Source organism: Amnibacterium sp., assembly GCF_036559085.1.
Taxonomy (GTDB): Bacteria; Actinomycetota; Actinomycetes; order Actinomycetales; family Microbacteriaceae; genus Amnibacterium.
Map to the genome: position 1 here is coordinate 1 of NZ_DATBTU010000010.1, position 115343 is coordinate 115343.

105 protein-coding genes and 5 tRNA genes (1 of these 110 running past the window's edge) are annotated in these 115343 nt (G+C 72.7%); 91 read left to right on the top strand and 19 right to left on the bottom strand.

The window, feature by feature from the left end:
• Together VIG76_RS00825 and dxs are read left to right on the top strand one after the other, a co-directional pair.
• On the top strand, window positions 1-1302 hold a 1302-nt coding region (locus VIG76_RS00825; RefSeq protein ID WP_331950043.1), incomplete at its 5' end, for an aconitase family protein.
• 76 nt (window positions 1303-1378) lie between these two features.
• Entirely contained in the window at window positions 1379-3301 is a 1923-nt protein-coding gene (gene dxs / locus VIG76_RS00830) for a 1-deoxy-D-xylulose-5-phosphate synthase (protein WP_331950045.1), read from the top strand.
• A 121-nt stretch (window positions 3302-3422) separates the two neighbouring features.
• Here the strand turns inward: dxs and VIG76_RS00835 are convergent, their stop codons facing one another.
• The 4 genes from VIG76_RS00835 to VIG76_RS00850 all read right to left on the bottom strand — a co-directional run bounded on the left by VIG76_RS00835 (window position 3423) and on the right by VIG76_RS00850 (window position 8760).
• Window positions 3423-5618, bottom strand: a complete 2196-nt coding sequence (locus tag VIG76_RS00835; protein WP_331950047.1) for a 3-hydroxyacyl-CoA dehydrogenase NAD-binding domain-containing protein — start codon at window positions 5616-5618, stop codon at window positions 3423-3425.
• Complete coding sequence (locus tag VIG76_RS00840; RefSeq protein WP_331950049.1) at window positions 5615-6841, bottom strand: thiolase family protein; 1227 nt, start codon at window positions 6839-6841, stop codon at window positions 5615-5617. The genes VIG76_RS00835 and VIG76_RS00840 overlap by 4 nt, the downstream gene beginning before the upstream one ends.
• Before the next feature lie 91 nt (window positions 6842-6932).
• Complete coding sequence (locus tag VIG76_RS00845; protein WP_331950051.1) at window positions 6933-8174, bottom strand: HRDC domain-containing protein; 1242 nt, start codon at window positions 8172-8174, stop codon at window positions 6933-6935.
• Complete coding sequence (locus VIG76_RS00850; RefSeq protein WP_331950053.1) at window positions 8167-8760, bottom strand: DUF3000 domain-containing protein; 594 nt, start codon at window positions 8758-8760, stop codon at window positions 8167-8169. Before VIG76_RS00850 ends, VIG76_RS00845 begins: the two co-directional genes overlap by 8 nt.
• 194 nt (window positions 8761-8954) lie before the next feature.
• Between VIG76_RS00850 and VIG76_RS00855 the strand changes: the two genes are divergently transcribed.
• Window positions 8955-10205 carry an alpha/beta hydrolase gene (locus tag VIG76_RS00855; RefSeq protein WP_331950055.1) on the top strand — a complete coding sequence of 417 codons (1251 nt, stop codon included), beginning with the start codon at window positions 8955-8957 and terminating at the stop codon, window positions 10203-10205.
• On the opposite strand, the gene VIG76_RS00860 is transcribed toward VIG76_RS00855, so the two are convergent.
• The 3 genes from VIG76_RS00860 to VIG76_RS00870 all read right to left on the bottom strand — a co-directional run bounded on the left by VIG76_RS00860 (window position 10175) and on the right by VIG76_RS00870 (window position 12332).
• Complete coding sequence (locus VIG76_RS00860) at window positions 10175-10879, bottom strand: dihydrofolate reductase family protein (RefSeq protein WP_331950057.1); 705 nt, start codon at window positions 10877-10879, stop codon at window positions 10175-10177. The genes VIG76_RS00855 and VIG76_RS00860 overlap by 31 nt on opposite strands.
• A complete protein-coding gene (locus tag VIG76_RS00865; RefSeq protein ID WP_331950059.1) occupies window positions 10879-11310 on the bottom strand; it encodes a SufE family protein in 432 nt (143 codons plus the stop codon). Before VIG76_RS00865 ends, VIG76_RS00860 begins: the two co-directional genes overlap by 1 nt.
• 110 nt (window positions 11311-11420) lie before the next feature.
• The gene (locus VIG76_RS00870; RefSeq protein WP_331950061.1) at window positions 11421-12332 is read right to left on the bottom strand and encodes a sulfurtransferase; all 912 of its coding nucleotides are present in this window, start codon (window positions 12330-12332) and stop codon (window positions 11421-11423) included.
• 213 nt (window positions 12333-12545) lie between these two features.
• On the opposite strand from VIG76_RS00870, the gene zapE reads away from it, so the two are divergent.
• The 7 genes from zapE to VIG76_RS00905 all read left to right on the top strand — a co-directional run bounded on the left by zapE (window position 12546) and on the right by VIG76_RS00905 (window position 18591).
• Window positions 12546-13502, top strand: a complete 957-nt coding sequence (zapE, locus tag VIG76_RS00875) for a cell division protein ZapE (protein WP_331950287.1) — start codon at window positions 12546-12548, stop codon at window positions 13500-13502.
• A 192-nt stretch (window positions 13503-13694) separates the two neighbouring features.
• On the top strand, window positions 13695-15002 hold the full coding sequence (locus VIG76_RS00880; RefSeq protein WP_331950063.1) for an ammonium transporter: 1308 nt from the start codon (window positions 13695-13697) through the stop codon (window positions 15000-15002).
• Window positions 15003-15086: 84 nt separating this feature from the next.
• The gene (locus VIG76_RS00885) at window positions 15087-15983 is read left to right on the top strand and encodes a hypothetical protein (protein WP_331950065.1); all 897 of its coding nucleotides are present in this window, start codon (window positions 15087-15089) and stop codon (window positions 15981-15983) included.
• Between the two features lie 40 nt (window positions 15984-16023).
• A complete protein-coding gene (locus tag VIG76_RS00890; RefSeq protein WP_331950067.1) occupies window positions 16024-16782 on the top strand; it encodes a hypothetical protein in 759 nt (252 codons plus the stop codon).
• Window positions 16779-17324, top strand: coding sequence for a hypothetical protein (locus VIG76_RS00895; protein WP_331950069.1), 546 nt, complete (start codon window positions 16779-16781; stop codon window positions 17322-17324). Before VIG76_RS00890 ends, VIG76_RS00895 begins: the two co-directional genes overlap by 4 nt.
• The gene (locus tag VIG76_RS00900) at window positions 17321-18148 is read left to right on the top strand and encodes a hypothetical protein (RefSeq protein WP_331950071.1); all 828 of its coding nucleotides are present in this window, start codon (window positions 17321-17323) and stop codon (window positions 18146-18148) included. Before VIG76_RS00895 ends, VIG76_RS00900 begins: the two co-directional genes overlap by 4 nt.
• A complete protein-coding gene (locus VIG76_RS00905) occupies window positions 18145-18591 on the top strand; it encodes a hypothetical protein (RefSeq protein WP_331950073.1) in 447 nt (148 codons plus the stop codon). Before VIG76_RS00900 ends, VIG76_RS00905 begins: the two co-directional genes overlap by 4 nt.
• A gap of 75 nt (window positions 18592-18666) precedes the next feature.
• Here the strand turns inward: VIG76_RS00905 and VIG76_RS00910 are convergent.
• A tRNA-Val gene (locus tag VIG76_RS00910) sits at window positions 18667-18739 on the bottom strand.
• Window positions 18740-18870: 131 nt separating this feature from the next.
• Between VIG76_RS00910 and VIG76_RS00915 the strand changes: the two genes are divergently transcribed.
• The 7 genes from VIG76_RS00915 (at window position 18871) to VIG76_RS00945 (ending at window position 25495) form a co-directional block, all read left to right on the top strand.
• Window positions 18871-18942: transfer RNA gene (locus tag VIG76_RS00915), tRNA-Gly, on the top strand.
• Window positions 18943-18988: 46 nt separating this feature from the next.
• Window positions 18989-19062: transfer RNA gene (locus tag VIG76_RS00920), tRNA-Cys, on the top strand.
• A gap of 31 nt (window positions 19063-19093) precedes the next feature.
• Window positions 19094-19168, top strand: a tRNA-Val gene (locus tag VIG76_RS00925).
• A 275-nt stretch (window positions 19169-19443) separates the two neighbouring features.
• Window positions 19444-20028, top strand: a complete 585-nt coding sequence (locus tag VIG76_RS00930; protein ID WP_331950075.1) for a hypothetical protein — start codon at window positions 19444-19446, stop codon at window positions 20026-20028.
• Between the two features lie 17 nt (window positions 20029-20045).
• On the top strand, window positions 20046-20651 hold the full coding sequence (locus tag VIG76_RS00935; protein WP_331950077.1) for a hypothetical protein: 606 nt from the start codon (window positions 20046-20048) through the stop codon (window positions 20649-20651).
• A 113-nt stretch (window positions 20652-20764) separates the two neighbouring features.
• Window positions 20765-22690, top strand: coding sequence for a glycoside hydrolase family 15 protein (locus tag VIG76_RS00940; RefSeq protein WP_331950079.1), 1926 nt, complete (start codon window positions 20765-20767; stop codon window positions 22688-22690).
• A gap of 300 nt (window positions 22691-22990) precedes the next feature.
• Window positions 22991-25495, top strand: coding sequence for a WD40/YVTN/BNR-like repeat-containing protein (locus VIG76_RS00945; RefSeq protein WP_331950081.1), 2505 nt, complete (start codon window positions 22991-22993; stop codon window positions 25493-25495).
• Between the two features lie 78 nt (window positions 25496-25573).
• Here VIG76_RS00945 and VIG76_RS00950 read toward each other — a convergent pair whose 3' ends face one another.
• Window positions 25574-25762: a hypothetical protein gene (locus VIG76_RS00950; RefSeq protein WP_331950083.1), complete on the bottom strand. Its 189-nt coding sequence runs from the start codon at window positions 25760-25762 to the stop codon at window positions 25574-25576.
• A gap of 40 nt (window positions 25763-25802) precedes the next feature.
• Here VIG76_RS00950 and VIG76_RS00955 point away from each other — a divergent pair, with 40 nt between their 5' ends.
• The 16 genes from VIG76_RS00955 to VIG76_RS01030 all read left to right on the top strand — a co-directional run bounded on the left by VIG76_RS00955 (window position 25803) and on the right by VIG76_RS01030 (window position 41949).
• Window positions 25803-26696, top strand: a complete 894-nt coding sequence (locus tag VIG76_RS00955) for a phosphotransferase family protein (RefSeq protein ID WP_331950085.1) — start codon at window positions 25803-25805, stop codon at window positions 26694-26696.
• Window positions 26697-26743: 47 nt separating this feature from the next.
• Entirely contained in the window at window positions 26744-27463 is a 720-nt protein-coding gene (locus VIG76_RS00960; protein WP_331950087.1) for a hypothetical protein, read from the top strand.
• A 120-nt stretch (window positions 27464-27583) separates the two neighbouring features.
• A complete protein-coding gene (gene thrS, locus VIG76_RS00965) occupies window positions 27584-29644 on the top strand; it encodes a threonine--tRNA ligase (RefSeq protein ID WP_414640588.1) in 2061 nt (686 codons plus the stop codon).
• A 47-nt stretch (window positions 29645-29691) separates the two neighbouring features.
• Window positions 29692-30216: an HIT family protein gene (locus tag VIG76_RS00970; RefSeq protein ID WP_331950291.1), complete on the top strand. Its 525-nt coding sequence runs from the start codon at window positions 29692-29694 to the stop codon at window positions 30214-30216.
• Window positions 30217-30367: 151 nt separating this feature from the next.
• Window positions 30368-31267, top strand: a complete 900-nt coding sequence (gene pdxS / locus VIG76_RS00975; protein ID WP_331950089.1) for a pyridoxal 5'-phosphate synthase lyase subunit PdxS — start codon at window positions 30368-30370, stop codon at window positions 31265-31267.
• Window positions 31264-31863, top strand: a complete 600-nt coding sequence (gene pdxT / locus VIG76_RS00980) for a pyridoxal 5'-phosphate synthase glutaminase subunit PdxT (RefSeq protein WP_331950091.1) — start codon at window positions 31264-31266, stop codon at window positions 31861-31863. The genes pdxS and pdxT overlap by 4 nt, the downstream gene beginning before the upstream one ends.
• Window positions 31864-31906: 43 nt before the next feature.
• On the top strand, window positions 31907-32506 hold the full coding sequence (locus VIG76_RS00985) for a hypothetical protein (RefSeq protein ID WP_331950093.1): 600 nt from the start codon (window positions 31907-31909) through the stop codon (window positions 32504-32506).
• A gap of 79 nt (window positions 32507-32585) precedes the next feature.
• On the top strand, window positions 32586-33347 hold the full coding sequence (locus VIG76_RS00990) for a YebC/PmpR family DNA-binding transcriptional regulator (protein WP_331950095.1): 762 nt from the start codon (window positions 32586-32588) through the stop codon (window positions 33345-33347).
• A gap of 9 nt (window positions 33348-33356) precedes the next feature.
• Entirely contained in the window at window positions 33357-33902 is a 546-nt protein-coding gene (ruvC, locus tag VIG76_RS00995; protein WP_414640594.1) for a crossover junction endodeoxyribonuclease RuvC, read from the top strand.
• Window positions 33903-34049: 147 nt separating this feature from the next.
• A complete protein-coding gene (locus tag VIG76_RS01000; protein ID WP_331950100.1) occupies window positions 34050-34340 on the top strand; it encodes a hypothetical protein in 291 nt (96 codons plus the stop codon).
• Window positions 34341-34583: 243 nt separating this feature from the next.
• Window positions 34584-35174, top strand: a complete 591-nt coding sequence (ruvA, locus tag VIG76_RS01005; RefSeq protein WP_331950102.1) for a Holliday junction branch migration protein RuvA — start codon at window positions 34584-34586, stop codon at window positions 35172-35174.
• Window positions 35171-36193 (top strand): Holliday junction branch migration DNA helicase RuvB, encoded by a 1023-nt coding sequence (gene ruvB, locus VIG76_RS01010; RefSeq protein WP_331950105.1) that lies wholly within the window; start codon window positions 35171-35173, stop codon window positions 36191-36193. The genes ruvA and ruvB overlap by 4 nt, the downstream gene beginning before the upstream one ends.
• 109 nt (window positions 36194-36302) lie before the next feature.
• Complete coding sequence (gene yajC / locus VIG76_RS01015; protein WP_331950107.1) at window positions 36303-36740, top strand: preprotein translocase subunit YajC; 438 nt, start codon at window positions 36303-36305, stop codon at window positions 36738-36740.
• A gap of 121 nt (window positions 36741-36861) precedes the next feature.
• On the top strand, window positions 36862-38607 hold the full coding sequence (gene secD, locus VIG76_RS01020) for a protein translocase subunit SecD (RefSeq protein WP_331950109.1): 1746 nt from the start codon (window positions 36862-36864) through the stop codon (window positions 38605-38607).
• Window positions 38607-39596, top strand: coding sequence for a protein translocase subunit SecF (gene secF / locus VIG76_RS01025; protein ID WP_331950111.1), 990 nt, complete (start codon window positions 38607-38609; stop codon window positions 39594-39596). Before secD ends, secF begins: the two co-directional genes overlap by 1 nt.
• Before the next feature lie 94 nt (window positions 39597-39690).
• On the top strand, window positions 39691-41949 hold the full coding sequence (locus VIG76_RS01030) for a RelA/SpoT family protein (RefSeq protein WP_331950113.1): 2259 nt from the start codon (window positions 39691-39693) through the stop codon (window positions 41947-41949).
• Window positions 41950-41955: 6 nt separating this feature from the next.
• Here the strand turns inward: VIG76_RS01030 and VIG76_RS01035 are convergent, their stop codons facing one another.
• The 3 genes from VIG76_RS01035 to VIG76_RS01045 all read right to left on the bottom strand — a co-directional run bounded on the left by VIG76_RS01035 (window position 41956) and on the right by VIG76_RS01045 (window position 44723).
• Window positions 41956-42501 carry a hypothetical protein gene (locus tag VIG76_RS01035; protein ID WP_331950115.1) on the bottom strand — a complete coding sequence of 182 codons (546 nt, stop codon included), beginning with the start codon at window positions 42499-42501 and terminating at the stop codon, window positions 41956-41958.
• Window positions 42502-42603: 102 nt separating this feature from the next.
• Window positions 42604-43881: a DUF349 domain-containing protein gene (locus VIG76_RS01040; RefSeq protein WP_414640589.1), complete on the bottom strand. Its 1278-nt coding sequence runs from the start codon at window positions 43879-43881 to the stop codon at window positions 42604-42606.
• Window positions 43882-43937: 56 nt separating this feature from the next.
• The gene (locus tag VIG76_RS01045) at window positions 43938-44723 is read right to left on the bottom strand and encodes a peptidylprolyl isomerase (RefSeq protein WP_331950117.1); all 786 of its coding nucleotides are present in this window, start codon (window positions 44721-44723) and stop codon (window positions 43938-43940) included.
• A gap of 59 nt (window positions 44724-44782) precedes the next feature.
• On the opposite strand from VIG76_RS01045, the gene VIG76_RS01050 reads away from it, so the two are divergent.
• The 13 genes from VIG76_RS01050 to nusB all read left to right on the top strand — a co-directional run bounded on the left by VIG76_RS01050 (window position 44783) and on the right by nusB (window position 56844).
• Complete coding sequence (locus VIG76_RS01050; protein ID WP_414640590.1) at window positions 44783-46216, top strand: replication-associated recombination protein A; 1434 nt, start codon at window positions 44783-44785, stop codon at window positions 46214-46216.
• Window positions 46217-46401: 185 nt separating this feature from the next.
• Window positions 46402-47031, top strand: coding sequence for a 30S ribosomal protein S4 (gene rpsD, locus VIG76_RS01055; RefSeq protein WP_331950119.1), 630 nt, complete (start codon window positions 46402-46404; stop codon window positions 47029-47031).
• A gap of 120 nt (window positions 47032-47151) precedes the next feature.
• Entirely contained in the window at window positions 47152-47331 is a 180-nt protein-coding gene (locus tag VIG76_RS01060) for a hypothetical protein (protein ID WP_331950121.1), read from the top strand.
• Window positions 47332-47334: 3 nt separating this feature from the next.
• Entirely contained in the window at window positions 47335-49992 is a 2658-nt protein-coding gene (gene alaS / locus VIG76_RS01065) for an alanine--tRNA ligase (protein ID WP_331950123.1), read from the top strand.
• Between the two features lie 5 nt (window positions 49993-49997).
• Window positions 49998-50462 carry a Holliday junction resolvase RuvX gene (ruvX, locus tag VIG76_RS01070; protein ID WP_331950125.1) on the top strand — a complete coding sequence of 155 codons (465 nt, stop codon included), beginning with the start codon at window positions 49998-50000 and terminating at the stop codon, window positions 50460-50462.
• 4 nt (window positions 50463-50466) lie between these two features.
• Window positions 50467-51651, top strand: a complete 1185-nt coding sequence (gene mltG, locus VIG76_RS01075) for an endolytic transglycosylase MltG (protein ID WP_331950127.1) — start codon at window positions 50467-50469, stop codon at window positions 51649-51651.
• 5 nt (window positions 51652-51656) lie between these two features.
• Window positions 51657-52475, top strand: a complete 819-nt coding sequence (locus VIG76_RS01080; protein WP_331950129.1) for a shikimate dehydrogenase family protein — start codon at window positions 51657-51659, stop codon at window positions 52473-52475.
• Between the two features lie 2 nt (window positions 52476-52477).
• Window positions 52478-53671: a chorismate synthase gene (gene aroC / locus VIG76_RS01085; RefSeq protein WP_331950297.1), complete on the top strand. Its 1194-nt coding sequence runs from the start codon at window positions 52478-52480 to the stop codon at window positions 53669-53671.
• A gap of 29 nt (window positions 53672-53700) precedes the next feature.
• A complete protein-coding gene (locus tag VIG76_RS01090) occupies window positions 53701-54177 on the top strand; it encodes a shikimate kinase (RefSeq protein WP_331950299.1) in 477 nt (158 codons plus the stop codon).
• Window positions 54174-55250 (top strand): 3-dehydroquinate synthase, encoded by a 1077-nt coding sequence (gene aroB / locus VIG76_RS01095; RefSeq protein WP_331950131.1) that lies wholly within the window; start codon window positions 54174-54176, stop codon window positions 55248-55250. The genes VIG76_RS01090 and aroB overlap by 4 nt, the downstream gene beginning before the upstream one ends.
• Before the next feature lie 85 nt (window positions 55251-55335).
• Window positions 55336-55791 carry a type II 3-dehydroquinate dehydratase gene (gene aroQ / locus VIG76_RS01100; RefSeq protein WP_331950133.1) on the top strand — a complete coding sequence of 152 codons (456 nt, stop codon included), beginning with the start codon at window positions 55336-55338 and terminating at the stop codon, window positions 55789-55791.
• Between the two features lie 56 nt (window positions 55792-55847).
• Window positions 55848-56408, top strand: coding sequence for an elongation factor P (efp, locus tag VIG76_RS01105; protein ID WP_331950135.1), 561 nt, complete (start codon window positions 55848-55850; stop codon window positions 56406-56408).
• 1 nt (window position 56409) lies between these two features.
• Window positions 56410-56844, top strand: coding sequence for a transcription antitermination factor NusB (gene nusB, locus VIG76_RS01110; RefSeq protein ID WP_331950137.1), 435 nt, complete (start codon window positions 56410-56412; stop codon window positions 56842-56844).
• A gap of 38 nt (window positions 56845-56882) precedes the next feature.
• Here nusB and VIG76_RS01115 read toward each other — a convergent pair whose 3' ends face one another.
• Window positions 56883-57563 carry a hypothetical protein gene (locus tag VIG76_RS01115; RefSeq protein WP_331950139.1) on the bottom strand — a complete coding sequence of 227 codons (681 nt, stop codon included), beginning with the start codon at window positions 57561-57563 and terminating at the stop codon, window positions 56883-56885.
• Window positions 57564-57708: 145 nt separating this feature from the next.
• Here VIG76_RS01115 and pyrR point away from each other — a divergent pair, with 145 nt between their 5' ends.
• The 32 genes from pyrR to VIG76_RS01275 all read left to right on the top strand — a co-directional run bounded on the left by pyrR (window position 57709) and on the right by VIG76_RS01275 (window position 94036).
• The gene (gene pyrR / locus VIG76_RS01120) at window positions 57709-58233 is read left to right on the top strand and encodes a bifunctional pyr operon transcriptional regulator/uracil phosphoribosyltransferase PyrR (RefSeq protein WP_331950141.1); all 525 of its coding nucleotides are present in this window, start codon (window positions 57709-57711) and stop codon (window positions 58231-58233) included.
• A complete protein-coding gene (locus VIG76_RS01125) occupies window positions 58230-59183 on the top strand; it encodes an aspartate carbamoyltransferase catalytic subunit (RefSeq protein WP_331950143.1) in 954 nt (317 codons plus the stop codon). The genes pyrR and VIG76_RS01125 overlap by 4 nt, the downstream gene beginning before the upstream one ends.
• A complete protein-coding gene (locus VIG76_RS01130) occupies window positions 59180-60496 on the top strand; it encodes a dihydroorotase (protein WP_331950145.1) in 1317 nt (438 codons plus the stop codon). Before VIG76_RS01125 ends, VIG76_RS01130 begins: the two co-directional genes overlap by 4 nt.
• On the top strand, window positions 60493-61020 hold the full coding sequence (locus VIG76_RS01135) for a PH-like domain-containing protein (RefSeq protein ID WP_331950147.1): 528 nt from the start codon (window positions 60493-60495) through the stop codon (window positions 61018-61020). The genes VIG76_RS01130 and VIG76_RS01135 overlap by 4 nt, the downstream gene beginning before the upstream one ends.
• Window positions 61007-62194, top strand: a complete 1188-nt coding sequence (carA, locus tag VIG76_RS01140) for a glutamine-hydrolyzing carbamoyl-phosphate synthase small subunit (RefSeq protein WP_331950149.1) — start codon at window positions 61007-61009, stop codon at window positions 62192-62194. The genes VIG76_RS01135 and carA overlap by 14 nt, the downstream gene beginning before the upstream one ends.
• Window positions 62194-65493: a carbamoyl-phosphate synthase large subunit gene (carB, locus tag VIG76_RS01145; protein WP_331950151.1), complete on the top strand. Its 3300-nt coding sequence runs from the start codon at window positions 62194-62196 to the stop codon at window positions 65491-65493. The genes carA and carB overlap by 1 nt, the downstream gene beginning before the upstream one ends.
• A gap of 6 nt (window positions 65494-65499) precedes the next feature.
• Window positions 65500-66360 carry an orotidine-5'-phosphate decarboxylase gene (pyrF, locus tag VIG76_RS01150; RefSeq protein ID WP_331950153.1) on the top strand — a complete coding sequence of 287 codons (861 nt, stop codon included), beginning with the start codon at window positions 65500-65502 and terminating at the stop codon, window positions 66358-66360.
• A gap of 16 nt (window positions 66361-66376) precedes the next feature.
• Entirely contained in the window at window positions 66377-67273 is an 897-nt protein-coding gene (gene gmk, locus VIG76_RS01155; protein WP_331950155.1) for a guanylate kinase, read from the top strand.
• Window positions 67274-67356: 83 nt separating this feature from the next.
• Window positions 67357-67611 carry a DNA-directed RNA polymerase subunit omega gene (gene rpoZ, locus VIG76_RS01160; RefSeq protein ID WP_331950157.1) on the top strand — a complete coding sequence of 85 codons (255 nt, stop codon included), beginning with the start codon at window positions 67357-67359 and terminating at the stop codon, window positions 67609-67611.
• 49 nt (window positions 67612-67660) lie between these two features.
• Window positions 67661-68890: a bifunctional phosphopantothenoylcysteine decarboxylase/phosphopantothenate--cysteine ligase CoaBC gene (coaBC, locus tag VIG76_RS01165; RefSeq protein WP_331950159.1), complete on the top strand. Its 1230-nt coding sequence runs from the start codon at window positions 67661-67663 to the stop codon at window positions 68888-68890.
• A 34-nt stretch (window positions 68891-68924) separates the two neighbouring features.
• Complete coding sequence (gene metK, locus VIG76_RS01170; protein ID WP_331950161.1) at window positions 68925-70115, top strand: methionine adenosyltransferase; 1191 nt, start codon at window positions 68925-68927, stop codon at window positions 70113-70115.
• A 45-nt stretch (window positions 70116-70160) separates the two neighbouring features.
• Window positions 70161-71933 (top strand): primosomal protein N' family DNA-binding protein, encoded by a 1773-nt coding sequence (locus VIG76_RS01175; protein WP_331950163.1) that lies wholly within the window; start codon window positions 70161-70163, stop codon window positions 71931-71933.
• Between the two features lie 151 nt (window positions 71934-72084).
• Window positions 72085-72999: a methionyl-tRNA formyltransferase gene (gene fmt, locus VIG76_RS01180; RefSeq protein ID WP_331950165.1), complete on the top strand. Its 915-nt coding sequence runs from the start codon at window positions 72085-72087 to the stop codon at window positions 72997-72999.
• A complete protein-coding gene (locus tag VIG76_RS01185) occupies window positions 72996-74372 on the top strand; it encodes an RsmB/NOP family class I SAM-dependent RNA methyltransferase (protein WP_331950167.1) in 1377 nt (458 codons plus the stop codon). The genes fmt and VIG76_RS01185 overlap by 4 nt, the downstream gene beginning before the upstream one ends.
• A 159-nt stretch (window positions 74373-74531) precedes the next feature.
• Window positions 74532-75950, top strand: a complete 1419-nt coding sequence (locus tag VIG76_RS01190; protein ID WP_331950169.1) for an APC family permease — start codon at window positions 74532-74534, stop codon at window positions 75948-75950.
• A gap of 44 nt (window positions 75951-75994) precedes the next feature.
• A complete protein-coding gene (gene rpe / locus VIG76_RS01195; RefSeq protein WP_331950171.1) occupies window positions 75995-76642 on the top strand; it encodes a ribulose-phosphate 3-epimerase in 648 nt (215 codons plus the stop codon).
• 118 nt (window positions 76643-76760) lie between these two features.
• Window positions 76761-77024, top strand: coding sequence for a phosphoribosyl-ATP diphosphatase (locus VIG76_RS01200; RefSeq protein WP_331950173.1), 264 nt, complete (start codon window positions 76761-76763; stop codon window positions 77022-77024).
• Between the two features lie 58 nt (window positions 77025-77082).
• Window positions 77083-77922 carry an ATP phosphoribosyltransferase gene (hisG, locus tag VIG76_RS01205; protein WP_331950175.1) on the top strand — a complete coding sequence of 280 codons (840 nt, stop codon included), beginning with the start codon at window positions 77083-77085 and terminating at the stop codon, window positions 77920-77922.
• Between the two features lie 4 nt (window positions 77923-77926).
• Window positions 77927-78709 (top strand): imidazole glycerol phosphate synthase subunit HisF, encoded by a 783-nt coding sequence (gene hisF, locus VIG76_RS01210; protein ID WP_331950177.1) that lies wholly within the window; start codon window positions 77927-77929, stop codon window positions 78707-78709.
• Complete coding sequence (gene hisI / locus VIG76_RS01215) at window positions 78706-79089, top strand: phosphoribosyl-AMP cyclohydrolase (RefSeq protein ID WP_331950179.1); 384 nt, start codon at window positions 78706-78708, stop codon at window positions 79087-79089. The genes hisF and hisI overlap by 4 nt, the downstream gene beginning before the upstream one ends.
• On the top strand, window positions 79086-80639 hold the full coding sequence (locus tag VIG76_RS01220; protein ID WP_414640591.1) for an anthranilate synthase component I: 1554 nt from the start codon (window positions 79086-79088) through the stop codon (window positions 80637-80639). Before hisI ends, VIG76_RS01220 begins: the two co-directional genes overlap by 4 nt.
• Window positions 80636-81241 (top strand): Trp biosynthesis-associated membrane protein, encoded by a 606-nt coding sequence (locus VIG76_RS01225; protein WP_331950181.1) that lies wholly within the window; start codon window positions 80636-80638, stop codon window positions 81239-81241. Before VIG76_RS01220 ends, VIG76_RS01225 begins: the two co-directional genes overlap by 4 nt.
• Window positions 81242-81251: 10 nt before the next feature.
• Complete coding sequence (locus VIG76_RS01230; protein WP_331950183.1) at window positions 81252-81479, top strand: DUF6704 family protein; 228 nt, start codon at window positions 81252-81254, stop codon at window positions 81477-81479.
• A gap of 26 nt (window positions 81480-81505) precedes the next feature.
• On the top strand, window positions 81506-82285 hold the full coding sequence (gene trpC / locus VIG76_RS01235) for an indole-3-glycerol phosphate synthase TrpC (RefSeq protein ID WP_331950303.1): 780 nt from the start codon (window positions 81506-81508) through the stop codon (window positions 82283-82285).
• Entirely contained in the window at window positions 82282-83511 is a 1230-nt protein-coding gene (trpB, locus tag VIG76_RS01240) for a tryptophan synthase subunit beta (RefSeq protein WP_331950186.1), read from the top strand. The genes trpC and trpB overlap by 4 nt, the downstream gene beginning before the upstream one ends.
• A complete protein-coding gene (trpA, locus tag VIG76_RS01245) occupies window positions 83508-84332 on the top strand; it encodes a tryptophan synthase subunit alpha (RefSeq protein WP_414640592.1) in 825 nt (274 codons plus the stop codon). Before trpB ends, trpA begins: the two co-directional genes overlap by 4 nt.
• Window positions 84333-84342: 10 nt before the next feature.
• Window positions 84343-85335 carry a prolipoprotein diacylglyceryl transferase gene (lgt, locus tag VIG76_RS01250; RefSeq protein WP_331950188.1) on the top strand — a complete coding sequence of 331 codons (993 nt, stop codon included), beginning with the start codon at window positions 84343-84345 and terminating at the stop codon, window positions 85333-85335.
• Window positions 85336-85497: 162 nt separating this feature from the next.
• Window positions 85498-90081: a glutamate synthase large subunit gene (gene gltB, locus VIG76_RS01255; RefSeq protein ID WP_331950190.1), complete on the top strand. Its 4584-nt coding sequence runs from the start codon at window positions 85498-85500 to the stop codon at window positions 90079-90081.
• Window positions 90082-90098: 17 nt separating this feature from the next.
• On the top strand, window positions 90099-91556 hold the full coding sequence (locus tag VIG76_RS01260) for a glutamate synthase subunit beta (RefSeq protein WP_331950192.1): 1458 nt from the start codon (window positions 90099-90101) through the stop codon (window positions 91554-91556).
• A gap of 86 nt (window positions 91557-91642) precedes the next feature.
• Window positions 91643-93094: a pyruvate kinase gene (gene pyk, locus VIG76_RS01265; RefSeq protein WP_331950194.1), complete on the top strand. Its 1452-nt coding sequence runs from the start codon at window positions 91643-91645 to the stop codon at window positions 93092-93094.
• A gap of 102 nt (window positions 93095-93196) precedes the next feature.
• Complete coding sequence (locus VIG76_RS01270; protein WP_331950196.1) at window positions 93197-93529, top strand: DUF2510 domain-containing protein; 333 nt, start codon at window positions 93197-93199, stop codon at window positions 93527-93529.
• Between the two features lie 366 nt (window positions 93530-93895).
• Window positions 93896-94036, top strand: coding sequence for a hypothetical protein (locus tag VIG76_RS01275; protein WP_331950198.1), 141 nt, complete (start codon window positions 93896-93898; stop codon window positions 94034-94036).
• Between the two features lies 1 nt (window position 94037).
• On the opposite strand, the gene VIG76_RS01280 is transcribed toward VIG76_RS01275, so the two are convergent.
• A tRNA-Leu gene (locus VIG76_RS01280) sits at window positions 94038-94120 on the bottom strand.
• 51 nt (window positions 94121-94171) lie between these two features.
• Between VIG76_RS01280 and VIG76_RS01285 the strand changes: the two genes are divergently transcribed.
• Window positions 94172-94774: an ANTAR domain-containing response regulator gene (locus VIG76_RS01285; protein ID WP_331950200.1), complete on the top strand. Its 603-nt coding sequence runs from the start codon at window positions 94172-94174 to the stop codon at window positions 94772-94774.
• Here VIG76_RS01285 and VIG76_RS01290 read toward each other — a convergent pair.
• Window positions 94743-95153, bottom strand: coding sequence for a DUF559 domain-containing protein (locus VIG76_RS01290; protein ID WP_331950202.1), 411 nt, complete (start codon window positions 95151-95153; stop codon window positions 94743-94745). The genes VIG76_RS01285 and VIG76_RS01290 overlap by 32 nt on opposite strands.
• Before the next feature lie 745 nt (window positions 95154-95898).
• The gene (locus tag VIG76_RS01295; protein WP_331950204.1) at window positions 95899-96321 is read right to left on the bottom strand and encodes a PaaI family thioesterase; all 423 of its coding nucleotides are present in this window, start codon (window positions 96319-96321) and stop codon (window positions 95899-95901) included.
• A gap of 60 nt (window positions 96322-96381) precedes the next feature.
• On the opposite strand from VIG76_RS01295, the gene polA reads away from it, so the two are divergent.
• The 6 genes from polA to rpsA all read left to right on the top strand — a co-directional run bounded on the left by polA (window position 96382) and on the right by rpsA (window position 103377).
• Window positions 96382-99057: a DNA polymerase I gene (polA, locus tag VIG76_RS01300; RefSeq protein ID WP_331950206.1), complete on the top strand. Its 2676-nt coding sequence runs from the start codon at window positions 96382-96384 to the stop codon at window positions 99055-99057.
• A gap of 223 nt (window positions 99058-99280) precedes the next feature.
• Window positions 99281-100477, top strand: coding sequence for a PTS mannitol transporter subunit IICB (locus VIG76_RS01305; RefSeq protein WP_331950208.1), 1197 nt, complete (start codon window positions 99281-99283; stop codon window positions 100475-100477).
• Window positions 100478-100576: 99 nt separating this feature from the next.
• Window positions 100577-100885, top strand: a complete 309-nt coding sequence (locus tag VIG76_RS01310; RefSeq protein WP_331950210.1) for a PTS lactose transporter subunit IIB — start codon at window positions 100577-100579, stop codon at window positions 100883-100885.
• 2 nt (window positions 100886-100887) lie between these two features.
• Window positions 100888-101337 carry a PTS mannitol transporter subunit IIA gene (locus VIG76_RS01315; RefSeq protein WP_331950212.1) on the top strand — a complete coding sequence of 150 codons (450 nt, stop codon included), beginning with the start codon at window positions 100888-100890 and terminating at the stop codon, window positions 101335-101337.
• Window positions 101338-101368: 31 nt separating this feature from the next.
• Window positions 101369-101638: an HPr family phosphocarrier protein gene (locus tag VIG76_RS01320; RefSeq protein WP_297342432.1), complete on the top strand. Its 270-nt coding sequence runs from the start codon at window positions 101369-101371 to the stop codon at window positions 101636-101638.
• 299 nt (window positions 101639-101937) lie between these two features.
• Complete coding sequence (gene rpsA / locus VIG76_RS01325) at window positions 101938-103377, top strand: 30S ribosomal protein S1 (RefSeq protein WP_331950217.1); 1440 nt, start codon at window positions 101938-101940, stop codon at window positions 103375-103377.
• A 100-nt stretch (window positions 103378-103477) separates the two neighbouring features.
• On the opposite strand, the gene VIG76_RS01330 is transcribed toward rpsA, so the two are convergent.
• Entirely contained in the window at window positions 103478-104713 is a 1236-nt protein-coding gene (locus tag VIG76_RS01330; RefSeq protein WP_331950219.1) for an MFS transporter, read from the bottom strand.
• 49 nt (window positions 104714-104762) lie between these two features.
• Here VIG76_RS01330 and coaE point away from each other — a divergent pair, with 49 nt between their 5' ends.
• A complete protein-coding gene (gene coaE / locus VIG76_RS01335; protein WP_331950221.1) occupies window positions 104763-105356 on the top strand; it encodes a dephospho-CoA kinase in 594 nt (197 codons plus the stop codon).
• Here coaE and VIG76_RS01340 read toward each other — a convergent pair.
• Window positions 105345-106253, bottom strand: coding sequence for an EamA family transporter (locus tag VIG76_RS01340; RefSeq protein WP_331950223.1), 909 nt, complete (start codon window positions 106251-106253; stop codon window positions 105345-105347). The two genes, coaE and VIG76_RS01340, sit on opposite strands and share 12 nt — an antisense overlap.
• A gap of 73 nt (window positions 106254-106326) precedes the next feature.
• Here VIG76_RS01340 and uvrB point away from each other — a divergent pair, with 73 nt between their 5' ends.
• Both uvrB and VIG76_RS01350 read left to right on the top strand, forming a co-directional pair.
• Window positions 106327-108393, top strand: coding sequence for an excinuclease ABC subunit UvrB (gene uvrB, locus VIG76_RS01345; protein ID WP_331950225.1), 2067 nt, complete (start codon window positions 106327-106329; stop codon window positions 108391-108393).
• A gap of 58 nt (window positions 108394-108451) precedes the next feature.
• Window positions 108452-109705 carry a CDP-glycerol glycerophosphotransferase family protein gene (locus VIG76_RS01350; RefSeq protein WP_331950227.1) on the top strand — a complete coding sequence of 418 codons (1254 nt, stop codon included), beginning with the start codon at window positions 108452-108454 and terminating at the stop codon, window positions 109703-109705.
• Window positions 109706-109733: 28 nt separating this feature from the next.
• Here VIG76_RS01350 and VIG76_RS01355 read toward each other — a convergent pair whose 3' ends face one another.
• Window positions 109734-110231: a GtrA family protein gene (locus tag VIG76_RS01355; RefSeq protein WP_331950229.1), complete on the bottom strand. Its 498-nt coding sequence runs from the start codon at window positions 110229-110231 to the stop codon at window positions 109734-109736.
• A 166-nt stretch (window positions 110232-110397) separates the two neighbouring features.
• On the opposite strand from VIG76_RS01355, the gene uvrA reads away from it, so the two are divergent.
• The 3 genes in view from uvrA to rapZ are tightly spaced (at most 43 nt apart) and all read left to right on the top strand, a layout consistent with a single transcriptional unit that may run on beyond the window.
• Window positions 110398-113283 carry an excinuclease ABC subunit UvrA gene (gene uvrA, locus VIG76_RS01360; RefSeq protein ID WP_331950231.1) on the top strand — a complete coding sequence of 962 codons (2886 nt, stop codon included), beginning with the start codon at window positions 110398-110400 and terminating at the stop codon, window positions 113281-113283.
• Window positions 113280-115292: an excinuclease ABC subunit UvrC gene (gene uvrC, locus VIG76_RS01365; RefSeq protein WP_331950233.1), complete on the top strand. Its 2013-nt coding sequence runs from the start codon at window positions 113280-113282 to the stop codon at window positions 115290-115292. The genes uvrA and uvrC overlap by 4 nt, the downstream gene beginning before the upstream one ends.
• Window positions 115293-115335: 43 nt before the next feature.
• A protein-coding gene (rapZ, locus tag VIG76_RS01370; protein WP_331950235.1) for an RNase adapter RapZ crosses the window boundary here: on the top strand, window positions 115336-115343 show its beginning. The gene runs 901 nt beyond the window's last position; the window shows 8 of its 909 coding nt (coding positions 1-8); its start codon is at window positions 115336-115338; its stop codon lies off the right edge, out of view.

The window sequence follows — 115343 nt, forward strand, 5'->3', positions numbered from 1 at the left end:
GCGCCCGGCTCGAAGGTCGTCACCGACTACTACGAGAAGGCCGGTCTGATGGGCCCGCTGCAGGATCTCGGGTTCTACCTCGTGGGCTACGGCTGCACCACGTGCATCGGCAACTCCGGGCCGCTCGAGGACGAGATCTCCGAGGCGGTGCAGCAGAACGACCTCGCGGTCACCGCGGTGCTCTCCGGCAACCGCAACTTCGAGGGCCGCATCAACCCCGACGTGAAGATGAACTACCTCGCGAGCCCGCCGCTCGTCATCGCCTACGCGCTCGCCGGCAGCATGAACTTCGACTTCGAGACCGACCCGCTCGGCCGCGACAAGGACGGCAACGACGTCTTCCTGAAGGACATCTGGCCCGAGGCGTCCGAGGTGCAGGCGACGATCGACTCCTCGATCTCGACCGACATGTTCGAGCACGAGTACGCGAGCGTCTTCGACGGCGACGAGCGGTGGCGCACGCTGCCGACGCCGACCGGAGCCACGTTCGAGTGGAACGACAAGTCGACGTACGTGCGGAAGCCCCCGTACTTCGAGGGCATGACGCTCGAGACCACCCCGGTCGTCGACATCTCAGGCGCTCGGGTGCTCGCGCTGCTCGGCGACTCGGTCACGACGGACCACATCAGCCCGGCCGGCTCGATCAAGGCGGACAGCCCCGCGGGCCGCTACCTCACGGAGCACGGCGTCGAGCGCGCCGACTTCAACTCCTACGGCTCGCGCCGCGGCAACCACGAGGTGATGATCCGCGGCACGTTCGCGAACATCCGGCTGCGCAACCGGCTCCTCGACGGCGTGGAGGGCGGCTACACCCGCGACTTCACCGCGGCCGACGGGCCCCAGGCGTTCATCTACGACGCCGCCGAGCACTACCGCGAGGCGGGCGTGCCGCTCGTGGTGCTGGCCGGCAAGGAGTACGGCTCCGGCTCGAGCCGCGACTGGGCGGCCAAGGGCACCAAGCTGCTCGGCGTGAAGGCCGTCGTCGCGGAGAGCTTCGAGCGGATCCACCGCTCGAACCTCATCGGCATGGGCGTGCTGCCGCTGCAGTTCCCGGCAGGGGAGACGGCGGCGTCGCTCGGGCTCGACGGCACGGAGGAGTTCTCGATCAGCGGCGTCACCGCCCTGAACGACGGCACCACTCCGAAGACCGTGCACGTGACGGCCGTGCCGACCGCGCACTCCGGCGACGGCAAGGCCCCGGTCGAGTTCGATGCGGTGCTCCGGATCGACACGCCCGGCGAGGCCGACTACTACCGCAACGGCGGCATCCTGCAGTTCGTCCTGCGCCAGCTCGTGGCGTAGGTGCCGCTGCACACCCGCTGACAGACGGGCTCGCGCTGCACAGGCCGCGCGGGCCCGTCCTATTGTGAAGAGGACCATGACTCTGCTCGAGCGCATCCGGGGGCCGCGCGACCTCGACGGGCTGACCCGTGACCAGCTCACCCAGCTGGCCGCGGAGATCCGCGGGTTCCTGATCCGGTCGGTCTCGAAGACCGGCGGGCACCTCGGCCCGAACCTCGGTGTCGTCGAGCTCACCATCGCGATCCATCGCGTGTTCGACTCGCCGCACGACGCGATCGTCTTCGACACGGGTCACCAGTCGTACGTGCACAAGCTGCTCACCGGGCGGCAGGACTTCTCGCGGCTGCGCAAGTCGGGCGGGCTCGCCGGCTACCCGAGCCGCGCAGAGAGCGTGCACGACATCGTCGAGAGCTCGCACGCCTCGTCGTCGCTGTCCTGGGCGGACGGCATCTCCCGCGCGTTCCAGGTGACCGGGCAGCGCGACCGGCACGTCGTGGCGGTCGTCGGCGACGGCGCCCTCACCGGCGGGATGACGTGGGAGGCGCTGAACAACATCAGCGACGACAACAACCGCCGGCTCGTGATCGTCGTGAACGACAACGGCCGCTCCTACGCGCCGACCATCGGGGGGCTCGCGCACTACCTCAACGAGGTGCGCACCCGTCGCACCTACCGCGACGTGCAGCTCGGCTCCAAGCAGCTCTTCGACCGGTTCGGCCGGCCGGGGCGTGCGTTCTACCGCGGCACCCGAGGTGCCCTGCACGGCTTCCTCGGCCGGTTCGCGTACAGCGACCGGATGTACTCGAACCTCGACATCAAGTACCTCGGCCCCATCGACGGGCACGACGAGGCGGCGGTCGAGCAGGCGTTGCAGCAGGCGAAGCACTACGAGCTGCCGGTGCTCGTGCACGTGATCACCCAGAAGGGCCGCGGCTACGCGCCGGCGCGCAACGACGAGGCCGACCGCTTCCACGCCGTCGGCGTCATCGACCCGGAGACGGGCCTCGCGGTCAGCGCGACCAGCAAGGTGGACTGGGCCGACGCGTTCGGGCAGGACCTCGTCGGGCTCGCCGAGCAGGACGAGCGGATCGTCGGCATCACCGCCGCCATGCTGCGCCCGGTCGGCCTCGCGCCCCTCGCGGAGCGCTTCCCGGCCCGCGTGATCGACGTCGGCATCGCCGAGCAGCACGCCGTCACCTCCGCGGCGGGCCTCGCCTTCGGCGGCCTCCATCCGGTGTTCGCGGTCTACGCGACGTTCCTCGGCCGCGCACTCGACCAGGTGCTCATGGACGTCGCGCTGCACCGCGCGGGCGTCACCTTCGTGCTGCACCGTGCCGGCGTCACCGGCCCCGACGGTGCCAGCCACCACGGCATGTGGGACCTCGCGATGCTGCAGATCGTGCCCGGCATCCGCATCGCCTCGCCGCGCGACGGCGCGACGCTCGCGGAGGAGCTCGCCGAGGCGGTCGCCGTGCAGGACGCGCCGACCGTGCTCCGCCTGCCGAAGGGCACCGTGCCGGCCGCGATCCCGGCGCTGGAGCGGCTCGAGGACGGCGTCGACGTGCTCGCCCGCGGCACCCGCGAGGACGTGCTCGTCGTCGCCGTCGGCGTGATGGCGGACCAGGCACTCGAGGTCGCCCGGCTGCTCGAGCCCCAGGGCATCGGCGTCACCGTCGTCGACCCGCGCTGGGCCGTGCCGATCGCGCCGAGCCTGGTCGAGCTGTCCGCCCACCACCGGCTCGTCGTGACGATCGAGGACGGCGTGCGGGTCGGCGGCATCGGCACCCGGCTGCGCCAGGACCTGCGCGCGGCCGGCGTCGACACGGCGCTGAACGAGGTCGGCCTGCCCGACGCGTTCCTGCCGCACGCGGACCGCGGCGAGATCCTCGCGGAGGCGGGGCTCACGCCGCAGCAGATCGCCCGCGACATCGTGGACCAGATGCGCGGCGCGAAGCTGCCTGCCGCCCGCCAGGCGGGCGAGGACGCCCGCATCCGCTGACGCGCGAGCACGCGCTCAGCTCACCGCACGGCTCACCACCTTCGCGTGAGTTGCCACTTCTCGCCCTCGAATCGCCTCGTGGAGGGCCAGAAGTGGCAACCCACCTGGTTGCTGTCAGCGGTCAGGCGGCGGGCGTCGGCTCGTCGGCCGGCTCCTCCGCGGCCGCGCGGTTCGCCGCGCCGCGGAGCGGAGGCTGGTGGAAGGTGTCGCCGAAGGCTCGCTCGGAGGCGCCGACGCGGTCCAGGTACGGCGTGATCCCGCCGGAGTGGAACGGGTAGCCGGCGCCGAGGATCAAGCAGAGGTCGATGTCCTCGGCTGCCGACACGACGCCGTCCTCGAGCATCCGGTGGATCTCGTCCGCGAGCCCGTCCTCGACGCGGAGGCGGAAGTCCTCCGCCGACATCGGCGTCGCGCCCTTCGGCACCGACTTCTTCACGAGCGCGAGCGCCCGCTTGTCGAAGCCCTTGACGTTCCCCTTGTCGTCCTTCTCGAGCAGCACGCCGGCGTCGGCGAGCGCGTGCAGGTTCGCGGACTCGAAGAACCGGTCGGGGAACGCGGCGTGGTGCGTGTCGAGCACGTGGGCGCCGACCTGCAGCCCGACGAGGTCGAGCAGCTCGAACGGGCTCATCGGCAGCCCGAACGGGTCGAGCGCGGTGTCCACCACCTCGAACGGCGTGCCGGTGTCGACGGCGTGCATCGCCTCGCCCAGCACCTTCGCGAGGATGCGGTTCACGACGAAGCCGGGCGCGTCCTTCGCGATCACGGCGTTCTTCTTCAGCGTGCCGGCGACCGCCATCGCGGTCGCGAGCGTCGCCTCGTCCGTCTGCGGGGTGCGGACCACCTCGACGAGCGGCATGACGGCCACCGGGTTGAAGAAGTGGAAGCCGACCACCCGCTCCGGATGGGCGAGCTCCGAGCCGATCGCCTCCACCGACAGCGACGACGTGTTCGTGGCGAGCACCGCCTCGGGGGAGAGGTGCGGCTCGACGTTCGCGAACACCGTCTGCTTGACGCCGAGCTCCTCGAACACGGCCTCGATCACCCAGTCGCAGTCCGCGAAGTCGGCGAGGTCGGTGGTGCCGCTGATGGAGGCGACGAGCCGGTTCGCCTCGTCGTCGGACACCCGGCCCTTCGCCTGCAGCGCGGCGATCTCGCCGCGGATGCGATCCACGCCCGCGTCGACGCGCGCCTGGTCGAGGTCGGTGATGAGCACCGGCACGCGCAGGCGCCGCGCGAACAGCAGCGCGAACTGGCTCGCCATCAGGCCGGCGCCGATGACGCCGACCTTCGTGACCTTCTTCGCCAGCTTCCTGTCGGGGGCTCCCGCGGGTCGCTTGGCCCGCTTCTGCACGAGGTCGAAGGCGTAGATGCTCGCGACGAACTGGTCGCCCGAGACGAGGTCGGCGAGGGCCTCGTCCTCGGCGGCGAAGCCCGCCGCGATCGACTTCGCGTCGGTCGCCTTCTTCGCGGCCTTCAGCAGGTCGAGCGCGCGGTAGGGCGCGAGCGGCACGGTGCCGATCCTCTGCTCGAGCTGCTTGCGGGCGATGCCGATGGCGATGTCCCACTTGGCGACCCGCTCGAGGCGGCCCGGCACGTTCGGCCGCGCGGGCTTCGTGCGGCCCGCGATCACCTCGGCGGCCCACTGGATGGATCGCTCGAGGAACGTCGCGGACGGCAGGAGCACATCCGCGATGCCGAGGTCGAACGCCTGCTGCGCGGAGAGCATCCGGTTCTGCTTCAGCGGGTTCTCGACGATGACCTTGAGCGCGTTCTCGATGCCGATGAGGTTCGGCAGGAGGGTCGCGCCGCCCCAGCCGGGGATGAGGCCGAGGAACACCTCGGGGAACGCGATCGCCGGGGCGGCGCTGTCGAGGGTGCGGTAGTCCGCGTTCAGCGCCACCTCGAGGCCGCCGCCGAGCGTCAGCCCGTTGATGAAGCAGAAGCTCGGCACGCCGAGGTCCGCCTGCAGGCCGAGCACGCGGTGCCCGAGCTGCCCGAGGCGCTTCGCCGTCGCGCGGTCCGAGACGGCGCCCACCTGGCTGAGGTCCGCGCCGGCCGCGAGGATGAAGGGCTTGCCGGTGATCGCGACGCCCACGATCTCGCCGCGGCCCGCCCGCTCCTTCGCGGCGAGCAGCGCCGCCTCGAGCTCGAGCAGGCTGCGCGGGCCGAGGGTGTTCGGGCGGGTGTGGTCCCGGCCGTTGTCGAGCGTGATCAGCACCAGCACGCCGCCGTCGGGGAGCCCGACGTCGCGGCTGAACGCGTGCGTCACGACCTCGTCCACGGCGAGAGCCGCCAGGTCGTCCATGGAGTCGCTCATCGCTTCGCCGCCTTCTGCATCCGCTTGGCCGCCTTCGCATCGAAGTGCGGGTTCTCCCAGATCACGCTGCCGCCCTGGCCGAGCCCGATGCACATGGCGGTCAGGCCGTAGCGCACCTCCGGGTGCACCTCGAAGTGCCGGGCGAGCTGCAGCATCAGCCGCACGCCGGACGACGCGAGCGGATGGCCCACCGCGATCGCGCCGCCCCACGGGTTCACGCGCGGGTCCTCGTCGTCGATGCCGAAGTGGTCGAGCAGGCTCAGCACCTGCACCGCGAACGCCTCGTTCAGCTCGAAGAGCCCGATGTCGTCGATCGTGAGGCCCGCCTTGACGAGCGCCTTCTCGGTGCTCGGGATCGGGCCGATGCCCATCACCTCGGGCTCGACGCCCGCGAAGGCGAAGCTGACGAGCTTCATCTTCACCGGCAGCCCGAGGGACGCGGCGGCCTCGCCGCTCGCGATGATCGACGCGGTGGCCCCGTCGTTGAGGCCCGCGGCGTTGCCGGCCGTGATGCGGCCGTGCGGCCGGAACGGCGTCTTCAGGTTCGCCAGCCCCTCCATGGTGGTGTCGGGACGCAGCACCTCGTCGCGGGTCGCGAGGCCCCAGCCGGATTCGCTGCGGGTCGCGACCGGGATGAGGTCCTTCTGCATCTCGCCGGACTCGTACGCCGCGGCCGCCTTCTGCTGTGAGCGGAGCGCGTAGCGGTCCGACCGCTCGCGGGTGAGCTGCGGGAAGCGGTCGTGGATGCGCTCGGCCGTCGCGCCCATGACGAGGGCGTCGGTGCCGACGATCTTCTCGCTGACGAAGCGCGGGTTCGGGTCGGCGCCGGAGCCCATCGGGTGGTGGCCCATGTGCTCCACGCCACCGGCGATCGCCACGTCGTAGGCGCCGAAGGCGATGCCACCGGCGACGGAGGTGACGGACGTCATGGCGCCGGCGCACATGCGGTCGATCGCGTAGCCGGGCACGGTGCGGGGGAGCCCCGCCAGCAGCGCGGCCGTGCGACCGAGCGTGAGGCCCTGGTCACCCGTCTGCGTGGTAGCGGCGAGGGCGACCTCGTCGACGCGCTCCTTCGGCAGCTGCGGGTTCCGCTCGAGCAGCCCGACCATCGCCTTCACGACGAGGTCGTCGGCCCGCGTCCCCCAGTACATGCCCTTCTCGCCGGCCCGCCCGAAGGGGGTCCGAACCCCGTCGACGAACACGACCTCGCTGCGCTGATCCACGCCGTCCCTCCCGGTCGCGCCGGAATCGGGCGCGTACCGAGGGTCGATCCTGATCGCGTCGTCGCGGCGGACCAAATCGGGTGAGGTGAACCTACGAATCGTCCAGGGCGGAGTCGGGGGGTGTTTGGGCGGCTCGGACAAAGGCGGCCGCGATCGCGTCGGCCGTCGCCTCGACCTGCCAGGGCCGGGCGCCCTGGGCGGCGAGGGCGGCGCCGATCGCCTCGGGCGTGGTCTCCGCGGGCGGCTCCCACGCGACGCGGCGCAGGGTGTCCGGGGTCAGCAGGTTCTCGGTGGGGAGGTTCAGCTGCTCGGCGACCGCGGCGACCGCGGGCCGTGCGGCCTTCAGGCGGCGGTCCGCGTCGGGGTTGCGGTCGGCCCAGGCGCGTGGCGGCGGCGGGGCGTCGGACGGCACCCGCGTGTTCGGCAGGTCGGCCGTGGCGAGGCCGGCTTCGACGGCGGCCCACCAGCGGTCGATCTCGGGCCGGCTGGCGCGACCGGAGAAGCTGCGCATCGCGGCGAGCTCCCGCTTGCTGCCGGGTGGCGTACGGGCGACGGCGACGAGGGACGCATCCGGGACGAGGCGCCCCGGCGCGGAGTCGACCGCCCTGGCGTACTCGTCGCGGGCCTGCCAGAGCTCGCGGGCGACGGCGAGGTTCCGCGCCCCGCGGACGGCGTGGACGCCGGACAGGCGCCGCCAGGGCTCCGGCGGTGCGGGCCGGGTCTCGCGGAGGCGCACCGCCTCGAACTCCTGCTCGGCGATCGCGGTCTTGCCGGACTCGGCGAGCAGCTCCGCCTCGCGGTCCCGCACGTCGATCAGCAGCTCGACGTCGAGCGCCGCGTAGACGAGCCACGACGTCGGCAGCGGCCGCGTGGACCAGTCGGCCGCGGAGTGCTCCTTCGCGAGGTGCAGGCCGAGCAGCTGCGCGACGACCGGCCCCAGGCCGACCCGCTCGAAGCCCAGCAGGCGCGCGCCGAGCTCCGTGTCGAAGATGCGGTCGGGGTCGAGCCCGACCTCGCGCAGGCAGGCGAGGTCCTGGCTCGCGGCGTGCAGCACCCACTCCTCGCCGGCCATCGCCTCGGCGAGCTCGGTGAAGTCGCCGATCGCGGGCGGATCGAGCAGCACGGTGCCGGACCCGCGGCGGAAGAGCTGGATCAGGTAGGCGCGCTGGGAGTAGCGGAACCCGGAGGCGCGCTCGGCGTCGACGGCGATGGGGCCGTGGCCCTCGCGGATGCGTCGGACCGCCTCGAGGTACCCCTCGCGGGAGTCGATGACCTCGACCGCCTCGGCCGGCGCCGCGTCGCGGACGACCGGCTCCTCGCTGGCGTCAGTCACGCCCTGCTCGTCGTGCGGACAACACACTCACTCCCTCGGCCGCCGGGGGAAGCCCGGCGAGCATGCACAGCAACTCGACCCAGCCTTCCACATGCGCGGCCAGGTCGAGATCGGTCGGCGTCCAGGAGGCGCGCAGCTCGATCTTCGCGCCCGTGCCCTGCTCGGCGAGCTCGCCGAACCCGGTCGACACGATCGTCGTCGCGGTGCCGGATGCGGCGGTGTACTTCGCGCCGCGGGCGTCGAGCGCATCCGTCAGCCACGACCAGGTGACCTCGGCGAGGAACGGGTCCGTGCCGATCTCCGCCTCGAGCGGCGCCTGTGCGAAGCAGACGACGCGGAAGTCGCCGTCCCACGCGGGCTGGCCCTCCGGGTCGTGCAGCAGGATGAAGCGGCCGGTGCCGAGCTCGGAGTCCTCGCCGTGCACCTTCTGCCGCACGTCGCCCGCCAAGGCGATCGAGTACGGGGCGACCTGGGTGGGCGACGGGATCGACGTGACGACGAGATCGGCCCGGATCCGGGCGGATTCGAGCGACGCCCGCGCCTGCTCGAAGGGCGCCGACGTCCCTGATCCTCCGTCGATCGGCACGGAAGCCAGCCTACGGCCAGGCTCCTGAGGTGGCTCGCGACTCGCTGAGCACCTGCTATGCGGGGTCCGAGACGCCTGACCGGGTCCGGCCACCGGCGGCGGCACGCCCTCACCCGTTCGGGGTCGGCGCACCTCCCGAGTCGCGCGGATCGGCTCCGGCATACTCGGGGACTCGTGGACGGAAGGGACGGCCGATGAGCTCGCGGTCGCATCCGCGTCCACCGACGGGCGTGATCGGCGGTGCCGTCGCCGCGGGCAGCGTGCTCGTCGCCGGGGCGGTGTTCGCCGGCGCCATGACCACGGGCGTCGCCCGCCGGATGGTCGGTCCCGGCCGCAGGCGGACGGCCGTCACGACGGTGCTCGGGGTCGATCCGGCAGCCGGCCGCATCCGCTTCGCGCCGACCGACGACGCGGCGCTGCCCGGCGTGTACAGCTTCTGGTTCGACGAGGGCCGCGGGCACGCGCGCGTCGGCCGCATCCTCGACCGCACGCCGGTGGCCGTGACGCGGGAGCTGCTCGGCGTCGACGCCGGCGACATCACCACCGCGACCGAGGGCCGCTTCAACGGCTGGGTGTACCTCACGCCGGAGCAGCTCGACGTGCCGTGGGAGGACGTGCGGATCCAGACGACCCTCGGCGTCGTGCCGGCGTGGGAGGTGCCCGCGGAGGGCTTCGACTCGCCGCGCTGGGCGATCCTCGTGCACGGGCGCCGCACGGTGCGGCAGGAGGTGCTGCGGGCGGTGCCGGTGTTCCACCGGGCCGGCTGGTCGACGCTGCTCGTCTCCTACCGTGACGACGGCGAGGCGCCCTCGTCGTCGTCACCGAAGTACGGGCTCGAGGACGCCGAGTGGCTCGACGTCGAGTCGGCGGTGCTGCACGCGCTCGATCAGGGGGCCCGGGAGGTCGTGCTCGTCGGCTTCTCGATGGGCGGCGCGATCGTCCTGCAGACCGCGATGCGCTCCCGGCTGCAGGCGGTGATCTCGGGCGTCGTGCTCGACTCGCCGGTGCTCGACTTCGCCGAGGCGCTGCTGCACCAGGGCGACGCGACCCGGCTGCCCGCGCCGGTGCGCCGTGGCGCGCTGTCGCTCGTGGGCAGCCGGCTCGGCCCCCTGCTGACGGGGCAGGACGAGCCGTTCGACACCCGCGGCGCCGAGGTCGTCGCACGGGTCGCGGACCTCGACGTGCCCGTGCTCGTGCTGCACAGCGAGGACGACGGCATCGCGCCGATCGACGTCTCCCGCCGCCTCGCGGCCGAGCGGCCCGACGTCGTGCGGCTCGTGCCCTTCACGACCGCCCGCCACACCAAGCTCTGGAACTACGACCGCGAGCGCTGGGAGGGCGCGGTGCGGGCCTGGCTCACGAACGACGAGGCGGCGCTCGCCGCGCTGTCCGGCACGCCGCCGACCGGGCGCCGTCAGCGGCGGGGCAGGGCCCAGCGGGCGTAGAGCCGGTCCGTCTCGTCGAGCACGAGGCCCGCGAGGTGCGCGTGCGTCAACGGCAGGTCTCCGGTGGACAGCGGCGCGCCGGGGGAGACGAGCACCGGCGCGATCGAGTGGTCGAACTCGTCGACGACGCCCGCGGCGACGAGGCCGCTCGCCAGGTGGCCGCCGCCCTCGCAGACGATCCGCCCGTATCCGGCCGCCCGCAGCGCGTCGATGACGCCGCGGGGGTCGCCGCCCTCCGGCGCGGGAAGCAGGTGCGCCCGATCGCCGAGCTCCTCCTCGACGCGCGCTCGCGCGGACTCCGGGCCGACCACGAGCAGGCGGCCGGGCTCGAGGTCCGCCGGGAACCGGTGCCCGGCCAGGTCGCCGGTCGTGGTGGCGACGGCGAGCGGGGCGCGGCGGGGGATGGTGTAGCCCTCGGCGCGCACGGAGGCCGCCCCGACGAGCACGACGTCGGCTCCGGAGCGGAGCACCTTCAGCAGCGGCCGGTCGATGCCGTCCGCGAGGTCGTCGGAGCGGCCGGACGGTCCCGTGATCTGGCCGCCGAGCGCGGTGATGAGGTTGAGCCGCAGCCACGCGTGACCGGGCAGGGCGTACCGCTCGGTGAGCCACGCGTCGAGGTCGTCGCCGTCGAGGTCGAGGGCGCCGGTCGCGGGGACGAGCCCGGTGACGCGCATCAGGCCGCGGCCCGCAGCTGCCGTTTGATGCGGCCGAGCAGACCGGTCATCCCGCGCAGCCGCAGCGGCGAGACGGCGTCGCCGAGGCCGAGGGTCTGCGGGTAGTCGTCCGGCACGGCGAGCGCCTCCTCGACCGGCAGGCCGTCGAGCCCGTGCACGAGCACGGAGGCGAAGCCGCGGGTGGTGGGCGCCTCGGCGGGCGCGGTGGCGTGCACGCGGACGACCCCGTCCTCGATCTCGGCGGCGACGAAGACGGGGGCCTGGCACTCCGTGACCCGCTCGAGCCGTTCCGGGTGCTCGCCGTAGCGGTCGGGCAGCGCGGGGAGGTCGTTGGCGAAGTCGAGCAGGAGCAGCAGGCGGTCGCGGACGGCGACCGCCAGGAACTCGTCGCGGATCTCGGCGAGGCCGACGGGCAGGGAGTCGCTGGTCATGGCCCGACCATTCTCGTCCGCCCCGCGACTGCTGTCCGCACGGACGACTGTGCGTGCTTCAGCGGCAGCAGTTGTCCGTGCGGACAGCACTCGTCGTGAGAGCCGGCGCCTCAGCGCCCCGCGAAGGCCGCCGGCACCTCGCCCGGCTGCTCGCCCTTGACGATCGGCACGCGCACCGCGCTGCCCCACTCGGTCCAGGAGCCGTCGTAGTTGCGCACCCGTGGGTAGCCGAGGAGGTGGGTCAGCACGAACCAGGTGTGGCTCGATCGCTCGCCGATCCGGCAGTACGCGATCACGTCGTCGTCCGGCGCGAGGCCGGCACCGGTCTCGTAGACCGCCTGCAGCTCCGACTTCGAGCGGAAGGTGCCGTCCTCGGCGGCGGCCTTCCCCCACGGCACGTTCTGGGCCGACGGGATGTGGCCGGCGCGGAGCGCGGACTCCTCCGGGTACTCGGGTGCGGTGGTGCGCTCGCCGGAGTACTCGAGCGGGCTGCGCACGTCGATCAGCGGCGAGCCGAAGTGGCCGAGCACGTCCTCGCGGAACGCCCGCACCCCGGTGTCGTCCCGCTCGACGACGGGGTAGTCGACGGGGGCGCGCTCCGGGCGCTCGGTCGTGAGCGGCCGCTCCTCCGCGATCCACTTCGCGCGCCCGCCGTCGACCAGCCGCACGTCGGGGTGGCCGAACAGCGTGAAGACCCAGAGCGCGTACGCCGCCCACCAGTTGCTCTTGTCGCCGTAGATCACGACCGTCGCGTCGCGGGCGATGCCGAGGCCGCCGAGCAGCCGGGCGAATCCGGCGCCGTCCACGTAGTCGCGCGTGACCGGGTGGTTGAGGTCGGTGTGCCAGTCGATCTTGACGGCACCCGGGATGTGGCCGGTCTCGTAGAGCAGCACGTCCTCGTCGGACTCGACGACCACCACCTGCGGATCGTCCAGGTGCTCCGCGACCCAGGCGGTCGAGACGAGCCGCTCCGGGTGCGCGTACTGCAGGAACCTCGGGTCCGGATCGAGCTCGGCAGCCATCGGACGGCCCTCCATTCTGCCGCGCACGGCGGCACCGGCGTCGCGCCGATCAGCAGCGGCGGATCCGCGGCGCTCTACACTGCTGCAGCCGTCGACGGCCGCACACCGACGATACGCACCAGCGCCTGAACTCACCGCCGGAGGCCGTAACCCGTGGACACGCTCGCGCCCGCCCGGCTCGTCGACCGCGTCCCGGACGTCGACGCCGGCCGGATGGCGGCCGAGCTCGTGCCGCCCCGGCAGTTCGCCCGCGCCTCGCTCGACAACTACCGCCCCGACCCCGACTACCCGTCGCAGCAGGGCGCCGTCGACGCCGTCCGCGCCTTCACCGCCGATTGGACGAGCCCGCCCGCCGGCCTGTTCCGGCGCGGCCCGAAGCCGCCGGAGCGGCCCGGCCTCTACCTCGACGGCGGGTTCGGCGTCGGCAAGACCCACCTGCTCGCCGCGCTCTGGCAGCAGGCCCCCGGCCGCAAGTACTTCGGCACCTTCATCGAGTACACCGCGCTCGTCGGCGCGCTCGGGTACGCGCAGGCCGTGCGGCTGCTCACCGGCTCGTCGCTGCTCGCCATCGACGAGTTCGAGCTCGACGACCCGGGCGACACGATGCTCATGTCCCGGCTGCTCGGCGAGCTCGTCTCCACCGGCACGCGGATCGGCGCGACCTCGAACACGCCCCCGAACGCGCTCGGCGAGGGCCGGTTCGCCGCCGCGGACTTCCTCCGCGAGATCCAGGGCCTGTCCGACCGCTTCACCACCGTGCGGATCGAGGGGCTCGACTACCGGCGGCGCGCCCTGGAGGGCGACGCCCGAGTCGCGTCCGACGCGGAGCTCGCCGACCTGCAGGCGGGTCCGGGCGTGACCGTGGACGACTTCGACGCGCTGATCGCGCACCTCGCGACCGTGCATCCGGCCCGCTACGTGGGCCTGGTCGAGGGGCTCTCGACGGTCGGCATCCGGGACGTGCATCCGCTGCCCGGCCAGGCCGAGGCCCTGCGCTTCGTCGCGTTCGTCGACCGGCTCTACGACGCGCAGGTGCGGATCGTGGCCACGGGCCGCCCCCTCGACCGCGTCTTCGGCGAGGAGATGCTCGCGGGCGGCTACCGCAAGAAGTACCTGCGCGCGATCTCGCGGCTCATCGCGATGACCGCGCCCGACGGCCCGGTGGAGTGACGCCCGGGCTCCGCTGAGCGCGAAACCCGAAGTTCACACAGCCTGCGCATCCGTAACCCCTGCGAAACAGGGCGTGCCGCGCCGCGAAACGTCGGCCCTGGACACTTCCGGTGACTCCCCGTCGAGGCCGGTGCGCCCGAAGCGCCGGTCGCGACGGGGTCCCCTGCATCAGAGAGAGGCTCCGAGGTCAGCATGGCTCCGACCCTGTTCGACGCGACGACGGACGCGATCACCGTCAACCTGAATTCCCTGTGGCTGATCGTGGCCGCAGCCCTCGTCCTGCTCATGACCCCCGGCGTCGCCTTCTTCTACGGCGGCATGGTCCGGGCCAAGAGCGTCATCAGCATGATGATGATGAGCTTCGGCGCGATCGCCCTCGTGGCGGTGCTCTGGGTGCTCTACGGGTTCTCCATGGCGTTCCCGAGCTCGACGCCCGACCAGGCGAACGCCTGGCTGATCCACGGCGTTGTCGGCAACCCCTTCGCCAACGCCGGGCTCATCCCGCTGCTCACGAAGGGCGGCGCGGGCGCGGAGAACAACCTGAACGCGCTCGCGTTCGCCGGGTTCCAGGCGACGTTCGCGATCATCACCGTCGCGTTGATCTCGGGCGCGATCGCCGACCGGGCCCGGTTCGGCACCTGGATGGTGTTCGCGGGCGTCTGGGTGACGCTCGTCTACTTCCCGGTCGCCTGCTGGGTGTTCGACTTCACCGCGGGCAACACGGACGGCGGGTTCATCGTCCACAACCTGGGCGTGAACGACTTCGCAGGTGGCACGGCGGTCCACATCAACGCCGGCGCGGCAGGACTCGCGCTGGCGATCGTGCTCGGCAAGCGCGTCGGGTTCGCGAAGGGCATGTCGAAGCCGCACAACGTGCCGCTCACCCTGCTCGGCGCCTCGCTGCTGTGGTTCGGCTGGTTCGGCTTCAACGCCGGCTCCGAGGCCGCCGTCGACGGCGTGGCCGCGCTCGCGTGGATCAACACCCTCGCGGCGCCCGCCGCGGCGACGCTCGGCTGGCTGATCGTCGAGCGGATCAAGGACGGCAAGGCCACCTCGATCGGTGCCGCATCCGGCGCCGTGGCCGGCCTCGTCGCGATCACCCCCGCCTGCAACATCCTCACGCCCTTCTGGGGCATGGTCCTCGGCCTGATCGTCGGCGCGGTGTGCGCGCTCTCGATCGACCTGAAGTGGCGGCTCGGTTTCGACGACTCGCTCGACGTCGTGGGCATCCACTTCGTCGGCGGCTGGATCGGCACGCTCTACATCGGCATCTTCGGCTCCGGCATCGGCCTCATCGACACCGGCTCGTTCAAGCAGCTCGGTGCGCAGGCCCTCGGCGCCCTCATCGTCTCCGTGTACTCCTTCGCCCTCGCCTTCGCCATCGGCTGGGTGCTCGAGCGGACGATGGGCTTCCGCGTCAAGAACGAGGAGGAGGTCGCCGGCGTCGACCTCTCGGTGCACGGCGAGGAGAGCTACGCGCTCGACCCGCAGACCGTGTAGCGGATCCCTACCCCTGGGCGGGGCGCGGCACCTCGGTGCCGCGCCCCGCTTCCCTGCCGGGCCCCGCGGGGCGATCATGCTTGCGTGACCGGGCGCGATGGCTCCGGGATCGCAGCGCCGACGGCGGCCGGTCCCGCGGACGACCGCGGCCCGGAGCAGGGCTTCGCGGCCCGCGCCCTCACCGATCCGGCCTTCCTCGCCCGGTTCAGCGCCGCCTACGAGGGCGAGGACGACCCGCTCGACGCGCTCTGGTGGCTCGACCGGCCCGACGAGACCGGCCCGAGCGGCGCCCCGGCTCCCGGCGCGCTGGCGCGGACCGCCCGCCGCGCCCTCTACGGTCCGGGGACCGATTCGGCGGCGCTCGAGCAGTACGAGTGCGCGGCAGCCCGCGCCGAGCGCTCCCGGCTCGCCGCCGTCTCGGCGCTGGGACGACTCCCGGTCCAGGACCCAGCCGCACCCGTCCCGACGCCGGCGGCTCCCGGGCGGCCGCCGCCGTCCCTGCTCCCGCGCGCCGCCGTGCGACCGGCCGTGGTCGCCGCGGCCGCGCTCGCGATCGTGGCCGCCGCTGCCGGCTTCGGCCTGGGACGGACGTTCCCCGCCGCGCCCCCGGTGACGCCGGCGCTCACCGAGCACTTCCAGCAGACCGTGACCGGTCAGGACGCCGTCACCGTCTTCGACCGCGCCCCGGAGGCCGCCGATCTGCTCGGCGGGGCGCTCGAGCCGCTCGACACCGTGAACCTGCGGCGCCTGGTCACGGTCGGCGCCGTCCGCTTCCTCGCCGCGCGCACGGTCGGCGAGGGCGCGGCGCTCTGCCTGATCGCCGCGGACGGCACCCGGCGAACCGCCTCCCGCTGCGCCTCCGTCCGCGGGTTCGAGCACGACGGCATCACCCTCACCGCCGCGGACGGGCTCCCGAAGGAGTTCGCCCGCGTCCGGTGGCAGCCGGACGGCCGGCTCGTCTGGTGGTCACCGCTCGGCTGACCCGCGCCGGCCGTCCACCGGGCAGCCGCATACTGTCGCCGTGAGCACGGGCGCCGGGACCGGCACGACGGCCGGCACGACGAGCGCGGCCGACGATGCACGGATCCGCGCCCTCCGGTCGCGCGTCTACGGGCCGGATGCCACCCAGGTCGACATCGCTGCCCTGGCCGAGGCGCTCGCCGCGGTCGCGCCGCCGTCTCCTCCCGCGCTCGACGAGGCGGTCGAGTCGGCTCGGCAGCCGGCCGCGGCGCCCGCGGCGCCCGCGGCGCCCGCGGCGCCCGCACCGCCCCAGCCTGCGACGGCCCTCGCCGTCCTCCGGAGGGTGCCGCCGCGGCTGGTGGTCGGCATGGTCGCCGTCGCCGCACTCGGCGCCCTGGCCGGGGCCGGCACCGCGGCGGTCGCCGCCGGGACGGGATCCGCCGACCCGCGCGCCGTCCCGTCGTTCAGCGCGACGATCGACGTCCCGGCGCCCGCCGGGGTGCTCGCCAGGCCGGCGCGATCCGGAGACCATCCCACGGCCCTCGTCGGGCCCGACCTCGTGAACGGGAGCTTCCGCCGCCTCGCCGCCTACCCGGCCGCAGGGGTGACCCTCTGGGCGGCTCGCGACCGGTTCGGCCAGACCTGCCTCGTCGTCGCCGACACCTACTACCGGACCGCGTGCGCCGACGCGGCGACCGTCGCGAAGGACGGGCTGGTGATCGGCTGGTCCGGCGGCCCGGGCTACCCGGCGAGCACGACAGAGAGCTACACGGCCCTCTGGCGGGCGGGGCGGCTCACCGCAGGACGGTCGGCCCCGTGACCGCGCTCCGGCTGCCGCGGCTCCCGCAGGTCGGACCGCGGGTGGTGACCGCAGCGGTGCTGCTGCTCGTCGCGGCCCTGGCGGCCGTCCTCGGCGGCCTGGCGGTGCGTGCCCTCACCGTCCCGCGGCCGCCCGCATCCGTGGCAGCCCTGCCGGTGCTCCGGACCGTCGCGGGCGACGTGTTCGCACGTCGGCAGACCGCGACCGATCGCCGCGACGCTCCGCGGGGCGGCGACTTCGTCGCCGGCAGCGTCCGCCGGCTCGCGGTGATGCCGAACGTGCCCGCCGTGCTGTCCGCGGCCCGGAACGCCGGGGGGGACGTCTGCCTCGTGGCGGCCGTGAAGCAGGGGCGGCAGTACAGCGCCGACTGCGTCCCGCCCGCGGTCTTCGCCCGCCGCGGCGTGAGCCTGCAGTGGTCGATGTCCGGCTGGTCAGCGGGGGAGCCGTTCGTGGAGCAGGGCTACCTGCCCCGGTTCTTCACCGTCGTCTGGGGCCCGGACGGGCACATCCGCTACCTCACCCACATCGTGGGCGAGGGATGAACCCCTACCGTCGGGCGCTCGACGATCCGGCGTTCCTCAGCGCGGTCGACGAGCGCTGGACGGGCCGCGTGCCCACGCTCGAGGCGCTCCGCGGCCTCGACGACGAGGAGGAGGGGTCGCCGTACGCGGGACTCGACGCTCGGCGTGCGGCCCTCTACCGGCCCGGCGCGGATCCGGCCGAAGTCGCCGAGGTCGCCCGGCTGATCCGCGAGCGGGACGAGCTGCGCGCCGTGGTGGCCGCCGTGCTCGAGGACGCGGGCGCGGGGGCCGCGCCGGTCGCCATCGGTCCGCGGGCATCCGTCCGGCCCCCCAGGCGGGCGTGGCCGGTGCTGCTGCTCGCGGTCCCGGCCGCCGCGGCGGCGTTCGCGGGCGGCCTGCTGCTCGGGCCGGCGCTCGGCAGCCGAGCCGAGGTGCTGCCGACCGTCGCGCCGGCGCAGCTGCCCGCGCCGGTCGTCGTCCGGCCCGCGGGTGCCGATGCGCTCGCGATCTTCACGCGGACACGCCACATCACCGACCGTCCGATCGTGGCCCCGGAAGGCGACCTCGTCGCGACCTCCTTCCGGCGGCTCGTCACGCTGCAGGGCGCCGGAGTCGACCTCTACGCCGCACGGACGGGCGGGGACCAGGTGTGTCTCGTCGCGGTGACCGTCGACGCCCACCTCACCGCAGCCTGCGCGGACCCGGAGGACTTCCGCGCCATGCCGCTCACCATCGACCTCAGCGTGACCAAGGATCCGTCGACCGACGACCCGAAGGACACGCGCACCGAGGTCGAGGCGACCTGGTCCTCCGATGGGACCGTGCGGGCGGGGGCCGTCTCATGAGACGGCGGTGGCCGTGGGCGGTCGTCGGCGTCGTGCTGGTCCTCTCGTTCCTGGCCGGAGTCGGGGTGTCGCTCATGCCGGTCCCCGCGCCGAAGGCTGCGACGACCACATCCGCCACGCCGACGGCCGGCGGCAGCGGGGTGCTCGCGGCGCTCGCCCGGCCGCAGCAGGCGCGGGACCGGCCGAGGATCCCGGTCGGGGCGCGGCTGACCCCCTCCACGTTCCGGATCCTCGAGCACGGCACGCTCGCCGACCTCTACGTGGCCCGCGATGCGAGCAGCCGGATCTGCCTGGTGGCGGTGACCACCGACGACCACTTCGCCGCCGCCTGCGGAACGGATGCGACGGGGCTTCCCGCGTCGCTCCGGCTGCGCTTCACGGCGGCCGCGCCCGGTGGCGCCGACCCGTCGCAGCTGGTCGCCGGCCTGCCGGCGCCCCGCTGACGGCAGATCGCGGCCCGCACACCTGGGCCACGGGCGCTGGCGAGAGGCGGGACGGGAGCCCGCGGGGAGCGACGGTGGGCGATGCCAGACTCGAACTGACGACCTCTTCGGTGTGAACGAAGCGCGCTACCAACTGCGCCAATCGCCCGTGCGCGGACCATGATGCCACAGCCGTTCCCGCGTCGAGATCATCGCGCCGCGGGCCACGCCGCGCCGCCGCGCTCGTTCGACACCCCCCGTGGGATCGGCTACAGTTCTGGATGCCCCGAGAGGGGCGACGCGGATGTGGCGCAGTGGTAGCGCATCACCTTGCCAAGGTGAGGGTCGCGAGTTCGAATCTCGTCATCCGCTCGGTGGGACCAGATGGACCGATCCCGGCCACAAGGTTCTCCTCCGTGGTGGGGTGGCCGAGAGGCGAGGCAACGGCCTGCAAAGCCGTGTACGCGGGTTCGAATCCCGTCCCCACCTCCATCCGGACCCCGGCGTGAGCCGATACGGATCCGGGCGATTGGCGCAGCGGTAGCGCGCTTCCCTGACACGGAAGAGGTCACTGGTTCGATCCCAGTATCGCCCACCACACGAACCCCCGGCCTGACCGGGGGTTCCTCGTCTCTCAGCCGTGTGGGCGGCCCGCGTGCCGGTCCTCGCCGGCGGCTGACGACGTCCCGTCCGTCGGCTCTGCACCACGGCTCCCCGGGTATGGGTCCTCCTCGTCCGGGCCCGCAGCGCTTCAGATCCTGCTCCTGAGGGGTGCGGGGTCCGGTCCACCTCATTCCCTGGGGCTGTTGTGCGTCCCTGTTCCGAGCGGTACGGTCCGCCTCTTCCGACCACGATGTCGGAGAGGAGACGCTCATGCGTCGTATTCGCCGGCGCCTGTGGCTCACGCTCGGGCTCGTCTCGGTCGTGCTGCTCACGGCCTGCACATCGCCCGCGCCGAGGGTGAGCAGGTATCCCCGACCGGCCCCCACCGTGACTACGGCCGCAGCACACGAGTTCGTCTCGAAGCGGCACGGCTTCCGGCTGACCCTGCCCAAGGACTGGACAGGGGCCGACGCTCAGGTCTCGTGGGACGGCGGTCTGCTGCTCGGGGTCGACTCACCCGCCTTCGCCGACTTCACGGATTCGACGGGTGGCCGCGTGATCACCTTCGGCGCTGCCCAGCTGCCGAGGGGTACGACGCTCGCAGCGTGGCAGGCCAGCATCTTCCGCAACGAGACGGGCAGCTGCGTCATGGATCCCTCCACGACGACGACGACCCTCGGGGGCGAGCGCGCCCTGAGCTGGACCGTGGCGTGCCCCGATCAGGTGGTGGACCTCGCCGTCGAGCACGGGACGCGTGGCTACGTCGCCATCTTCGTGCCCCTCCAGTCCCGCATGGACGCCACCGATCTGGCGGCCTTCGACCCCATACGCCGGTCCTTCCACTTCACCGACTAAGGGCAAAGGAGACGCACATGCGTCGGATCCGCCACCGCTTCTTGCTCACGCTCGCGCTCGTCTCGGGCGTGCTGCTCACGGCGGCCTGCACCTCCCCCGGGCCGAGGGTGACCACCGAGCCTCGGCCGACCGCGGCGCTGGCGGCGCCGAGGGCGCATGAGTTCGTCTCGACGGTGTACGACTTCCGACTCACCCTTCCCGAGGACTGGACCGGGGTGGACGCGGCGCCGTACGACTCGTGGGACGGTGTGCAGCTGCCGGGGATGAGCTCCACCGCCTTCGCCGACTTCACCGACTCGACGGGCAATCGCCTGTTCGCGGTCGGCGCTGCGCCCGTGGTGATGGGAACGACGCTGGCGGCCTGGCAGCGTGCCATGGTCCGCGCCCATGATTTCGACTGCGCCGACCTCCGTCCCCTCCGTCCCACGAGGACGACCACGTTCGGAGGCGAGCGGGCCTTGACCTGGATGTCGAAGTGCGACGACGAGATCCACATGTATCTCGCCGTCGTGCACGGCACGCGGGGGTACGTCGCGGAGTTCCTGCCGTACGAGTCCAGCATCTCCGCGGCCGACCTCGCGCTCTACGGTGCGATGCTCCGGTCGCTCCACTTCACGAGCTAGGGCAGCGGTGCGGGTCCGCGCTGCACCACGGCCCACCTCACCCGGCACGGGTGGTGCCCGCACCCGGGTGGCGTGATGGGCTGCGAGCGTCCACCGCCGGAAGGGGTATCGCCGTGACCACGCTCACCGAACCGAAGGCCGGAGCGGCGCCCACCGCCTTCGAACGTCCCGCGACCGTGGCGGGGCCGTCCGCCTTCCCGCCGATCGCCGACTACGCGTTCCTGTCAGACTGCCACACGGGTGCTCTCGTCGCGCCCGACGGATCCGTCGACTGGCTCTGCGTGCCCTCCTTCGACTCGCCGGCGGTCTTCGGCAGTCTGCTCGACAAGGAGGCCGGCACCTTCCGCCTCGGGCCCTTCGGGACCAGCGCGCCGACCGACCGGCACTACGAGCCCGGCACGAACGTGATGACGACCACGTGGCGCACGCCGAGGGGCTGGGCCGTCGTGAAGGACGCCCTCGTGATCGGTCCGTCGCGCGGCTCCGACGCCGTGACTCCGCATACCCGTCCGCCCTCGGACGACGACACGGAGCACGTGCTGGTCCGCACGGTCACCGGCATCGAGGGCGAGGTCGAGATCGAGCTGGTCTGCGAGCCGGCGTTCGAGTACGGCACCGTCACTCCGGGCTGGACCATCAGCGACGACGACGGGCTCGTCGCCGACGCCGTGAGCCCGCGGCTCACGCTGCGCCTGCGGACGGACTTCCCGATGGGCATCGAGGGGAACCGGGTGCGCGCCCGGCGGGTGCTGCACGCCGGGGAGACGATGTTCTGCTCCCTGTCCTGGGCGGCGGACCTCGTAGGCCCTGCGTCCGACGAGGACGCGGTCGCGGCGATCGAGCGGACGACCCGCTTCTGGCGGGACTGGCTGGGCCGTGCGCGCATCCCCGATCACCGCTGGAGCGCCGCGATCCAGCGCTCCGCGCTCGCGATCAAGGCAATGACCTACCTGCCGACCGGGGCGACCGTCGCCGCGCTGACCACCTCGCTCCCGGAGACGCCCCAGGGGGAGCGGAACTGGGACTACCGCTACAGCTGGATCCGCGACTCCACCTTCACCCTGCGCGCGCTGCACTGGCTCAACCTCGACTGGGAGGCGAACGACTACGTGCAGTTCGTGGCCGACCTGGAGCCGAACCCGGACGGCGGGCTGCAGATCATGTACGGGATCGACGGTCGGCGCGACCTGAGCGAGTCCACGCTCGACCACATGAGCGGGTACGCGAACGCGCGTCCGGTCCGGGTCGGGAACGGTGCATACGACCAGCATCAGAACGACGTGTACGGCGCCGTGCTCGACTCGCTGCTGCTGCAGAGCAGGCGCAGCCAGCGGCTGCCGAGCCGGCTCTGGCCGATCGTCCTCAACCAGGCGGCCTGCGCGCTCAAGGTGTGGCGCGAGCCGGACCAGGGCATCTGGGAGGCGCGGGGGGACCCGAAGCACTACGTGTCGTCGAAGCTCATGTGCTGGGTCGCGCTCGACCGGGCTTCACAGCTCGCAGCCATCAACGGCGACCCGGAGCTCCGCGACGAGTGGGGCGCTGCGGCCGATGAGATCAAGGCCGACATCCTCGAGCACGGCCTCGACGAGCGCGGGGTGCTGAAGCAGCACTACGAGGCGGCCGCCGGCACGCTCGACGCGTCGAACCTGCTCGCCGCGATCCTCGGCTTCCTGCCGGGCAGCGACGAACGCCTGCATGCCACGGTGATGGCGATCGCGGACGACCTCACCGAGGACGGGTTCGTGCTCCGCTACCGGGTGGACGAGACGGACGACGGGTTGTCGGGCAAGGAGGGCAGCTTCCTCATCTGCTCGTTCTGGCTCGTGTCGGCCCTCGTGATCGTGGGGGAGGAGGACCGCGCCAGGAGCCTGTTCGAGCGGCTGCTGCGGATCGCCTCACCACTCGGGCTCTACGCCGAGGAGTACGACGTCGGCAGCGGGTTCCACCTCGGCAACTTCCCGCAGGCCTTCTCCCACCTCGCCCTCGTGGAGGCGGCGGGCCGGATGATCCTCGCCGAGCGGGAGCGCGAGTTCGGGTAGCCCAGGGGTCCCCGCCGGCGGCAGGGTGACGCGGGGATCCCCGCCGGTCCTTCCGGCGACCGGCTCGGGTCGTCGTTCCGAGCAGCCTGCGGGGATCAGCGCGGATCGCTCATCCGTCGAGATGTCCCCTGTACAGGGCACTTATGCGATGCATATGCTCCGGATACCCAATACCCATGCACGGCGCCGTGGTGACGTCGCCGTGCGCGCTACCCCCATGGAGCCACCGTGCGTCGAGGTCGATCAGCCGTGCCCGCATCCCCACCGACGAGTCGACGGGGGAGGCGATCCAGCCGGCTGATGCTGCTCGGCGCGCTGACCGCGTGCGCGCTCTCCGTCGCCGGCGTCTCCGGCGCGAGTGCGGCCACGCACCCCGTCAAGCCGTCTGCGAAGTCGTTCCTCCTGAAGGGCAGCGCCACCAGCGGCAGCGGGGTGAAGGCCTTCGCCGACACCGGAAGCGGCAGCGGCGTCGACGCCGGCGAGGCTCGGTCGGTGCAGCTGCGCGGCGAGTTCCAGCAGTCGATCACCGCGGCCCCTGCTTTCCAGGCGCCCGCCGCGGGGCTCGTCGCGGCGCAGCACGCCGCTTCCTCGCTGCCGACCGCCGGCGGCCACTGGTACGAGGTGACCGCCAAGCCCTTCGTGAACGACCCGATCCCGCGCGGGGCGAACTACGGCACCGGCTGGGGCGACGTCAGCGGGCGGCTCACCTCGCTCACGCACTCCGGCTCCGTCGTGTTCGCGGGCTCCGCGAGCGGTGGCGTCTGGCGCTCCTCCGACGGCGGCGCCCACTTCACGCCCGTCAACGACGGTCTCCCGCGGCTCTCGGTCGGGGCGCTCGCCACGGACCCGCGCGACGGCTCGGTCTGGGTCGCCACCGGCGAGGGCAACAACTCGTCGGAGAGCCAGTACGGCGTCGGCGTCTACCGTCTCGCCCGCGGCGCGTCCACCTGGAAGCAGGTCGGCGGCCCGGAGCTCTACGGCGCCGGCTCCTACCGCATCGTCTGGATCGGCGGCTACGTCTACGTCGCGACGACCAAGGGCCTCTACCGTCGCCCGGCCGGCTCGACCTCGGGTCGGGCATGGCAGGCGGTGCTGCAGCCCGCCGGCCCGAAGACCTACCCGCCCTCGTCGGCGGTGACCGACGTGATCGCGGTGCCCGGCACCGGCGGCCACCTGATCCTCGGCGTCGTCGGCTGGGCCGGCTACACGACCCCGCCTGCCGACGAGGCCAACGGCTTCTACGTGGGCACCGGGTCCGCCGGCAGCTTCCACCGGATCACGCCGAAGGGCGACATCGACCCCACCACGATCGGGCGCACGAGCTTCAGCAGCTCCGGGCACAGGCTCTACGCCGTGGTGGAGAGCACCGCGACCGGCGACCTCCGGGGCCAGGGCGTCTACGTGAGCCCATCCGGCGACCCGCGCGGTCCCTGGACCCGCATCGCCGACGTCGACAAGCTCGCGGCGTCCGGCTCGGCGCTCGGTGACTCGACGAGCGGCTACTTCCCCGGCGTGCAGGCGGACTACAACCAGTACGTCCTCGCCGACCCGACGAACCCGAACCACCTCTACCTCGGCCTCGAGGAGGTCTTCGAGTCGACGGACGGCGGCGCGACCTGGAACACGGTCGGTCCGTACTGGAACGTCGGCATCTCCTGCGACGTCGACGGCACCACGCCGTACAACTGCCCGCAGACCACGCATCCCGACCAGCACGCCGCGATGATCTTCGCCGGCAGGCTGTGGGCCGGCAACGACGGCGGCGCCTGGAAGCGGCCGCTGAACGTGCACGTGCGCGGCAGCTGGACCAACCTGAACGCGACGCTGCACACCACGCAGAACTACTCGATCGCGGTGGGCAAGGTCGCAGGCGGCCTCGCCTACTGGGGTGGCCTGCAGGACAACGGCGAGTCGTACACCACCACCACCTCGCCGGACGTCCAGCAGGCGTTCACGGGTGACGGCGGGGACACGATCGTCGATCCGGCGAACGGCAACAGGGCCGTCGAGGAGTACACCAACCTCGACATGTACGTGACGACGGACGGGGCGACGAACGATCTCCGCGAGATCTCGCCGTCCTGCCTCACCGCGACCAACCCGCCGGCGGTCTGCGACCCGAACCCCCGGTTCATCGCCCCGATCGAGCAGGACGTGAAGGACCCGACCCACTGGGTCGCGGGCGGCCAGTACGTCTGGGACGACACGGCCGGCTGGAGCACCGTCTGCGACGGCGCGTCCGGCTGCGACTGGAAGAAGGTCTACGACACGGGGGCCGGCCACCAGGTCACGGCGCTCGCGGACAACGGCGCAACGACCTATGCCGCCTGGTGCGGCAGCTGCAACCCGGGCAGCTTCCAGCGCGGCCTCGCGACCAACTACGGCGGCGCCTGGCACGAGCTGTCCCTGGCCGGTGTGCCGAGCCGCTACATCACCTCGGTGGCCGTCGACCCGAAGGACGCGGCGCACGTCATCATCAGCATCGGCTCCTACAGCCGGCGCTGGATCCCGAACGCCGGCTACGGCCACGTGTTCGAGTCACGCAACGGCGGCCGCACCTGGACCGACGACAGCGGGAACCTGCCCGACGCGCCGGTCTACAAGGTGGCGCTCGCCGGGCAGAAGCTCGTGGTCGGCACCGAGGTCGGGGCGTTCGTCGGCAGGACGAGCCCTTACGGCGCCCGCTGGGCCCGACTCGGCACCGGCCTGCCGAACGTCACCGTGTGGGACCTGACCGTGACGCCGACCGGCGCCGTGGTCGCCGGCACACACGGGCGCGGGGACTGGAAGGTGCAGCTGCACTAGCAGGACTGCCGACGAGGCGGGCGGCCGACGGCGACGTCGACCGCCCGCCTCGCGGTCGTTGCGGGGCGGCGGCGACGCTCAGCGCTGCAGCGTGAAGTACAGCAGCGCGGCCAGCCCGACGAACATGACGGCGATCCACACCCGGCGCAGCCGGGCGTTCTGGGGCCGCCGCTCCTCACGTGCCCGGGCGCGCTCGCGCTGGAGGAACGAGATCGCGACGAGCGCGACCGCCGCGGAGGCGATGTAGCCGACCGTCGTGAGGACCATGGGGCGATCCTGCCCGACAGTCCGTCGATACGCTCGCCGGATGGGGGACGACGGGCCGAAGGATCCGCCCCTCGGCGAGGAGGGCGCGGTCCGGCTGCTCAGCGAGGCGATGCCGGAGCTCCGCTGGTCGTCCCTCCGCTACGTCGACGCCGGCTGGGACCACGAGGTGCTGCTGCTCGACGACCGCCTCACGGTCCGCTTCCCCAACGAGGAGCACTACCGGCGGATGCTCGACGCCGAGCGCGTGGTGATCGACCGCCTCGCCGGCCGCAGCCGGGTGGCGCTGCCCCGCGTCCGCGCGATCGACCCCGACCGGCGCTTCTCGGTGCACGACTTCGTCCCCGGCGAGCAGCTCACCCCCGCACGGCTCCTCGCCTTGTCGGCGCCCGACCGCGACGAGGTCGCCGACGCCCTCGCCGGGCTCCTCTCCGCGCTGCACGGGCTGGACCCCTCCGTCCTGCCGCCGGGCACGCCGTCCTGGACGGTGCCGGAGGAGCACGTCGAGGTGCGCCGGCTGGCGGCGTCCGGGCTCCCGGCGCTGCTGGGGCCGGTCGAGCTGCGCCTGGTGGACGAGGTCCTCGACGACGTGCCCGCCCTGCTCGCCGAGTCCCCGCCGCCCGTGCTCGTGCACGGCGACGTCTACGAGGACCACCTGCTGCACGACCCCGCCACCGGCCGCCTCGGGCTCATCGACTTCAGCGACCTGGCCGTCGGCGACCCGGCCATCGACTTCGCCGAGCTGATCGACTACGGCCGGCCCTTCCTCGAGGACGTCGTGCGCCGATACGGCGGCGACGAGGCGCTCACGGACCGCGCGATCCGCTACGGCCGCTGGCTGGCCGTCTACCTGATGACCGACCACCTCGTGTCGGCCAAGACCTCCTTCGCCGAGGCGCGCATCCCCTTCGACCGCCGGGTGGGGTCGGACGGCTGACACCGAGGCGGGCGGGGGAGGATCGGCACGGCTCGGGGGAAGGACGGATGGGACAGGAGTCGATCGCCCACTTGTACGACGACGACCACGCGGCGCGCCGCCCGCCCGAGAAGGCCGCGATCGACGCCGAGGCCGACGAGGGCCTGCTGCTCGCGGAGTACGCGATCCGGATGCGGCTCAAGAACCGGATCATCGTCGACACGATGGCCGGATCCGGTGCCGCGCGCGCGGAGGCGTGGCTGGACGAGGTCCGCCTGGCCCTCGGCCGGCTGCGCGTCGAGGCGGAGACGTCCGCGCGGCGGATGGCCGGGGAGCGGGACTCGGCGGCACGGACCCGCGGCCTCGCCCGGCACGAGCACGACTACCGGCACCGCGACGCGGACAACCTCGAGCGTCGACGTCGCGTGTACACGGCGCTCGCCGGGCGGCTCGTGCGGTGGGAGAACGACGACGCACGGGTGACGGCGCTGCTGGCATCGGCCCGCGACGACGCGTTCCTGGAGATGCGCTCGGCCATCACCGCGATGCTGTCGCGGGCGAGGTCGGCGCCCGAGGAGGACCGCGCGGTGCTCGAGGAGCGGCTCAGCCTGGTCGCCGCCGTCGACCTGCCGGCGCTCGCGGAGGAGCGGCGGCGCGAGGCGGAGGCGGATGTACAGGCGCCACCGGAGACCCCGCATGCCGGCGCCCCGACGGATCCGCCCGGACCGCCCACCCCTCCTGAAGCCCCGCCGCGACGCCGGCTGCGCGACCGCATGCGCCGGCGCTGAGCGCTCCGCCCGTCGCCCGGGCCTGCCGTCGGCGGGGCCCGGACCGGTCGTCCGCGGCAGGGCGCCGCGGGTCGCGCCGATACAGTGGACGGACCTCCCGACCCGTCGAAAGGGACCCCGTTGAGCGACTCCGCACCCTCCGCCGCACCGGTCGAACAGGGACCGGCGGCGACGACGGGCCGCACGCTCTTCGGTGAGGACCGCGAGGTCATCGCCGTCCGCGTCGACGGCGCCCTCTGGGACCTCGACCGGCCGCTGCCCGCCGACGCCCAGGTCGAGCCCGTGCCGATCGGCTCGCCCGACGGGCTCTCGATCCTCCGGCACTCCACCGCGCACGTGCTCGCGCAGGCCGTGCAGACCGTGAACCCGGAGGCGAGGCTCGGCATCGGACCGCCCATCGCCGACGGCTTCTACTACGACTTCGGCGTCGAGCAGCCGTTCACCCCCGAGGACCTGAAGCGCCTCAGCAAGGAGATGGAGCGCATCCAGCGCGCCGGCCAGCGGTTCGTCCGCCGGCCCGTCACCGAGGACGAGGCCCGCGAGCTGTTCGCCGACGAGCCGTACAAGCTCGAGCTGATCGGCCTGAAGGGCGGCGCGACCGGCGGCGACGAGTCCGTCGAGGTCGGCGCCGGCGAGCTCACCGTGTACGCGAACGTGGACCGCACCACCGGCGAGACGATCTGGCAGGACCTCTGCCGCGGCCCGCACCTGCCGAACACCGGCCTGCTCCGCAACGGTTGGGCCCTCGACCGCGTGGCCGCCGCGTACTGGCGGGGCTCGGAGAAGAACGCGCAGCTGCAGCGCATCTACGGCACGGCGTGGCCCAGCAAGGACGAGCTGCGCGACCACCAGCGCCGTCTCGAGGAGGCCGCGAAGCGCGACCACCGCAAGCTCGGCGCGGAGCTCGACCTGTTCAGCTTCCCCGACGAGATCGGCTCCGGCCTCGCCGTCTTCCATCCGAAGGGCGGCGTCATCCGCCAGGAGATGGAGCAGCACGCGCGCCGCCGGCACGTCGAGGCGGGCTACACCTACGTTTACACGCCGCACATCGCGAAGGAGGACCTGTTCCTCCAGTCGAACCACCTCGTCACCTACCGCGAGGGCATGTTCCCGCCCATCCGGATGGACGAGGAGATCGACGCCGCGGGCGAGGTCGTCAAGCAGGGCACCGACTACTACCTGAAGCCGATGAACTGCCCGATGCACATCCTCGTCTACAAGGCGCGGGGCCACAGCTACCGCGACCTGCCGATGCGGCTCGCGGAGAACGGCACCGTCTACCGCAACGAGCTCTCCGGCGCACTGCACGGGCTCACCCGCGTGCGCGGCTTCACCCAGGACGACTCGCACCTCTTCGTCACCACCGAGCAGCTCGAGGACGAGGCGACGAAGGTCCTCCAGTTCGTCATCTCGATGCTGCGCGACTTCGGCCTTGACGACTTCGAGCTCGAGCTGTCGCTCCGCGACGACGAGAAGTCGAAGTGGATCGGGTCGGACGAGTTCTGGGAGTACTCGACGAACGCGCTGCGCAACGTCGGGGCCGCGAGCGGGCTGAAGCTGACCGAGATGCCCGGCGAGGCCGCCTTCTACGGGCCGAAGATCGACCTCAAGACCCGGGACGCGATCGGTCGTGTATGGCAGCTGTCGACGGTGCAGGTGGACGTGAACCTGCCGGAGCGCTTCGACCTCGAGTACACCGACCGCGACGGCCAGCGGAAGCGCCCCGTCATGATCCACCGGGCCCTGTTCGGCTCGATCGAGCGGTTCTTCGCGATCCTGCTCGAGCACTACGCGGGCGCCTTCCCCGTCTGGCTGTCGCCGGTGCAGGCCGTCGGCATCCCGGTCGCCGAGGAGTACGCCGAGTACCTCGGCGCCGTGGTCGACCGGCTCCGGTCGGCCGGCGTGCGCGCAGACCTCGATACGTCCGACGACCGGATGCAGAAGAAGATCCGGAACCACACGGTCCAGCACGTGCCGTTCCTGCTCATCGCGGGCGAGAACGACCGGGCGGCGGGCGCGGTCAGCTTCCGCTTCCGCGACGGCACGACCCGCAACGGCGTGCCCGTGGACGAGGCGATCGCCCTCATCACCGGCGCCATCGCGTCCCGCACCCAGGTGTCGACGGAGGCGGACCTCGAGCCGGCGGGCGGCGCGGGCGCGGCGGCGGCGGGAGCCGTGTGACCGACGCTGGCCCGTACAGCGCCCACGAGTTCGACGGGGTCCCGCGGATCGACGGCGCCGTCGGCGTGCCCGACGCCTACCAGCGGCTCTGGGTGCCGCACCGCATGGCGTACATCCAGACGAACCACACGGGCGACGAGCCCGAGGACGAGGGCTGCCCGTTCTGCCGGGCGCCGAGCCTGCCCGACGACGAGGCGCTGATCGTGGCCCGCGGCGAGCACGCCTTCGTGCTGCTCAACCTGTTCCCGTACAACTCCGGGCACCTGCTCGTCTGCCCGTACCGGCACGTGCCGCTGTATGACGAGGCCACCGACGACGAGGTGCGCGAGATCGCCGCGCTCACGCAGACCGCGATGCGCGTGCTGCGCGCGGACTCGCGCTGCGACGGCTTCAACATCGGCCTGAACCAGGGCCGGGTCGCGGGCGCCGGCGTCGCCGACCACCTGCACCAGCACGTCGTGCCGCGGTGGGCCTCCGACGCGAACTTCTTCCCGATCATCGCCGAGACGAAAGCGCTCCCGGTGCTGCTCGGCGACACCCGTGCCTCGCTCGCCGCCGCCTGGCCCCGCTGATCCCACCTCACTTCGCCCGGCCGGGAGGCTGCCTCTCAGGGCATGTCGGGGCGTGACGGGGGCGCGGGGCGGGGGCGCCGCGGCGAGTAGACTCGAGGATCGCCGTCGGCGGATCCGCCACGGCCCATCGGCACCGATTCAGGGATCTCAGATGACGGACAGCACCACCAGCACGGTCGGCACCAGCCGGGTCAAGCGCGGACTCGCGGAGATGCTGAAGGGCGGCGTGATCATGGACGTCGTCACGGCCGACCAGGCGAAGATCGCCGAGGACGCCGGCGCCGTCGCGGTGATGGCGCTCGAGCGCGTGCCGGCCGACATCCGCGCCCAGGGCGGCGTGGCCCGGATGAGCGACCCCGACCTGATCGCCGGCATCGTCGAGGCCGTCTCGATCCCCGTCATGGCGAAGGCCCGCATCGGCCACTTCGTCGAGGCGCAGGTGCTGCAGGCCCTCGGCGTCGACTACATCGACGAGTCCGAGGTCCTGTCGCCCGCCGATTACACGAACCACATCGACAAGTGGCAGTTCACCGTGCCCTTCGTCTGCGGCGCGACGAACCTCGGCGAGGCCCTCCGCCGCCTCACCGAGGGCGCGGCGATGATCCGCTCCAAGGGCGAGGCCGGCACCGGCGACGTCTCCGAGGCCACCCGGCACATGCGCCAGATCTCCGGCGAGATCGCGGCGCTCGCCTCGAAGAAGCCCGACGAGCTCTACGTCGCGGCCAAGGAGCTGCAGGCTCCGTACGAGCTCGTCGCCGAGGTCGCCGCCGCCGGCAAGCTGCCCGTCGTGCTCTTCACCGCCGGTGGCGTCGCCACCCCGGCGGACGCCGCGATGATGATGCAGCTCGGTGCGGACGGCGTCTTCGTCGGCTCCGGCATCTTCAAGTCCGGGGACCCGGCCAAGCGCGCCGCCGCCATCGTGAAGGCCACCACCTTCTTCGACGACCCGGCCGTGATCGCGGAGGCCTCGCGGGGGCTCGGCGAGGCGATGGTCGGCATCAACGTCGCCGACGTGCCCGCCCCGCACCGGCTCGCCGAGCGCGGGTGGTGACGGCCGCCACTCCCGTCGTCGGCGTCCTCGCGCTGCAGGGCGACTTCCGGGAGCACCTCGCGGTGCTCGCCGAGCTCGGCGTGAGAGGCGTCCCGGTCCGGCGCGCGAGCGAGCTCGACCAGGTCGACGGCCTGATCATCCCCGGCGGGGAGTCCACCGTCATGGACAAGCTGTCGCGGGCCTTCGGGCTCGCCGAGCCGCTGAAGGCGCGGATCGCGGACGGCCTGCCCGTGTACGGGACCTGCGCGGGCCTCATCTTCCTGGCGGACCGCGTGCTCGACGCGATCGACGGGCAGCAGACGCTCGGCGGCCTCGACGTCGCCGTGCGTCGCAACGCCTTCGGCAACCAGCTGGACTCCTTCGAGACGGACCTGGAGGTCGACGGCTTCGAGGGGCCGCCGGTGCACGCCGCCTTCATCCGCGCGCCCGTCGTGGAGACGGTGGGGGAGCGCGCGACACCGCTCGCCGCGCTCGAGGACGGGCGGGTCGTCGCAGTCAGGCAGGGCAACCTCCTCGGCACGTCGTTCCACCCCGAGATCACCGGGGAGCTCCGCTTCCACCGCGCGTTCCTCGACACGGTCGTCGCCGCCGCCTGAGCGGGCACAGGGTCCGTCCGGAGGGCGGCGGAAGGATCGCCGGATGCGCCTCTACTCCGATCTCCCGCGCGCCCGGGCGCTCCAGATCGCCGGAGACGCGGTCGCCCTCGTCGTGCTCGTCGGCGGGATCGTCCTCGCGGTCGCGCTGCACGGCGCGATCGCGGCGCTCGAGGACGTCGGGAACCGCGTCGCCGCCTCGGGAACCGGGTTCTCGACGACGCTCGGCGACATCGGCCGGCAGCTCGGCGGGGTACCACTCATCGGGAGCGGGATCCGCGCCCCCTTCGACGGTGCCGCGGGCGCCGGGTCCGCCCTCGCCACGGCCGGCGCCGGCTGGAGCGACGGAGTGGAGCGGATCGCCGCCATCGCCGGCTGGACCGTCGCGCTGCTGGTCGTGCTCGTCGTGCTCGCCGGCTGGGTGCGTCCGCGCCTCGCCGGTGCGCTCCGTCGGGGTACCGTGGCCCGGCTCTCGGGCGACGTCGACCTCCTCGCGCTGCGGGCGCTCGCCGGCAGGCCCACCCGGGCGCTGGCCGCGATCGGGCCGGATGCCGCGGCTGCATGGCGCCGGGGCGATCCGGACATCGTCAAGCGGCTCGCAGGTATCGCGTTGGCCGACGCCGGTCTCCGGCCACTCGCCGGCTGACGGCCGTTCCCTCGGCGCCCACGGCGCGGGCCGGTACCATCGGTCCGGCGTTTCGGCAGCAGGCACAACAGGAGGTCACATGTCCGGACACTCCAAGTGGGCGACCACCAAGCATCAGAAGGCGGTCAAGGACCAGCGGCGGGCCAAGTCGTTCGCGAAGCTGATCAAGAACATCGAGGTCGCGGCGAAGATCGGCGGCGCCGACCTCTCGGGCAACCCGACGCTCGTCGACGCCGTGCAGAAGGCGAAGAAGACCTCGGTCCCGAACGAGAACATCGACCGCGCCATCAAGCGCGGGGCGGGCCTCACCGGCGAGACGATCGACTACCAGACGATCATGTACGAGGGCTACGGCCCGAACGGGGTCGCGCTGCTCGTCGAGTGCCTCACGGACAACCGCAACCGCGCCGCGGCCGAGGTGCGCACCGCGATGAGCCGGAACGGCGGCACCATGGCCGATCCGGGATCCGTCGCCTACAACTTCAGCCGCAAGGGCGTCATCCGCGTCGCGAAGACGGACGGCCTCAGCGAGGACGACGTGCTGACCGCGGTGCTCGACGCCGGGGTGGAGGACGTGGCGGACCACGGCGAGGAGTTCGAGGTCGTCACCGACCCGAGCGACCTGGTCGCGGCACGCACGGCGCTGCAGAGCGCCGGTGTCGACTACGAGTCGGCGGACGCCGAGTTCGTGCCGGGCCTCAGCGTCGAGATCGACGACGTGGAGCTCGCGAAGAAGGTGCTCCGGCTCGTCGACGCGCTCGAGGACCTCGACGACGTGCAGAACGTGTTCGCGAACTTCGACCTGTCCGACGGGGTCGCCACCGCCCTCGACGAGGAGTAGCCCGTGCGGGTGCTCGGCGTCGACCCGGGCCTGACACGGTGCGGGGTGGGCGTCGTCGACGTCGCTGCCGACCGCACCGCGCGCCTCGTGCACGTGGAGGTGATCCGCACGCCGCCCGAGCAGGCGCTCGAGCTGCGGCTGCTCGCCCTCGGCCGGGGCATCGCGGCGCTGCTCGACGAGCACCGGCCCGAGGCGTTCGCGCTCGAGCGCGTCTTCGCGCAGCACAACGTGCGCACGGTGATGGGTATCGCCCAGATCAGCGGCATCGCCCTGCATCTCGCGGCTGAGCGCGGGCTGCGGGTCGGGCTGCACACCCCGAGCGAGGTGAAGGCGGCCATCACCGGCTACGGCGCCGCCGACAAGCGGCAGGTCACCGCCATGGTGACGCGCGTGCTCGGCCTCGACGAGCCGCCGAAGCCCGCCGACGCCGCGGACGCCCTCGCCATCGCGATCTGCCACGCGTGGCGGTCGGGGCCCGTGGCGCCGGTCGTCGGCTCCTTGACGCCTGCGCAGCAGGCCTGGCGCGACGCGGAGGCCCGCACCGCCCGCCGCTGACGCCGTCTCTCACCCCTCCGCTCATCGCGCCGATCCGGAGAAACCGGACGACACGCCGGCGTCGCGCGCGAATCACCGGCGTGTCGCGCAGGAACTCCGGAACGGCGCGACCGACGGATACTGGTCGGCCGGGGAAGGGGGTCCGCCATGCCGTCGTATCGGGTGGTGCTGACGTTGGGACGCGTGCATCCCGGAGCGGATGCGCAGGCCGTGCTGCCGAAGGCGGCCGACGCCGTGGGCGCGATCGCGGTCGTCGAGGCGCGGAGCGTAGGGGTAGCCAAGGGACGCGGGCAGGCCACGGTGCGGTTCGAGGCCGCGGATGACGCCGCCGCCCGGCCGGTCGCCGTCGCTGCCGCGACGGCCGCGGGCACGCAGGCCGAGATCCTCGAGGTGCAGCTGCGGCGCCAGGCCGGCACGCGCTGGACGCTCATCCGCTGATCCCAGCGAGCGCTTCGGCAGGCCCGCAGCGCTTCGGCGGGCCAGTAGCGCTTGAGCAGACCCCTCGTTCACCAGGAGCTTGGCCCCCGCGGCCGGTTTCGGCGCGCGGCGAAGCCGCGTGGCGGCCGTGTCCGAGGGAATGAAGCGCTCGTGGTCTGCTCAAGTGCACTGGATCGAACGCGTCTTCGACTCGCCGGGGCGCCACGCTCGTCGATGTCGCCGCCCGCGCCTACGGTGGTCGCCGTGATCGCATCGCTCCGGGGGACCGTGCTGGAGGCCATGGGCTCGCTGCTCGTCGTCGAGGTGGCGGGCGTCGGCTACGCGGTCACCGTCACGCCGGAGCACGCGCTCGCGGTTCGCCACGGCGAGGTCGTGCTGCTGCACACGGCGATGGTCGTGCGCGAGGACGACATCTCGCTGTTCGGGTTCCAGACCCGCGAGCAGCTCGCCGTCTTCGACCTGCTCCGTGGCGTCACCGGCGTCGGCCCCAAGTCCGCCATGGGTGTGCTCGCGGTCATGCCGCCCGCCGCCATCGCCACCGCGGTCACCATGGAGGACGACGCGGCCTTCCGCCGGGTCTCCGGCATCGGGCCGAAGACCGCGAAGCTGATCGTCCTGTCGCTCACGGGCAAGCTGCTGGACATCCGCCCTGCCGCCCCGGTCGCATCGCCGCGCGGCGCCGACGTGCTCGTCGCGCTCGTGGGCCTCGGCTACGCGGAGCGCGCCGCGCAGGCCGCGCTCGACGACGTGCTCGCCGAGCGGCCGGACGAGCGCCAGACCGCCGTCCTGCTGCGCGCCGCCCTCGCCGTGCTCGGCCCCCAGACGGTCCGATGAGCATCGTCAAGCCCACGCCCGAGTCCGAGGCGGAGCTCGCCTTCGAAGGGGCGCTGCGGCCGAAGTCGCTCCGGGAGTTCGTCGGCCAGCCGAACGTGCGGCGGCAGCTCGAGGTGCTGCTCAAGGCCGCCGCGCTGCAGCAGCGCACGCCCGACCACATCCTGCTCGCCGGCCCGCCCGGACTCGGCAAGACCACCCTCGCGATGATCGTCGCCGAGGAGTCGGCGCGGCCGCTGCGCATGTCCAGCGGCCCCGCGATCCAGCACGCGGGCGATCTCGCGGCAGTGCTCTCCTCGCTGACCCCTGGCGAGGTGCTCTTCATCGACGAGATCCACCGGATGGCGCGCAGCGCCGAGGAGATGCTCTACCTCGCGATGGAGGACTTCCGCATCGACATCATGGTCGGCAAGGGGGCCGGCGCCACGTCGATCCCGCTCGACCTCGCGCCGTTCACCCTCGTCGGCGCCACCACCAGGTCGGGCCTGCTGCCGAACCCGCTCCGCGACCGGTTCGGCTTCACCGCGAACCTCGAGTTCTACGAGCCCGGCGAGCTCGAGCAGGTGCTCGACCGCGCCGCCCGCCTGCTCGGCCTCGACGCCGCCCCCGGCGCCCTCGCCGAGATCGCCGGCCGCAGCCGCGGCACGCCCCGCATCGCGAACCGGCTGCTGCGCCGCGTGCGCGACTACGCCCTCGTGCACGGCGGCGGCGTGGACCACGCGGCCGTCAGCGCGGCGCTCGAGCTCTACGACGTCGACGGCCGCGGGCTCGACCGGCTCGACCGCGCGGTGCTCGACACGATCCTCACCCGCTTCGACGGCGGACCCGTCGGGCTCAGCACCCTCGCCGCGAGCGTGGGGGAGGAGCCGGAGACCATCGAGTCGGTGGTCGAGCCGTTCCTCGTCCGGATCGGGCTCGTCGCACGCACCCCACGGGGCCGCGTCGCGACCGCCGCGGCCTGGCGGCACGCCGGCAGGTCACCCGCCGCGGCGGAGCAGGCCCTGTTCGACGACCCGGTATGATCGGCGCGCATCCCGAGCGCCGTTCCTGACGTCCGGGTCCTTCGATCCCAACGGCCCCCCGCGCACGGCGCGGCCGGAGGCGGGATCCCCGCCGACGGAAGGCCCTCCCGTGTCGCCCCAGATCACCCAGTACCTGTTCTTCGGCCTGATCATCGTGGTCTTCGTCGTCTTCATGTTCCGCAACAGCCGCAAGCGGCAGCGGGATGCGGCGGCGCTGAACCAGGGCCTGAAGCCCGGCGCGGAGATCATGACGACGTTCGGCGTCTTCGGCACCATCGAGTCGTTCGACGAGGCCGAGAACAAGATCGTGCTGAAGACCGGCCCGGGTTCGCAGCTGACGATCCACCGGCAGGCCGTCGGCCGTGTCGTGACGACGCCCGACGACGCCGCGACCACGCAGCTGAACGGCGAGCCGGTGCTGCTCGACGACGCGGCCAGCGAGCCCGAGTTCGGCCAGCGGATCGAGCCCGTCACGGACCCGACGGCGCCCGGCGAGGACCCCACGACCGGCACCCGGGGTGGCGTCCCCGGCCGGAGCGCCGAGTAGCGGTTAGCATTGCCAGGCCCACCGCCTGAGAAGGTGGTGGGAATCCGCGCGTGAGCAGACCGACCCCGGTGCCGCGCGACGCGGCGCGAAGCGCCGCCCCGATCCGACTGGGAAGGCGTCCGTGGCGAGAGCAGTGACCCCGCAGGTCAAGGCGAGACGTTCGCTCGTCGGCCTGGCGCTGATCGTGCTGGCGCTGATCGCGCTGAACTTCCTCGGCGTCCTCTTCGCGCCGGGAGCGACGTTCGGCGCGAAGATGCAGTCGTTCGTGCCGAAGCTCGGGCTCGACCTGCAGGGCGGCACGCAGATCATCCTCGAGGCGCAGACGGTCAACGGGCAGAACCCGACCGCCGACCAGCTGAACCAGTCCGTCGCGATCATCCGCCAGCGCGTCGACGCGGGCGGTGTGAGCGAGGCGCAGATCAGCACCGCCGGCGGCAAGAACATCATCGTCTCGCTGCCCGGCACGCCGAGCCAGGCGACGATCAACAGCGTCAAGTCGAGCGCGCGGATGGTGTTCCGCTCCGTGCTGCTCAGCTCCGCCGCGTCGACGTCGAGCGTCGGGAAGGCGAAGCCGTACACGCCGCCCGCCTCGCTCGCGACGCAGCCGAGCGTCAAGCCGACGAACGGCAGCGACTCGGCGTACGTCACCCCGTACCTGCGGGACCTGTACGACCACTACGACTGCGCGCAGGACACGACGGCGGCGAAGCAGTCGCTGCAGCACCCGACCGAACCGCTCGTCACCTGCGACCCCACCGGCAGCGTGAAGTACCTGCTCGGCCCGGTCGAGGTCGAGGGCACCCACATCTCGAACGCCAACAGCGGCGTGAAGACCACCTCGCAGGGGGCGACGACCGGGACCTGGGTCGTGAACCTCACCCTCGACGGCACCGGTGCGAAGGAGTTCGCGACGACGTCCTCTCGGCTCGTCGCGCTCGCCCCGCCGAAGAACGAGTTCGCGATCGAGCTCGACGGCAAAGTGATCGAGGCGCCCGCGGTCAACCAGGCGATCACCAACGGCCAGGCGGAGATCAGCGGCAACTTCACGCAGGACTCCGCGAAGGCCCTCGCCGACCAGCTGAAGTTCGGCGCCCTGCCGATCAGCTACACCGTGCAGAGCCAGGACACCATCTCGGCGACGCTCGGCACCACGCAGCTGCTGGCAGGCCTGCTCGCCGGTCTCATCGGCCTGGCCCTCGTCGTGGCGTACTCGGTGCTGCAGTACCGCACCCTCGCGTTCGTGACCGTCGGGTCGCTCCTCATCTCCGGGCTGCTCACCTACCTGGTCATCGACTTCCTCTCCTGGCGGGAGGGCTACCGGCTGTCGCTCGCCGGCGTGGCCGGCCTCATCGTGTCGATCGGTATCACCGCCGACTCGTTCATCGTCTACTTCGAGCGCATCCGCGACGAGCTGCGCGAGGGCAAGGCGCTCGTCGGCGCCGTCGAGGCCGGTTGGCGCCGTGCGATCCGCACGATCCTGGCGTCGGATGCGGTCAACTTCCTCGCCGCCGCGGTGCTCTACATCCTGGCGGTCGGCGACGTGCGGGGCTTCGCGCTCACCCTCGGGCTGACCACCCTCGTCGACGTCGTCACCGTCACCCTCTTCACGCACCCGGTGCTGCAGCTCGTCGCGCGCCGCCCGTTCTTCGCCGACGGCCATCGCTTCTCGGGCCTCGACCCGCGGGCGCTGGGCGCCGTCTACCGCGGCCGCGGCAGCTTCCGGGAGCCGGCGCTCGCCGGCCCTGCCGTGCTGCGCAGCCGCGGTGAGGCCGCTCGGCGGCAGACGATCGCCGAGCGCAAGGCGGCGGAGCTCGGCGCGTCCACCAGCACGGGCACGATCGACACGATCCGGGAGGACCGGGACTGATGGCGAGCTTCACCCGCTTCGGCAACGACCTCTACTCGGGCGCCCGCTCGATCGACTTCATCGGCCACCGGCGCGTCTTCTACCTGATCGCGGCGGTCGCGATCCTGGTGTCCGTCGTGGTGCCGTTCCTGCGCGGCGGGTACCACTTCGGCATCGAGTTCACCGGCGGCTCGCAGTACACCGTCACCGGAGCGCCGTCGGCGCTGGTCTCGGACACGAAGATCGGCGCGGACGCGGTCCGCTCCGTCGTGACGAACCAGGAGCCCACGGTCAGCATCGTCGGCGGGAACGGCGTCCGGGTCCAGACGACCCAGGTGACCGCCGATCAGAGCGACCAGATCACGACCGCGCTGGCGAACGCGTACCACGTGGGGCGGAACGACGTCGCGTCGTCCTTCATCGGGGCGACCTGGGGCGCGGACATCACCAGCACGGCGGTGCGCGGCCTCATCGTGTTCCTCGTGCTCGTCACCATCGTGATGGCCGTCTACTTCCGCACCTGGAAGATGTCCGTCGCCGCGCTGATCGCGCTCGCCCACGACCTCATCCTCACCGCGGGGATCTACGGGATCGTCGGCTTCGAGGTGACGCCCGCCGCCGTGATCGGGTTCCTGACGATCCTCGGCTACTCGCTCTACGACACCGTCGTGGTGTTCGACAAGGTGCGTGAGAACACCGAACGGCTCACCCCGGACAGCCCGCGGACGTTCGCCGAGACGGTGAACCTCGCGATCAACCAGACGCTCGTGCGGTCGATCAACACCTCCATCGTGGCGCTGCTGCCGATCGCGGGCATCCTCTTCATCGGTGCGCTGCTGCTCGGCGCGGGCACCCTGCGGGACATCTCGCTGGCGCTCTTCATCGGCATCATCGTCGGCACGTACTCGACGATCTGCGTCGCGGCGCCGCTCTACGTGGACTTCCGGTCGACGGAACCGGCGATCAAGCTGAACACCCGGCGGGCCCTCACGGCGCGGGCACGCGCCTGACCCGGCCGTTCGCCCACGGCGTGCGGCGTACGACTGCGGCGCGGAAGTCCGTGCGGATGCCCGGTGTTAGCGTGAGCGGACCCGGAGGGCAGAAGTGACGGAGACGCGAGAGCAGCCGCCGACGACGGCGTCGCTGCGCCGTCGCGTGCCCCGGCTCTTCTCCCGGTCCCAGCCGCAGGGCGCGGTGGAGACGCTCATCCGCACGGTCAAGGGGCACCACCCGAAGGCCGACGTCTCGGTCATCGAGCGGGCCTACGCCACGGCCTACCGCGCACACGACGGGCAGCTGCGCAAGAGCGGCGAGCCGTACATCACGCATCCACTCGCGGTCTCGCAGATCCTGGCGGAGCTCGGCATCGGCCCGCGGGGGATCGCGGCCGCGCTGCTGCACGACACGATCGAGGACACCGAGTACACGCTCGACGAGCTGCGCGCCGACTTCGGCGACGAGGTCGCGCTGCTCGTCGACGGCGTCACGAAGCTCGACAAGCTGAAGTACGGCGACTCCGCGCAGGCGGAGACCGTGCGGAAGATGGTCATCGCCATGTCGAAGGACGTGCGCGTGCTGATCATCAAGCTCGCCGACCGGCTCCACAACGCCCGCACCTGGGGCTTCGTCCCCGCGGAGAGCGCGCAGCGGAAGGCGAAGGAGACCCTCGAGATCTACGCGCCGCTCGCGCACCGCCTCGGCATCCAGGCGATCAAGCTCGAGCTCGAGGACCTCTCCTTCGCGGTCCTCTACCCGAAGCTGTACCTCGAGATCGAGTCGCTCGTCCGCCGCCGCACGCCGCAGCGCGAGGAGTTCGTCGCCGAGGTGATCAACACCGTCACCGAGGACCTGAAGGCCGCGAAGATCCGCGGCAAGGTGATGGGCCGGCCGAAGCAGTACTACTCGATCTACCAGAAGATGATCGTCCGCGGGCGCGAGTTCGACGAGATCTACGACCTCATGGGCATCCGGGTGCTCGTCGACAGCGTGCGGGACTGCTACGCCGTGCTCGGCGCGATCCACGCCCGGTGGACGCCGGTGCCGGGGCGCTTCAAGGACTACATCGCGACCCCGAAGTTCAACCTGTACCAGTCGCTGCACACCACCGTGCTGGGCCCCGAGGGGCGGCCGGTCGAGATCCAGATCCGCACGCACGAGATGCATCAGCGCGCCGAGTTCGGCGTCGCCGCGCACTGGAAGTACAAGGAGCAGCTGCAGGCGGGGCGCGCGCCCGACCGGGCCGGCAGCGACAACGAGATGGCGTGGCTCGCGCATCTCTCCGACTGGGAGAGCGAGACCGCGGATCCGCAGGAGTTCCTCGAGGGGCTGCGGTTCGAGATCGGCGCGAAGGAGGTCTACGTCTTCACGCCGAAGGGCAAGGTCATCGGCCTGCCCGCCGGTGCGACGCCCGTCGACTTCGCCTATGCCGTGCACACGGACGTCGGCCACCGCACCATGGGCGCCAAGGTCAACGGCCGGCTCGTCCCGCTCGACTCCACCCTCGCGTCCGGCGACGTGGTCGAGGTCTTCACCTCGAAGAACCCCGACTCGGGCCCGAGCAAGGATTGGCTGCAGTTCGTCCGCAGCCCCAGAGCCCGCGCGAAGATCCGGCAGTGGTTCACCAAGGAGCGCCGCGACGAGGCGATCGAGCAGGGCAAGGACGCGATCGCCCGTGCCATGCGGAAGCAGAACCTGCCGCTGCAGAAGCTGATGAGCCAGGAGCTGCTCGTCGGTATCGCGACCTCGATGCGGTACGAGGACGTCTCGGCGCTGTACGCCGCGATCGGCGAGGGGCACGTCTCCACGCAGTCGGTGATCGAGCGGGTGCTGCAGCAGGTGCAGGGCACGCAGGAGACGGACGAGCCCGAGTTCGAGTCGCCGACGACCGGGCGGCAGCGGGTCATGCGCACCAGCGACTCCGGCGTGCTGGTGCGCGGCGCCCCCGACATCCTCGTCAAGCTCGCGAAGTGCTGCACGCCGGTGCCGGGTGACGAGATCGTGGGCTTCGTGACCCGCGGCTCCGGCGTCTCGGTGCACCGCAGCGACTGCACCAACGTCACCTCCCTCGGCGCGCAGCCGGAGCGGATGGTCGACGTCGAGTGGGCGCCGACGTCGAAGAGCGTGTTCCTGGTGCAGATCCAGGTGGAGGCGCTGGACCGCGCCGGGCTGCTGTCGGACGTGACCCGGGTCCTCTCCGAGCACCACGTGAACATCCTCTCGGCGACGGTGTCGACGTCGAGCGACCGGCTCGCGCTCAGCCGCTTCGTCTTCGAGATGGGCGACACCACGCACCTCGACCGCGTGCTGAACGCGGTGCGCCGCATCGAGGCCGTCTACGACGTCTACCGGGTGTCGGCCGGCTGAGTCCGCTCAGACCGGCTCGTCGCCGTCCCGGCGCGCGCGGAAGCGCGCCAGCGCTCGGAGCCTGCCCGGTGCGACGGGGGTCGCGACGAGCGCGGCGACGGCCTGCCGCCAGGTGAGGCCGGCCGTCGCGATCAGCGCGTCGAGCACGGCGACCGTCTCGCGGCGGAGCGCCGGCTCCAGGCGGGCGAGGTCCGCCGCGGTCCGGAAGACCGACGTCACCCGGACGCCCCCGATGCGCACGACGTCACGTGGGCCGAACGCCACCTCCCGCACGGGTACGACCTTGGAGCGGGATCCGCCGTCGCTCTCCGTCGCGAGCTGCAGCGGCCGCCGGAGCAGGTCGGTGGCGCCGTGCACCCACGCGGCGGTCCAGCCGACGAGCACGAGGTCGTAGGGCGCCGTGGCGGTCGCGAGCGAGGCCGCCCGCTGCACGGGGCCGTCCGGCTCGTCGGCCGCGATCAGCCCGTCGCCGAGCGCGAAGCCGTCGCCGTCGAGCCGGATCGCGCACTGCTCCGCGAGGGCGAAGGACGTCGTGTCGAGGACCGATGGCATGCGCACGCAGGGGAGCGTGGCAGCCGTCATCCGATGCGGACGGCCGATCCGGCGACCTGTGGAGAACGTCGCCGCGGGAAGGCCTGGGGAGGAGCGGGCGGCTCAGCCGATCGCGTCGAGCCAGATGCGGCGGGCGTTCAGGGCGTCCTCGGCGTCCTTGATCCGCCGCGCGTCGCCGGCCGCCTGCGCCTCCTCGAGCTCGCGCTCGAGCTTCTCGATCGCCGAGCTCAGCTGCGCGGCGAGGCCCTCCGAACGCGCCTTCGTCTCCGGGTTCGTGCGCCGCCAGTGCTCCTGCTCGAGCTGGGCCACGTGCTGCTCGATGCGGCGGAGCCGGTCCTCGACGGGCCGGAGCTGGTCGCGGGGGACCCGCCCCGCCGCGTCCCAGCGGCGCTGGATGCCGGTGAGCGTCTTCCTCGCGGCGGTGGCGTCGGTCGCCTTCAGGAGCGGTTCGGCCTCCTCGAGCAGCGCGAGCTTCACGGTGAGGTTCTCGCCGAGCTCGGCATCCTGCTCCGCCTGCACGGCGGCCTTCGTCTGGTAGATCGCGTCGCCGGCGGCGCGGAACCGCGCCCACAGCGCGTCGTCGACCTTCCGGCCGGCACGCCCGGCGGCCTTCCACTGGTCGAGCAGCGACCGGTACTCGCCGATCGCGTCCCCGGAGCTGCCGGCGAGCGCCTCGGCCCGTTGCACGAGCCGCTCCTTGGCCTCGCGAGCCGCGCCCTGCGTCTGGTCGAGCTCGGCGAAGTACGCCCGGCGCTGCGTGTCGATGGTCGAGCGCGCGTCGCGGAACCGCTTCCAGAGGTCGTTCGACTCGCTCTTCGGGAGGCGCGCGCTGCTGCGCTGCGCCTCCTGCCAGCGGGCGAAGAGCGCGTCCATGGCCTGCGTCGTGGCCTTCCACTGCACGGTCGCGGGGTCGCGGGCTGCGAGCGCCTCCGCCTCCTCGACGATCGCGACGCGGTCGGCGCGCGCGGCTTCGACCTCCGCCTTGTGCTCCTCGGAGCGCTTCGCCGACAGGTCCTCCACGGTGCCACCGAGCGCGGCGACCCGGCGCCGGAGCGCCTCGAGGTCGCCGACGGCGTTCGCGTCCTCGAGCGCCTCGGACAGCCGCTTGACCGCCTTCGCGACGTCGGCGGGCGGGGCGCCGCGATGGGCGCGCTGCTCGAGCAGAGTCACCTGGGCGGCGAGGTCGGTGAACTTGCGCTGGTAGTAGGCGAGCGCCTCCTCCGGCGTCGCGTCGGGGTACTCACCGACCTGCCGCTCGCCGTCGCGGTCGCGCACGAACACGACGCCGTGCTCGTCCACCCGCCCCCAGGGCGCGTCAGTGGCCTCGGCCGGCTGCGTCGTCGCGTCGTCGGTCGTGGTCTCCGGATCCGAAGTCGTCACGGTGCTCCCCTCGGCTCCACACTATTGCACCGCTGATCGGCGCCTCCGGTCGTCCGTCAGTGCACGGTGAGCGCGGTGATCGTCGTCTTCACCGCCGGTGCGCCGTCGCCGGTGGACTGGGCCGATGCGACGACGCCCTTGTCGGTGATCGCCGACCTGAGCGCCGGGAGGCCGCTCGTGATGTGGCCGAAGACGGTGTAGCCGCCGGGCAGCGTCGTGTCCTTGTAGACGAGGAAGAACTGGCTGCCCTGGCTGTCCGGCTGTCCGGTGTTCGCCATGGCGATCGTGCCCGCCGGGTACACGCCGTCCCTCGGCGCGTTCTCGATGGGGCCGAAGCTGTAGCCGGGGCCGCCGCTGCCGTCGCCGTTCGGGTCGCCGCACTGCAGCACGTAGAGCTGCTTGACCGTCAGCCGGTGGCAGCTCAGGCCCGTGTAGAAGCCCTGCTGCGTGAGGCTCACGAAGTTCGCGACGGCCTGCGGGGCGGCCTTGCCGTCGAGCGAGATGCCGAGCTTCGTCGTGTTCAAGGTCATCGTGCCCGTCCACGTGCGATTCTCCGAGAGGGCCTTCGGCGGCACCGTCCTGGTCGGCGTGGGCGTCGGCGAGGTGGTCGCGGAGGCGGATGGCGAGGGCTTCGATGCCGGCTTGCCCGGGCCGCTCGTGAAGTAGAGGACCTGCGCCGTGATCGCCAGCGCCACGACGACGAGGAGCACGATCGGCGCGATCAGGTCGTCGCGCCGGCGTCGCTGCACCTGCTGCTCGTGCACCGTCCGCCGTGCCGTGAAGAGCCGGTTGCGCCGCCTCGCCTCGCGTTCCGCGCGTTCCCGCGCGCTCCGTGCCGCCACGTGCCGTCCCTCCGCTGTGAGCGGCGCCCATCGTAGGAGGCGCCGGTAAGGATGCCGCGATGGAGGCGCGGCCTGTCCGCCCGTCCGCCTATCGTGTCCGCGTGCAGGCACAGGTCGGGTTGCGGTCGGGTCCGGTCCCGCTCGCGGTGCGGATGCGGCCGAAGTCGCTCGACGAGGTCGCCGGCCAGGCGCATCTGCTGCGGCCCGGGTCGCCGCTGCGCCGCCTCGCCTCATCCGACGGCGCGAGCGGCGCGACCTCGGTGCTGCTCTGGGGTCCTCCCGGCACCGGGAAGACCACGCTGGCGCAGGCCATCGCCGCGAGCTCCGGGCGCCGCTTCGTCGAGCTGTCCGCCGTCACCGCGGGCGTCCGCGACGTGCGGCAGGTGATGGACGAGGCCCGCACCACCGCCGATCTCTACGGCACGTCGACCGTGCTGTTCCTCGACGAGATCCACCGGTTCAGCAAGGCGCAGCAGGACACGCTGCTGCCCGGCGTGGAGAACGGCTGGGTCACCCTGATCGCCGCGACCACGGAGAACCCGTCCTTCTCGGTGATCGCCCCGCTGCTGTCCCGGTCGCTGCTGCTCACCCTGCAGCCGCTCTCCGACGACGACCTCGGGATGCTCGTCGACCGGGCGCTCGTCGACCCGCGCGGGCTGGTCGACCGGTTCGTGCTCGAGTCGGACGCCAGGGCCGCGATCGTGCGGCTCGCCTCCGGTGACGCCCGGCGGGCGCTCACCGCGCTGGAGGCGGCGTCGATCCTCGCCGCGGACGCGCCCGCCCAGGAGCACGACGCCGACGAGGGCCGGGACGAGGACGAGGGGGCCGGGGGCGAGCCGGAGCGGCCCCGCATCACCACCGAGCTCGTCGCGACCGCCGTCGACCGGGCGCTGCTCCGCTACGACCGGGACGGCGACGAGCACTACGACGTGATCAGCGCGTTCATCAAGTCCGTCAGGGGCAGCGACGTCGACGCGTCCATCCACTACCTCGCCCGGATGATCGAGGCGGGGGAGGATCCCCGCTTCATCGCCCGGCGCATCATCGTGCTCGCCGCCGAGGACATCGGCATGGCCGACCCGCAGGCGCTGCCGCTGGCGATCGCCGCCGCCGACGCCGTGCAGTTCATCGGCATGCCGGAGGGGCGCATCCCGCTCGCCGAGGCGGTCACCTACCTCGCGCTCGCGCCGAAGTCGAACGCCTCCTACCTGGCGATCGACGCCGCGATCGCCGATGTGCGCGCCGGCCGCATCGGCCGGGTGCCGCCGCACCTCCGCGACGCGCACTACCCGGGTGCCAAGCGGCTCGGCCACGGCAAGGGCTACCGGTACGCGCACGACGGCGAGCACGGCGTGGTCGAGCAGCAGTACCCGCCCGACGAACTCGTGGGCCGCGACTACTACGCCCCGACAGGAAACGGGTTCGAGCGTGAGACGGGCCCGCGGCTCGAGCGGCTGCGCCGCCGGGTTCGCGGGATCGAGGACGGCGGTTGACCCCGCTGCTCTGCTAGAATCGTCGGCGGCCTGGAGCGGATCCACCGTGTCGTGCGGCTGCGACACCGGAACCGCGAGGGGACCCGCGTCTGTAGCCGACCGGTTCCCGCACAGCACGACCCTCGCGATGCTTTCGCTCGCGCCCGCGCGAGCGAGTCCGTTTGTCGAGTTCCCGGAAGGAACGCATGTCCACCAAGTCCCGCACCCGCGGCAAGGTCCGCCTCTCGCGTGCGCTCGGGGTCGCCCTGACCCCGAAGGCCGCCCGCTACCTCGAGAAGCGCCCCTACGCGCCCGGTGAGCACGGCCGCAGCAAGCGCAAGGCCGACAGCGACTACGCCGTCCGTCTCCGCGAGAAGCAGCGTCTCCGCGCCCAGTACGGCCTGCGCGAGAAGCAGCTCCGCATCGTCTTCAACGAGGCCCGCCGCGCAGCCGGCCTGACCGGTGAGAACCTCGTCGAGCTGCTCGAGCAGCGCCTCGACGCGCTCGTGCTCCGCGCCGGCTTCGCCCGCACCACGGCCCAGGCCCGCCAGCTCGTCGTGCACCGCCACATCCTGATCGACGGCAAGATCGTCGACCGGCCGAGCTACCGGGTGAAGCCGGGCCAGCTCATCCACGTCAAGGAGAAGAGCGAGCAGCTCGAGCCGTTCCAGGTCGCGGCCGCCGGCGGTCACGCCGAGGTCCTGCCGAAGGTCCCGGGCTACCTCGAGGTCGAGCTCGACCGCCTGCACGCCCGCCTCACCCGCCGCCCGAAGCGCGTCGAGGTGCCGATCCAGGCCGACGTGCAGCTGGTCGTGGAGTACTACGCGGCTCGCTAGTCCTCATTCTCAGCACCGAACGCCCGTCCCTCTCGAGGGGCGGGCGTTCGTCGTTCCAGCACGTGGGCCAGGCCCTCGGCTCGGCCTCGGTAGGCTTGACGGTCGGATGAAGGAGGGGCCATGGGCAAGGTTCTCTGGCTGATCGTCGGCGTGCTCGCCGGCATCGTGCTGTCGCAGCAGCTCTCGCGCACGCCGGGCGGTCGACGCGTGCTCGCCGCCGTGAACGGCACGGCCGGGGAGTTCGTGCAGACCTTCGCCGACAGCTACCGCGCGCGCCTGAACGAGAAGGACAACGGCTGATCCGTGCAGACCGCTGACATCCGACGTCGATACCTCCAGTTCTTCGCCGACCGCGGCCACACGGTCGTGCCGAGCGCGTCGCTCGTCTCGCCCGACCCGTCCCTGCTGTTCACGGTCGCGGGCATGGTCCCGTTCATCCCGTACCTGAACGGCACCGTCCCCGCGCCCTACCCGCGCGCCGTCGACAGCCAGAAGTGCATCCGCACCCTCGACATCGAGGAGGTCGGCCGCACGCCGCGGCACGGCACGTTCTTCCAGATGCTCGGCAACTGGTCGTTCGGCGACTACTTCAAGCAGGACGCCATCAGGTGGGCCTGGGAGCTGCTCACGACGGATGAGGCCGACGGTGGCCTCGGCTTCGACCCGAAGGACCTCTGGGTCACCGTCTTCCAGGACGACGACGAGGCCGAGGAGATCTGGCGCGACGAGGTCGGTCTGCCGGCCGAGCGCATCCAGCGGCTCGGCTACGCCGACAACTACTGGATGACCGGCCAGCCCGGCCCCGCCGGTCCCGACTCCGAGATCTTCTTCGACCGCGGCCCCGCGTACGGCGCCGACGGCGGCCCGGCGACCGGCGACGACCGGTACGTCGAGATCTGGAACCTCGTGTTCATGCAGTACGAGATCGCGAACATCCGGTCGAAGGAGGACTTCGACGTCGTCCGCGAGCTGCCGAACAAGAACGTCGACACCGGCATGGGCCTCGAGCGCGTCGCCTTCCTCAAGCAGGGCGTCGAGAACATCTACGAGATCGACCAGATCCGGCCGGTGATCGAGGCGGCGGCCGAGCTCTCGGGCAGGCGCTACGGCGCCGACCACGAGGACGACGTGCGGATGCGTGTCGTGTCCGACCACATCCGCTCCGCGATGATGCTCATGCTCGACGGCGTCACGCCGTCCAACGAGGGCCGCGGGTACGTGCTACGCCGCCTCCTGCGCCGCTCGGTGCGCGCGATGCGGCTGCTCGGCGTCGAGGGGGCGACCTTCGGGGAGCTGTTCCCGGCGTCCCGCGACGCGATGGCGCCCGCCTACCCCGAGCTCGTGCCCGAGTTCGGCCGGATCCAGCGGCTCGCGAACGCGGAGGAGGAGAGCTTCCTCCGCACGCTCGTCGGCGGCACGACGATCCTCGACACGGCGATCACGAGGACGAAGGAGACCGGCGGCCGTGAGGTCGCGGGTGACACCGCGTTCCTGCTGCACGACACGTACGGCTTCCCGATCGACCTCACCCTCGAGGTCGCGGAGGAGGCCGGCCTCTCGGTGGACCGCGGCGCGTTCGACCGCCTCATGCAGGAGCAGCGCGCCCGCGCGAAGGCGGACGCGAAGCAGCGCAAGACCGCCCTCGCCGACCTCTCCATCTACACGGAGTTCCGGGCACATGGCGAGACCGCGTTCCTCGGCTACCAGGAGCTCACCACGGAGAGCCGCGTGCTCGGCCTGCTGCGCGACGGCGTCTCGGTACCGTCGATCGCGCTCGGCGACATCGCCGAGGTGATCCTCGCCGAGACGACCCTCTACGCGGAGTCGGGCGGTCAGGACGCCGACCAGGGCGAGATCCGCGGCCCCGGCTACGTGCTCGAGGTCGTCGACGTGCAGCGACCGGTCGCGGGCCTCGTCAGCCACCGCGTGCAGGTCACCCAGGGCGAGGTCGCGGTCGGCGACCCGGCGATCACGATCGTCGATCCGCTCTACCGCCGCGGCGCCACGCAGGCGCACTCGGCGACGCACCTCATCCACGCGGCCCTGCGGCAGGTGCTCGGACCGGATGCGCACCAGGCGGGCTCCTACAACAAGGCCGGCTACATGCGGCTCGACTTCTCCTGGAACGCCCCGCTCAGCCCCGAGACGCGCAGCGAGGTCGAGGACATCGCGAACCAGCGCGTCAACGAGGACCTCGACGTCGTCACCCGGGTGCTGCCGATCGACGAGGCGAAGGCGCTCGGCGCCATGGCCCTCTTCGGCGAGAAGTACGGCGACGTCGTGCGGATGGTCGACATCGGCGGCCCGTGGTCGCGCGAGCTCTGCGGCGGCACGCACGTCGCGCACTCGTCCGAGATCGGCCTCATCAACGTGGTGGGGGAGTCCTCGGTCGGGGCGACCAGCCGCCGGATCGAGTCCCTCGTCGGACCCCAGGCGTTCCAGGACTTCGCGGCCGAGCGGGCGCTCGTGGCGCAGCTCGGATCGGCGCTGAAGGTGCCGCGGGAGCAGATCCCGGCCCGCGTGGCCGATCTCGCGGCGAGCCTGAAGGCCGCGGAGAAGCGCATCGCCGAGTTCGAGCGTCAGGCGCTGTCCGGACGCGTGCCCGCGATCGCGGCGAACGCGAAGCCGGTGGGCGCCGTGACCGCGGTGCTCGAGCAGGTCGGGGAGCTCGGCAGCGCCGACGACCTCCGCGGTCTCGTCACCGGCGTGCGGGACAAGCTCGGTGCGATCCCCGCCGTCGTGGCGCTCGCCGCCACGGTCGGCGGCCGTCCGGTGGTGATCGTCGGGTCGAACCGCGAGGCCCGGGACGCCGGCGCCAAGGCCGGCCCGCTCGCCCGCGCCGCCGCGCAGGTGCTGGGCGGCGGCGGCGGCGGTCGGGACGACCTCGCGCAGGGCGGCGGGAGCGACGCGTCCGCGATCGGATCCGCGCTCGACGCCGTGGCAGCGGGGCTCCCGCGCTGACCGGCATGCGGCGAGGGGTCCGGCTCGGTGTCGACGTGGGCACGGTGCGCGTCGGCGTCGCCCGCAGCGACCCGGATGGGCTGCTCGCGACGCCGGTCGAGACCGTGCAGCGCGGCGCGGACGTCGCGTCCGTCGTCGCGAGGGTCACGGCGCTGGCCGACGAGCTCGACGCGATCGAGCTGATCGTCGGCCTTCCGCTGTCGATGCGCGGCACCGACACGGCCTCGACCGCGGACGCCCGGTCGGTCGCCGCGATGCTCGCGGACGGCCCCCGGCCCGTGCGGCTGGTCGATGAGCGGCTCACGACCGTCAGCGCCCAGTCGGCGCTGCACGCATCCGGACGGAACACGCGGGGCTCGCGTCCCGTGATCGATCAGGTTGCTGCGGTGATACTTTTGCAGCACGCCCTCGATGCCGAGCGCGCCCGAGGCGAGGCGCCCGGCGCGCTCGTCGATCCGAACCGGAAGTAGCACCGTGGCCAAGACCCGAAGCGGCCAGTTCGACGTGCGTGCCGACGACGGGCGCCCCGACGAGTTCTCCGTCCTGCTCGCGCCCCGCGAGATCGCGGACGGCTCGGAACGCGAGCCGCACCGGCATGGGCGCGGCCGCCACCGCCGCGTCTGGCCGTGGATCGTCTCCGCGGTGGTCGTGCTCCTGCTGCTCGGAGGCGGTGCGCTCGCGGCCGCCTACTCGGTCCATCCCGACCAGGTGAAGAGCCTGTTCGGCTATCGGAACGACTACACGGGCAGCGGATCCGGGACCGTCGAGTTCGTGATCAAGCCCGGCGACCTCGGTTCGACGGTCGCCGACCGGCTCGCGGCCGAGGACGTCACGAAGACCCGTGCCGCCTTCTACGACCTGCTGCTGAAGTCGAAGCCGGAGCCGGCGCTCCAGCCGGGCACCTACAGGCTCGCGCACCACATGAGCGCGGCGACCGCGCTCGCCGCACTCGAGGACCCCGGCCACCTCATGGTCGCCGACGTGCTCATCCGCGAGGGCGACACGGTGCGCACGATCCTGCCCGCGATCGCGAAGGCCACCGGCACGCCGCTGGCCGAGCTGCAGGCCGCGGCGAAGGACTACCGGTCGCTCGGCGTGCCGGCCTCCGCGCCCAGCCTCGAGGGGTACCTCTTCCCGGCGACGTACCGGTTCCAGCCCGGCATGTCGGCGAAGGCGATGCTGACCACCATGGTGAAGCGGATGTACCAGTCGCTCGACGCGGCGGGCGTCGCGCCGGCCGACCGTGAGAAGGTGCTCACCCTCGCGGGGCTGGTGCAGAAGGAGGGCAACGGCGCCGACGACCCGAAGGTCGCTCGCGTGTTCCTCAACCGGCTCGCGAAGCACATGATGCTGCAGAGCGACGCGACGGTGAGCTACGGCGCCGGCGGCACGACCGTCGTGCCCACGAAGAAGCAGTACGCGGACAAGAACCCGTACAACACCGACCTGCACTACGGGTTGCCGCCCGGCCCGATCTCGAGCCCCGGCGATGTCGCCATCCACGCCGCGCTGCATCCGGCGAAGGGCACGTGGCTCTTCTTCGTCACTGTGAACCTCGAGACCGGCGAGACGGTGTTCAGCACGACCGAGGCCGAGCACGAGAAGGCCTCGGCCCGGTTCGACGCGTGGCTCGCCGCGCATCCGAGCTACGCCAAGTAGGCCAGGTGGACGGGACGCGCCGCCTCGCGGTGCTCGGGGCGCCCATCGCGCACTCGCGGTCGCCGCTGCTCCACGCCGCGGCCGCCCGCGTGCTCGGGCTCGACTGGGACTACGGACGCGCGGAGGTGCGCGAGGGAGACCTGGCCGGGTTCCTCGCGGGACTCGGCCCGGAGTGGCTCGGCCTGTCGCTCACCATGCCGCTGAAACGCGCCGTGGTGCCGTTCGTCGCCGATCATGACGCCCTCGTCGAGCGGCTGGGGCTGGCGAACACGCTGCTGCTCGGCGAGCGGCCGCGCCTCTTCAACACGGACGTCGCCGGCGTGGCCGCGGTCCTCGGCGCCGGCCCGTACCGGCGAGCGGTGGTGCTCGGGGCGGGCGCGACGGCGGCGAGCAGCCTCGAGGCGCTGCGCCGGCTGGGCGTGCCCGGACGGATCGTGGCGGCTCGCGATCCGGCGCGCGCGGAGGCGGCGCTCGGCGGCCTCGCGACCGGGTTCGTACCGCTGTCCGATGCGCCGCTGGCGTCGGCCGATGTCGTGGTCGCGACGCTGCCAGGCGGGACCGATTCCGGGGTCGCGGTGCCGGGAGACGCATCCGGCGTCCCCCTGCTCGACGTCGCGTACGACCCGTGGCCGTCCGCGCTCGGCGCGGCCTGGGCTGCGGCCGGCGGCGTGCTGCTGCACGGGCTCGACCTGCTGATCGAGCAGGCGCTCCTGCAGGTGCGGATCTTCACGAGCCGCGACCCGGAGCGGCCGCTGTCGCAGGAGGACGCCGTCCGGGAGGCGATGCGTGCCGCGGTGGGTCGCGACGTCATGGAAGACTCATGACGATGTTGCGCTGGCTCACGGCCGGTGAGTCGCACGGCCCGAGCCTCACCGCCATCCTCGAAGGGCTGCCCGCGGGCGTGCCCGTCTCCCTCGACGCGATCCGCGAGGACCTCGCGCGCCGCCGCCTCGGCGTCGGCCGCGGGTCCCGGCAGAAGTTCGAGCAGGACGAGCTCGCCGTGCCCGGCGGCGTCGTGCACGGCCGGAGCATCGGCGGCCCGGTCGCGATCACGATCGGCAACTCCGAGTGGCCGAAGTGGCAGGAGGTCATGTCCGCCGAGGACGTGCCGCTGACCGACGCCTCGCGGGGTCGCGGCGCACCGCTGACCCGCCCGCGGCCCGGGCACGCCGACCTGACGGGCATGCAGAAGTACGGCTTCGACGAGGCGCGCCCCGTGCTCGAGCGGGCGAGCGCCCGCGAGACCGCGGCCCGCGTCGCGCTCGGCGCCGTCGCCCGCGCGTTCCTCGGCGAGCTCGGCGTCTCGGTGCTCAGCCACGTCGTGGCGATCGGCCCGGTGCAGGTGCCCGAGGACGCCGCCGTGCCGTCCGCGGGCGACGGCGAGCGGATCGACGCCGATCCGGTGCGCTGCGCGGATCCGGCCACGAGCGCCGCGATGGTCGCCGAGATCGAGGACGCGCACCGCGCCGGCGACACCCTCGGCGGCGTCGTCGAGGTGGTCGTGCACGGGCTGCCGCCCGGCCTCGGCTCCTACGTGCACTGGGACCGCCGCATCGACGCCCGCCTGGCCGCCGCACTCATGGGCATCCAGGCGATCAAGGGCGTCGAGGTCGGTGACGGCTTCACGACCGCGCGCCGCCGCGGATCCGCCGCCCACGACGAGCTCGTGCTCGCCGACGGCGCCATCCGCCGCGAGACGGACCGCGCCGGCGGCACCGAGGGCGGCATGACGACGGGTGACGTGCTGCGGGCGCGGGCGGCGATGAAGCCCATCAGCACGGTGCCGCGGGCGCTCCGCACGATCGACGTGGCGACGGGGGAGGCCGCGTCCGCGCACCACCAGCGCTCGGACGTCTGCGCGGTGCCGGCCGCCGGGGTGGTCGCCGAGGCCATGGTGGCGCTCGTGCTCGCCGACGCGCTGCTCGAGAAGTTCGGCGGCGACTCGCTGCCAGAGACGCGCCGCAACATCGAGGGCTACCTCGCCGCGATTCCGCCGACCCTGCGGACCGCCGCGCCGTGACCGCCCGCACCGTGGCCGTGATCGGGCCGATGGGCGCGGGGAAGAGCTCGATCGGGCGCAAGCTCGCGAAGCGCCTCGGCGTGCCCTTCGTCGACACGGACCAGCGGATCGTCGCGGCGCACGGACCCATCGCAGAGCTCTTCGCGGAGCGCGGCGAGCCCGCCTTCCGCGCGATCGAGCGGTCCGTGGTCGCCGACGCGCTCGCCGGGGGCGGCGTCGTCGCACTCGGCGGGGGTGCCGTGCTCGACCCCGGCACCCGGGACGACCTGGCGAGCTGCACCGTCGTGCTGCTCACCGTCGACGAGGCAGCGGTCGCCGCGCGCCTCGAGAACAGCAGGCGCCCTCTGCTCGTCGACGGGCTCGCGTCCTGGCGGCGGATCGCGGACGAGCGCGCAGCGCTCTACGCCGACCTCGCCGACGTCGTCGTCGACACGTCGCGACGCCCGATGGCGCACCTCGTCGAGGAGCTCGCCGAACGCCTGGCATCCGAGGAGGTCGGATCGTGACGGATCCCGTGATCGTGCCCGTCCGGGGCGCCGGCGACTACGACGTCGTCATCGGCCGGGACCTCGGCGACCAGCTCGCCGACGCGCTCGGTGCCGGGGTGAAGAAGGTGCTCGTCGTGCACCAGCCCGTGCAGGCGAAGCGCGCCGAGGCCATCCGCGAGCGCTTCGCAGGCAGCATCGAGGTCCTGCTCGCCGAGGTGCCGGATGCGGAGGACGCGAAGCGCATCGAGGTGGCCGCGTTCTGCTGGCAGGTGCTCGGCCAGGCCGACTTCACCCGCTCGGACGCGATCATCGGCCTCGGCGGCGGCGCGGTCACCGACCTCGCCGGCTTCGTCGCCGCCACCTGGCTCCGCGGGGTGCGGCTGGTGCAGCTGCCCACCAGCGTGCTCGGCATGGTCGACGCCGCCGTGGGTGGCAAGACCGGCATCAACACGACCGAGGGCAAGAACCTCGTCGGCGCCTTCTGGGCGCCCGCCGCCGTGCTCGCCGACCTCGACACCCTGGAGACGCTGCCCCGCAACGACCTGCTCGCCGGCTTCGCCGAGGTCGCGAAGTGCGGCTTCATCGCCGACACCGCGATCCTCGACGCCCTCACGGGCGACCTCGACACGGCCACGGACCCCGCATCCGACGTCTTCGCGGACCTCGTGACCCGCGCCATCCGGGTCAAGGCCGACGTCGTCAGCGGCGACTTCCGCGAGTCGGGGCGCCGGGAGATCCTCAACTACGGGCACACCCTCGGCCACGCGATCGAGTACGCGGAGCGCTACCGCTGGCGGCACGGCTCGGCGATCTCCGTCGGCATGGTGTTCGCCGCGGAGCTCGCCCGCCTGGTGGGCCGCCTCGACGACGACGGGGTCGAGCTGCACCGGGAGATCCTCGGCGGACTCACGCTGCCGCTCGGCTACCCGGCCGGCCGCTGGCCGACGCTCACCGCGGCGATGCGCCGCGACAAGAAGGCAAGGGCGGGCCTGCTGCGGTTCGTGCTGCTCGACGGGATCGGGCGCACGAGCATCCTGAACGGCCCGGAGGACCACCTGCTCTTCACCGCGTACAACGAGATCGCCACCTGACGACGGGCCGGTTCGGACGCATCCGGGCGTCATCGGACGCCCGTTCCGCCCGAAACCGCCCATCCCGCCCCGATACAGTGGCGGCGTGGCTCGCGTCCTGGTCTTGAACGGTCCGAACCTGCAGCGGCTGGGCACCCGGGAGCCGACGATCTACGGATCCGCGACGCTCGCCGACGTCGAGCGGGACCTCGTGGCGGCGGCGCCCGAGGGCGTCGAGGTCGAGCTGCGGCAGACCGACGACGAGGCCACCCTCATCTCCTGGCTGCACGAGGCGGTCGACACCGGCTCCCCGGTGATCATGAACCCCGCTGCGTTCACCCACTACTCGTACGCGCTCCGGGACGCGTCGGTGCTCGTCACCGAGGCCGGCCTGCCGCTGATCGAGGTGCACATCTCGAACCCGCACCGCCGCGAGGAGTTCCGGCACACGAGCGTCGTCTCCGGCGTCGCCACCGGCGTGATCGCGGGTCTCGGCGTCGAGGGCTACCGCCTCGCGCTGCAGTACGTCGCGGGCCGGATCGCCTCAGCCGGCGGCGCGTAGACTGTCGGGTCGGCCCGGCGACCCCGGGCCCTCTCGACCGAAGGAAGAGCATCCACATGGCGTCCACCGCTGACATCCGCAACGGCATCGTCCTGAACATCGACGGCCAGCTCTGGAACGTCGTCGAGTTCCAGCACGTGAAGCCCGGCAAGGGCGGCGCCTTCGTCCGCACGAAGCTGAAGAACGTCGTGACCGGCAAGGTCGTCGACCGCACCTACAACGCGGGGGCGAAGGTCGACATCGAGAACGTCGACCGGCGCGACTACCAGTTCCTCTACCGCGACGGCGACGACTTCGTCTTCATGGACACCACGACCTACGAGCAGCTGCCGATCCCGGCCGCCGTCGTCGGCACCGCGGCGAACTACCTGCTCGAGAACCAGTCCGCGACCATCGCGATGAACAACGACAACCCGCTCTACGTCGAGCTGCCGGCCTCCGTCGTCCTCGAGGTCACCTACACCGAGCCGGGCCTGCAGGGCGACCGCTCGTCGGCCGGCACCAAGCCCGCGACGCTCGAGACCGGCACCGAGATCCAGGTGCCGCTGTTCCTCGAGACCGGCACGAAGGTCAAGGTCGACACGCGCACAGGCGACTACCTCGGCCGCGTGAGCTGACGTGTCGGCACGGACGAAGTCGCGCAAGCGCGCGCTCGACGTGCTCTTCTCGGCGGACGTGCGCGGCGACTCCCAGGCCGACGCGCTCGCCGCGGAGCAGGAGCGCGCCCTCGCCCGCCCCGAGCGCTCCTCGAGCTGGCCGTACGCCCGCGAGATCGTGCAGGGCGTGATCGACCACGCCGCCGAGATCGACGCCGAGATCGCCGAGCGCGCGCCGGCCTGGCCGATCGAGCGGATGCCCGCTGTCGACCGCGCGATCCTCCGCATCGCCGTCTGGGAGATCCGGTACAACGCGGACGTCCCGGCGCCCGTCGCGATCGACGAGGCGGTCGAGCTCGCGAAGGAGCTCTCCACCGACGACAGCCCGCGGTTCGTGAACGGCGTGCTGCACGCCATCGCGGAGCGGACGCAGCTCGGCTCTGCGGCGGATGCCTGAGCCCCGCCGCCGGCTGAGCACCAGGCGCGGGGCCGCCCTCACTCCACCGCGCTGAGCACGACGCCGACGGTGAGCGCCCAGATCGGGTGCCCGGTCGTGCTCGTCGTGACGGTGAAGCGGCCGAGGGGCTTCGCGCTCTGCGCCATCGAGAGCCCGTCCTGGCCGGGGGCGCAGGTGATGACCGTGCTCGTGCCGTCGGAGAGGCCGATGGAGACGGTGCCGTCGCCGCCGCACATGGCGGTGATCAGCACGTGGTGCCCACCGGCGTCCAGCTGGGCGGCGACCGCCCCGCTCGTGCTCGTGAGGGATGCCAGGACCGGGCCCGGCACCGGCGGCGGCACGATCGCGGGCAGCGGAGTGCTGGTCGGGACCGGCAGCGCGGCCGGCGCGGCTGGCGCGGCGACGGTCACGGTTCCCGAGTCCCGCAGGACGGGCGGGGCGCCGGCGCTGCGCCCGGCGAGCAGCGCTCCGAGCATCAGCGTCGCCGCCACGCCGCTCGCGGCGCCGACCGCGGCCCAGCGGTGGTGGCGGCGGGGTGCGTCGATCGTCGGTTCGCTCGCCGGCGGTCGTGCGGCCTCCGTGCCCGGATCGGGCACCCTCCGGCCCGCGGCGGCGAGCGCAGCGGCGTACGCCTCGGAGGCCGCAGGCGTCGCGTCGCGGGCGTAGACGGCCCGGCGCAGCGCGGCGAGGTCGGTCTGCGCATCGTCGTTGCGGTTCACCGGGACTCCCTCCGCCCGGCCATGGTCCCGCTGCCGGGGCCGGAGCGGAAGGATCCCCAGCCGATCCGCGGGCGCCGGACGGGAACGCTAGGCTCGTCCGCGATCACCTTTAAGGACCGTCCAGTGAGGCGGGGAAGGAGGTCGGATGCCGCCGCGCACCCTGCTGCAGGCCGACGACGTACGCCGCGCGATCATGCGGATGGCCCACGAGCTTCTCGAGACCGCACCCGACGGCGCCCGGTTCCTGGTGCTCGGCATCCCCACCCGCGGTGCCGTGCTCGCCGCGCGCCTCGCCGCCGCGATGAGCCAGGTGGCGGGCGAACCGGTCGCGGTCGGCACGCTCGACGTGACCCTCTACCGCGACGACCTCGGCTCCCAGCCCACCCGCCCCACGGGGCGCACCGACGTGCCGGCCGACGTGGACGGGGCCACGGTCGTCCTCGTCGACGACGTGCTCTTCTCCGGTCGCACCGTCCGCGCCGCGCTCGACGCCCTCACCGCGCTCGGCCGACCGGCGGTGGTGCGGCTCGCGGTCCTGGTGGACCGGGGGCACCGCGAGCTGCCGATCCGGCCCGACTCGGTCGGCCGCAACCTGCCGTCGGCGAAGACGGAGCGGATCCGCGTGCGGCTCGTGGAGGTCGACGGCGAGGACGGGGTGACCATCGAATGAGCGAGCACCTGCTCTCCACCCGCGGGCTCGGCCGGGACGCCGCCGTCGCGCTGCTCGACATCGCCGAGGACATGGCGGACACGCAGCAGCGCCAGGTGAAGAAGCTGCCGACGCTGCGCGGGACGACCGTCGTGAACCTCTTCTTCGAGGACTCGACCCGCACGCGGATCTCCTTCGAGGCCGCGGCGAAGCGGCTGTCCGCCGACGTGATCACGTTCAGCGCGAAGGGCTCCTCGGTCTCGAAGGGCGAGAGCCTCCAGGACACCGCGCAGACCCTGCAGGCGATGGGTGCCGACGGCATCGTGATCCGGCACCAGGCGTCCGGCGCGGCGGAGGTGCTCGCCTCGAGCGGCTGGACGCGCGCGGGCATCGTGAACGCCGGCGACGGCACCCACGAGCATCCGACCCAGGCGCTGCTCGACGCCTTCACCATCCGCAAGCGCCTGCACGGGGCGGCGTCGCGGGGCCGGGACCTCGACGGCGTCGCGGTCGTGATCGTCGGCGACGTGCTGCACTCGCGGGTGGCCCGCTCGAACGTCTGGCTGCTCACCGCGCTCGGTGCGGCGGTGCGGCTCGTCGGCCCGCCGACGCTGCTGCCGGGCGCGGTCGGCGGCTGGCCGGTCACCGCCGGCATCGACCTCGACGAGGCGATCGACGCCGGCCCCGACGTCGTGATGATGCTCCGCGTGCAGCGCGAGCGGATGACCGAGGCCTTCTTCCCGAGCGCCCGGGAGTACGCGGCGCTCTACGGGCTGTCGTCGGCCCGGGCGGCGCGGCTGCCGGAGCGCAGCCTCGTCATGCATCCCGGTCCGATGAACCGCGGGCTCGAGATCGCCGGCGAGGTCGCCGACTCGCCGCGCTCCACCGTGCTCGAGCAGGTGGAGAACGGCATCGCCGTGCGGATGGCCGTGCTGTACGACGTGCTCGCCGGACGAAGGGGCGCCGCATGACCAGGATCCTGATCCGCGGCGCGCTCCGCGCCGGCGACGGCGTCCGCACCGACCTCGCCGTCGAGGACGGTGTGGTCACCGCCACCGGCGCCCTCGCAGCGTCGCCCGGCGACCGGGTCATCGACGCCGACGGCCTCATCGCGCTCCGCGGCTTCGTCGACCTCCACACCCACCTCCGCGAGCCGGGCGGTGAGGGCGCCGAGACGGTGCTCACCGGCTCGCGGGCCGCGGCGGCGGGCGGCTACACCACGGTCCACGCCATGCCGAACACGGACCCGGTGGCGGACACCGCGGGCGTCGTCGAGCAGGTCGCCGCGCTCGGCAGGGCGGCCGGCTACGTCGACGTGCGGCCGATCGGCGCCGTCTCGAAGGGCCGCGAGGGCCGTGAGCTCGCGGAGCTCGTCACGATGGCCCGGTCCCGCGCCCGGGTCACGATCTTCTCCGACGACGGGTCCTGCGTCGCGGATCCGCTGCTCATGCGCCGCGCGCTCGAGTACGCCCGCATCGTCGGCGGCGTGATCGCCCAGCACGCGGAGGAGCCGCGGCTCACCCGAGGGGCGCAGTTGCACGAGGGGGCCGTCTCGGCCGAGCTCGGGCTCGCCGGCTGGCCGGCGGTGGCGGAGGAGGCGATCATCGCCCGCGACGTGCTGCTCGCCGAGGCGGCGGGCGCCCGCCTGCACGTCTGCCACGTCTCGACCGCCGGGAGCGTCGAGCTCATCCGCTGGGCGAAGGCGCGTGGCGTCCGGGTCACCGCCGAGGTGACCCCGCACCACCTGCTGCTCACCGACGAGGCCGCGCGCGGCTACGACCCGCGCTTCAAGGTGAACCCGCCGCTGCGCGCCGCCGAGGACGTCGCGGCCCTCAGGGCCGGGCTCGCCGACGGTACCCTGGACGTCGTTGCGACCGACCACGCCCCGCACCCGGCGGAGGCGAAGCGCAGCGAGTGGCAGGCCGCCGCGAACGGCATGGTCGGCCTCGAGACCGCCGCGTCCGTGGTGCAGGCGGCGATGGTCGAGACCGGCCTGCTCGGCTGGGCGGAGGTGGAACGGGTGATGGCGAGCGCGCCTGCGGTCATCGGGAGCCTTCCCGACCGGGGACCGCTCGTGGACGGCGCCCGCGCGGACCTCGTGCTGCTCGACCCAGCGGCGAGCCGCGTGCTCTCCACCGCCGATCTCGCGGGCCGCAGCACGAACTCGCCCTACCTCGGCCGCACGCTGCCGGGGCGGGTCGTCGCCGTGCTGCACGAGGGCCGGCCGACCGTGCTCGACGGCGTGCTCCGGGACGCGGCCGAGGTCGCCGGGGGCACCGCGTGATCCCACCCGTCGCCGTCACGATCACGCTGATCGTGCTCGTCGCCGCGCTCGCCGGCATGGTCGTCTCGTGGCGCCTGCGCGGCCGGCGGCAGCGCGGCCTGGCCCTGCCGGCGGCCCCCGAGACGGAGGGCGCGGTGCGCGCCGAGGCCGACGGCCTCTACCTCGCCACCACGTTCGCCGGCCGTCCGCTCGACCGCGTGAGCGCCCACGCCCTCGGCTTCCGGGCCAGGGCGCACGTCGCGGTGACCGACACGGGCGTGCGCGTCGACCGCGACGGCGCCACGCCGCTGTACCTGCCTGCCGCCAGCGTCACCGGCGCCGGCACCGGCACCTGGACGATCGACCGGACGGTGGAACCCGGCGGGCTCACCGTCCTGGCCTGGTCGCTCGACACCGACGACGGGCCCGTGCCCGTCGAGTCCTCGTTCCGCATCGACCCGCTCCCGCGCGCCGCGCTCGTCGCCGCCGTCGAGGAGCTGGTCGGCATCCGATCCGCTGCGAAAGGTCCGCATGACGACGCCTGAACCCGCCGTGCTCGTGCTCGAGGACGGCCGCCGCTTCCCCGGCCGTGCCTGGGGCGCCCGCGGCCGCACCTTCGGCGAGGCCGTCTTCGCCACCGGCATGACCGGCTACCAGGAGACGCTCACCGACCCGTCCTACGCCGGCCAGATCGTCATCCAGACGGCGCCGCACATCGGCAACACCGGGATGAACGACGAGGACCCGGAGTCGCGCCGCATCTGGGTCGCCGGCTACGCCGCGCACGCCCCGTCGCGCCTCGCCTCGAACCAGCGCTCGAAGCGCACCCTCGAGGACGACCTCGTCCACGACGGCATCGTCGGCATCGCCGGCCTCGACACGCGCGCCGCCACGCGTCACCTCCGAGACAAGGGCGCGATGCGCTCCGGCATCTTCTCGGGGGAGGATGCGGCCCTCGCCCCCGAGGAGCAGCTCGCGCTCGTGCAGGCGCAGCCGCCGATGAGCGGGCTGAACCTGTCGGCTGAGGTGTCGACCGACGCGGTCTACACCGTGCCGGCGGTGGGGGAGCGGATCGGCTCGGTCGCGATCGTCGACCTCGGCATCAAGGCCGCGACGATCGCGGCGCTGGCCGAACGGGGACTCGACGTGCACGTCGTTCCGGAGTCCGTGACGGTGGACGAGCTCTACGCGCTGCAGCCCTCGGCCGTCTTCTACTCGAACGGCCCCGGCGATCCGGAGGCGTCGGACCGGCACGTCGCGCTGCTGAAGGAGGTGCTCACCCGGCGCACGCCGTTCTTCGGCATCTGCTTCGGCAACCAGCTGCTCGGCCGCGCGCTCGGGTTCGGCACCTACAAGCTGCCCTTCGGCCACCGCGGGATCAACCAGCCGGTGATGGACCTCCGATCCCGCCGCGTGGGGATCACCGCGCACAACCACGGCTTCGCCGTCGACGCGCCGATCGGCCGGGTCGTGGACACCCCCGCCGGCTTCGGCCGCGCCGAGGTCACCCACGTCGCCCTCAACGACGACGTCGTCGAGGGCCTCGCCTGCCTCGACCTCCCGGCCTTCTCGGTGCAGTACCACCCCGAGGCCGCCGCGGGCCCCCACGACGCCGCGGAGCTGTTCGACCGCTTCCGCGACCTCGTGCTCGCGGCGCGTGACCAGGGCGAGGCGGCGGCGATCGCCGTCGAGACCGCCCCGACGGAAGGAGCGAGCTGATGCCCAAGCGCGACGACATCGCCAGCGTGCTCGTGATCGGCTCCGGGCCGATCGTCATCGGCCAGGCGGCCGAGTTCGACTACTCGGGCACCCAGGCGTGCCGGGTGCTCCGCGAGGAGGGGATCCGCGTGATCCTCGTCAACTCGAACCCGGCGACGATCATGACCGACCCCGACTTCGCCGACGCGACCTACATCGAGCCGATCACTGTGCCCGTGCTCGAGAAGATCATCGCGGCCGAGCGGCCGGACGCGGTGCTGCCGACGCTCGGCGGCCAGACGGCCCTGAACGCCGCGATCGCCCTCGACCACGCCGGGATCCTCGCGAAGTACGACGTCGAGCTGATCGGCGCGAAGGTGGACGCGATCCGCCGCGGCGAGGACCGGCAGATCTTCAAGGACCTCGTGATCGAGGCGGGCGCCGAGGTGGCGAAGAGCGCGATCGCGACGAGCGTCGAGGACGCGCTGCAGCACGCGGAGGTGCTCGGCTACCCGCTCGTGGTCCGGCCCTCCTTCACGATGGGCGGCCTCGGCTCCGGGTTCGCCCACACCCCGGAGGAGCTCGCGCGCTTCGTCGCGCAGGGCGTCGCCGCCTCCACGGTCGGCGAGGTGCTCCTCGAGGAGTCGGTCCTCGGCTGGAAGGAGTACGAGCTCGAGCTGATGCGTGACCACGCCGACAACACGGTCGTCGTCTGCTCCATCGAGAACGTCGACCCCGTCGGGGTGCACACCGGCGACTCCATCACCGTCGCCCCGGCGATGACCCTGACGGACCGCGAGTACCAGCGGATGCGCGACATCGCGATCGACATCATCCGGCTGGTCGGCGTCGACACCGGCGGCTGCAACATCCAGTTCGCGGTGGAGCCCACCACCGGCCGGATCATCGTCATCGAGATGAACCCGCGGGTCTCCCGGTCGAGCGCGCTCGCCTCGAAGGCCACCGGCTTCCCGATCGCGAAGATCGCCGCGAAGCTCGCGATCGGCTACCGGCTCGACGAGATCCCGAACGACATCACCCGCGTCACCCCGGCGAGCTTCGAGCCGACGCTCGACTACGTCGTCGTGAAGGTGCCGCGGTTCGCGTTCGAGAAGTTCCCCGCCGCGGATCCCGAGCTGACGACCACCATGAAGTCGGTCGGCGAGGCGATGGCCATCGGCCGCACCTACGGCGCCGCGCTGCAGAAGGCCCTCCGCTCGCTCGAGAAGCGGGGCAGCTCGTTCACCTGGGCGGGGGAGCCCGGCGACAAGGCGGCCCTGCTCGAGACGATCCGCACGCCGACCGACGGACGGATGGGGCAGGTGCAGCAGGCGTTCCGCGCCGGCGCCACCGTCGAGGAGGTCTATACGGCGACGGCGATCGACCCGTGGTTCCTCGACGCGATCGTCGAGATCAACACGCTCGCCGACCGGATCCGCGCCGCGGACGAGCTCGACCCCTTCCTGCTCCGGACGGCGAAGGAGCAGGGCTTCTCCGACGCGCAGCTCGCCGAGCTCCGCGGCACCGACGAGGCGAGCATCCGCCGCGAGCGGCAGGCCGCGGGGATCCGCCCGGTCTACAAGACGGTCGACACGTGCGCGGGGGAGTTCCCGGCGCTCACGCCGTACCACTACTCCACCTACGACCAGGAGACCGAGGTCGAGCCGTCGGACGCCCGGAAGGTCGTGATCCTCGGCAGCGGCCCGAACCGGATCGGCCAGGGCATCGAGTTCGACTACTCGTGCGTGCACGCCGCGTTCGCGCTCCGCGACGCGGGGTACGAGACCGTGATGGTGAACTGCAACCCGGAGACCGTCTCCACCGACTACGACACCTCGGACAGGCTCTACTTCGAGCCGCTCACCCTCGAGGACGTGCTCGAGGTGGTCGACGCGGAGTCCGCGAGCGGCACCGTCGTCGGCGTGATCGTGCAGCTCGGCGGCCAGACCGCGCTCGGGCTGGCGAAGGGGCTCGAGGCCGCCGGTGTGCCGATCCTCGGCACCTCGCCCGCCGCGATCGACCTCGCCGAGGAGCGGGGGCTGTTCGCTGCGATCCTCGCCGACGCGGGCCTCGTCGCGCCGAAGAACGGCACGGCGACGGATGCGGAGAGCGCGAAGGCGGTCGCCGCCGAGATCGGCTACCCGGTCCTCGTGCGTCCCTCGTTCGTGCTCGGCGGCCGCGGGATGGAGATCGTCTACGACGCCGGGAGCCTCGACGGCTACTTCGAGCGGATCGCCGGCCAGGCGATCGTCGGCCCGGATCATCCGCTGCTCGTCGACCGGTTCCTCGACGACGCCGTGGAGATCGACGTCGACGCGCTCTACGACGGCACCGACCTCTGGATCGGCGGCGTGATGGAGCACATCGAGGAGGCCGGCATCCACTCCGGCGACTCGAGCTGCACCCTGCCGCCGGTGACCCTCGGCCGCTCCGTCATCGACGAGGTGCGGACGGCGACGCTCGCGATCGCGCAGGGCGTCGGCGTGCGTGGCCTGCTGAACGTGCAGTTCGCGGTCGCCGCCGGGGTGCTCTACGTGCTCGAGGCGAACCCCCGCGCCTCCCGCACGGTGCCGTTCGTCTCGAAGGCGCTCGGGGTGCAGGTCGCGAAGGCCGCCGCGCTCGTCATGGCCGGCCGGCCGATCGCCGACCTGATCGAGGACGGCATGCTGCCTGCGCGCGACGGCAGCGACGTCCCGGCGGACGCCCCGGTCGCCGTGAAGGAGGCCGTGCTGCCGTTCAAGCGGTTCCGTGACCGCGCCGGCAACGTGATCGACTCCCTGCTCGGGCCGGAGATGCGCTCCACCGGCGAGGTCATGGGCATCGACCGCGACTTCCCGCGCGCCTTCGCGAAGAGCCAGGAGGCCGCGTACGGCGGGCTCCCGCTGTCCGGCACCGTGTTCGTGTCGGTCGCGGACCGGGACAAGCGGTCCATCGTGCTCTCGGCCCTGCGCCTCAGCCAGGTGGGGTTCCGGCTCGTCGCGACGGCCGGCACCGCCGAGATGCTGCGTCGCAACGGCATCCAGGCCGAGGTCGTGCGCAAGCTCAGCGAGTCGGGTGAGGTCGGACCGGATGTGGTCGAGCTCATCCGCCGCGGCGAGATCGACGTCGTCGTCAACACGCCGTCGGGCCGATCGGCCCGCGCGGACGGCTACGAGATCCGCGCCGCGGCCGTCGCAGCCGACAAACCCCTGTTCACGACGGTGGCTCAGTTGTCCGCTGCGGTGGCGTCACTGGATGCGATTCGGGCAGGATTCGATGTGACCCCCCTGCAGGAGTACGAGCGGCGTCGCAGCACGGCTGCGGCGAGGAAGACGAGGTAGTCCATCGTGCCCACCTTCGCGGAGCGCCTCGGCGCCGCATTCTCCGAGTACGGGCACCTGTGCGTCGGCATCGACCCGCACGAGTACCTGCTCGCCGAGTGGGGCCTGCCGGTGTCCGCGGTCGGCGCGCACGAGTTCGGGCTCCGCGTCGTGGAGGCCTGCGTCGGCCGGGTCGGCATCGTGAAGCCGCAGGTCGCGTTCTACGAGCGGTTCGGCTCGATCGGCTACCGCGTGCTCGAGGACGTGCTGAAGGAGGCGCGCAAGGCGGGCCTCGTCGTGATCGCCGACGTGAAGCGCGGCGACCTCGGCTCGACCATCGAGGCCTACGGGCAGGCGTGGCTCACCCCCGGCGCGCCGCTCGAGGCGGACGCGATGACGATCAGCGCCTTTCAGGGCTTCGGCGCGCTGCGGTCCCCGCTCGAGCAGGCCGGCCGGCACGGCAAGGGCCTCTTCGTGCTCGCCGCGACGTCGAACCCGGAGGCGATGGCGGTGCAGACCGCGATCATCCAGCGGGAGACGCAGGCCGGCAAGTCGGTCGCCGGCGGCCTCGCCCAGCGCGCCGTGAACTGGAACCGCACCCACGCGGAGGGGCCGATCGGCAACATCGGCGTCGTGCTCGGCGCGACCGTCGACTTCACCGACTTCGGCATCGACCTCGCCTCGCTGGCCGCGGAGCCGGCGACGCCGATCCTCGCCCCCGGCTTCGGCTACCAGGGAGCCCAGTTCGCGGACGTCAAGCGGCTGTTCGGCGTCGCGGCGGCCTCGACCGTCGTGACCGCATCCCGCAGCATCCTCGCCTCCGGACCGTCCGCCATCGGCGACGCGATCAAGCGGCAGGCCGACCTCCTCGGAGAGGCGATCGCGTGACCACCCGGACCGCACCATGAACCCGCCAGAGGTCGACCGGCTCGCCGGCTCCCGGGCGGCCGTCGCCGCGCGCCGGGCGCGGGCCGAGGTGAAGCGCCAGGTGTCCTCCGGCGAGCGCAGCGCCAGCGAGGTGCTCTCCACCGCCGCGCGCGACCAGACGCAGCCCGAGGCGACCATGCGGGTCAGCGAGCTGATCGGCAGCATCCCGTGGCTCGGGCCGACCCGCACCGCGAAGATCATGCAGGACCTGAAGATCTCGCCGTCGAAGCGGCTCGGCGGCCTCGGCGTGCACCAGTACCAGCGGCTGCACGAGTTCCTCGTCCGCCGCCAGGCGCCGCGTCGCCCGCTCGAGCCGGAGCAGGGGCCGAGCCGCCTCGTCGTGCTCGCCGGGCCCACCGCCGTCGGCAAGGGGACGGTCGCCGCCTACATCCGGGAGCACCACCCCGAGGTGCTCCTGTCGGTCAGCGCCACCACGCGGCCGCCGCGGCCGGGCGAGATCGACGGCGTGAACTACTACTTCCTGTCCGAGGAGCAGTTCGACCGGATGATCGAGGCCGGCCAGTTCCTCGAGTGGGCGCGCGTGCACAACGCCTATCGCTACGGCACGCCCCGGCAGCCGATCGAGTCGGCGCTGAACGAGGGCCGCAGCGTGCTCCTCGAGATCGATCTGCAGGGCGCGCGGCAGGTGCGGGAGGCCTTCCCGGAGGCGATGCTCGTCTTCCTGCTCCCGCCCACGTGGGAGGAGCTCGTCCGCCGGCTCGTCGGCCGGGGGACCGAGAGCGAGGAGGAGCGGGAGCGCCGGCTCGAGACCGCACGGGTCGAGCTCGCCGCCCAGGAGGAGTTCGACGCGACCGTCGTGAACACGGATGTCGAGGAGGCGGCCCGCGAGGTCGTAAACTTGATGTCCGTCTGATCCGGCCTGCCCGGATCCCGCCGCGCACCGCGCGCCCTCCACGCCGCTTCCGCGGCGATCGCTTCCTCTTTCAAGGAGATCCCATGGCTTCCAAGAACCTCGGCATCATCGACCCGCCCATCGACGAGCTGCTCACCAAGGTGGACTCGAAGTACGGCCTGGTCATCTTCGCGAGCAAGCGCGCGCGCCAGATCAACGACTACTACGCCGACCTGCACGAGGGCAGCCTGTTCGACAACGTCGGGCCCCTGGTCGAGTCCTCGATCGACGACAAGCCGCTGTCCGTCGCGCTCCGCGAGGTCAACGAGGACAAGCTCCGCATCACGGCCGTCGAGTGACCCCGAGCGGGCGCGCCGGCCGGGCCATGGGCGCGGGAGCGGGGCGCCCGTGAGGATCGTCGTCGGGATCTCCGGCGGCATCGCCGCATACAAGGCGGTCGGCGTCGTCCGCGCCCTCGTGCTCGCTGGCCACGACGTGCACGTCGTGCCGACCGCGGCCGCGCTGCGCTTCGTCGGCCGGCCCACGCTCGAGGCCATCAGCCGCAACCCGGTCGAGACCGACCTCTACGAGGGCGTCGCCGAGGTGCGCCACGTCGCGCTCGGTCAGTCGGCCGACCTCATCGTCATCGCGCCGGCGACCGCGAACACCCTCGCGAAGCTCGCGGCCGGCCTCGCCGACGACCTCCTCGGCACGACGGTGCTCGCGAGCGCCGCGCCGCTCGTCGTCGCACCCGCGATGCACACCGAGATGTGGGAGCACGCGGCCACGCAGGCCAACGTCCGCACGCTCGAGTCCCGCGGCGTGCTCCTCGTCGGACCCGTCTCCGGGCAGCTGACCGGCAAGGACGCGGGAGCAGGCCGGATGGCGGAGCCCGCCGACATCGTCGCGGCGGCCCTCGACGCCGCGGTCCGCGCGAACCCGCAGCTCGACCGCACGATCGACGCCGCCGCACCCCGGGGGCTCGACGGGAAGCGGGTCCTCGTCACCGCGGGCGGCACGCGCGAGCCGCTCGACCCGGTCCGCTTCCTCGGCAACGCCTCGAGCGGCCGGCAGGGCGTGGCGCTCGCCGAGGCCGCCCGCGACCGCGGCGCCGACGTCGTCCTCGTCGCCGCGCACCTCGAGGTCCAGCCGCCCGCGGGCGTCGAGGTCGTGTCCGTCCGCACCGCGGAGGAGCTGCTCGCCGCGGTGCGTCGCGAGGCCGCTGCCGCCGATGTCGTGATCATGGCCGCCGCCGTCGCCGACTGGCGGCCGGCGAGCGTCGCCGACGGCAAGCTGAAGAAGCGGGAGCTCGGCGAGACGTTCACGGTCGAGCTCGTGCGCACCCCCGACGTGCTCGCCACGATCGCCGCCGAGCGCTCCCGGCCGGGCCAGGTCGTCGTCGGCTTCGCGGCGGAGACCGAGCCCGACCCCGGCCGGCTGCTCGCCCTCGGCCGCGAGAAGATCGCGGCGAAGGGCGCCGACTTCCTCGTCCTCAACGAGGTCGGGCACGACCTCGTCTTCGGCAAGCCGGAGACCGCCGTCACCGTGCTGAACGCCGCGGGCGACGTCGTCGGCTCGGCCGGCGGCGACAAGCGGTCGGTGGCCGACGCCATCCTGGACCTCGTCGTCCCCGCCTGAGCCGGGACGCCCCACCCACTTCCCTGGAGGAACCGTGCCCGCGCTGCGCCTGTTCACGTCCGAGTCCGTGACGCCCGGCCACCCGGACAAGATCTGCGACCAGATCTCCGACAGCGTGCTCGACGCGCTCATCGCGCAGGACGTGCACGCCCGGGTCGCCGTCGAGACCCTCGTCACGACCGGGCTCGTGCACGTCGCGGGCGAGGTGTCGACGAGCGGCTACGCCGACATCCCCGGCATCGTCCGGGACCGCATCCGGCGGATCGGCTACGACTCCTCCGAGCAGAGCTTCGACGGGTCCACCTGCGGCGTCTCGGTGTCGATCGGCTCCCAGTCGGTCGACATCGCGGCCGGCGTCGACCGGGCGCTCGAATCCCGGGAGGGCAGCGCCGCCGCCTACGACCAGCTCGGCGCCGGCGACCAGGGCATCATGTTCGGCTACGCCGTCCGCGAGACGCCGGAGCTGATGCCGATCCCGGTCTCGCTGGCCCATCGGCTCGCGGCCCGTCTCACCGAGGTGCGCCAGGGCGGCGAGCTGCCGTACCTGCGTCCCGACGGCAAGACGCAGGTGACCATCGGCTACGACGGCGTGCGCCCCGTCAGCGTGGAGGCGGTCGTCGTCTCCACCCAGCACGCGCCGTCGGTCTCCTCCGCCGACCTGCGCGACGCCGTCCGGCGCCTCGTGATCGACCCGGTGCTCGAGGCGAGCGGGCTCGACGCCTCCGCGCCGCGCATCTACGTGAACCCGTCCGGCCGCTTCGAGATCGGCGGACCGAAGGCGGACGCGGGCCTCACCGGCCGCAAGATCATCGTCGACACCTACGGCGGCGCGAGCCGGCACGGCGGCGGCGCGTTCAGCGGCAAGGACCCCTCGAAGGTCGACCGCTCCGGGGCCTATGCGATGCGCTGGGTCGCGAAGAACGCCGTCGCGGCCGGCCTCGCCGACCGGCTCGAGCTGCAGGTGGCCTACGCGATCGGCGCCGCGGAGCCGGTCGGCCTCTACGCCGAGACCTTCGGCACCGCGCACGTGCCCGAGGAGCGGATCGTGTCCGCCATCCGGGAGGTCTTCGACCTGCGGCCGCGCGCGATCATCGACGCGCTCGACCTGCTGCGCCCGATCTACGCACAGACGAGCGTGTTCGGGCACTTCGGGCGCGAGCTGCCGTCGTTCACCTGGGAGCGCACCGACCGCGCCGCCGACCTCGCGGCGGCGGCCGGGCTCTGACGACGGCGGACGCGGCGCCGAGGCCGTCGTGAGCACGGAGCCGTGATGAGCGAGGCGTCGATCGCGAACGTCGTGCTCGACTCCCCGCTGCCGCGCCTCGACCACCTGTTCGACTACCGGATCCCCGAGCGGATGCGCGGTGAGGTCGTGCCGGGCGTGCGCGTGAAGGTGCCGCTCCGCGTCGCGGGCCGCTCGGCCGACGGCTTCGTGGTCGGCGTCTCGGATACGAGCGAGGCGCCGGGGGAGCTGTCCGAGATCGACAAGCTGGTCTCGCCGATGCCGGTGCTCGCCCCCGACGTCTGGCGGCTCGCCCGCGCGGTGGCCGACCGCGGCGCCGGCGTCGCCTCCGACGTGCTGCGGATCGCGGTGCCGAAGCGGCAGGCCCGCGTCGAGCAGCGCTGGCTGAAGGACGGGCCGCCCGACCCGGTCCCGGTGGACGCCCTTCGACTCGCCGCGGGCGACGCGCTCGTGGATGGCCGGCGGCTCACCGCCCTGGCCACCCCGCATCCGGTCGACCGGGACGGCCGCACGGTCGGGGGCTGGGCGGCCGAGCTCGCCGACACCGCCGCATCCGTGGCCGCCGCCGGCCGCTCGGTGATCGTCGCGGTGCCCGACCGCCGCGACCTCGACCACCTGGCGTCCGTGCTCGCCGCGGGACCCGCGGCGGACGCGGTGCTGCGACTCGACGCATCGCTGCCGGCCGCCGAGCGCTACCGGGCACACCTCGCGGCGCTCACGCCCGGCCCGCACGTGCTGATCGGGGCGCGCTCGGCGGTCTACGCCCCGGCGCCCGACCTCGGCGCGATCCTCGTCTGGGACGAGGCGGACGCCTTCCACCAGGAGCCGCTCGCGCCCTATGCCGCCACCCGGGACGTGGCGCTCCTCCGGCAGGAGCAGTCGGGCGCCGGGCTCCTGCTGCTCGCCCACACGCGCTCGACCACGGTGCAGCGGCTGGTGCAGGTCGGCTGGCTCACCGACGGCCCGCCGCCGCGGCCCCGGCCCGACGTCGTGCTCACCCCCGACGACGACCGCCCGTCGCGCATCCCGTCCGCCGCCTGGCGGGCGCTGCGCCAGGCGCTGACCGCCGGCCCCGTGCTCGTGCAGGTCGCCCGACCCGGTGAGGCGGCCCTCAGGGCGCTGAGCGCCGGCGACGCCCCACCGCCGATCGACGCCGGGCGCACGGCCCACGAGCTCGGCCGGGCTTTCCCCGGCGTCCCCGTGCTCATCGCCGACGGCGAGCACGTGCACGACGAGATCGACCGCAGCCCGCGCATCGTCGTGTCGACCCGCGGGGCCGAACCGCGTGCGCCAGGCGGCTACCGCGCGGTGCTGCTGCTCGACGGGCGACGGATGCTGGCCCGCGAGTCCCTCTGGGTGGCCGAGGACTGCCTCCGCTGGTGGGCGGCCGCCGCCGCGCTCGCCGGCCCCGACGCGCCCGTGCACCTCGTCGGCGTCTCCGGCGACGTGGCGACCGCGCTCGCCACCTGGCGCTTCCCCGAGTTCGCGGCCCGCCAGCTCGCCGACCGCCGGACGCTCCGCTTCCCGCCCGTCGTGCGGCTCGTGGCCGTCACCGGCCCGGCCACCGCGGTGCAGGGCCTCGTCGAGGAGCTCGAGGCCGCCGGCGCCGAGGTGCTGCTGCACGGCGCCGACCCGACCGGGCGGCGGGCGGTGCTCCGCTTCGACTACGGGGCCGGCCCCCGGCTCGCCGCGATCGCCAAGGCGGCGCTCGTGAAGGCCGGCTCCGCCCGCCGCCCGAAGCCGCCCGCCCCGCCGCCGCCCTCGCTCCGGGTCCGTTTCGACCCCCACGAGCCCCTCTGACGCGCGCCCCCGACCCTCGCATCCGATTCCGGGCCGCTTCCGTCATTCCGGGCGCGAAAAGTCGCCCGGAATGACGGAAGGCGCCCGGGATCCGGGCGGGCGAGGCCAGAGCCGCCGCCTAGGCTGAACGGCGCCGATCGGGAGGGACGACATGCGGCTGCTCTTCGCCGGGACGCCGGATGCGGCGGTCCCCGCGCTCGACGCGCTCGCGGCCGGACCGCACGAGATCATCCGCGTCGTCACGCGGCCGCCCGCACCGCAGGGACGCCGTCGCGTGCTCACGCCCTCGCCCGTGGATGCCCGCGCCCAGGAGCTCGGCCTGCCCGTGCTCCACGCATCCCGGCTCGACGACGAGGCGACGGCGACGCTGCTGGCGGACGGCGCCGACCTCGGTGTCGTCGTCGCCTACGGCGGCCTGATCCGGGAGCCGCTGCTGTCGGGCCCTGCCGAGGGCTGGATCAACCTGCACTTCTCGCTGCTGCCGCGCTGGCGCGGTGCGGCGCCGGTCCAGCACGCCCTGATCGCCGGCGATCGCAGCACCGGGGTCGCCGTGTTCCGGCTCGAGGCCGGCCTCGACACGGGACCGCTGCTCGCCGTCGAGGAGGTCCCGATCGGCACGCACGAGACCGCGGGCCACCTCCTCGCGCGGCTCGCCCCGATCGGCGCCGGGGTGCTCGCCGGCGCGGTGGACGCGCTCGCCGGCGGCACCGCCGTCGCCGTCCCGCAGGCGGGGGAGCCGACCCTCGCCGGCAAGCTCACGCTCGAGGACGGCCGGCTCGACCTCACCGCATCCGCCGACGCCGTGCTCGCCCGCTACCGCGGCACCACGCCCGAGCCGGGCGCCTTCACCGAGGTCGCGGGCAGCCGCCTCAAGGTGCTCGACGCCGCCCCGGCGCGGGACGCCGCCCCGCTGGCACCGGGGGAGGTCGCCCTCACCGGCGGCCGCGTGCTGGTCGGCACGGCGGACGCCCCCATCGAGCTGGTCACCGTGCAGCCCGCCGGCCGCACACCGATGCCTGCGAGCGCCTGGCTGAACGGCGCGGCGCGACCGGTGCGGCTCGGATGACCGCCCGTCCCCGCTCGGCCGTCAGCCCGGCCCGCCGGATCGCGCTCGAGGTGCTCACCGCGGTCCGGGAGCGCGACGCCTACGCCAACCTCCTCCTGCCCGTGCTCCTGCAGCGCGCCGCGACGCCGGCCGCCGAGGCCGCCTTCGCGACCGAGCTCACGTACGGCACGCTGCGCCGGCTCGGGCACTACGACGCCGTGATCGCCGCAGCCTCGGGCCGGGCCATCTCGGCGATCGACCCACCGCTGCTCGACGTGCTGCGGCTCGCCGCGCATCAGCTGCTCGCCACCCGGACCGCGCCGCACGCGGCAGTGCACCAGGCCGTCGACCAGGCGCGCGAGGCCGCCGGGAAGGGTGCCGCCGGCTTCGCGAACGCGGTGCTGCGCCGGGTCGGTGCCGCAGACGACGCCGCCTGGACCGAGCGCCTCACCGCCGGGCTCACGGATCCGGATGAGCTGCTCGCGGCCCGGAGCGCCCATCCGACCTGGGTCGTCGCCGCGCTGCGCGCGGCGCTCGCCGCCACCGACGGGGGAGACGCCGACCTCGACCGGCTGCTCGAGGTCGACAACGTGCCGGCGCCGGTCGGTCTCGTCGCGCTGCCCGGCCTCGCCGAGCCGGCCGCGACCGGGCTGCCCCGGCATCCGCTGTCCCCGCTCGGCATCGAGTCGCCGGGCGGCGATCCGGCCGGCGTACCCGGCGTGCGGGAGGGCGTGGTGCGGGTGCAGGACCCGGGATCGCAGCTCGCTGCCCTCGCGCTCACCCGCGCCAGGCCGGTCGCGGCGGGGGAGCGGTGGCTGGACCTCTGCGCCGGCCCCGGGGGCAAGGCCGCGCTGCTCGCCGCGGAGGCCGCGGCCGGCGGCGCCTCGCTGCTCGCGAACGAGCTGACGGCCGCCCGCGCCCGGCTCGTCGAGCGGGCGCTCGCCGCGGTGCCGGGCGACGCCCGCGTCGAGACGGGCGACGGGGTGCGGTTCGCAGACGGCACGGACCGGTTCGACCGGATCCTGCTCGACGCGCCCTGCACCGGCCTCGGCGCGCTCCGCCGGCGGCCGGAGGCCCGCTGGCGCAAGCGCCCCGAGGACGTCCCCGAGCTCGCGGCCCTGCAGACGCGGCTCCTCGACGCCGCGGTGGCCGCCCTCGCGCCCGGCGGCCTGCTCGCCTACGTCACGTGCTCGCCCGTCGTCGCCGAGACGACCGAGCGCGTGGAGGACGTCCTCGCCCGGCATCCGGGGTTCGTCGCGGTCGAGACGACCGAGGTGCTCGGCCGCATCACCAGCGGCCCGCTGGCCGGCGCGCGCCGCGGCACCGCCGCGCAGCTCTGGCCGCACCGTCACGCCACCGACGCGATGTTCGTGCAGCTGCTCACCCGCTCCTGAGGCGCCGGCGACCTGCGACGGGACGGTTCTCGTCTCGGCCCGATCACGGCGCGCGGAAGGGACTTGCACCGACGCCCTGCCGCCCTCCAAAGTAGGGGCCCTGCCCCGGTGTGTCGTGGCAGGCAACTTCCGTCACCGCCCGACTCCTGGAGCCGCCCGATGTCCGCCGCTTCCGACAACCAGCGCACCCTCGAGTCGTTCGGCTACAAGCAGGAGCTGAAGCGCTCCGTCTCGACCGTCGACCTGCTCATCTACGGCCTGATCTTCATGGTGCCGATCGCGCCGTGGGCGATCTTCGGCACCGTCTACAACAGCGCCTCCGGCATGGTGCCGCTCGTCTACGTGATCGGACTCGTCGCGATGATCTTCACCGCGCTCGCCTACGCGCAGATGGCGAAGTCGTTCCCGCTCGCCGGATCCGTCTTCTCCTACGTCGGCCGCGGCATCCACCCCTCGATCGGCTTCTTCGCCGGCTGGGCGATCCTGCTCGACTACCTGCTCGTGCCGACGCTGCTCTACGTGTTCGCGGCGTCCTCGATGGTGGGCATCTTCCCGGGGACGCCCGACTGGCTCTGGGCCCTCGTCTTCGTCGCGATCAACACGGTGGTGAATCTGCTCGGCATCAGCTCGATCAAGCTCGCGAACCGCATGTTCCTCGTGATCGAGCTCGTGTTCGTGGCGATCTTCATCGTCATCGCGGTGATGGCGATCAACGGCGGCACCCTGCCGGGCGCGCACTGGAGCACCGACCCGATCTGGACGCCCGGCAAGGTCAACGGTCCGCTCATCGCCGGCGCGCTGTCCATCGCGGTGCTCAGCTTCCTCGGCTTCGACGGCATCTCGACCCTCGCGGAGGAGTCGACCGGCCGGAAGAACGGTCCCGGGCGGGCGATGATCATCGCCCTCTTCATCGTCGCCGGCCTGTTCATCGCGCAGACGTGGCTCGCGGCGCTGCTCGCCGGCGGTCGCGCCGCCTTCAGCGACAACGACGTGAACAACGCCTTCTTCCTCCTCGTGCAGCAGGCCGCCGGCACCGGATGGCAGACCGCCTTCTTCGCCGTGAACGTGGTCGCGGTCGGCATCGCGAACGCGATGGCCGCGCAGGCGGCGACGAGCCGGCTGCTCTACTCGATGAGCCGCGACCGGCAGCTGCCGCGGCTCCTCTCCCGCATCAGCCGGCAGCAGGTGCCGACCTACGCGATCCTCGCGGTCACCGCGCTCACCGTCGTGCTCGTGCTGTTCTTCGTCGGCCAGCTCACGCTGATCTCGTCGCTCGTGAACTTCGGGGCGCTCTTCGGCTTCTGCCTGCTGCACGTGGCCGTGTTCTGGCACTACATGGTGAAGCAGCGGTCGCGGAACTGGCTGCTGCACGGGGTGGTGCCCGTGCTCGGCTTCCTGATCATCGGCTACGTGCTGATCAACGCGGATCCGCTCGCGAAGATCGGCGGCCTCGTGTGGCTGGTGATCGGCGCGATCATCTTCGCCATCAACGTGGCGCGGGGCCGCAAGCCGGAGCTGACGATCAGCGAGGACGAGCCGGTGATGGGCGAGGGCGGCGGCGTCACCGTCGACCGCTGAGCGGTCGACGGGGCACGCCGAGCCGGCTCCTCTAGGGTCGGCTGGTGGCCGTTCGCATCGAACCGAGCATCCTGTCCGCCGACTTCACCGCGATCGCGGCGGACGTCGCGCGCATCCCGTCGGCGGACCTGGTGCACGTCGACGTGATGGACAACCACTTCGTGCCGAACCTCACGTTCGGGCTGCCGATGGTGGAGCGGCTGTTGCAGGTCACCGACCTGCCGCTCGACGTGCACCTGATGATCGACGATCCCGACCGCTGGGCCCCCGGGTTCGCCGAGGCGGGTGCCGCGGTGGTCACCTTCCATGCGGAGGCGGCGAAGGACGCGGTCGCGACGGCGCGGGCGATCCGGTCGGCCGGAGCGAAGGCGGGCGTCGCGCTGAAGCCCGGGACGCCGGCCGGCCCGTGGCTCGACCGCCTCGACGAGTTCGACCAGGTGCTCGTGATGACCGTGGAGCCCGGCTTCGGCGGCCAGGCGTTCCAGCCCGAGATGCTCGACAAGATCCGCCAGGTCCGGGGCACGATCGGCGACCGCGACGTGTGGCTGCAGGTGGACGGCGGCATCGGGCCGGCGACCATCGCCCGCACCCGCGAGGCCGGCGCCGACACGTTCGTCGCCGGATCCAGCGTCTTCGGCGACGCGGATCCGGATGCGGCGGTCCGCCGCCTCCGGGAGCTCGCCACCGCCTGACCCATCACGCCGATCCGGAGTTCCTGCGCGACACGCCGCAATGGAGCGCCCCGAGGCGGCGTGTCGCCCGGTTTCTCCGGAACGGCGCGACTCCGGTGCCGCCGGTAGCCTGGGACGCGTGAAGACGTTCGACGGCCTCTACGCCGAGCTCGCGGCGAAGGCCGCCGATCGCCCGGCCGGGTCGCGCACGGTCGAGGAGCTCGACGCGGGCGTGCACGCCATCGGCAAGAAGATCGTCGAGGAGGCGGCCGAGGTGTGGATGGCCGCCGAGTGGGAGGACGACGACCGTCTCGCATCCGAGGTCTCCCAGCTGCTGTACCACGTGCAGGTGCTGCTGCTGAAGAAGGGCCTCACCCTCGAGGACGTCGGCCGCCATCTCTGAGCCGACCGGCCCCGCCGCTGCAGCGTCCCGTCCGACCCCGTTTGGAAAGAGCCCGAGCATGCTGAGGATCGCCGTCCCGAACAAGGGCGCCCTCGCCGACACCGCGGCGCAGATGCTCGGCGAGGCCGGGTACCGCCTCCGGCGCGACCCGAAGGAGCTGACGGTCGCGGATCCGCGCAACGACGTCGAGTTCTTCTACCTGCGCCCGCGCGACATCGCCACCTACGTCGGCTCCGGCGCCCTCGACGTCGGCATCACGGGCCGGGACCTGCTGCTCGACTCCGGATCCACGGCCCGCGAGGTCGCGGCGCTCGACTTCGCGTCCTCCACCTTCCGCTTCGCGGGACCGGCCGGCCGCTTCACCGAGCTGAGCGAGCTCACCGGCCTCCGGGTCGCGACCAGCTTCACCGCCCTCGTCGGCGGGTTCCTCGACGCGGCCGGCGTCCGCGCCGAGCTGGTGCACCTCGACGGCGCCGTGGAGACCGCGGTGCGGCTCGGCGTCGCGGATGCGGTGGCCGACGTCGTCGAGACGGGCTCGACCCTGCGGGCGCAGGGCCTCGAGATCTTCGGCCCGGTCATCCTGCAGTCCACCGCGGTGCTGATCGCCGGGCCCCGCGCCGCGACCGGCCTCGAGGTGCTCGAGCGGCGGCTGCAGGGCGTCCTCGTGGCCCGCCGGTACGTGATGGTCGACTACGACCTGCCGCGCTCGCTGCTCGACGAGGCGGCCCGCATCGCCCCCGGCATCGAGTCGCCCACCGTCTCGCCGCTGCACGACCCGGCGTGGGCGGCCGTGCGCGTGATGGTGCCGCGCGGCGACATGAACCACGTGATGGACGCGCTCTACGCGCTCGGCGCCCGCGCGATCTTCGTCACCCCCATCCACGCGGCGAGGATCTGAGCCGATGACGCTCGCGACCCGCGTCATCCCGTGCCTCGACGTCGCCGACGGCCGCGTCGTGAAGGGCGTGCGCTTCGAGGGGCTCGTCGACGCCGGGGATCCGGTCGAGTCCGCGGCGCGGTACGCCGCCCAGGGGGCGGACGAGATCACCTTCCTCGACGTGACCGCCACGGTCGAGGGCCGCGGCACGATGCTCGACACCGTCCGGCGGACCGCCGAGCAGGTGTTCGTGCCGCTCACCGTCGGCGGCGGCGTGCGGTCCGTCGCCGACGTCGACACCCTGCTGAAGTCCGGTGCGGACAAGATCGGCGTGAACTCCGCCGCGATCGCCCGCCCCGCGCTGCTCGCGGAGATCGCGGACCGCTTCGGCGCCCAGGTGTGCGTCCTGTCCCTCGACGTGCTCCGTGACCCGCGGGTGCCGAGCGGCTTCGCGGTGACCACCCACGGCGGGCGCACGAACACCGGCATCGACGCCCTCACCTGGGTCGAGGAGGCGATCGTCCTCGGCGCCGGCGAGCTGCTCGTCAACTCCATCGACGCGGACGGCACGAAGGCCGGCTACGACCTCCGGCTCATCGAGGCGGTTCGGGCGATCAGCAGCGTGCCGGTGATCGCATCCGGCGGTGCCGGCGCCCTCGAGCACTTCGCCCCCGCGGTCGCCGCCGGGGCCGACGCGGTGCTCGCCGCATCGGTGTTCCACCGCGGGGTCTTCACGATCGGGCAGGTCAAGGCGGCGCTCGCGGATGCGGGTGTCGTCGTGCGGCGGACGGGAGCGGTGCACGCATGAGCGACGAGGCCGGGCAGGCGCCGGTGCTGACCGCGGCGGATGCGCTCGAGACGGCCCGGTTCGGGCCCGACGGCCTGCTGCCCGCCATCGTGCAGGAGCACGCGACCGGGGAGGTGCTCATGCTCGGCTGGATGGACCGCGAGGCGCTGTCCCGCACGCTCACCGAGGGGCGCGTGACCTTCTGGTCGCGCTCCCGGCAGGAGTACTGGCGCAAGGGCGACACGTCCGGGCACATCCAGGTCGTCCGGAGGGCCGCGCTCGACTGCGACGCGGACGCGCTGCTCGTGCGGGTCGACCAGACCGGCGCCGCGTGCCACACCGGCGCGCACTCGTGCTTCGACACGCACCCGGTCGACGCCGTCGACGGGAGCGCCGCATGAGCCGGATGCCGGGCACCACGACCGTCGAGGCGTTCTCGTCCGCGCGGGAGGGACGCCGGGTCGTCCCCGTGGTCCGCGAGCTCTTCGCCGACAGCGAGACGCCGCTCGGCATCTTCCGCAAGCTCGCGATGCGCGCGGGTGGGCGGATGCGGCCGGGCACGTTCCTGCTCGAGTCCGCCGAGCAGGGCGGCCTCTGGTCGCGCTACTCGTTCGTCGGCGTCGCCGCGTTCGGGGCGCTCACCGAGCAGCGCGGCCGCCCTGTCTGGCAGGACTGGGGCCTGCCCGCGTCCCGGGCGTTCGGCGCCGGCGGCGTGACGGGCGACTACCTCGAGGCGCTCGACGACCTGCACTCGCACTGGGCGAGCCCGCGCGTCGAGGGGCTGCCGCCGCTCACCGGCGGCCTGGTGGGCTACATCGGGTGGGACGCCGTGCGCCTGCTCGAGCGGCTGCCCGACGCCCCGCCGGCCGACTACGCGGTGCCGGAGCTCGGCATGGTGTTCGCCTCCGAGGTCGTCGCGGTCGACCACCTCAAGGGCACGGTCTCGCTCATCGTCACCGTGCTGAACGACGGCACCGAGGACGAGGTCACCGCGTGGACGGACGCCCAGCGGCGGCTCGACGCGCTCGAGAAGCGGCTCGGCGCCCCGGTGGAGGCGCAGCTGGCGGAGGTCGACCTCGGCATCGTGCCCGAACCCGAGCTGCGCACGCCCCGGCAGGACTACCTCGACTCGGTGGTGGCCGCGAAGCAGCACATCCGCGACGGCGACGTGTTCCAGGTCGTCATCGCCCAGCGCTTCGACCTGCCGACGACGGCGAGCCCCCTCGACGTGTACCGCGTGCTGCGGCAGCTGAACCCGTCGCCCTACATGTACCTGCTCGCCCACGAGCGGCAGGACGGCAGCCCCGTCGCGGTCGTCGGGTCGTCGCCCGAGGCGCTCGTCAAGGTGTCCGAGGGTCGCGTGTTCAGCCATCCGATCGCCGGATCCCGGCCGCGCGGCGCGACGCCCGAGGCGGACGAGGCCTTCGCCGCCGAGCTCGCCGTCGACGAGAAGGAGCGGGCCGAGCACCTCATGCTCGTCGACCTCGCCCGCAACGACCTCGCCAAGGTCTGCCTGCCCGGCACCGTCGAGCTCACCGAGTTCATGCGCATCGAGCGGTTCAGCCACATCATGCACATCACCTCGAGCGTCGAGGGCGAGATCGGCCCCGGCGTCGGCCCGGTGGACGTGCTGAAGGCGACGTTCCCGGCCGGCACGCTCTCCGGGGCGCCGAAGCCGCGCGCCCTCGAGATCATCGACGCGCTCGAGCCCGCCCGCCGCGGCGTCTACGGCGGCGTGGTCGGCTACTTCGACTTCGCCGGCGACCTCGACCTCGCCATCGCCATCCGCACCGCGCTCATCGCCGACGGCGTCGCCCGCGTGCAGGCCGGCGGGGGCCTCGTGGCCGACTCGGTGCCGGAGGCGGAGTACGCGGAGTCGCAGAACAAGGCGGCCGCGCCGCTGAAGGCGGTCGCGATCGCCGCGGCGATGCGGCCGGTCGGCCGGCCGTGAGGGACCGGCGCGGCGCGGCCCGCGAGCGGCTCCTGCTCGTGCTCGTCGTCCTCGCGCTCGGCGGCGTGGTCGTGCTCGCGTCGACGCAGGTGTTCTCCACCGTCGTGCCCGTCGACGGCAGGCCGGTGCCCGTCACCGGGCAGGGCGTCGCGCCCGCGCTCGCGCCGCTCGGCATCGTGCTCATCGCCCTCGCCGGGGCGCTCACGATCGCCGGCCGGATCGCGCGGATCGTGCTCGGGCTGATCCTCGTGCTGCTCGGCGCCCTCGTGGTGCTGCTGACGCTGCCGAACGCGCTCGACGCGGCCGCCGGCACCCGGGGCGCGGTCAGCACGGCGACCGGCGTCATCGGCCACGTGACCGCGGTCGCGCACGGCACCGGATGGCCGTTCGTCGCCGCGGCGGCCGGCCTGCTCGCCGCCATCGCGGGCGGCGCGGTGCTGCTGCGCGCCCCGGGCTGGCCGAGCGGATCGAGCCGCTACCGGCAGTCCGCGAACCCCGCAGGGCGGCGCTCGGATCCGGTCGACGAATGGGACGCGCTGACCGCCGGCGGCGACCCCACGCACGACGACGACGACCGGCCCCGGCCACCGGCCGTCCCGTAGGATCGTTCGCATGGCGAACACCACGGAGGACCCCGGCCACGGCTCGTCGCCCGCGGCCTGGATCGCAGTCGCGATCATGCTGCTCGGCATCGCGATCGGCACGCTGTTCCTCTTCCTCGAGGTGCTGCCGCTCGTCTACCTCGGCGCCCTGCTCATCCCGATCGGCCTCATCGTCGGCTTCGTGCTGAAGAAGGCCGGCTTCGGCGTCGGCGGCTCCCGGGTGGGGAGCTCGCACTGACCTCGCCCCGCACGGCCGTCCCCGGCCTGCTGGCCGAGCTGATGGCCGGCGCGGCCGAGGACGCCGCCGCGCGCCGCGAGGCCCGCCCGCTGCCGGCCATCGAGGCCGCCGCCCTCGCCGCGGCGCCCCCGCTCGACGCGGCCGCCGCGCTCGCGCGGGACGAGACCCGCATGAAGGTGCTCGCCGAGGTGAAGCGCGCGAGCCCGTCGCGCGGCACGATGGCCGACATCCCGGATCCCGCAGCGCTCGCCGCCCGGTACGCCGCCGGAGGAGCCGCCGCGATCAGCGTGCTCACCGAGGGGCGCCGCTTCCGCGGCTCGCTGGCCGACCTCGAGGCCGTCCGTGCGGCCGTCGACGTCCCGGTGCTCCGCAAGGACTTCGTCTCGACCGCGTACCAGGTGCTCGAGGCGCGCGCCGCCGGCGCCGACCTCGTGCTGCTGATCGTCGCCGCGCTCACCGACGAGGCCCTGGCCTCGTTGTTCCGCCTCATCGGCGACCTCGGCATGGCGGCGCTCGTCGAGACGCACAGCGAGGCGGAGCTCGACCGCGCCCTCGGCATCGGCGCCGGGATCATCGGCGTCAACGCCCGCGACCTCGACTCCTTCGAGCTCGACCGCGACCTCTTCGGGCGGCTCGCCGCCCGCATCCCCGCGGGCGTCGTCCGCGTCGCCGAGTCCGCCGTGCGCACCACCGACGACGTCGCGGCGTACCGCGCCGCCGGCGCCGACGTGGTGCTCGTCGGCGAGGCGCTCGTCACCGGGGACCCGGAGACCCTCCTCGCCGCCTTCACGAAAGCCGGATCATGACCGCCACCGACCTCCCCGCGCGCTACTCGCAGCCCGGGCCCTACTTCGGCGCCTACGGTGGCCGGTTCGTCCCCGAGCCGCTCGTCGCGGCCCTCGACGAGCTCACGGCCGCGTGGGAGCACGCGAAGACGGATCCGGTGTTCCAGGCGGAGCTCGCCGAGCTGCACAGGAACTACACCGGCCGGCCGTCGCCGCTCACCGAGGTCGCCCGGTTCGCCGCGCACGCCGGCGAGGCGCGGATCTTCCTGAAGCGCGAGGACCTGAACCACACCGGCTCGCACAAGATCAACAACGTGCTCGGTCAGGCGCTGCTCACCCGCCGCGTCGGCAAGAAGCGCGTCATCGCGGAGACCGGCGCCGGCCAGCACGGCGTCGCGACCGCGACGGCCGCGGCCCTCTTCGGGCTCGACTGCACCATCTACATGGGGGAGGTCGACACCGAGCGCCAGGCGCTGAACGTCGCGCGGATGCGCCTGCTCGGCGCCGAGGTCGTCGCCGTGAAGTCCGGCTCCCGCACCCTGAAGGACGCGATCAACGAGGCGATGCGTGACTGGGTGACGAACGTCGCGACGACGAACTACGTCTTCGGCACCGTCGCCGGCCCGCATCCGTTCCCGTCGATGGTCCGCGACCTGCAGCGCATCATCGGCGACGAGGCCAGGGCGCAGCTGCTCGAGCGCACCGGCGCGCTGCCCACCGCGGTCGCCGCCTGCGTCGGGGGTGGCTCGAACGCGATCGGCATCTTCACCGCGTTCCTCGACGACGCGGACGTCGCCCTCTACGGCTTCGAGGCCGGGGGTGACGGGGTCGACACCCCGCGGCACGCCGCCACGATCGGCAAGGGGCGCCCCGGCGTGCTGCACGGGGCCCGCAGCTACCTGCTGCAGGACGAGGACGGCCAGACCCAGGAGTCGCACTCCATCTCGGCCGGCCTCGACTACCCGGGCGTCGGGCCGGAGCACGCGTTCCTCGCGGACGCCGGCCGGGCCCAGTACCGGGCGGTCACCGACGCCGCGGCGATGGATGCGCTGCGGCTGCTGAGCCGCACCGAGGGCATCATCCCGGCGATCGAGTCCGCGCACGCGCTCGCCGGCGCGCTCGAGCTCGGCCGGGAGCTCGGCCCGTCGGCGACGATCCTGATCAACCTCTCCGGCCGCGGTGACAAGGACATGGTCACCGCGGGGGAGTGGTTCGACCTGATCGACCGCGACGCGGCCCAGTCGTGACCACCGCGACCCCGGTGGGGCCTGTCGAGGCGCGGATCCGCGCCGCCAACGCCGAGCGGGCAGGCGCCTTCGTCGGCTACCTCCCCGTCGGCTTCCCCGACCTCGCCACGAGCATCGACGCCGCGATCGCCCTCGCCGAGGCCGGCGCCGACGTGCTCGAGCTCGGCCTGCCCTACTCCGACCCCGTGATGGACGGCCCCGTCATCCAGCGGGCCACCCAGACGGCCCTCGCCGGCGGATTCCGGCTGCGGCATGCGTTCGAGGCGCTGCAGCGCATCACCGCCGCCGTCGACACGCCCGTGCTGCTCATGACCTACTGGAACCCCGTGCTCGCCTACGGGGTCGAGCGGTTCGCCGACGACCTCGTCGCGGCGGGCGGCGCGGGGCTGATCACGCCCGACCTCATCCCCGACGAGGCCGGCGAGTGGCTCGCCGCCAGCGACGCCCGCGGCCTCGACCGGGTCTTCCTCGCCGCCCCGACCTCCTCGGATGCGCGCCTCGACGCGGCCGTCGCAGCCTCGCGCGGCTTCGTCTACACGGTGTCGACGATGGGCATCACCGGCGCCCGGATGGACGTGGACGCCGCGGCCCGCACCCTTGTCGCGCGGCTGCGCGAGCACGGCGCGGCCAGCGCGTGCGTCGGGCTCGGCGTCTCGAGCCCCGAGCAGGTCGCCGAGATCCTCGCCTACGCGGACGGCGCGATCGTCGGCTCCGCCCTCGTGTCGGCACTCGCCGAGGGCGGCATCGGCCGCCTGCGGGAGACCGCGTCCGGCCTCGCCGCCGGGACCGCGCCGGCGAGCGGCGAGACGGTCAGCCGCTAGGGTCTTCCGCGTGATCGAGAGCATCCCGAGCCCGCCCGCGTCCTGGGCGTCGTTCCAGATCTGGATCTTCACGGTCCACAGCTACGCGCTCTGCATCCTCGCCGGGATCATCGTCGGCCTGATCATCACCTCGCGCCGCCTCACCGCCCGCGGCGCCCAGCCCGGCGTCGTGGTCGACTTCGCGATCGTCGCAGTGCCGCTCGCCATCGTCGGCGCCCGCGCCTACCACGTGCTCACGCACCCCGGCGACTACTTCGGCGCGGGCCACACCTTCTACGACGTCATCGCGATCTGGAACGGCGGCAACGCCATCTTCGGGTCGCTGATCGGCGGGGCCGTCGGCATCTGGATCGCGAGCCGCTGGACCGGCGTGCGCTTCCTGTCGTTCGCGGACGCCATGGCGCCCGGCCTGCTCGTCGCGCAGGGCATCGGCCGCATCGGCAACTGGTTCAACACCGAGCTCTACGGCATGCCCACCACGCTGCCCTGGGGGCTGCAGGTGCCGAGCGACAACGCGGCCTTCCCGGCGGGCCTCGCCCCGGGCACCCTCTTCCACCCCACCTTCCTCTACGAGCTCATCTGGGACGTCGCCGGCGCGATCGTGCTCGTCGCCATCGAGAAGAAGCTCGTCCGTCCGGCGAACGGACGCCCGTACCTCGCGCCCCGCATCCCCATGCGGTGGGGCCGCGCCCTCGCCTTCTACTTCATCTGGTACGGCGCCGGGCGCAGCGTGTTCGAGTCGATCCGCATCGACCCGAGCGAGGTCTTCTTCGGGCTCCGCACCAACGTATGGGCCGCCTTCCTGTCGATCGTGATCGGCATCGTGCTCATGGCCTGGTCCTTCCGGCGCCATCCCGGCCTCGAGGTCGGCGTCTACCGCCCGGGACGACAGTGGGTGCCCGACGGGCTTGTAGGATCGCGCTGGACCGCGGCCGACTTCCCGTCGAGCCCCGCGGACGAGGACGCGCGATCCGTCACAAGCGGCGGCGCGTCCAGGGGCTGATCCCGGGGCGAGCCGCACCGCGATCCTCCGCACCCCGCGCACCTTCCCTGTAGCCTCCCCTTCCCGCCGAGCGGGCAGCGGGACGCATCCGCATCCCGGGCCGACGGCGTCCCGCTTGGAATCCACTCCCCGCCGGGCTCCCCGGCTGATCTGGAGGACGCCATGGCCGAGCGCCCCGCACCCCGCGCGCTGTTCAGCGCCGTGCCCGAGGCCACCGGGCTCTACGACCCCGCCGCCGAGCGCGACGCCTGCGGCCTCGCGATGGTCGCGACGCTCCGCGGCACCGCGGGCCACGACATCATCGACGCCGCGCTCGACGCCCTCCGGCACCTCGAGCACCGCGGTGCGGTCGGCTCCGACGCGGGCACCGGCGACGGCGCCGGGATCGTCACGCAGATCCCCGACGCGTTCCTCCGCGCGGTCGCCGGCTTCGAGCTGCCCGATGCCGGCACGTACGCGGTCGGGCTCGGCTTCCTCCCGGTCGACCCGCGCGAGCGCAACGCCCTGAAGGCGGCCGTCGCCGCGATCGCCGAGGAGGAGGACCTCGAGGTGCTCGGCTGGCGTCCCGTGCCGACGGACGCGAGCACCATCGGGGCGCTCGCGCGTGGCTCCATGCCGGCGTTCGAGCAGCTCTTCCTGACCTCCACGCGCCGCGGCGCGGACGGCGAGCGGCCCGCGGGCATCGCCCTCGACCGGCAGGCCATGCGGCTCCGCAAGCGGGTCGAGCGGGAGCACCGCGCCTACTTCGCCTCCCTGTCGAGCCGCACGCTCGTCTACAAGGGCATGGTCACCACGCTCCAGCTGGAGCCGTTCTACCCCGACCTCTCCGACGAGCGCTTCGTCTCGATGCTCGCGCTCGTGCACTCGCGCTACTCCACGAACACGTTCCCGTCCTGGCCGCTCGCGCAGCCGTTCCGGATGATCGCCCACAACGGCGAGATCAACACGGTGCAGGGCAACCGCAACTGGATGCGGGCCCGTCAGTCGCAGCTCGAGAGCGAGGTGCTCGGGGACCTCACCCCGCTGCTGCCGATCGTGACCGAGGGCGCATCCGACTCGGCGTCGTTCGACGAGGTCGTCGAGCTGCTCACCCTCGCGGGTCGCAGCCTGCCGCACGCGATCATGATGATGGTGCCGGAGGCGTGGGAGAACCAGCCCGACCTCGATCCGCAGCTGCGCGCCTTCTACGAGTACCACTCCGGGATCATGGAGCCGTGGGACGGCCCCGCAGCCATCGTCTTCACCGACGGCACCCTCGTCGGCGCCACGCTCGACCGCAACGGGCTGCGCCCCGGCCGCTGGGTCGTGACGACCGACGGCCTCGTCGTGCTCGCGTCCGAGATCGGCGTGCTCGACCTGCCGCCAGAGCGCGTGCAGGCCAAGGGCCGCCTCCGCCCCGGGAAGATGTTCCTCGTCGACACCGCCGAAGGGCGGCTGATCAGCGACGAGGAGATCAAGTCGAGCCTCGCCGCGTCGCAGCCCTGGGCCGAGTACCTCGACTCCGCGCGGATCAACCTCGCCGACCTGCCCGACCGCGAGCACGTCGTCCACACGCCCGCATCCGTCGTGCGCCGCCAGCGCACCTTCGGGTACACGGAGGAGGAGGTCCGCATCCTCCTCGGCCCGATGGGCGCCACCGGCGCGGAGCCGCTCGGCGCCATGGGCTCCGACACCCCGATCGCCGTGCTCTCGGCCCGGCCACGGCTGCTGTTCGACTACTTCACGCAGCAGTTCGCGCAGGTGACGAACCCGCCCCTCGACTCCATCCGCGAGGAGGTCGTCACCTCCCTGCGCCTCGGCCTCGGCCCCGAGCGCAACCTGCTCTCCGCCACGCCGCGGCACGCCCGCCAGGTGGTCCTCGACTTCCCGGTGATCGACAACGACGAGCTCGCGAAGCTCATCCACATCGACCCGCACCCCGGCAGCGCGACGACGACCGTCGTCCGCGGGCTCTACCGGGTCGAGGACGGCGAGCGCGCCCTCGAGGAGCGGATCACCGCGATGCGGCAGGAGGTCGACGAGGCCATCGCCCGCGGCGCCGAGTTCATCGTGCTGTCCGACCGCGACTCGAACCGCGAGCTCGCGCCGGTGCCGAGCCTGCTGATGCTCTCCGCGATCCACCACCACCTCATCCGGAACCAGAACCGGATGAAGGTGGGCCTCATCGTCGAGGCCGGTGACGTGCGCGAGGTGCACCACGTCGCGCTGCTGATCGGCTACGGCGCCTCCGCGGTCAACCCGTACCTCGCGATGGAGACCGTGGAGCAGCTCGTCCGTAGCGGCCAGCTCTCCGGCGTGACGCCCGAGAAGGCCGTGCGCAACGTGATCAAGGCGCTCGGCAAGGGCGTGCTGAAGATCATGTCGAAGATGGGGATCTCGACCGTCTCCTCCTACGCGGCGGCGCAGGCGTTCGAGGCCGTCGGCCTGTCGCAGGAGTTCGTCGACGACCACTTCACCGGCACCACGACGAAGCTCGGCGGCGTCGGCATCGACGTGATCGCCGCTGAGAGCGCCGCACGCCATGCGGCGGCGTTCCCCGACGAGGCCGCCCCCGGCGTGCACATGCGGCTCGCCACGGGCGGCGAGTACCAGTGGCGCAGGGACGGGCCACCGCACCTCTTCAACCCCGAGACCGTCTTCCGCCTGCAGCACGCCACCCGTGCGCGCCGGTACGACGTGTTCCGTGAGTACACGAGGCTCGTCGACGACCAGTCGTCCTCGCTGATGACGCTGCGCGGCCTGTTCCGCTTCGCGCCGAGCCACCGGCATCCGGTGCCGCTCGACGAGGTCGAGCCGATCGAGTCGATCGTCCAGCGCTTCAACACGGGCGCGATGTCGTACGGCTCGATCTCCAAGGAGGCGCACGAGACCCTCGCGATCGCCATGAACCGGCTCGGTGGCCGGTCGAACACGGGCGAGGGCGGCGAGGACGTCGACCGGCTGCTCGACCCCGAGCGGCGCAGCCGGATCAAGCAGGTCGCCTCCGGCCGCTTCGGCGTGACGAGCATGTACCTCAGCCACGCGGACGACATCCAGATCAAGATGGCGCAGGGCGCGAAGCCCGGCGAGGGCGGCCAGCTGCCGCCCGCGAAGATGTATCCCTGGATCGCCCGGACGCGGCACTCGACCGCGGGCGTCGGCCTCATCTCGCCGCCGCCGCACCACGACATCTACTCGATCGAGGACCTCAAGCAGCTGATCTTCGACCTGAAGCGCGCGAACCCTGCGGCGCGCGTCCACGTGAAGCTCGTGAGCCAGTCGGGCATCGGCGCGGTCGCGGCGGGCGTGACGAAGGCGAAGGCCGACGTGGTGCTCGTCTCCGGCCACGACGGCGGCACCGGCGCCAGCCCGCTGAACTCGCTGAAGCACGCGGGCACCCCGTGGGAGCTCGGCCTCGCCGAGACGCAGCAGACGCTGATGCTGAACGGGCTCCGCGACCGCGTGACCGTGCAGGTCGACGGCCAGATGAAGTCCGGCCGCGACGTCATCGTCGCCGCGCTGCTCGGTGCGGAGGAGTACGGCTTCGCGACGGCGCCGCTCGTCGTCTCCGGCTGCGTGATGATGCGGGTCTGCCACCTCGACACCTGCCCCGTGGGCGTCGCGACGCAGAACCCCGAGCTGCGAGCCCGGTTCTCGGGCAAGCCCGAGTTCGTCGTGAACTTCTTCGAGTTCGTCGCCCAGGAGGTGCGCGAGCTGCTCGCCTCCCTCGGCTACCGCACCCTCGACGAGATCATCGGCCGCCGTGAGCTGCTCGACGTGAACGGCGCGATCGACCACTGGAAGGCGGACGGCCTCGACCTCACGCCGATCCTGGTCGGGCCGGCGTTCCCCGACGACGAGCCGCGCACGCGGCGGGTCGGCCAGGACCACGAGCTGGAGCAGCACTTCGACAACCGGCTGCTGCACAAGGCCGCCCACGTGCTCGAGCACGGCGGACGGATCGAGCTCGACCTCGAGGTGCGCAACACGGAGCGGGCGGTCGGCACCATGCTCGGCCACCACCTCACGATGAAGCACGGCGAGAACGGCCTGCCGTCCGGCTCCATCGAGGTGACGCTCCGCGGATCCGCTGGGCAGTCGTTCGGCGCGTTCCTCCCGCCCGGCATCACGCTGAAGCTGATCGGCGACAGCAACGACTACGTCGGCAAGGGCCTCTCCGGTGGCGAGATCGTGCTCCGGCCGCATCCCGAGGCGCGCTTCGCCGCCGAGGAGAACGTGATCGCCGGCAACGTGATCGGCTACGGCGCCACGCAGGGCACCATGTTCCTCTCCGGCATCGTGGGGGAGCGGTTCCTCGTCCGGAACTCCGGCGCGACCGCCGTCGTCGAGGGCGTGGGTGACCACGCGCTCGAGTACATGACCGGCGGCCTCGCCGTCATCCTCGGCGCGACCGGCCGGAACCTCGGCGCGGGGATGTCCGGCGGCACCGCCTACGTGCACGAGCTGGCGGAGTCGCAGGTCAACCGCGACGCGATCGCGAGCGGCGAGCTCGGCCTGCTGCCGATGGACAGCGCGGATGCGGCGATCCTGAAGGACCTGCTCGAGCGCCACGTCGCGCTCACCGACTCGGCCCTCGCGGCCCGCATGCTCGCCGACTTCGACCGGGTCGTGGAGGAGTTCGTGAAGGTGCTGCCGCGCAACTACGCGGCGGTGCTGGAGACGCGCGCGAAGGCGGCGGACGAGGGGCTCGACCCGGACGGCGACACCGTCTGGCGGCGGATCCTGCAGGTGACCACGGGTGCGTAGGAACGGAGGCGACTGCAATGGCTGACCCCAAGGGGTTCCTGAAGACGCGGGAGCGCGAGCTGCCGAAGCGGCGCCCCGTCGCGCTGCGGCTGATGGACTGGCACGAGGTCTACGAGCAGCAGGACCGCGGCGAGCTGCGCCGGCAGGCCGGGCGCTGCATGGACTGCGGCATCCCGTTCTGCCACCACGGCTGCCCGCTCGGGAACCTCATCCCCGAGTGGAACGACCTCATGTACCGCGGCGACGGCCGGCAGGCCATCGAGCGGCTGCACGCGACGAACAACTTCCCGGAGTTCACCGGGACGCTCTGCCCGGCGCCGTGCGAGGCCTCGTGCGTGCTCGGGATCAACCAGCCGGCGGTCACGATCAAGCAGGTCGAGGTCTCGATCATCGACCAGGCGTGGGCGAACGGATGGGTGGAGCCGCATCCACCGACCCGGCTCACCGGCAAGACCGTCGCCGTCGTCGGCTCCGGCCCCGCGGGGCTCGCCGCCGCCCAGCAGCTCACGCGGGCGGGCCACACCGTCGCCGTGTTCGAGCGGGACGACCGCATCGGCGGCCTGCTCCGGTACGGCATCCCCGAGTTCAAGATGGAGAAGCACCGCCTCGACCAGCGGCTGAACCAGATGATCGCGGAGGGCACGCGCTTCCGCGCCGGCGTCGAGATCGGCGTCGACATCCCCTGGGACGAGCTGCGCCGACGCTACGACGCGGTCGTCGTCGCCACGGGTGCTCCCGTGCCGCGGGACCTCCCCGTGCCGGGCCGCGACCTCGAGGGCGTGCACTTCGCGATGGAGTTCCTCACGCAGGCGAACAAGGCCGTCGCGGGCGACCAGGTGCCGGGGCAGATCCTCGCGGAGGACCGCGACGTGATCGTGATCGGCGGCGGCGACACCGGCGCGGACTGCATCGGGACCGCGCACCGGCAGGGCGCGCGCAGCGTGACGAACCTCGCGATCGGCAAGCAGCCGCCGCTCACCCGGAGCGACGCGCAGCCCTGGCCCATGGTCCCGACGGTGTTCGAGGTCGCGAGCGCGCACGAGGAGGGCGGCCGGCGCGAGTTCCTCTCGTCGACAGTCGAGTTCCTCGGCGACGAGAGCGGCCGCGTCACCGGGCTGCGCGTCGCCGAGACCGAGTACATCGACGGCCACCGCGTACCGAAGGCCGGCACGGAGCGCACCCTGCCGGCCGACCTCGTGCTGCTCGCGATGGGGTTCTCCGGACCGGAGCGGCACGACCTCGCCGAGCAGCTCGAGGTGCCGTTCGACGAGCGCGGCACCGTGACCCGGGACGACGGCTTCCAGACCGACGTGCCCGGTGTCTTCGTGGCCGGCGACGCCGGCCGCGGCCAGTCCCTCATCGTCTGGGCGATCGCCGAGGGCCGCTCCGTGGCGGCCGCCGTCGACGCCTACCTCGAGGGCGAGTCCGAGCTCCCCGCGCCCGTCCGGCCGACCGACCGGGCGCTCAGCCTCTAGCAGTCCGCGGCCGTCGGGAGCCCGTCTCCCGCGGCACTACCCTCGACACGGCACATCCCGAACCACGATTGGCGGACACACCACCGATGAGACGAGCGAAGATCGTCGCGACCCTCGGGCCGGCGACCTCGAGCTACGAGAACATCAGGGCGATCATCGAGGCCGGCGTCGACGTCGCCAGGATGAACCTGAGCCACGGCAGCTACGAGGTGCACGAGGGCGTCTACCGCGAGGTGCGGCGCGCGTCCGACGACACCGGCCGGGCGGTCGCCGTGCTGATCGACCTCCAGGGGCCGAAGATCCGCCTCGGCCGCTTCGCCGACGGGCCGCACGAGCTCGCCGAGGGCGACATCCTCACGATCACCACCGAGGACGTCCTCGGCACGAAGGACCTCGTCGGCACCACGTTCAAGGGGCTGCCCCAGGACGTGAAGCCGGGCGACTCCCTGCTGATCGACGACGGCAAGGTGCGCGTGCAGGTGCTCGACACCGACGGGGTGCGCGTGCGCACCGAGGTGATGGTCGCCGGCACGGTCTCGAACAACAAGGGCATCAACCTGCCGGGCGTCGCGGTGAACGTGCCCGCCCTGTCGGAGAAGGACGAGGCCGACCTCCGCTGGGGCCTGCGCCTCGGCGCCGACCTCATCGCGCTCTCCTTCGTGCGAAGCCCCGACGACGTCGTGCGCGTGCGGGAGATCATGGACGAGGTCGGCCGGCGCGTGCCGGTGATCGCGAAGATCGAGAAGCCGCAGGCGGTCGACAACCTCGAGGCGATCATCGACACGTTCGACGGCACGATGGTCGCCCGCGGCGACCTCGGCGTCGAGCTGCCGCTCGAGGCCGTGCCGATCGTGCAGAAGCAGGCCTGCGAGATCTCGCGGCGCCTCGCGAAGCCGGTCATCGTGGCGACGCAGATGCTCGAGTCGATGATCTCCTCGCCCGTCCCGACCCGCGCCGAGACGTCCGACGTCGCGAACGCGGTGCTCGACGGCGCCGACGCGGTCATGCTCTCCGGCGAGACGAGCGTGGGGGAGTACCCCGTCACCACCGTGAAGACCATGGCGAAGATCGTCCGCTCCACGGAGGAGCACGGCCTCGAGCGCATCCTGCCGCTCGGCACGAAGCCCCGCACCCAGGGCGGCGCGATCACGCTCGCCGCCGCCGAGGTCGCGGACTTCGTCGAGGCGAAGTTCCTCTGCGTCTTCACCGAGTCCGGCGACTCCGTGCGGCGGATGGTTCGGCTCAGGTCGCAGATCCCCGTGCTCGCGTTCACGCCCGAGCCCGGCATCCGGTCGCGTCTCGCACTCAGCTGGGGCGTCGAGACATTCCTCGTGCCGCGGGTCACGAACACGGACGAGCTGATGCACCAGGTCGACGACGTGCTGCTCAGCATCGGGCGGGTCGAGCGCGGCGACAAGGTCGTCGTGATCTCCGGATCCCCTCCCGGGATCACCGGCTCCACGAACGACATGCGCGTCCACGTGATGGGCGACGCGATCGGCGGCGCCGCCCCCGCCTACCAGCAGTTCGGCGGCTGATCGGCCGATCGTTACGCATTCGCAGCCGGGCGGGGGATGACCCCGCCCGGCTGCTGCCGTTAGCGTGCGGGCATCGGCCGCGGGGCCGGGGACGGGGTCCCGATGACGATCCACGCGACACCGCCGGGCTGGTACGGGGACGGCTCGGGGACCGAGCGCTGGTGGAACGGCGGCGGCTGGACCGAGACCGAGCACGAGCCCCTGCGCGCGCGGGGGACCCTCGCCGACACGACGGGCGACGTCGAGCTGCTGCCGCGCCACGGGGTGGTGGCTCCGGCGACGAGCCTCGAGCACGGACCGCTGCGCCGCGGCCGGGCCCCCGAGCGGCACCGGTTCCCGACCTTCGCGGTCGTGTCGATCACCGCGATGACCGGGGTGGTGTGGCTCGGGTTCTGGCTGCTGGGGCCGCTGGCGCCGTGGCTCGCGGGTCTCTGAGCCGCTCCGCCGCGACGCGCCGATCGGGCCGGGATTCGCAGCCCGGATTCAGGTTTCCCGGACCACGCTGACGGCATGGTCGAGACGGAACCGCGAGAGCGGAGCCCGGACTAAGAGGCGGGCCCCGATACGACGAAGGCGGACCCCCGCCCCCGCGCTGCGGGGCGGGGGTCCGCTGTCGTTTCGCCCCCGCCTCTTCGTACCGGACTCGCGGCAGGACGGCCTGGAGCGCGCGGCTGCTCGAGTCGCCGCCGCTGCGTGCGGCCGGGATCATCAGCTGCAGCGTCCACCTCTGGCACCTGCCGGTGATCAACTGGCTGACGATCGACCATCTGGGCCGCCGGGCTGCCGCCGGACCTCGCGCTCGTGCTCGCGATCACGCTGCCGCTCGCGACCGCGACGTACCTCCTCGTCGAGCGCCCGGCGCTCCGGCTGAAGCGCCGCCGTCGGATGCCGACCCCACCGGCGGAGCGGGTGGTCGTCGAGGCCGCCGCGTCCCGCTCATGAGTACCGGTGGTGGGACTCGAACCCACAAGCCCTCTCGGACAGAGCATTTTGAGTGCCCCGCGTCTGCCATTCCGCCACACCGGCCCGCTCGGCCACCCCGCAGGCAGCCGCGCCTCCACAGACTAGGCTTCGAGCGTGGCTGACAACGCAACCGCTGCACCCCGCCGCGTCGTCGTCGCGGAGGACGAGTCCCTGATCCGGCTCGACATCGTCGAGATCCTTCGCGACAACGGATTCGACGTCGTCGGGGAGGCCGGCGACGGCGAGACCGCCGTCCAGCTCGCGACCGAGCTGCGCCCCGACCTCGTCGTCATGGACGTCCGCATGCCGCAGCTCGACGGCATCAAGGCGGCCGAGCGGCTGACCCGCGATCACATCGCGCCGGTCGTCCTGCTCACCGCCTTCAGCCAGAAGGAGCTCGTCGAGCAGGCGAGCGAGGCCGGCGCCCTCGCCTACGTGGTGAAGCCGTTCACACCGAACGACCTGCTCCCAGCGATCGAGATCGCCCTCGCGCGCTACGCGCAGATCGTCGCCCTCGAGTCCGAGGTCGCCGACATGGTCGAGCGCTTCGAGACCCGCAAGCTCGTCGACCGGGCCAAGGGTCTGCTCAACGAGAAGATGGGGCTCACGGAGCCGGAGGCGTTCCGCTGGATCCAGAAGGCGTCGATGGACCGTCGCCTCACGATGCACGACGTCGCGCAGGCCGTCATCGAGCAGCTGGCGGCCCCGAAGAAGTAGGGGCTGCACGAGGTCGATCCGCCACGATGTCCGCTCCCAGCCGAGACCTGGCGCGTTCCACCAGCCGCTCTCTTCGATCGCCCTTCAGATCGTCGCCCGTGACCCGGACGACCACCCACCCCTCGTCGCTCAGGCGTTCGTACCGTTCGACGTCGTAGCGGAACTGCTTCCGCTCGCGGTGGCCGTCGCCCTCGTACTCGAAGACCACGCGCTGCCTCCGGTACACGACGTCGGGCTTGCCGAGGTAGCTCCCGTCTGCGCCGTACAGCGGGACATTCAGCTCGGGCTCGGGGAGTCCGGCGCGAACGAGCACGAGTCGAAGCCGCGTCTCGCCGGGGGAGGCGGAACCTCTGCGAGCCTCCTTCAGCGCGGTTCGCAACGAGATCCGCATCCTCGGGTCTCTCCGAGCGATGGCGGCGGCCAGTCGATCGGACCTCTCCTTCTGGGAGGGGAAGGTCCGTGAGGAAGCGGTCGGCGATGACGATCAGGTCGTCGAGCTCCATGAGGCCGGCGAGCTGGCACCACGTGTCGACAGTGCTGCAGACCATCAGCCCTCTGAGCTCGATCACCCCGGGAGCGACCCGAAGTCGGTGCCCGAGGACTCCCTTCGCCCGTGGTGCGGTCGCGGGATGGACCGCGGAGACGTCCAGCACCACCCGGCGAGCGAGCTCGAGCGGGAGCTCGAAGCCGAGGAGCTGGGCGGCGGTGACGTGACTGAAGGCTTGGCCGGGCGGCATCCGCACGGCGTAGGCGCGGCACCGCTCCCAGATGGTCGAGGGCGTCGTCGTTGTCTGGACGCCGCGGTAGGGGCGCACGATGTCCGCGTCACGGAGCCGACCGGGTCCGACGCCATGACGACCCGCGGTCGGCCGGTCGAACGGGTCCGTCAGGAGCGACGACGGCAGCGGTGCACGCGAGACCATGCGGACAGCGTGCAGGTCCGATCAGCGAGTGGCGCCCGACTCTCCACAGGGCGGTGGTCGCAGTTCGGGCCGCTCCGGCAGAAGGATGAGCGGCCAGAACTGTGACCACCCTGTTGCTCGCATCGCCGTGGTCACAGTTCGTGCCGCTCGCCGATGGTTGCGAGCGGCACGAATTGCGACCACGAGGCCGGGGTGCGCGGGTCAGGCGTCGCGGAGGAGGTTCGTCATCCGCACCGTGGAGAGCAGCCGGCCCTGCTCGTCGCGGATCGACGTCTGGTGCGTGCAGAGGGTGCGGCCGAGCGAGATGGCCTCGCACGTCGCGACCACGAAGCCCTCGGTGGCCGAGCGGCTGTGCGTCGCGTTGATCTCGATTCCCACCGCGTAGCGGCCGGGGCCGGCGTGGATCGCGGAGGACACGCTGCCGAGCGACTCGCCGAGCACCAGGTGCGCGCCGCCGTGCAGCAGCCCGACGACCTGCCGGTTGCCCTCGACGGGCATCCGCGCGACCGAGCGCGACGCGGACAGCTCCAGGAACTCGATCTCCATCCGCACGGCCAGCTCACCGCCCCCCGACTCCACCAGCCGGGTCACCAGCTCGGGGTCGAGGTCAGGCGGGAGCTGCATCGATGCGGGGTCCTTCCGAGAGCGCCGGGCGGGGTCGGACCCGCTCGTTAGGCTGGTCGGGTGCCGGATCCGTCGAAGCCTACGCTGCTGGTCGTCGACGGGCACTCGCTCGCGTTCCGAGCGTTCTACGCCCTCCCCGTCGACAGCTTCAGCACCGCCGAGGGCCAGCACACGAACGCCATCCACGGCTTCCTGTCGATGCTGCTGCTCCTCCTGCAGAAGGAGCGCCCCACCCACCTCGCGGTCGCCTTCGACATCTCCCGCTTCTCCTTCCGCAACCGCGAGTACCCCGAGTACAAGGGCACGCGCAACGAGACCCCGCCGGAGTTCAAGGGTCAGATCCCGCTCCTCCAGGAGGCGCTCGCCGCCATGAACATCCCGACCGTCACGAAGGAGGACTTCGAGGCGGACGACATCCTGGCCACCCTCTCCGTGCAGGGCCGCGAGCAGGGCTACGACGTGCTCATCGTCTCGGGCGACCGCGACTCGATCCAGCTCGTGAACGACGACGTCACGCTGCTCTACCCGTCCGTCAGGGGCGTCAGCGAGCTCACCCGCTACGACACCGACAAGGTGCGCGAGCGCTACGGGATCGAGCCGTACCAGTACCCCGAGATCGCCGCGCTCGTCGGTGAGACGAGCGACAACCTGCCGGGCATCGACAAGGTCGGGGAGAAGACGGCCGTCAAGTGGCTGAAGCAGTACGGCTCGCTGGAGGCGATCCTCGAGCACGCGGATGAGATCAAGGGCGTCGTCGGCAACAACCTGCGCGAGCAGCGCGGCAACGCCGAGCGCAACCGCCGCCTCAACCGCCTGCACACCGACGTCGAGCTGCCGGTCGCCCCCGCGGATCTCGTTCGCCGTCCCATCGACGAGGAGGCGGTGCGGCAGGTCTTCGGCAAGCTGGAGTTCCGCCAGCTGCTCGACCGGGTGCTGAAGCTCGAGGGCGGCGGCGTGTCGGGCTCGGCCCCCGAGGCGGAGGCCGACGCGGACGCCGCGCCGCCCGCGCCGCCCGCCCAGCAGCTCCTCGACGAGGAGCTCGCCGTCTGGCTCGACCGCAACCGCGCCGCGCATCCTGAGGGCCTCGGTCTCGTCCTCGAGACCCAGGGCTCCCGCGTCGTCGGCGTCGGGATCGCGTCACCCACCGAGACCGTCGACCTGCCGTGGCAGCCCGGCCGCGCCGACTACGCGCCGCTCGAGGCCTGGCTCGCCGACCCGTCGGCCCCGAAGGTGCTGCACGACGCGAAGACCCAGCTGAAGGCCGCCGCGGCGAGCGGCCTGACTCTCGACGGGATCGCGTTCGACACGTTGCTCGCCGCCTGGCTGCTGCGGCCGAGCGGCCAGGACAAGACGCTGCGCGACGTCGTCGACCGCTACCTCCAGGAGCGGCTGCCCGAGGCCGACCCGAACCAGCTCGTGCAGGACATCGGGGGAGCGTCCCCGGCGCCGACGCACGCCTGGTACGTCTACCGCTCGGCGCACGTGCTCCGGGAGGGCCTCGACGAGAAGACCCTGAAGGTCCTCACCGACATCGAGCTGCCCACCCTGAAGGTGCTCGCGGAGATGGAGACCGCCGGCGTCGCCGTCGACGTCCTCGCCCTCGACGCCCTGAACACCGAGCTCTCCACCCGCGTCCGCGAGCTCGCCGACGACGCGTACGCGATCGTCGGGCACGAGCTGAACCTCGGGTCGCCGAAGCAGCTGCAGGAGGTGCTCTTCGTCGAGCTCGGCATGCCGGGCACGCGGCGGAACAAGACGGGGTACTCCACCGACGCCGACTCGCTCGCGGACCTGCAGGCGAAGAGCCCGCACCCGTTCCTCGACGTGCTGCTGCAGCACCGCGACGCGTCGAAGCTCAAGCAGATCATCGAGACGCTGCAGCGCGGCATCGGCGCCGACGGGCGCATCCACACGACCTACGTGCAGACCGGCACGACCACCGGCCGCATCTCCTCGAACGACCCGAACCTCCAGAACATCCCCATCCGTGCGGAGGAGGGCAGGCGGATCCGCGGGGCCTTCATCGCCGGGGAGGAGCGGCCGATGCTGCTCACCGCCGACTACTCGCAGATCGAGATGCGGATCATGGCGCACCTCTCCGAGGACGCCGGCCTCATCGAGGCGTTCGTCTCCGGGGAGGACCTGCACCGCTTCGTCGGCTCCCGGGTCTTCGGCGTCACCCCGGCCGAGGTCACGCCGTTCATGCGCACGAAGGTGAAGGCGATGTCGTACGGCCTCGCCTACGGCCTCTCCGCGTTCGGCCTGTCGAAGCAGCTGCGGATCGACACCGCCGAGGCGCGGGAGCTGATGGCCGGCTACTTCGAGCGGTTCGGCGGCGTGCGCGACTACCTCCGCAACGTCGTCGAGCAGGCCCGCGTCGACGGCTACACCGAGACGATCTTCGGCCGCCGCCGTCCCTTCCCCGACCTGAGCAGCCCGAACCGCGTGCTCCGCGACAACGCCGAGCGCGCCGCGCTCAACGCGCCGATCCAGGGCAGCGCCGCCGACATCATGAAGCTCGCGATGATCGGCGTCGCCCACGACATGAAGGCGGCCGACCTCCGCTCCCGCATGCTGCTCCAGGTGCACGACGAGCTCGTCTTCGAGGTCGCCGACGGCGAGCAGGACGCCCTCGCCGAGATCGTGCGCGCGCGGATGGGCGGTGCCGCCGAGCTCCGCGTCCCGCTCGACGTGCAGGTCGGCGTCGGCCACGACTGGGACGCCGCCGCCCACTGAGCGCCAGGTCCTCGACCCCTGCCCATGAAGGGGTGCGAGGGGCGGAGGACGGCGCCGCGACGCACCCCCAGTGGGCGGGTCACGCCCGGCGCGGGAGCGGCGCAGATCCGTGGTTGACGCAGACAACGTTTGAGACTTGGATACAGACGGCCCCCGCTCCCAGAGGGGGACCTGAGCGTCGAAGTATCCGACTCGGACTCGCTACAAAGGGGTAACAAGGACAATGTCCGCATACACGCCGGTGGTCACCGGCACCGGCCCACGGGCCGTCATCCAGCGCTTCGGCGCGTTCCTCGCCGGCATGATCATGCCGAACCTCGGTGCGTTCATCGCCTGGGGTCTCGTCACGGCCCTCTTCATCCCGAGCGGCTGGGTCAACCTGATCGCCGGCCGCCCGGCCACGAACCCGCTGCCGTTCACCACCGCCGCGGGCTCCATCGTCGGCCCGATCATCGTCTTCCTGATCCCGGTGCTGATCGGCTACACCGGCGGCCGCCAGGTGCACGGGCAGCGCGGGGCCGTCGTCGGTGCCATCGCGACGATGGGCGTCGTGATCTCCCCGCTCGCCTACAACCCGAAGCTGACGCTCGGCGACCTCGGCCCGCAGTTCCTCGGCGCGCTGATCATCGGACCGCTCACCGCGCTGATCCTGAAGTACTGGGACCGGCTCGTCGACGGCAAGCTGCGCGCCGGGTTCGAGATGCTGGTGGACAACTTCTCCGCCGGCATCATCGGCGGTGCGATGGCGCTCGTCGGCCTCTTCTGGCTCGGCCCGATCGTCGTCGCGATCAGCCAGGCGTTCGGCTCCGTCGTGCAGTGGCTGATCAACCTGCACCTGCTGCCGCTCGCGCAGATCATCATCGAGCCCGCGAAGGTGCTGTTCCTCAACAACGCGATCGGCAACGGCGTCCTCGTGCCGCTCGGCGCGACGCAGGCGCACCAGACCGGCCAGTCGATCCTCTTCATGCTCGAGTCGGACCCGGGCCCCGGCCTCGGCATCCTCCTCGCGATGATGCTGTTCGGCCCGCGGGCCGTGCGCCCGACCGTGCCGGCCGCGATCGTCGTCCAGTTCCTCGGCGGCATCCACGAGATCTACTTCCCGTACGTGCTGATGAAGCCGATCCTGATCATCGCCGCGATCCTCGGTGGCGGCTGCGGCGTGCTCACCTGGGTGATCTTCGGCGTCGGCCTCCGCGCCCCCGCCTCCCCGGGCTCGATCATCGCCTACCTCATCGAGTGCCCGCCGAACGAGATCGTGACGATGCTGCTCGGCGTGATCATCGCCACGGCCGTGTCGTTCGCGGCCGGCGCGCTCCTGCTCGGCTTCGGCCGCAGCGAGAAGACGGCGATGGACCTCGACGAGGCCAACGCCCGCAACGCGCAGAACAAGGGCCGGAAGACCGCCGTCGCCGGCGCCTGATCGGCCTGACGTCGGAGGGCGGGGGATCCCTGGGATACCCCGCCCTCCGCTGTCGAACGGCGGGCGTACGCTCGCACCAATCCACCGAAGGAGCACGAATTGACCACGATCGACGGGTCGAGCATCAAGAAACTGATCGTCGCCTGCGACGCCGGCATGGGCAGCAGCGTGATGCTCGCCGGCCAGCTGAAGAAGCAGCTGAAGAAGACGGGCGTCACCGTGGAGCACGCCCCCGTCGCCCACATCCCGACGGACGCGGACGTCGTCGTCACGAACGCCGGGCTCGCCGACCGCGCGCGGCAGATGGTCCCCGACGTGCCGGTCGTCACCTTCCAGCTCTTCATGGGCGACCCCAACGTCGCGAAGGTCGTCAAGGCGATCCAAGACGGCACGAGCGTGGAGGTCTGACGATGGCCGGAGCCGCTCTCACCTCGCTCCTCGCCGAGTCGTCCATCCGGCTCGACTCCCACGCGTCCGACCGGCTCGACGCCGTCCGCCAGTGCGGGCAGGCGCTGCTCGAGGCCGGCGCCGTCGACGAGTCGTACATCGACGCGATGCTGGAGCGCGAGCACAGCGTGTCGACCTTCGTCGGCGAGGGCGTCGCGATCCCGCACGGCACGCTCGCCGGCAAGGAGGCGGTCAAGCAGGACGCGCTCGTCGTGCTCCGCTTCCCCGACGGCGTGGACTGGGACGGCAACGACGTGCGCGTCTGCGTGGGCATCGCGGCGGCCGGCGGCGGCCACATCGCCCTGCTCTCGCAGCTGGCCGAGATCCTCCTCGATCCCGAGAAGGCCGAGCAGCTACGCTCTGCCACGACCGCCGAGCAGGTCTACCGCCTGCTGACCCCCGAGGACGACTGAGCCGGCTCCGGGCCGGTTCCGAAGGAGCACCATGCCGGAACGCACCGTCACCATCGCATCGAGCGTCGGGCTGCACGCTCGCCCGGCCTCCCTCTTCAGCCAGGCGGCGGCGAAGGCCGGCGTGCCGGTCACGCTGACCACCAAGGCGGGCAAGAGCGTCAACGCCGCGAGCATCCTCGGCATCCTCTCTCTCGGCATCGGGCACGGCGAGGAGGTCACGCTCTCGGCGGACGGCGACGGCGCCGACGCGGCGCTCGATTCGCTCGTCGCGCTGCTCAGCACCGACCTCGACAAGGAGTAGTCGAGGAGTCGACGCCGACCCCTCGCAGCAGCGCCCCGCCGTTCCCCGGCGGGGCGCTTCCTCGTTCCCGGGAGGAACACGGCGCCCGCCCCGGGCGTTGTCCTCGATACCGTCCTGACAGCGTCCGCGGACTTCGGTAGACTCGCCGTTCGTCCGTCCGGTTCCAGTGGGACGGATCGCCGTCCGGCACCCTCGGGGTGCCCGATCGGCCGGGCCTCACGGGCTCGACAACTCCATCCCATCCGCTGCAGCGGCCTGATGTCGCTGCGGCCCGACACGAAACCGACGCAATCAACTCCATGACTCTCACACCGACCGCATCGGCCCCCAAGCAGGTCGCGATCAACGACATCGGATCCGCAGAGGAATTCCTGGCCGCGGTCGAGAAGACCCTCAAGTTCTTCAACGACGGCGACCTCATCGAAGGAACCGTCGTGAAGATCGACCGCGACGAGGTCCTCCTCGACGTCGGTTACAAGACCGAGGGCGTCATCCCCTCGCGCGAGCTCTCCATCAAGCACGACGTCGACCCCAACGAGGTCGTCGCCGTCGGCGACACGGTCGAGGCCCTCGTCCTCCAGAAGGAGGACAAGGAGGGGCGGCTGATCCTCTCCAAGAAGCGTGCCCAGTACGAGCGCGCCTGGGGCGACGTGGAGCGCATCAAGGAGGAGGACGGCGTCGTCACCGGCACCGTCATCGAGGTCGTCAAGGGCGGCCTGATCGTCGACATCGGACTCCGCGGCTTCCTGCCGGCGTCCCTGATCGAGCTCCGCCGGGTCCGCGACCTCACGCCGTACCTCGGTCAGAGCCTCGAGGCGAAGATCCTCGAGCTCGACAAGAACCGCAACAACGTCGTCCTCTCCCGCCGCGCCCTGCTCGAGCAGACGCAGTCCGAGAGCCGCACCACGTTCCTCAACAACCTGCACAAGGGCCAGGTCCGCAAGGGCGTCGTCTCCTCGATCGTCAACTTCGGTGCGTTCGTGGACCTCGGCGGCGTCGACGGGCTCGTCCACGTCTCCGAGCTCAGCTGGAAGCACATCGAGCACGCCAGCGAGGTCGTCGAGGTGGGCCAGGAGGTCACCGTCGAGGTGCTCGAGGTCGACCTCGACCGCGAGCGCGTCTCCCTGTCGCTGAAGGCGACGCAGGAGGACCCGTGGCAGGTCTTCGCCCGCACCCACGCGATCGGTCAGGTCGCACCGGGCAAGGTCACGAAGCTCGTGCCGTTCGGTGCGTTCGTCCGCGTCGCGGACGGCATCGAGGGTCTGGTGCACATCTCCGAGCTGTCCAGCCGTCACGTCGAGCTCGCGGAGCAGGTCGTGTCGGTCGCCGAGGAGGTCTTCGTCAAGATCATCGACATCGACCTCGAGCGTCGCCGCATCTCCCTCTCGCTCAAGCAGGCGAACGAGGGCGTCGACCCCGAGGGCACCGAGTTCGACCCGGCGCTCTACGGCATGCTCACCGAGTACGACGAGCAGGGCAACTACAAGTACCCCGAGGGCTTCGACCCCGAGACCAACGAGTGGCGCGAGGGCTTCGAGGAGCAGCGCGACAAGTGGGAGCAGGAGTACGCGGCGGCCCAGGCCCGCTGGGAGGCGCACAAGGCGCAGATCCTCAAGCAGCAGACCGAGGACGCCGTCGCCGCAGGCGCCGGCACGTTCACGAGCGAGCCGACCTCGGCCGGCCGCCTCGCGGACGACGAGTCACTCGCCGCCCTGCGGGAGCGGCTCTCGAGCCGCTGAATCGAGCACGGCCCACTCAGCAGCCGCTGCGCGACAGCACGCTGAACGCCGAAGGGCGGTTCCCTCGACACGGGGGAGCCGCCCTTCGGCGTTCCGGACCTCACTCCGGTGACGGCGCCCGCACGTCCTTGACGAGCAGGCAGGAGGCGAGGGCGAGCACGCCGATCACGCCGGCGCCGACGAGCGCGGGCTGCAGCCCGACGAGCGACGCGATGGGCGCCGCGAGGGCCTGCCCGACGGGGATCGCGAGGAACGAGCCGAGCAGGTCGTACGAGGTGACGCGGGCGAGGAGCTCCGCCGGCACCCGGCGCTGCTGCTCGACCTGCCAGAGCACCTCGAACACCTCGGTGAGCACGCCGATCAGCAGCAGCGCCGCGATGAGCAGCGCCGGAACCGGGATCAGCACGAGGAGGGCGGGGATCGCCCCGAACGGCACGACGCAGCAGACGGCGACGGCCAGGGGGCGCTTCGGGCGCACCCGCAGCGCGACCAGGCCGCCGAGCACGAAGCCGGCGGTGATCGCCGCGAGCGCGAAGCCCCATCCTGCGCGGCCGAGCGAGCGGTCGGCGTAGACCGGGCCGAGCACGTTGACCGCACCGGCGTACGCGGCGTTCGCGATCGTGAAGGCGACGACGACCGCCCACAGCCATCGGCGGGTGCGGAACGCGTGCCAGCCGTCGACGATGTCGGCGAGCAGGGACGTGCGCGTCGATCGTACGAGCCGCTCGACCCGCAGTCCCGACCAGGCGAGCGCGGCGAGCAGGAAGGTGACCCCGTCGAGCGCCACGACGGGCGCGGATCCGAGCACGGCGACGCCGGCCCCCGCAACCGCGGTCCCCACGAGCGATGCCGTGTTGGTGCCGATCCGGAAGACCGTGCTGCCCTCCTGCAGCAGGTCCGAGTCGAGGGTCTGCGGCACGAGGGCGGTCACGAGCGGCTGCGCGACCGCCGCGGCGGCGCCGTTGACGGCGGCGAGCCCCGCGACGACGGCGATCAGGTCGAGGTGCGCGGCGACCACGCCGCCGATCGCGAGCTGTGCCGCGCCGCTGAGCAGCGCGGAGCCCACGAGCAGCGGCCTGCGGGGCAGCCGGTCGGCCAGCGCGCCGCCGACGAGCAGGAGCGCCACGTTCGCCGCCGACCGGGCGGCGACGACCAGGCCGAGCGCGGGAACGGAGTGGGTGAGGTCGAGCATCGCGAAGGCGAGCGCCACCGTGGCGAGCCCGTTGCCGAAGCGGCTGATGGTGGCGCCGATGGCGAGGCGCCGGAACGCAGGGAGCCGCAGCACCGCCACGGCCCCGCCGCGGGCTCGCACGGCGTCCCCGGCGGATGCGCTCACGGAGTCACCGTAGATCGACCGCCGGCGGTGCCTGTCTAGGCTCGTGGTCGTGCCCCTGATCGCGCTCACCGGCGGCATCGCGTCGGGCAAGTCCACCGTCGCCCGCCGCCTCGCGGAGCTCGGCGCGGTCGTCGTCGACGCGGATGCGCTGTCCCGCGAGGTCGTCGAGCCGGGAGAGCCCGCCCTCGACGCGATCCGCGCGGCCTTCGGCGAGCGCGTGCTGCAGGACGACGGGCGGCTCGACCGGCCCGCGCTCGGCGCGATCGTGTTCGCGGATCCGGCCGCGCGGCACCGCCTGAACGACATCGTGCATCCGGCCGTCGTGCGGCGGTCGCACGACCTGTTCCGCGCCGCGGTCGAGCGCGACCCTGACGGCGTCGTCGTCTACGACGTGCCGCTCATCGACGCCCGCGGCGTGGGGGAGTTCGAGCGGATCGTGGTCACCGACGCGCCCGTCGAGACCCGGGTCACCCGGCTCGTCGAGCTGCGCGGGATGAGCGAGGAGGACGCGCGCGCCCGCATCGCCTCCCAGCTGGACGACGACGCCAGGCGCGCCCTCGCCACGGACGTGATCGACACGAGCGGGACGCTCGAGACCACCCTCGCGCAGACCGACGACCTGTGGCAGCGGCTACGCGGCTGACCCCGACCCGCGGCCCTGCAGCGCGACGGTGAGCACGTTCGCGAGGCACACCGCGACGATGCCGGCGAGCTGGAGCGGCTCCAGGTGCTGCCCGAGCACCAGCAGCCCGAAGACGGCCGCGGCCACGGGGTGCAGGCTCTGCAGCATCCCGAAGAGCGACCGCGGCAGCGTGCGCAGGATCACGAGGTCGAGGGAGTAGGGCAGGGCCGACGACAGCAGGCCGGTCACCGCTCCGATGAGCAGCACGTGCGGCAGCACCGCGCGCGGCACCCCGGCGAGGATCACGAGCAGGAACGGCAGCGTGAGCACCGTCCCGGTGAGGCTCGCGACCGCCGTGCCGGTCACCCCGGGCAGCGCGCCCGCGCGGTGGTTCAGCAGGATGTAGGCCGCCCAGAGCACCGCGGCCGCGACGCCGAGCAGCAGGCCGAGCGGATCGAGCCGTGCCCCGCCGACCGCGCCGGTGAGCATGACCACCCCGGCGAGCGCCAGGGCGGCGCAGGCCGCGTCCTGCGCTCGTGGACCGCGTCGGCCGTGCGCCTCGCCCCCGGTGGCCAGCGCGATCGCCAGGGGCCCGAGGAACTCGATCGTGACGGCGAGCCCGAGCCCGATCCGCTCGACCGACGCATACAGGGCGGTGTTCATCCCGACGAGCACGAGGCCGAGCATCAGCGCAGGGGTGAGGCGGCGCAGGCCGATGCGGCGCAGCGGCGGCCTGGCGATGGCGAGCAGCGTGATCGCGGAGACCAGCTGCCGCATCGCGGCGACGCCGAAGGGGCCCACGATCGGGAAGACCGTGGCGCCGAACGCGGCACCCACCTGCACCGAGGAGGCGGAGACCACGACGCCGGCGATCCGGCTGCGGCGCGAGGCGCGGGAGTCGGCGGCGGCCTCGGACATCGGGTGGAGCGTAGCCGTTCGCGGTCCGCGGATCGCCGCAGCGGTGTCCGAGGGGCCGCTTAGCCTGTGTGGTATGCAGACGACCCGCGCGGTCCGCCCCTTCCGGGTGGTCAGCGACTACACGCCGAGCGGCGACCAGCCCACGGCGATCGCCGAGCTCGCCAGCCGTGTGAAGGCGGGTGAGTCGGACATCGTGCTGCTCGGCGCCACCGGTACCGGCAAGTCCGCGACCACGGCCTGGCTGATCGAGCAGGTGCAGCGCCCCACGCTGGTGCTCGCCCACAACAAGACCCTCGCCGCGCAGCTCGCGAACGAGTTCCGCGAGCTGATGCCCGACAACGCGGTCGAGTACTTCGTCTCGTACTACGACTACTACCAGCCCGAGGCGTACGTCCCGCAGACGGACACGTTCATCGAGAAGGACTCGTCGATCAACTCGGAGGTCGAGCGCCTGCGGCACTCGACCACGAACTCGCTGCTGAGCCGCCGCGACGTGATCGTCGTCTCCACCGTGTCCTGCATCTACGGGCTCGGCGCCGCCGAGGAGTACCTGGAGGCGATGGTCGCGCTGCAGGTGGGGCAGAGGATCAGCCGCGATGCGCTCGTGCGGGGGTTCATCGCGATGCAGTACCAGCGCAACGACGTCGACTTCTCCCGAGGGCGCTTCCGGGTGCGCGGCGACACCATCGAGATCATCCCGATGTACGAGGAGCACGCGGTCCGCATCGAGATGTTCGGCGACGAGGTCGAGGCGCTCTACGCCCTGCACCCGCTCACCGGTGACGTCATCTCGTCCCTCGACGCGGTGTCGATCTTCCCCGCGACGCACTACGCGGCCAGCCCTGCGACCATGCAGCGGGCGATCGGCACGATCCAGGAGGAGCTGCACGACCGGCTCGGCGAGCTGAAGCGCGAGTCGAAGCTGCTCGAGGAGCAGCGGCTGCGGATGCGCACCTCGTTCGACCTCGAGATGATGGAGCAGATCGGCTTCTGCAACGGCATCGAGAACTACTCGCGGCACATCGACGGCCGCATGCCGGGCCAGCCGCCGCACTGCCTGCTCGACTACTTCCCCGACGACTTCCTCACCGTCATCGACGAGTCGCACGTGACCGTGCCGCAGATCGGCGCCATGTACGAGGGCGACGCGTCCCGCAAGCGGGTGCTCGTCGAACACGGCTTCCGGCTGCCGTCGGCGCTCGACAACCGGCCGCTCACCTGGGACGAGTTCTCGGCCCGCGTCGGGCAGACCGTCTACCTGTCGGCGACGCCGGGCAAGTACGAGCTCGGCATGGCGGACGGCGTGGTGGAGCAGATCATCCGCCCCACCGGGCTCATCGACCCCGAGATCGTGATCAAGCCGTCGAAGGGCCGGGTCGACGACCTGCTCGAGGAGATCCGCGTGCGGGCCGAGCGGCACGAGCGGGTCCTCGTCACCACGCTGACGAAGAAGAGCGCGGAGGACCTCACGGACTTCCTCGGCGAGGCGGGCGTCCGGGTCCGCTACCTGCACGCGGACGTCGACACCCTCCGCCGTGTCGAGCTCCTGACCGAGCTGCGGCAGGGCGTCTACGACGTGCTCATCGGCATCAACCTGCTGCGCGAGGGACTCGACCTGCCCGAGGTGTCGCTCGTCGCGATCCTCGACGCGGACAAGGAGGGCTTCCTCCGCTCGTCCACGTCCCTCATCCAGACCATCGGCCGCGCCGCCCGCAACGTGTCCGGCCAGGTGCACATGTACGCCGACACGATCACCCCGTCGATGGCGCAGGCGATCGAGGAGACGAACCGGCGTCGCGAGAAGCAGGTCGAGTACAACCGGGTGCACGGCATCGACCCGCAGCCGCTGCGGAAGCGGATCGCGGACATCACCGACGTGCTCGCCCGCGAGGCCGCGGACACCGACAAGATGCTGGGCCAGCGTGACGGCGGCAAGCGGTCGCCCGTGCCGAACCTGCGCCGCGAGGGCATCGCCGCATCGGGTGCCGCCGAGCTCGAGAGCGTCATCGCCGACCTGAACCAGCAGATGCTGCAGGCCGCCAACGAGCTGAAGTTCGAGCTCGCCGCGCGGCTCCGCGACGAGCTCAGCGAGATGAAGGGCGCCCTGCGGCAGATGGAGAAGGCCGGCCACCTGGTCTGACCCGGAACGCGCCGCGCTCGGGGCGGTCGCTCCGGCGTCCGTCGATACAGTGATCGGCGTGCGCCGCTGGGTCCTGAAGCTTCGACGCCGCGCGCAGTCCGCGCTGATCGCCCGCCTGCGCCGGTCGCGGTTCTTCCCGCGCACCATCCCGGATCGGCGCGGCCAGGACGTCGCGATGGCCGCCGCGCGCTTCGACGCCGAGGTGCTCGTCTACTTCCCGGGCGCGCTCGACACGACGTACCAGATCACCCCGTGGCTGCCGACGTTCGCGGCGCTCCACTCCGCGCATCCGGTCGTCATCGTCTGCCAGGACTCGAGGGTTGCCGACCTGCTCGCCCGCTCGAGCACGGTGCCCGTCGTGACGATCGCGCGCTACGGCACGCTCGACGGCATCCTGAGCCGCAGCGACGTGAAGCTCGCGCTCTACGTGAGCCACCTGCCGCGCAACTTCGAGGCGCTCCGCTTCGGGTCCCTGCTGCACGCCTACATCGGGCACGGCGACAGCGACAAGGGCGTCTCGGCGTCGAACCAGCTGAAGGCGTACGACTTCGTCTTCGCACCCGGCCAGGCGGCCGTGGACCGGATCGAGCGGCGGCTGATGCGCTTCGACGTGACGAAGCACTGCCGCATCGTCGGCCAGCCGTTGACCCTCTCCGCGCCGCTGCCCGCCGAAGGGGCGGTCGAGGGATCGGGGGCGGTGCTCTACGCGCCGACCTGGGAGGGCGCGCAGCCGTCCGTCGCGTACAGCTCGGTGCTCTCGCACGGCGAGCGGCTGGTGACGTCGCTGCTCGCGGACGGCCGCTTCCCCGTGCTCTACCGCCCGCATCCGCTGATCGGGGTGACCTCGCCCGCCTACGCCGTCGCCGACCGGGCGGTCCGGGAGGCCATCGCGGCCGCCGGCGCGCCGCATCGGGTGATCGAGGCGGAGGAGGAGTCGCTCGAGTCGACCTTCGCCAGGGCGGCGGCACTGATCTGCGACGTCTCGGCGGTCGCGACGGCCTGGCTGCCGTCCCTGAAGCCCATCGTCGTCACCGCGGCGTCCGGGCCGGAGGCCGTGTCGGCGGATGCCGGCATGCTCGGCGCCGTGCCGCGGCTGACGGCCGCCGGATCCGACGCTGCGGCTGACCTCATCGACGCCGAGATGGCCGACGAGGAGGGCAGGGGCCGCCGTCAGGAGCTCGTGGCCTACTACCTGTCGCCCTACTGGCCGGAGCGCGTGATGGACCGCTTCGTCGAGGTGTGCGGCGAGGTCATCGCCGAGCGGGACGCGTTGCGCGGGCTGCTGGTCGAGCAGGGCGCCACCGGGGTCTGAGGCTCAGGCGGTCCCTGGCGCCCGCGGCTCACAACGTCGGGACCGGCCGGGTGAAAGGCGCGGCGTCGTGTGGAACGGCGTTGCGCCGCCGGCGGGGCGAGTAGACCCACGACTTGTAGAGCACGAAGCGGACCGCCGAGCCGAGGATCAGGCCGACGACGTTCGACGAGATGTTGTCGTCGAGCACGCTCCGCAGGCCGAGGACGTAGTGCGAGAACCCGAGGCAGGCGAGGCCGACGAGCATCCCGAGGACGCTCACGGCCGCGAACTCGAGGGCCTCGACCGCGCTGTTCGAACGGCGATCGCCGCCGAAGGTCCAGTAGCGGTTGCCGACCCAGTTCGCGGCGATCGCGACGGTCGTCGAGATCGTCTTCGCGATGATCGCGCCGCCGTGCACGTGTGCCGGGGACAGCAGGGTCTCGCGCAGCACCGTGAAGACGGTCACGTCGAGCACGAAGCCGACGCCGCCGACCGCTCCGAATGCGAGCAGCTGCTTCAGCAGCCGCATGATGCGCTCTCGGCTCACCTGGTCCCTCTCCGATCCTCGGTCGCTCATGTGGTGCTCACGCCGGGATCTCGTTCGGCCCCGACACTACGGACGGCCCTGGCCCCAATCCGGGGGACCGGCCGCGTGTCGCCGAGATCCTCGGCGACGCGCAGGTGGTGTCCGAGGGGCTCCTTACACTCGTCGGGTGCCGATTTCGCGTGTGGGGACCAGCTCCAAGCTCAGCGTCCGAGGCGCCCGGGTGCACAACCTGCAGGACGTCTCCGTCGAGATCCCGAGGGACTCCCTCGTCGTCTTCACCGGGCTGTCCGGCAGCGGCAAGTCGTCCCTCGCGTTCGACACCATCTTCGCAGAGGGGCAGCGGCGGTACGTCGAGTCGCTGTCGGCGTACGCCCGGCAGTTCCTCGGGCAGGTGGACCGGCCGGACGTCGACTTCATCGAGGGGCTCTCGCCCGCGGTGTCGATCGACCAGAAGTCGACGAACCGCAACCCGCGCTCGACGGTCGGCACCATCACCGAGATCTGGGACTACATGCGGCTCCTGTGGGCGCGCATCGGCGTGCCCCACTGCCCGATCTGCGGCGAGGTCATCGCCAGCCAGACGGTGCAGCAGATCGCCGACCAGCTGATGGAGCTGCCGGAGGGCACGCGCTTCCAGGTGGTCTCGCCGGTCGTGAGCCAGAAGAAGGGCGAGTTCGTCGACCTCTTCAAGGAGCTCACCGCGAAGGGCTACTCGCGCGCCGTCGTGGACGGTGAGACGGTACAGCTCGCCTCGCCGCCGACGCTGAAGAAGCAGTTCAAGCACGACATCGCCGTCGTCGTCGACCGCCTCGTCGCCGGGCCCGAGCTGCTCACGCGGCTCACGGACTCGCTGGAGACGGCGCTGTCGCTCACGGACGGCGTCGTGCAGGTGAACTTCGTCGACCAGGACGGCCCCGAGGCGTGGCGCAGCTTCTCCGAGCGGCTGTCCTGCCCGAACAACCACCCCATCCAGCTCGCCGAGATCGAGCCGCGCACGTTCTCGTTCAACGCGCCGTTCGGCGCGTGCCCCGAGTGCTCGGGCCTCGGCACGCGGATGGCGGTCGACGCCGACCTGCTGCTCGGCGACCCGACGCTCTCGATCCGCGAGGGCGTCATCGTGCCCTGGACGAACCAGGGCAAGCAGCTCTTCAACTACTACGAGCGGATGCTGAACGGCCTCGCCCGCGACCTCGGGTTCTCGCTCGACAGCCCCTGGGAAGCGTTGCCGGAGGACGTCCGCAACGCGGTCCTGCACGGCAACAACTTCGAGGTGCGGGTGCGGTGGAAGAACCGCTACGGCCGCGAGATGTCCTACAGCCAGGGCTTCGAGGGCGTGATCCCGTACCTGGAGCGCAACTGGCTCCAGGCGGAGACGGACGTGCAGCGCGCGCGCTGGGCCGAGTACCTCCGCGAGGTGCCGTGCGCGGTCTGCGGCGGCAAGCGGCTGAAGCCCGAGGTGCTCTCGGTGCTCGTCGACGAGCACAGCATCGCCGACGTCGCCGACCTCAGCATCTCCGACGCCCAGCACTTCATGGACACCGTGCAGCTCTCCGCGCGCGACGCGAAGGTCGCCGCGCAGGTGCTCCGCGAGATCCGGGCACGGCTCGAGTTCCTCTCCCAGGTGGGGCTGACCTATCTCACGCTCTCCCGGTCGGCGGGCACGCTCTCCGGCGGCGAGGCCCAGCGCATCCGCCTCGCCACCCAGATCGGCTCCGGGCTCACCGGCGTGCTCTATGTGCTGGACGAGCCGAGCATCGGCCTGCACCAGCGCGACAACCGCCGCCTGATCGACACCCTCGTGAAGCTCCGCGACCTCGGCAACACGTTGATCGTCGTCGAGCACGACGAGGACACGATCCGCACGGCCGACTGGATCGTCGACATCGGCCCCGGCGCCGGCGTCAACGGCGGCCGGGTCGTGCACTCGGGCGACTACGCCTCGCTCCTCGACGACGAGGAGTCGATCACCGGCGCCTACCTCGCCGGCCGGCGGACCATCGAGGTGCCGGCCGAGCGACGGCCGATCGACCGCAAGCGCCGCCTCGAGGTCGTCGGCGCCGCCGCGAACAACCTGAAGAACGTCACCGCGTCCTTCCCGCTCGGGGTGATGACGGCCGTGACCGGCGTCTCGGGCTCGGGCAAGAGCTCGCTGGTGAACGACATCCTCTACCGCGTGCTCGCGAACCGGTTGAACGGGGCGCGGAAGGTGCCGGGCAAGCACCGCCGCGTCACCGGCCTCGACGACCTCGACAAGGTCGTGCACGTCGACCAGGGGCCGATCGGGCGCACGCCGCGCTCGAACCCGGCGACCTACACCGGGGTCTTCGACCGCATCCGCACGCTCTTCAGCGAGACGGTCGAGGCCAAGGCCCGCGGCTACCTGCCCGGCCGGTTCAGCTTCAACGTCAAGGGCGGCCGCTGCGAGCACTGCCAGGGCGACGGCACGATCAAGATCGAGATGAACTTCCTGCCCGACGTCTACGTCGTGTGCGAGGTGTGCCACGGGGCCCGCTACAACCGGGACACGCTCGCCGTGCACTACAAGGGCAAGAACATCGCCGAGGTGCTCGACATGCCGATCGCCGAGGCGGCGGAGTTCTTCGAGCCGATCTCCGCGATCCACCGGTTCCTGAAGACGCTCGTCGACGTCGGCCTCGGCTACGTGCGGCTCGGCCAGAGCGCGACGACCCTGTCCGGCGGCGAGGCCCAGCGGGTGAAGCTCGCCACCGAGCTGCAGCGGCGGTCCAACGGCCGCACCGTCTACGTGCTCGACGAGCCGACGACCGGGCTGCACTTCGAGGACGTGAACAAGCTGCTCCACGTGCTGAACGGGCTCGTCGACAAGGGCAACACCGTCATCGTCATCGAGCACAACCTCGACGTCATCAAGTCGGCCGACTGGATCGTCGACATGGGGCCTGAGGGCGGTGCAGGCGGCGGCACGGTGCTGGCCGAAGGCACGCCGGAGCAGATCGCCGACACCCCTGGCAGCCACACGGGTCACTTCCTGGCGGAGGTGCTCCGCCAACCGGCCCTCGCCGTGAGCGCGTGAGCGACACCGTCCCGTGGCGGCCGAAGGCGGGGGAGATCCCCGTCTCCCCGGGCGTCTACCGGTTCCGTGATCCCAAGGGGCGGGTGCTCTACGTCGGCAAGGCGAAGAGCCTGCGTGCCCGGCTGAGCAACTACTTCCAGCCGCTGCGGTCGCTGCACGAGCGCACGCGGCGGATGGTCACCACCGCCGCGAGCGTCGAGTGGACCGTCGTCGGCAGCGAGTTCGAGGCGCTCCAGCTCGAGTACAGCTGGATCAAGGAGTTCGCGCCGCCGTTCAACGTGCAGTTCCGGGACGACAAGTCGTACCCCTACCTCGCGATCACCCTCGGTGACGAGGTGCCGCGGGTGCTCATCACCCGCAACCGCAAGCTGAGGGGTGCGAAGTACTTCGGGCCGTACACGAAGGTGTGGGCGATCCGGGAGACGCTCGACCTGATGCTCAAGGTGTTCCCGGTGCGGAGCTGCTCGGACACCACCTACCGCCGGGCGGAGCTCACCGGGAGGCCGTGCCTCCTCGGTGACATCGGCAAGTGCGCGGCGCCGTGCGTCGACCGGATCCCCAAGCAAGCGCACCACGACCTCGCCGAGGACCTCGCGTCGTTCATGGCCGGCGGCGACCAGCGGTTCCGCGGTGACCTCACCCGGCGGATGCGGGAGGCCGCGGCGGCGCAGAACTACGAGGCCGCCGCGAAGTACCGGGACGCGCTCGGCGCGATGGAGGCTGCCCTCGCGAAGACCGCGGTCGTGCTCGGCGAGGACGTCGACGTGGACGTGTTCGGCATCGCGGACGACGAGCTCGCCGCGAGCGTGCAGCAGTTCATCGTGCGCGGCGGGCGCATCCGCGGCACACGCACGTGGACGGTCGACAAGGAGATCGACGTGACCCGCGGCGAGCTCGTCGAGACGGTGCTGCTCGGCGCGTACGAGGAGGACGCCTACCCGCCGCGCGAGGTGCTGGTGCCCGAGCTGCCCGACGACGCGGAGGAGCTCGAGACCTGGCTGACGCAGCGCCGGGCCGAGGGGCGGGAGGCGGAGGGCCGCCGGGGCGCGGGACGCACCAGGCTCCGGGTCGCGGAGCGCGGCGAGAAGGCGGCGCTGGCGGAGACCGCGGCCCGGAACGCGGCGCAGGCGCTGATGCTCTACAAGACGCGCCGCACCGCCGACTTCACCGCCCGATCGCAGGCGCTGAACGACCTGCAGGATGCGCTCGGCCTCGACGAGGCGCCGCTGCGCATCGAGTGCTACGACGTCTCGCACCTCGCCGGCACGAACATCGTCGCCTCGATGGTGGTCTTCGAGGACGGGCTGCCCCGCAAGGACCAGTACCGCCGGTTCAACGTCGCGTCGTCCACCGACGACACCGACTCGATGTACCAGGTGCTGCGCCGCCGGCTCGCGCATCTCGCGGACGAGGAGTCGGCGCCCGCGGTGCAGGGGGAGCGGTTCGCCTACCGCCCGAACCTGCTCGTCGTCGACGGCGGCCAGCCGCAGGTCGCCGCGGCCGCCCGCGCGCTCGAGGACGCCGGGGTCACCGGCCTCGCGGTCGTGGGGCTCGCGAAGCGGCTCGAGGAGATCTGGCAGCCCGACAGCGACTTCCCGGTCATCCTGCCCCGCAACTCCGACGCGCTCTTCCTGCTCCAGCGGCTCCGCGACGAGGCGCACCGGTTCGCGATCACCCACCAGCGCAGCCGGCGCAAGCGCGACATCGCCTCGCAGCTCGCGGAGATCCCGGGGCTCGGCGAAGCGCGGGTGCGGGTGCTGCTGCGGCACTTCGGGTCGGTGGCGAAGCTGCGCACCGCGAGCCTCGACGACATCGCGGAGGTGACCGGCTTCGGCCCGGTGCTCGCCGCCGCCGTCGTCGAACGGCTCGCCGTGTCGTCGAAGGCCGCCATGGCCGAGTCGGACGGCACCGAGGAGGGCGCGCCCGACGACGTGGCGGCGGTGATCGGCTCCTCCGCGGACCCTGTGGAGCTCACCCCGGTCGGCGGCGCCCAGCGTGCCGACGGGTAGGATCGCTGGCGCATCCTCCCCCTCTCCCCAGGAGTCACGCTGCATGACGGA

Coding starts and splice junctions, on each gene's coding strand:
- zapE (WP_331950287.1), top strand. CDS start 12,546: ATGGCGGCCGAGCTCGTGCCGCCCCGGCAGTTCGCCCGCGCCTCGCTC.
- VIG76_RS01190 (WP_331950169.1), top strand. CDS start 74,532: ATGTCCGCCGCTTCCGACAACCAGCGCACCCTCGAGTCGTTCGGCTAC.
- VIG76_RS00990 (WP_331950095.1), top strand. CDS start 32,586: ATGTCCGGACACTCCAAGTGGGCGACCACCAAGCATCAGAAGGCGGTC.
- VIG76_RS01230 (WP_331950183.1), top strand. CDS start 81,252: ATGGCGAACACCACGGAGGACCCCGGCCACGGCTCGTCGCCCGCGGCC.
- VIG76_RS01050 (WP_414640590.1), top strand. CDS start 44,783: ATGGAGGCGCGGCCTGTCCGCCCGTCCGCCTATCGTGTCCGCGTGCAG.
- carA (WP_331950149.1), top strand. CDS start 61,007: ATGACGACGCCTGAACCCGCCGTGCTCGTGCTCGAGGACGGCCGCCGC.
- VIG76_RS01260 (WP_331950192.1), top strand. CDS start 90,099: ATGGCTGACCCCAAGGGGTTCCTGAAGACGCGGGAGCGCGAGCTGCCG.
- VIG76_RS01320 (WP_297342432.1), top strand. CDS start 101,369: ATGCCGGAACGCACCGTCACCATCGCATCGAGCGTCGGGCTGCACGCT.
- dxs (WP_331950045.1), top strand. CDS start 1,379: ATGACTCTGCTCGAGCGCATCCGGGGGCCGCGCGACCTCGACGGGCTG.
- VIG76_RS00900 (WP_331950071.1), top strand. CDS start 17,321: ATGAACCCCTACCGTCGGGCGCTCGACGATCCGGCGTTCCTCAGCGCG.
- VIG76_RS01340 (WP_331950223.1), bottom strand. CDS start 106,253: ATGTCCGAGGCCGCCGCCGACTCCCGCGCCTCGCGCCGCAGCCGGATC.
- ruvB (WP_331950105.1), top strand. CDS start 35,171: ATGAGCATCGTCAAGCCCACGCCCGAGTCCGAGGCGGAGCTCGCCTTC.
- VIG76_RS01130 (WP_331950145.1), top strand. CDS start 59,180: ATGACCAGGATCCTGATCCGCGGCGCGCTCCGCGCCGGCGACGGCGTC.
- VIG76_RS01315 (WP_331950212.1), top strand. CDS start 100,888: ATGGCCGGAGCCGCTCTCACCTCGCTCCTCGCCGAGTCGTCCATCCGG.
- VIG76_RS00955 (WP_331950085.1), top strand. CDS start 25,803: ATGGGGGACGACGGGCCGAAGGATCCGCCCCTCGGCGAGGAGGGCGCG.
- rpsD (WP_331950119.1), top strand. CDS start 46,402: ATGTCCACCAAGTCCCGCACCCGCGGCAAGGTCCGCCTCTCGCGTGCG.
- VIG76_RS01220 (WP_414640591.1), top strand. CDS start 79,086: ATGAGCCGGATGCCGGGCACCACGACCGTCGAGGCGTTCTCGTCCGCG.
- carB (WP_331950151.1), top strand. CDS start 62,194: ATGCCCAAGCGCGACGACATCGCCAGCGTGCTCGTGATCGGCTCCGGG.
- VIG76_RS00880 (WP_331950063.1), top strand. CDS start 13,695: ATGGCTCCGACCCTGTTCGACGCGACGACGGACGCGATCACCGTCAAC.
- VIG76_RS01305 (WP_331950208.1), top strand. CDS start 99,281: ATGTCCGCATACACGCCGGTGGTCACCGGCACCGGCCCACGGGCCGTC.
- VIG76_RS00905 (WP_331950073.1), top strand. CDS start 18,145: ATGAGACGGCGGTGGCCGTGGGCGGTCGTCGGCGTCGTGCTGGTCCTC.
- VIG76_RS00860 (WP_331950057.1), bottom strand. CDS start 10,879: ATGCGCGTCACCGGGCTCGTCCCCGCGACCGGCGCCCTCGACCTCGAC.
- pdxS (WP_331950089.1), top strand. CDS start 30,368: ATGACGGACAGCACCACCAGCACGGTCGGCACCAGCCGGGTCAAGCGC.
- hisG (WP_331950175.1), top strand. CDS start 77,083: ATGCTGAGGATCGCCGTCCCGAACAAGGGCGCCCTCGCCGACACCGCG.
- VIG76_RS01060 (WP_331950121.1), top strand. CDS start 47,152: ATGGGCAAGGTTCTCTGGCTGATCGTCGGCGTGCTCGCCGGCATCGTG.
- VIG76_RS01270 (WP_331950196.1), top strand. CDS start 93,197: ATGACGATCCACGCGACACCGCCGGGCTGGTACGGGGACGGCTCGGGG.
- trpB (WP_331950186.1), top strand. CDS start 82,282: ATGACCGCCACCGACCTCCCCGCGCGCTACTCGCAGCCCGGGCCCTAC.
- VIG76_RS00950 (WP_331950083.1), bottom strand. CDS start 25,762: ATGGTCCTCACGACGGTCGGCTACATCGCCTCCGCGGCGGTCGCGCTC.
- hisI (WP_331950179.1), top strand. CDS start 78,706: ATGAGCGACGAGGCCGGGCAGGCGCCGGTGCTGACCGCGGCGGATGCG.
- gmk (WP_331950155.1), top strand. CDS start 66,377: ATGAACCCGCCAGAGGTCGACCGGCTCGCCGGCTCCCGGGCGGCCGTC.
- VIG76_RS01175 (WP_331950163.1), top strand. CDS start 70,161: ATGAGCGAGGCGTCGATCGCGAACGTCGTGCTCGACTCCCCGCTGCCG.
- VIG76_RS00870 (WP_331950061.1), bottom strand. CDS start 12,332: ATGGCTGCCGAGCTCGATCCGGACCCGAGGTTCCTGCAGTACGCGCAC.
- uvrB (WP_331950225.1), top strand. CDS start 106,327: ATGCAGACGACCCGCGCGGTCCGCCCCTTCCGGGTGGTCAGCGACTAC.
- VIG76_RS00960 (WP_331950087.1), top strand. CDS start 26,744: ATGGGACAGGAGTCGATCGCCCACTTGTACGACGACGACCACGCGGCG.
- fmt (WP_331950165.1), top strand. CDS start 72,085: ATGCGGCTGCTCTTCGCCGGGACGCCGGATGCGGCGGTCCCCGCGCTC.
- gltB (WP_331950190.1), top strand. CDS start 85,498: ATGGCCGAGCGCCCCGCACCCCGCGCGCTGTTCAGCGCCGTGCCCGAG.
- VIG76_RS00835 (WP_331950047.1), bottom strand. CDS start 5,618: ATGAGCGACTCCATGGACGACCTGGCGGCTCTCGCCGTGGACGAGGTC.
- secF (WP_331950111.1), top strand. CDS start 38,607: ATGGCGAGCTTCACCCGCTTCGGCAACGACCTCTACTCGGGCGCCCGC.
- hisF (WP_331950177.1), top strand. CDS start 77,927: ATGACGCTCGCGACCCGCGTCATCCCGTGCCTCGACGTCGCCGACGGC.
- VIG76_RS00945 (WP_331950081.1), top strand. CDS start 22,991: ATGCTGCTCGGCGCGCTGACCGCGTGCGCGCTCTCCGTCGCCGGCGTC.
- efp (WP_331950135.1), top strand. CDS start 55,848: ATGGCGTCCACCGCTGACATCCGCAACGGCATCGTCCTGAACATCGAC.
- aroC (WP_331950297.1), top strand. CDS start 52,478: ATGTTGCGCTGGCTCACGGCCGGTGAGTCGCACGGCCCGAGCCTCACC.
- VIG76_RS00935 (WP_331950077.1), top strand. CDS start 20,046: ATGCGTCGGATCCGCCACCGCTTCTTGCTCACGCTCGCGCTCGTCTCG.
- pyk (WP_331950194.1), top strand. CDS start 91,643: ATGAGACGAGCGAAGATCGTCGCGACCCTCGGGCCGGCGACCTCGAGC.
- rpsA (WP_331950217.1), top strand. CDS start 101,938: ATGACTCTCACACCGACCGCATCGGCCCCCAAGCAGGTCGCGATCAAC.
- VIG76_RS00855 (WP_331950055.1), top strand. CDS start 8,955: ATGAGCTCGCGGTCGCATCCGCGTCCACCGACGGGCGTGATCGGCGGT.
- VIG76_RS01090 (WP_331950299.1), top strand. CDS start 53,701: ATGGGCGCGGGGAAGAGCTCGATCGGGCGCAAGCTCGCGAAGCGCCTC.
- VIG76_RS01125 (WP_331950143.1), top strand. CDS start 58,230: ATGAGCGAGCACCTGCTCTCCACCCGCGGGCTCGGCCGGGACGCCGCC.
- VIG76_RS01185 (WP_331950167.1), top strand. CDS start 72,996: ATGACCGCCCGTCCCCGCTCGGCCGTCAGCCCGGCCCGCCGGATCGCG.
- VIG76_RS00865 (WP_331950059.1), bottom strand. CDS start 11,310: ATGACCAGCGACTCCCTGCCCGTCGGCCTCGCCGAGATCCGCGACGAG.
- VIG76_RS00985 (WP_331950093.1), top strand. CDS start 31,907: ATGCGCCTCTACTCCGATCTCCCGCGCGCCCGGGCGCTCCAGATCGCC.
- VIG76_RS01035 (WP_331950115.1), bottom strand. CDS start 42,501: ATGCCATCGGTCCTCGACACGACGTCCTTCGCCCTCGCGGAGCAGTGC.
- rpoZ (WP_331950157.1), top strand. CDS start 67,357: ATGGCTTCCAAGAACCTCGGCATCATCGACCCGCCCATCGACGAGCTG.
- VIG76_RS01295 (WP_331950204.1), bottom strand. CDS start 96,321: ATGCAGCTCCCGCCTGACCTCGACCCCGAGCTGGTGACCCGGCTGGTG.
- ruvX (WP_331950125.1), top strand. CDS start 49,998: ATGCGGCGAGGGGTCCGGCTCGGTGTCGACGTGGGCACGGTGCGCGTC.
- VIG76_RS00930 (WP_331950075.1), top strand. CDS start 19,444: ATGCGTCGTATTCGCCGGCGCCTGTGGCTCACGCTCGGGCTCGTCTCG.
- pyrR (WP_331950141.1), top strand. CDS start 57,709: ATGCCGCCGCGCACCCTGCTGCAGGCCGACGACGTACGCCGCGCGATC.
- VIG76_RS01000 (WP_331950100.1), top strand. CDS start 34,050: ATGCCGTCGTATCGGGTGGTGCTGACGTTGGGACGCGTGCATCCCGGA.